The 115,343-nt window shown below is 33.9% G+C and carries 95 protein-coding genes and 1 tRNA gene (2 of these 96 only partly in view); 57 read left to right on the top strand and 39 right to left on the bottom strand.

Going from position 1 to position 115,343, the window contains the following annotated elements; translation table 11 throughout:
• On the bottom strand, positions 1-103 hold the beginning of the coding sequence (locus T410_RS05020) for a hypothetical protein (RefSeq protein WP_035669141.1). The gene continues 515 nt to the left of window position 1, outside the view; only the first 103 of its 618 coding nucleotides appear in the window; it begins with the start codon at positions 101-103; its stop codon lies off the left edge, out of view.
• Positions 104-325: 222 nt separating this feature from the next.
• Here T410_RS05020 and T410_RS05015 point away from each other — a divergent pair, with 222 nt between their 5' ends.
• On the top strand, positions 326-1,273 hold the full coding sequence (locus tag T410_RS05015; protein WP_035669140.1) for an L-threonine 3-dehydrogenase: 948 nt from the start codon (positions 326-328) through the stop codon (positions 1,271-1,273).
• 63 nt (positions 1,274-1,336) lie between these two features.
• Here T410_RS05015 and T410_RS05010 read toward each other — a convergent pair whose 3' ends face one another.
• The 4 genes from T410_RS05010 to T410_RS04995 all read right to left on the bottom strand — a co-directional run bounded on the left by T410_RS05010 (position 1,337) and on the right by T410_RS04995 (position 7,632).
• Positions 1,337-3,211: a M1 family metallopeptidase gene (locus tag T410_RS05010; RefSeq protein WP_035674121.1), complete on the bottom strand. Its 1,875-nt coding sequence runs from the start codon at positions 3,209-3,211 to the stop codon at positions 1,337-1,339.
• Positions 3,212-3,273: 62 nt separating this feature from the next.
• Positions 3,274-4,884, bottom strand: a complete 1,611-nt coding sequence (locus T410_RS05005) for a S8 family peptidase (RefSeq protein ID WP_035669139.1) — start codon at positions 4,882-4,884, stop codon at positions 3,274-3,276.
• Between the two features lie 186 nt (positions 4,885-5,070).
• A complete protein-coding gene (locus T410_RS05000) occupies positions 5,071-6,699 on the bottom strand; it encodes a S8 family peptidase (protein ID WP_035669137.1) in 1,629 nt (542 codons plus the stop codon).
• A gap of 72 nt (positions 6,700-6,771) precedes the next feature.
• The gene (locus tag T410_RS04995) at positions 6,772-7,632 is read right to left on the bottom strand and encodes an MBL fold metallo-hydrolase (RefSeq protein ID WP_035669135.1); all 861 of its coding nucleotides are present in this window, start codon (positions 7,630-7,632) and stop codon (positions 6,772-6,774) included.
• Between the two features lie 167 nt (positions 7,633-7,799).
• On the opposite strand from T410_RS04995, the gene T410_RS04990 reads away from it, so the two are divergent.
• The 5 genes from T410_RS04990 to sufD all read left to right on the top strand — a co-directional run bounded on the left by T410_RS04990 (position 7,800) and on the right by sufD (position 12,298).
• Entirely contained in the window at positions 7,800-8,129 is a 330-nt protein-coding gene (locus T410_RS04990) for an iron-sulfur cluster assembly accessory protein (RefSeq protein ID WP_035669133.1), read from the top strand.
• 70 nt (positions 8,130-8,199) lie between these two features.
• A complete protein-coding gene (sufB, locus tag T410_RS04985) occupies positions 8,200-9,648 on the top strand; it encodes a Fe-S cluster assembly protein SufB (RefSeq protein WP_035669131.1) in 1,449 nt (482 codons plus the stop codon).
• Positions 9,649-9,680: 32 nt separating this feature from the next.
• Positions 9,681-10,433 (top strand): Fe-S cluster assembly ATPase SufC, encoded by a 753-nt coding sequence (gene sufC / locus T410_RS04980; protein WP_035669130.1) that lies wholly within the window; start codon positions 9,681-9,683, stop codon positions 10,431-10,433.
• Between the two features lie 48 nt (positions 10,434-10,481).
• Positions 10,482-10,850: a four helix bundle protein gene (locus T410_RS04975; protein ID WP_035669129.1), complete on the top strand. Its 369-nt coding sequence runs from the start codon at positions 10,482-10,484 to the stop codon at positions 10,848-10,850.
• 131 nt (positions 10,851-10,981) lie between these two features.
• Positions 10,982-12,298: a Fe-S cluster assembly protein SufD gene (sufD, locus tag T410_RS04970; protein WP_035669128.1), complete on the top strand. Its 1,317-nt coding sequence runs from the start codon at positions 10,982-10,984 to the stop codon at positions 12,296-12,298.
• An 84-nt stretch (positions 12,299-12,382) separates the two neighbouring features.
• On the opposite strand, the gene T410_RS17030 is transcribed toward sufD, so the two are convergent.
• Together T410_RS17030 and T410_RS04965 are read right to left on the bottom strand one after the other, a co-directional pair.
• Entirely contained in the window at positions 12,383-12,559 is a 177-nt protein-coding gene (locus T410_RS17030) for a hypothetical protein (RefSeq protein ID WP_193743725.1), read from the bottom strand.
• A 5-nt stretch (positions 12,560-12,564) separates the two neighbouring features.
• Positions 12,565-13,932 carry a serine hydrolase gene (locus tag T410_RS04965; RefSeq protein ID WP_035669126.1) on the bottom strand — a complete coding sequence of 456 codons (1,368 nt, stop codon included), beginning with the start codon at positions 13,930-13,932 and terminating at the stop codon, positions 12,565-12,567.
• Positions 13,933-14,308: 376 nt separating this feature from the next.
• Here T410_RS04965 and T410_RS04960 point away from each other — a divergent pair, with 376 nt between their 5' ends.
• From T410_RS04960 to T410_RS04935, 6 genes are all read left to right on the top strand, one after another.
• Positions 14,309-15,523 (top strand): aminotransferase class V-fold PLP-dependent enzyme, encoded by a 1,215-nt coding sequence (locus tag T410_RS04960; RefSeq protein ID WP_035669125.1) that lies wholly within the window; start codon positions 14,309-14,311, stop codon positions 15,521-15,523.
• A gap of 20 nt (positions 15,524-15,543) precedes the next feature.
• Positions 15,544-15,987 (top strand): hypothetical protein, encoded by a 444-nt coding sequence (locus tag T410_RS04955; RefSeq protein WP_035669123.1) that lies wholly within the window; start codon positions 15,544-15,546, stop codon positions 15,985-15,987.
• Positions 15,977-16,396, top strand: coding sequence for a SufE family protein (locus T410_RS04950; RefSeq protein ID WP_035669121.1), 420 nt, complete (start codon positions 15,977-15,979; stop codon positions 16,394-16,396). The genes T410_RS04955 and T410_RS04950 overlap by 11 nt, the downstream gene beginning before the upstream one ends.
• A gap of 6 nt (positions 16,397-16,402) precedes the next feature.
• Positions 16,403-16,729 (top strand): SUF system Fe-S cluster assembly protein, encoded by a 327-nt coding sequence (locus tag T410_RS04945; RefSeq protein ID WP_035669120.1) that lies wholly within the window; start codon positions 16,403-16,405, stop codon positions 16,727-16,729.
• An 81-nt stretch (positions 16,730-16,810) separates the two neighbouring features.
• Positions 16,811-17,320, top strand: a complete 510-nt coding sequence (locus tag T410_RS04940; RefSeq protein WP_035669119.1) for a DUF2480 family protein — start codon at positions 16,811-16,813, stop codon at positions 17,318-17,320.
• 48 nt (positions 17,321-17,368) lie between these two features.
• Positions 17,369-18,220, top strand: coding sequence for a DUF3078 domain-containing protein (locus T410_RS04935; protein WP_035669118.1), 852 nt, complete (start codon positions 17,369-17,371; stop codon positions 18,218-18,220).
• Between the two features lie 149 nt (positions 18,221-18,369).
• On the opposite strand, the gene T410_RS04930 is transcribed toward T410_RS04935, so the two are convergent.
• Positions 18,370-18,741 (bottom strand): DoxX family protein, encoded by a 372-nt coding sequence (locus T410_RS04930; RefSeq protein WP_035669117.1) that lies wholly within the window; start codon positions 18,739-18,741, stop codon positions 18,370-18,372.
• Between the two features lie 598 nt (positions 18,742-19,339).
• Here T410_RS04930 and T410_RS04925 point away from each other — a divergent pair.
• Complete coding sequence (locus T410_RS04925; RefSeq protein ID WP_051929354.1) at positions 19,340-19,783, top strand: hypothetical protein; 444 nt, start codon at positions 19,340-19,342, stop codon at positions 19,781-19,783.
• Between the two features lie 707 nt (positions 19,784-20,490).
• On the opposite strand, the gene T410_RS04920 is transcribed toward T410_RS04925, so the two are convergent.
• From T410_RS04920 to hflX, 4 genes are all read right to left on the bottom strand, one after another.
• Positions 20,491-22,218, bottom strand: coding sequence for a right-handed parallel beta-helix repeat-containing protein (locus tag T410_RS04920; RefSeq protein ID WP_193743724.1), 1,728 nt, complete (start codon positions 22,216-22,218; stop codon positions 20,491-20,493).
• A 185-nt stretch (positions 22,219-22,403) separates the two neighbouring features.
• Positions 22,404-23,573 (bottom strand): Gfo/Idh/MocA family protein, encoded by a 1,170-nt coding sequence (locus T410_RS04915; protein WP_035669115.1) that lies wholly within the window; start codon positions 23,571-23,573, stop codon positions 22,404-22,406.
• Positions 23,574-23,800: 227 nt separating this feature from the next.
• Positions 23,801-24,598, bottom strand: coding sequence for a hypothetical protein (locus T410_RS04910; RefSeq protein WP_035669114.1), 798 nt, complete (start codon positions 24,596-24,598; stop codon positions 23,801-23,803).
• A gap of 357 nt (positions 24,599-24,955) precedes the next feature.
• Positions 24,956-26,206, bottom strand: coding sequence for a GTPase HflX (gene hflX / locus T410_RS04905; RefSeq protein ID WP_035669113.1), 1,251 nt, complete (start codon positions 26,204-26,206; stop codon positions 24,956-24,958).
• Between the two features lie 551 nt (positions 26,207-26,757).
• Here hflX and T410_RS04900 point away from each other — a divergent pair.
• A complete protein-coding gene (locus T410_RS04900; RefSeq protein WP_035669112.1) occupies positions 26,758-28,404 on the top strand; it encodes a DUF6377 domain-containing protein in 1,647 nt (548 codons plus the stop codon).
• Positions 28,405-28,720: 316 nt separating this feature from the next.
• The gene (locus T410_RS04895; RefSeq protein WP_035669110.1) at positions 28,721-30,838 is read left to right on the top strand and encodes a glycoside hydrolase family 97 protein; all 2,118 of its coding nucleotides are present in this window, start codon (positions 28,721-28,723) and stop codon (positions 30,836-30,838) included.
• A gap of 83 nt (positions 30,839-30,921) precedes the next feature.
• On the opposite strand, the gene T410_RS04890 is transcribed toward T410_RS04895, so the two are convergent.
• The 6 genes from T410_RS04890 to T410_RS04865 form a co-directional block, all read right to left on the bottom strand.
• Entirely contained in the window at positions 30,922-31,383 is a 462-nt protein-coding gene (locus tag T410_RS04890) for an FKBP-type peptidyl-prolyl cis-trans isomerase (protein ID WP_035674116.1), read from the bottom strand.
• 64 nt (positions 31,384-31,447) lie between these two features.
• Entirely contained in the window at positions 31,448-32,800 is a 1,353-nt protein-coding gene (locus T410_RS04885; protein ID WP_035669108.1) for a DUF5689 domain-containing protein, read from the bottom strand.
• A 19-nt stretch (positions 32,801-32,819) separates the two neighbouring features.
• Entirely contained in the window at positions 32,820-35,657 is a 2,838-nt protein-coding gene (locus T410_RS04880; protein ID WP_035669106.1) for a TonB-dependent receptor, read from the bottom strand.
• 398 nt (positions 35,658-36,055) lie between these two features.
• A complete protein-coding gene (locus T410_RS04875) occupies positions 36,056-37,267 on the bottom strand; it encodes an MFS transporter (RefSeq protein WP_035669105.1) in 1,212 nt (403 codons plus the stop codon).
• A gap of 206 nt (positions 37,268-37,473) precedes the next feature.
• The gene (locus T410_RS04870) at positions 37,474-38,514 is read right to left on the bottom strand and encodes a Gfo/Idh/MocA family oxidoreductase (protein WP_035669103.1); all 1,041 of its coding nucleotides are present in this window, start codon (positions 38,512-38,514) and stop codon (positions 37,474-37,476) included.
• Between the two features lie 231 nt (positions 38,515-38,745).
• On the bottom strand, positions 38,746-39,816 hold the full coding sequence (locus T410_RS04865; RefSeq protein ID WP_035669101.1) for an NADH:flavin oxidoreductase/NADH oxidase: 1,071 nt from the start codon (positions 39,814-39,816) through the stop codon (positions 38,746-38,748).
• 291 nt (positions 39,817-40,107) lie between these two features.
• On the opposite strand from T410_RS04865, the gene rseP reads away from it, so the two are divergent.
• From rseP to T410_RS04850, 3 genes are all read left to right on the top strand, one after another.
• Positions 40,108-41,451, top strand: a complete 1,344-nt coding sequence (gene rseP / locus T410_RS04860) for an RIP metalloprotease RseP (RefSeq protein ID WP_035669099.1) — start codon at positions 40,108-40,110, stop codon at positions 41,449-41,451.
• Positions 41,452-41,589: 138 nt separating this feature from the next.
• A tRNA-Asn gene (locus tag T410_RS04855) sits at positions 41,590-41,663 on the top strand.
• A gap of 224 nt (positions 41,664-41,887) precedes the next feature.
• Positions 41,888-43,093 carry a site-specific integrase gene (locus T410_RS04850; protein WP_035669097.1) on the top strand — a complete coding sequence of 402 codons (1,206 nt, stop codon included), beginning with the start codon at positions 41,888-41,890 and terminating at the stop codon, positions 43,091-43,093.
• A gap of 37 nt (positions 43,094-43,130) precedes the next feature.
• On the opposite strand, the gene T410_RS04845 is transcribed toward T410_RS04850, so the two are convergent.
• Complete coding sequence (locus tag T410_RS04845; protein WP_035669095.1) at positions 43,131-43,376, bottom strand: helix-turn-helix transcriptional regulator; 246 nt, start codon at positions 43,374-43,376, stop codon at positions 43,131-43,133.
• 116 nt (positions 43,377-43,492) lie between these two features.
• Here T410_RS04845 and T410_RS04840 point away from each other — a divergent pair, with 116 nt between their 5' ends.
• The 21 genes from T410_RS04840 (at position 43,493) to T410_RS04735 (ending at position 68,480) form a co-directional block, all read left to right on the top strand.
• The gene (locus T410_RS04840) at positions 43,493-43,900 is read left to right on the top strand and encodes a hypothetical protein (RefSeq protein ID WP_035669093.1); all 408 of its coding nucleotides are present in this window, start codon (positions 43,493-43,495) and stop codon (positions 43,898-43,900) included.
• 248 nt (positions 43,901-44,148) lie between these two features.
• Positions 44,149-44,469 (top strand): hypothetical protein, encoded by a 321-nt coding sequence (locus tag T410_RS04835; protein WP_035669092.1) that lies wholly within the window; start codon positions 44,149-44,151, stop codon positions 44,467-44,469.
• Between the two features lie 51 nt (positions 44,470-44,520).
• Positions 44,521-45,129: a DUF4339 domain-containing protein gene (locus T410_RS04830; protein WP_035669091.1), complete on the top strand. Its 609-nt coding sequence runs from the start codon at positions 44,521-44,523 to the stop codon at positions 45,127-45,129.
• Between the two features lie 159 nt (positions 45,130-45,288).
• A complete protein-coding gene (locus T410_RS04825) occupies positions 45,289-45,621 on the top strand; it encodes a hypothetical protein (protein ID WP_035669090.1) in 333 nt (110 codons plus the stop codon).
• A 22-nt stretch (positions 45,622-45,643) separates the two neighbouring features.
• Positions 45,644-46,048 carry a hypothetical protein gene (locus tag T410_RS04820; protein ID WP_035669088.1) on the top strand — a complete coding sequence of 135 codons (405 nt, stop codon included), beginning with the start codon at positions 45,644-45,646 and terminating at the stop codon, positions 46,046-46,048.
• Between the two features lie 303 nt (positions 46,049-46,351).
• Positions 46,352-46,696, top strand: coding sequence for a hypothetical protein (locus T410_RS04815; protein WP_051929487.1), 345 nt, complete (start codon positions 46,352-46,354; stop codon positions 46,694-46,696).
• A gap of 111 nt (positions 46,697-46,807) precedes the next feature.
• Positions 46,808-47,698: an AAA family ATPase gene (locus tag T410_RS04810; protein ID WP_035669084.1), complete on the top strand. Its 891-nt coding sequence runs from the start codon at positions 46,808-46,810 to the stop codon at positions 47,696-47,698.
• Complete coding sequence (locus T410_RS04805) at positions 47,682-48,665, top strand: DUF3871 family protein (RefSeq protein ID WP_035669082.1); 984 nt, start codon at positions 47,682-47,684, stop codon at positions 48,663-48,665. The genes T410_RS04810 and T410_RS04805 overlap by 17 nt, the downstream gene beginning before the upstream one ends.
• Before the next feature lie 57 nt (positions 48,666-48,722).
• Positions 48,723-48,986, top strand: coding sequence for a hypothetical protein (locus tag T410_RS04800; protein ID WP_051929353.1), 264 nt, complete (start codon positions 48,723-48,725; stop codon positions 48,984-48,986).
• A gap of 189 nt (positions 48,987-49,175) precedes the next feature.
• On the top strand, positions 49,176-49,988 hold the full coding sequence (locus T410_RS04795; RefSeq protein ID WP_035669080.1) for a hypothetical protein: 813 nt from the start codon (positions 49,176-49,178) through the stop codon (positions 49,986-49,988).
• Between the two features lie 248 nt (positions 49,989-50,236).
• The gene (locus T410_RS04790; protein ID WP_035669078.1) at positions 50,237-50,416 is read left to right on the top strand and encodes a hypothetical protein; all 180 of its coding nucleotides are present in this window, start codon (positions 50,237-50,239) and stop codon (positions 50,414-50,416) included.
• A 74-nt stretch (positions 50,417-50,490) separates the two neighbouring features.
• A complete protein-coding gene (locus T410_RS04785) occupies positions 50,491-52,029 on the top strand; it encodes an IS1182 family transposase (protein WP_238567344.1) in 1,539 nt (512 codons plus the stop codon).
• A 120-nt stretch (positions 52,030-52,149) separates the two neighbouring features.
• Positions 52,150-53,391: a primase-helicase family protein gene (locus tag T410_RS04780; protein ID WP_035669076.1), complete on the top strand. Its 1,242-nt coding sequence runs from the start codon at positions 52,150-52,152 to the stop codon at positions 53,389-53,391.
• The gene (locus tag T410_RS04775; protein WP_238567343.1) at positions 53,363-54,016 is read left to right on the top strand and encodes an NUMOD1 domain-containing DNA-binding protein; all 654 of its coding nucleotides are present in this window, start codon (positions 53,363-53,365) and stop codon (positions 54,014-54,016) included. Before T410_RS04780 ends, T410_RS04775 begins: the two co-directional genes overlap by 29 nt.
• 248 nt (positions 54,017-54,264) lie before the next feature.
• Complete coding sequence (locus T410_RS04770) at positions 54,265-56,073, top strand: class I SAM-dependent DNA methyltransferase (protein WP_035669074.1); 1,809 nt, start codon at positions 54,265-54,267, stop codon at positions 56,071-56,073.
• Entirely contained in the window at positions 56,073-57,488 is a 1,416-nt protein-coding gene (locus T410_RS04765; protein ID WP_051929352.1) for a restriction endonuclease subunit S, read from the top strand. The genes T410_RS04770 and T410_RS04765 overlap by 1 nt, the downstream gene beginning before the upstream one ends.
• A gap of 12 nt (positions 57,489-57,500) precedes the next feature.
• Positions 57,501-59,159, top strand: a complete 1,659-nt coding sequence (locus T410_RS04760; protein ID WP_035669073.1) for an RNA-binding domain-containing protein — start codon at positions 57,501-57,503, stop codon at positions 59,157-59,159.
• 67 nt (positions 59,160-59,226) lie between these two features.
• The gene (locus T410_RS04755; RefSeq protein WP_035669072.1) at positions 59,227-62,244 is read left to right on the top strand and encodes a type I restriction endonuclease subunit R; all 3,018 of its coding nucleotides are present in this window, start codon (positions 59,227-59,229) and stop codon (positions 62,242-62,244) included.
• Between the two features lie 434 nt (positions 62,245-62,678).
• Positions 62,679-63,800, top strand: a complete 1,122-nt coding sequence (locus tag T410_RS04750; protein ID WP_035669071.1) for a Fic family protein — start codon at positions 62,679-62,681, stop codon at positions 63,798-63,800.
• A gap of 866 nt (positions 63,801-64,666) precedes the next feature.
• The gene (locus T410_RS04740) at positions 64,667-65,062 is read left to right on the top strand and encodes a (deoxy)nucleoside triphosphate pyrophosphohydrolase (RefSeq protein WP_035669069.1); all 396 of its coding nucleotides are present in this window, start codon (positions 64,667-64,669) and stop codon (positions 65,060-65,062) included.
• Positions 65,055-68,480 (top strand): DUF3427 domain-containing protein, encoded by a 3,426-nt coding sequence (locus T410_RS04735; protein WP_035669068.1) that lies wholly within the window; start codon positions 65,055-65,057, stop codon positions 68,478-68,480. Before T410_RS04740 ends, T410_RS04735 begins: the two co-directional genes overlap by 8 nt.
• A gap of 60 nt (positions 68,481-68,540) precedes the next feature.
• Here the strand turns inward: T410_RS04735 and T410_RS04730 are convergent, their stop codons facing one another.
• Positions 68,541-68,957: a DUF2452 domain-containing protein gene (locus tag T410_RS04730; RefSeq protein ID WP_035669067.1), complete on the bottom strand. Its 417-nt coding sequence runs from the start codon at positions 68,955-68,957 to the stop codon at positions 68,541-68,543.
• A gap of 573 nt (positions 68,958-69,530) precedes the next feature.
• On the opposite strand from T410_RS04730, the gene T410_RS04725 reads away from it, so the two are divergent.
• Positions 69,531-70,901, top strand: coding sequence for a Gfo/Idh/MocA family protein (locus T410_RS04725; protein ID WP_193743723.1), 1,371 nt, complete (start codon positions 69,531-69,533; stop codon positions 70,899-70,901).
• A 72-nt stretch (positions 70,902-70,973) separates the two neighbouring features.
• Positions 70,974-72,074, top strand: a complete 1,101-nt coding sequence (locus T410_RS04720; protein WP_035669066.1) for an acyltransferase family protein — start codon at positions 70,974-70,976, stop codon at positions 72,072-72,074.
• A 203-nt stretch (positions 72,075-72,277) separates the two neighbouring features.
• Here T410_RS04720 and T410_RS04715 read toward each other — a convergent pair whose 3' ends face one another.
• Positions 72,278-73,486 carry a PepSY-like domain-containing protein gene (locus T410_RS04715; protein ID WP_035669065.1) on the bottom strand — a complete coding sequence of 403 codons (1,209 nt, stop codon included), beginning with the start codon at positions 73,484-73,486 and terminating at the stop codon, positions 72,278-72,280.
• 357 nt (positions 73,487-73,843) lie between these two features.
• Here T410_RS04715 and T410_RS17300 point away from each other — a divergent pair, with 357 nt between their 5' ends.
• The 10 genes from T410_RS17300 (at position 73,844) to T410_RS04665 (ending at position 86,233) form a co-directional block, all read left to right on the top strand.
• Positions 73,844-74,035: a DinB family protein gene (locus tag T410_RS17300; protein WP_035669063.1), complete on the top strand. Its 192-nt coding sequence runs from the start codon at positions 73,844-73,846 to the stop codon at positions 74,033-74,035.
• A gap of 346 nt (positions 74,036-74,381) precedes the next feature.
• Positions 74,382-74,633, top strand: coding sequence for an alpha/beta fold hydrolase (locus T410_RS16425; RefSeq protein WP_051929351.1), 252 nt, complete (start codon positions 74,382-74,384; stop codon positions 74,631-74,633).
• 521 nt (positions 74,634-75,154) lie between these two features.
• Complete coding sequence (locus T410_RS04700) at positions 75,155-77,632, top strand: glycoside hydrolase family 3 N-terminal domain-containing protein (protein ID WP_081897804.1); 2,478 nt, start codon at positions 75,155-75,157, stop codon at positions 77,630-77,632.
• A 216-nt stretch (positions 77,633-77,848) separates the two neighbouring features.
• Positions 77,849-78,967 (top strand): acyltransferase, encoded by a 1,119-nt coding sequence (locus tag T410_RS04695; protein WP_035669062.1) that lies wholly within the window; start codon positions 77,849-77,851, stop codon positions 78,965-78,967.
• Positions 78,968-79,310: 343 nt separating this feature from the next.
• A complete protein-coding gene (locus tag T410_RS04690; protein ID WP_035674097.1) occupies positions 79,311-80,075 on the top strand; it encodes a hypothetical protein in 765 nt (254 codons plus the stop codon).
• Positions 80,076-80,481: 406 nt separating this feature from the next.
• Positions 80,482-81,405, top strand: a complete 924-nt coding sequence (locus T410_RS04685) for a sensor histidine kinase (RefSeq protein WP_193743722.1) — start codon at positions 80,482-80,484, stop codon at positions 81,403-81,405.
• Positions 81,402-82,154, top strand: coding sequence for a LytTR family DNA-binding domain-containing protein (locus T410_RS04680; protein ID WP_035669058.1), 753 nt, complete (start codon positions 81,402-81,404; stop codon positions 82,152-82,154). The genes T410_RS04685 and T410_RS04680 overlap by 4 nt, the downstream gene beginning before the upstream one ends.
• A 148-nt stretch (positions 82,155-82,302) precedes the next feature.
• Entirely contained in the window at positions 82,303-84,792 is a 2,490-nt protein-coding gene (locus T410_RS04675) for a TonB-dependent receptor domain-containing protein (protein WP_035669057.1), read from the top strand.
• Between the two features lie 206 nt (positions 84,793-84,998).
• Positions 84,999-85,388 (top strand): Dabb family protein, encoded by a 390-nt coding sequence (locus T410_RS04670; protein WP_035669055.1) that lies wholly within the window; start codon positions 84,999-85,001, stop codon positions 85,386-85,388.
• Positions 85,389-85,717: 329 nt separating this feature from the next.
• On the top strand, positions 85,718-86,233 hold the full coding sequence (locus T410_RS04665) for a PepSY domain-containing protein (RefSeq protein ID WP_035669053.1): 516 nt from the start codon (positions 85,718-85,720) through the stop codon (positions 86,231-86,233).
• A gap of 153 nt (positions 86,234-86,386) precedes the next feature.
• Here the strand turns inward: T410_RS04665 and T410_RS04660 are convergent, their stop codons facing one another.
• A complete protein-coding gene (locus T410_RS04660) occupies positions 86,387-88,162 on the bottom strand; it encodes an alpha-glucosidase (protein ID WP_081897867.1) in 1,776 nt (591 codons plus the stop codon).
• A gap of 271 nt (positions 88,163-88,433) precedes the next feature.
• Positions 88,434-90,083: a DUF6377 domain-containing protein gene (locus tag T410_RS04655; RefSeq protein ID WP_035669052.1), complete on the bottom strand. Its 1,650-nt coding sequence runs from the start codon at positions 90,081-90,083 to the stop codon at positions 88,434-88,436.
• Between the two features lie 376 nt (positions 90,084-90,459).
• On the opposite strand from T410_RS04655, the gene T410_RS04650 reads away from it, so the two are divergent.
• Positions 90,460-92,787: a glycoside hydrolase family 3 N-terminal domain-containing protein gene (locus tag T410_RS04650; protein WP_035669050.1), complete on the top strand. Its 2,328-nt coding sequence runs from the start codon at positions 90,460-90,462 to the stop codon at positions 92,785-92,787.
• 70 nt (positions 92,788-92,857) lie between these two features.
• On the opposite strand, the gene T410_RS16675 is transcribed toward T410_RS04650, so the two are convergent.
• Positions 92,858-94,209, bottom strand: a protein-coding gene (locus tag T410_RS16675) for an IS3 family transposase (protein WP_369793010.1) whose coding sequence is annotated in 2 segments (ribosomal slippage) — positions 92,858-93,747 and positions 93,747-94,209 — 1,353 coding nt in all. Because the reading frame shifts where the segments join, the coding sequence is not laid out codon by codon here.
• Between the two features lie 77 nt (positions 94,210-94,286).
• Positions 94,287-96,929, bottom strand: a complete 2,643-nt coding sequence (locus T410_RS04635; RefSeq protein WP_035669049.1) for a glucosidase — start codon at positions 96,927-96,929, stop codon at positions 94,287-94,289.
• A 337-nt stretch (positions 96,930-97,266) separates the two neighbouring features.
• Between T410_RS04635 and T410_RS04630 the strand changes: the two genes are divergently transcribed.
• From T410_RS04630 to T410_RS04610, 5 genes are all read left to right on the top strand, one after another.
• Positions 97,267-98,289, top strand: a complete 1,023-nt coding sequence (locus T410_RS04630) for a hypothetical protein (protein ID WP_035669047.1) — start codon at positions 97,267-97,269, stop codon at positions 98,287-98,289.
• Between the two features lie 14 nt (positions 98,290-98,303).
• A complete protein-coding gene (locus tag T410_RS04625) occupies positions 98,304-99,146 on the top strand; it encodes a polysaccharide deacetylase family protein (protein WP_035669045.1) in 843 nt (280 codons plus the stop codon).
• Positions 99,147-99,605: 459 nt separating this feature from the next.
• On the top strand, positions 99,606-101,042 hold the full coding sequence (locus tag T410_RS04620; RefSeq protein WP_035669044.1) for a circularly permuted type 2 ATP-grasp protein: 1,437 nt from the start codon (positions 99,606-99,608) through the stop codon (positions 101,040-101,042).
• A 42-nt stretch (positions 101,043-101,084) separates the two neighbouring features.
• Complete coding sequence (locus tag T410_RS04615; RefSeq protein ID WP_035669043.1) at positions 101,085-102,032, top strand: alpha-E domain-containing protein; 948 nt, start codon at positions 101,085-101,087, stop codon at positions 102,030-102,032.
• Positions 102,033-102,044: 12 nt separating this feature from the next.
• Positions 102,045-102,998, top strand: a complete 954-nt coding sequence (locus T410_RS04610; protein ID WP_035669042.1) for a transglutaminase family protein — start codon at positions 102,045-102,047, stop codon at positions 102,996-102,998.
• A 96-nt stretch (positions 102,999-103,094) separates the two neighbouring features.
• Here T410_RS04610 and T410_RS04605 read toward each other — a convergent pair whose 3' ends face one another.
• The 14 genes from T410_RS04605 to T410_RS04540 all read right to left on the bottom strand — a co-directional run.
• A complete protein-coding gene (locus tag T410_RS04605; RefSeq protein WP_238567342.1) occupies positions 103,095-104,369 on the bottom strand; it encodes a murein hydrolase activator EnvC in 1,275 nt (424 codons plus the stop codon).
• 60 nt (positions 104,370-104,429) lie between these two features.
• Entirely contained in the window at positions 104,430-105,203 is a 774-nt protein-coding gene (locus T410_RS04600; RefSeq protein WP_035669040.1) for a DUF4292 domain-containing protein, read from the bottom strand.
• Entirely contained in the window at positions 105,203-106,552 is a 1,350-nt protein-coding gene (locus tag T410_RS04595; protein WP_035669038.1) for a lipopolysaccharide assembly protein LapB, read from the bottom strand. Before T410_RS04595 ends, T410_RS04600 begins: the two co-directional genes overlap by 1 nt.
• Positions 106,553-106,588: 36 nt before the next feature.
• Positions 106,589-107,599: a sugar phosphate nucleotidyltransferase gene (locus T410_RS04590; protein WP_035669036.1), complete on the bottom strand. Its 1,011-nt coding sequence runs from the start codon at positions 107,597-107,599 to the stop codon at positions 106,589-106,591.
• Between the two features lie 157 nt (positions 107,600-107,756).
• On the bottom strand, positions 107,757-108,320 hold the full coding sequence (locus T410_RS04585) for an STM3941 family protein (RefSeq protein ID WP_035669034.1): 564 nt from the start codon (positions 108,318-108,320) through the stop codon (positions 107,757-107,759).
• Between the two features lie 40 nt (positions 108,321-108,360).
• A complete protein-coding gene (gene dut / locus T410_RS04580; protein WP_035669032.1) occupies positions 108,361-108,795 on the bottom strand; it encodes a dUTP diphosphatase in 435 nt (144 codons plus the stop codon).
• 161 nt (positions 108,796-108,956) lie between these two features.
• Positions 108,957-110,423: a lipopolysaccharide biosynthesis protein gene (locus tag T410_RS04575; protein ID WP_035669030.1), complete on the bottom strand. Its 1,467-nt coding sequence runs from the start codon at positions 110,421-110,423 to the stop codon at positions 108,957-108,959.
• A 38-nt stretch (positions 110,424-110,461) separates the two neighbouring features.
• Complete coding sequence (locus T410_RS04570; protein WP_035669028.1) at positions 110,462-110,959, bottom strand: hypothetical protein; 498 nt, start codon at positions 110,957-110,959, stop codon at positions 110,462-110,464.
• A gap of 11 nt (positions 110,960-110,970) precedes the next feature.
• Positions 110,971-111,414, bottom strand: coding sequence for an N-acetyltransferase (locus T410_RS04565; RefSeq protein WP_035669026.1), 444 nt, complete (start codon positions 111,412-111,414; stop codon positions 110,971-110,973).
• 119 nt (positions 111,415-111,533) lie between these two features.
• The gene (locus tag T410_RS04560) at positions 111,534-111,956 is read right to left on the bottom strand and encodes a DUF547 domain-containing protein (protein WP_035669025.1); all 423 of its coding nucleotides are present in this window, start codon (positions 111,954-111,956) and stop codon (positions 111,534-111,536) included.
• Positions 111,957-112,237: 281 nt separating this feature from the next.
• Positions 112,238-113,098 (bottom strand): ATP synthase F1 subunit gamma, encoded by an 861-nt coding sequence (gene atpG / locus T410_RS04555; RefSeq protein WP_035669023.1) that lies wholly within the window; start codon positions 113,096-113,098, stop codon positions 112,238-112,240.
• Between the two features lie 85 nt (positions 113,099-113,183).
• Positions 113,184-114,761 (bottom strand): F0F1 ATP synthase subunit alpha, encoded by a 1,578-nt coding sequence (gene atpA, locus T410_RS04550; RefSeq protein WP_035669021.1) that lies wholly within the window; start codon positions 114,759-114,761, stop codon positions 113,184-113,186.
• A 38-nt stretch (positions 114,762-114,799) separates the two neighbouring features.
• Entirely contained in the window at positions 114,800-115,333 is a 534-nt protein-coding gene (atpH, locus tag T410_RS04545) for an ATP synthase F1 subunit delta (protein WP_035669019.1), read from the bottom strand.
• Between the two features lie 5 nt (positions 115,334-115,338).
• Positions 115,339-115,343 carry the 3' end of a F0F1 ATP synthase subunit B gene (locus tag T410_RS04540; RefSeq protein WP_035669016.1) on the bottom strand. It continues 496 nt past the right edge of the window, so 5 of the gene's 501 nt are visible here — the last part of the coding sequence; its start codon lies beyond the right edge, outside the window; it ends in the stop codon at positions 115,339-115,341.

The following is a 115,343-nucleotide window of genomic DNA, read 5'->3' as shown; positions in this document are numbered from 1 at the left end:
TTTTAATCTCTTTCTTGTTTTCGGAAATCCGTTTTTGACTATCATCTTGACACGAAAACAAGATGAAAATCAGAGAAAAGAAGACTATTATTTTGTTTATCATTTGAATTTGAATTAAAGTACAAAGTTACAAAGTAAATTTACAATTACGAATTACGACAGAGGAATAACAATCTAATATTCCTGACGCTCTTTTTATATTTAAAAGAACAAAAATTAAGAATTCTACACCCATTTAAAACATCATTTTAGTAAATTTATAACTTTTTTAATCAAATTTGTGTTATTTACGAAAACGTTATCTTTGTATTTCAAAACAGACAAAATGAGTACTAAAATATTGATTATCGGCGCTTGCGGACAAATTGGAACGGAACTTACCCATAAGTTGCGAAAAATATACGGGACAGAAAACGTAATTGCTTCGGATATTCGAAAACTGAATAATGATGTTGTCAATTCAGGTCCATTTGAAGTGGTAAATGCCCTGGATTTTAATCAAATTGAGCATCTTGTAGAGATTCATCAAATCGATGAAATCTATTTAATGGCCGCATTACTATCAGCTACAGCCGAGAAAAACCCTGCTTTTGCCTGGGATTTGAATATGAATTCTTTGTTTCACGTTTTGAATTTGGCGAAAGCCAAAAAAATAAAAAAGATATTCTGGCCTTCCAGTATTGCTGTTTTTGGCCCAACAACACCCAAAAAAAACACCCCACAGTATACCATTATGGAACCTTCAACGGTTTATGGAATCAGTAAACAAGCTGGTGAAAGATGGTGTGAATACTACCACAATATTTTTGGCGTTGATGTGCGAAGCATCCGTTATCCTGGTTTGATTAGTTGGTCTACGCCTCCCGGTGGCGGAACAACGGATTATGCCGTAGATATTTTCCATAAAGCACTTTCGGACAAAACATACGAATGTTTTTTATCCTCCGAAACTAAAATGCCTATGATGTATATGGAAGATGCAATTGCTGCAACGATACAAATTATGCAAGCTCCAGTCGAACAAATAAAAATTCATTCTTCTTATAATCTGGCCGCAATGAGTTTTACTCCAACAGAGATTGCTACCGAAATCAAAAAACACATTCCTGACTTTACTGTTACTTATAAACCTGACTTTCGTCAAATAATAGCCGACAGCTGGCCAGCGAGTATTGATGATGCAGACGCCAGAAAAGACTGGAACTGGAAACATAAATTTGATTTGGAAAGCATGACCGTGGAAATGTTGAAAAATTTGAGCACCGAAAAATAAATTTTCTCCTTAAAACCAAAAAGAGTCTAGTTTTACGCTAGACTCTTTTTGGTTTAATAAAAATTACTTTATTTCATAAACATTATTGGCTTGTTTCACATCGGCCATTAATCCACTTGGGTCAATGGTGATTTTCTTAATCGTTGTTTTCGGTTTAGAAATAGCAAACTCATACGTAGGATGTGCCCAAGTCCAGTCGTTCAAAACTGTTCTTTTTACAGCTGGACTTGGGTTTTCTTTTTCGAAACTCATCATGCGTAGCGGAATATAAAAACTTTCTGTACTTCCATCTGTATATTCAACAGTCAAATCAATAGGCATTGGCATTCTGCCTATTCTTTCTAATGTTACAACCGTTTTATCGGCATTCTCTTTTACAGCTGCGATTCCGTAATCAATAGTATTCGTCGTTTCAGCCCAGTCTACCAAATACCAATCTAAATTTGCTCCAGAAACACGTTCTGCTGTTCTCTTAATGTCATTCGGTGTAGGATGTTTGAACTTGAAATCCTGGTAATATCTCTTAATCGTTTTTGCCAAATTATCCTGTCCAATCACATAACCTAATTGTGACAAGAAAATACTACCTTTTACATAAGATGAAATACTATACGGTCTCTTTTCATCGTAACGGTCACCATGCGTTGTTTGCGGTTGCTCCTTACCTGATTCTACTAGCTTGTAATATGCAGCATAATTTCCTTTGAATGGATTTTCTTCTTTTTTAACCGCCATTTCGTTCAAAACAAAATCTTCTACGTAAGTGGTAAATCCTTCATCCATCCAAGGATGTTTCGATTCATTTGAAGCTAAAACATGTTGAAACCAAGAATGCCCCAACTCATGCGTTGCGGTTCCCAAAATTCCTTCCAACGTTCCATTCCCTAACATCAACGTACACATGGCATATTCCATTCCGCCATCTCCACCTTGTATAAAAGAGTATTGCTTGTATGGATAATCTCCTATTTTTTTATTGTAAAAATCCATTACGTTAACCATTAAAGGTTCCAGTTTTTTCCAGTTTTCTGCAGTCTTAGGATTGTTTTTATAAAAGAAATGCAAATCAACATTGTTAGGTCCTTTTACCACATCATGGATATAATTTTTATCAGCTGCCCAAGTAAAATCATGTACCATAGGGGCTATAAAATGCCAAGTCAATGTTTTCGTTTTCTTTGGATAAACTACAGTAACTCCTGCATCTTGATATCCTTTTCCTATTTCATTTTGGTTTTGTAAATACCCAGAACCTCCTAAAGTATAGGCTGCATCAATAGTAATATTGACATCAAAATTTCCCCAAACACCATGAAATTCTCTGGCGATATAAGGATCAGCATGCCAGCCTTCAAAATCAAATTCGGCAATTTTTGGATACCATTGTGCCATTGACAATTCAACACCTTCTATATTATTTCTTCCGGAACGACGAATTTGCACCGGAACCTGACCGTCAAAATCCAGCGTGAAAGTGGTTTTTGAGTTAGGTACTATTGGCTTTACCAAAGTCACTTCTAGAATCGTCCCTGCTGTTTTTGCGGAAGCAGCAACTCCGTCTTGTTTGAAATTAGTGATATTCAAATACCCAATCTCACTAGGCTTCAACGTTTTAATTCGGCTTTCTTTTACATCCTTACCGTCCACTTTTATTTTGTTCACCATTCTGGCGTCAGGATCTTTGATGCTTTGAATTCTGGCATCCATTTCGCTTCCAGGCTGAAACGCATTAGGATACAAATGATAAAATACTTTTTTCAAGGTATCAGAAGAATTATTGGTATAAACCAATTCCTGCGTTCCTTTGTATTGGTAATTTTTCACATCCATGGTGACATCCATTTTATAATCGACATGCTGTTGCCAATAAGAGGAGCTTTGCGCAAATAAAGCACTGAAATTTAGTGTGATAAAAGATAGTAAAAGGATTTTTTTCATCATTTTTAAAATAAAAAATGGAAGAACTAAAGCTCTCCCATTAGATTAACAAATAGTTGAATTTAATTTTTAGACATTTTTTCAGCCATAATCAAAGCATTGTAAGCATTCACCATTTTTCCTGATTTTGAGGTTTCAGCATTTAATTTTTTCTCTTGATTTTCTCCCAATTCTACTGTTTCAGGAAGTGGCGTTCCTGAGTCCATCAAGATTTGTTTCACCTGTGCAGCAGATAATTTAGGATAATACGAACGAACTAACGCTGCAACACCGGCCGCATTTGGAGAAGCCATTGAGGTTCCCTGTTCGTATTTGTATTTATTATTTGGTACAGACGCATAAATTTCCATTCCCGGAGCATACACATCTACATTGATTTTTCCATAATTAGAAAAAGGCGCAACTACCGCTTCTCCATATACATCATTCAAAGCTCCAACAGTAAGAACGTTTTTAGCAAACTCTATTTTGTTGTCTTCAGCATCATTTGGAAAATTGATGTTTTTTTCTAAATCAATATCATTCCCATCATTTCCTGACGCATGTACGAATAAAACATCTTTCTTTTCAGCATATTTTATAGCATCAAAAACCCATTGCTTGTGTGGAGAATAACTTTTTCCAAAACTTCCGTTGATTACTTTCGCGCCATTATCAACAGCATAACGAATCGCTAAAGCAATATCTTTATCGTATTCATCTCCGTTAGGAACCGCTCTTACGGCCATAATTTCAACATTATTTGCCACTCCATCACCTCCAATATTGTTGTTTCTAACTTGTGCAATAATTCCGGAAACATGCGTTCCATGCAATGCCTCTTCTTTATCAGGTCCATAAACAACATTGTTTCCGTATTTGTTGTCATTTATATCATCCGGATTGTCTCCAACTGCTTTCCTTCCATTAAATTCTTTATTTAAATTGTAATTTAATTGGTCGTAAATGTACTTTCTGTATTCTTCGATATCAGCGGCAAATTTTGGTCCTGACTGCCCAATAACGCGAGTCATAATCATCTTGCTTTTATTCACAGTTTCATCAGTAGTGACAATTGCATTCAATTCTTCAAGTGTGTAATCGTCTTTCTTTAAATACGTTTGAATTACTTTATTGGTATTTAAAAGAAAATCTACTTGCTGTTTTCCCTCTAAAGCTTCATTGTATTTTTTGTCATAATCTGCTTTAGCATTTTTATATAATGCTGATCCGTCATCTGCTTTTTTCAGGATACGGGTCATCTCTAAATTTTCAAGTCCTGAATCCCCAAGGAAGTTCCAACCGTGAATATCGTCTACAAACCCGTTTTTATCATCATCAATTCCGTTGCCTGCAATTTCTTTTGTATTGGTCCAAATCACTGATTTTAAATCTTCGTGATCAATATCAACACCTGAATCTACAATCCCCACGATAACTTTTACTCCTTTTTTGTCTTTCAATAGTTCAGCATACGCTTTATCAACGCTCATTCCCGGAATCGTATCTTTAACTAAATCTAAATGACTCCAGCGCATCAATTCAGCTTCAGTGATAGGAGCATTTTTTTTGATAACTAATGGAGAACTTACCGTTATAGGTGCAATAGTTTTAGGAGCTTGTTTTTGAGCAGTACATCCCACAATTGCAAAAAAAGCAACAGCAGAATAATAAATGGGTTTAATATGGTTCATTTATAAATTTTTAAAAATTAAATGTGGGCCTAAATTATGTCTTTTTTGTCACAAAACTTAGATGGATTAACACTCCATTAAGATTTATTAGAAAGCAAAGAAATGAATATTTAAGGGTGTTTTCATCTTGTTCTAAATAAAAATGGAAGGACAATCTGCCCTTCCATTTATAAATAAACTGATTTATTATTTTTCAGACATTTTTTCAGCCATCAATAATGCATTATAAGCATTTACGATTTTACCTGATTTAGATAAGGTAGTAAAAGAACGCGTTTCAGCTGGTTTTCCACCAACAATAACCTCTGTTGTAATGGCCACACCTGAATCCATCAAAATGTGTTTCACTTGTTGTGCAGATAACTTTGGGTAATACGAACGAATTATTGCTGCAACTCCCGCAACATTTGGCGAAGCCATTGATGTTCCTTGTAAATATTTGTAAGTATCATTTGGTGTAGTCGCATAGATTTTTACTCCCGGTGCAAAAACGTCTACATTGTTTTTTCCAAAATTAGAAAACCGTGCCACTACTTTATTTCCGTATTCAAAATTTAATGCACCAATTGTGATTACATTATCAGCAAACTCAGTTACTTTATCATCCGAATCGTTAGGAAAATTATTTTCGGTGTCGAGATTTTTTGCATCATTACCGGCAGCATGAACAATTAATACATCCTTTTTCTCTGCATATTTGATAGCGTCATAAACCCATTGCTTGTGCGGTGAAAAGCTTTTCCCAAAACTTCCGTTAATTACTTTAGCGCCATTATCAACTGCATAACGAATACCAAGAGCAATATCTTTATCGTATTCATCACCATCAGGTACCGCACGAACGGTTAGGATTTCTACATTATTTGCAATTCCGTCTCCGCCCAATTGATTGTTTCTAACTTGAGCAACGATTCCGGCAACGTGAGTTCCATGAAGAATTGCATTCTTGTCAGGCCCCATAACGTTGTTATTTCCGTATTTTGTATCCGTAATATCTTCCGGATTATCGCCCACAACTTTTCTGTAATCTGTTGATAGGTTATCCCCTTGTAGAAGCGAATTAAAACCATCTAATTGTTTTTGAACAGCAACTTTTAAGTCAGCTAAAGGCATTCCATAAGAAAGCATTTGCTCCATAGCAGCTTTACTTTTTTGTACTTCCGGTTCTTGTGAAACAATTGCTTTCACTTCTTCAATTGTATAAACTGGTTTTCCAAAATGCTTGATTAATCTAGCATCACCTTCGTTTAAGGTAACTAACATTTGTTCCAAGCGTGTTTTCCCTTTAGCGGCATCGGTAATTTTAGTATCATTTGCCGCTTTTGCTGCTTGATATGTTACTTCATCAACTATGTTTTTGTTCTTGATGATTCGTTCATATTCGTAATTTTCTTTAGTAATATCTCCAAGGAAATTCCAACCGTGAATATCATCAACATATCCATTTTTATCATCATCAATTCCGTTTCCTGCAATTTCTTTTGTATTGGTCCAAACCACCGATTTTAAATCTTGATGCTCAATATCCACTCCTGAATCTACAATCCCCACGATAACTTTCACTCCTTTTTTATTTTTCAATAATTCAGAATATGCTCTATCAACGCTCATTCCCGGAATCGTATCTTTTACAAGGTCTAAATGACTCCAACGTTTTAAATCGTTTTCAGTTATTGGTGCCTTTTTGGTAATGTTCAAAGGTGCGCTTATTGCCGTAAGTGTTACACCAGAATTAGAAACTTGTTTTGAAGCGCCGCATCCTGCCAGAACCAATAGGGCAAATGCAGATAAATAAATTGGTTTAATACTATTCATTGAAAATTATGTTAAGTTTTAAATATTTGTCGAAAATAAATTATTTTGTTACAAAAATATGCGAGGTTAACATTATGTTAGGATTTGTTCACAAGTAAATCGCTCTTTCAACCGAACACCTTTTTCTGTTTTCTCAACAGTTATAATTTCATTATGGGCATCGTGTTCCAAAAATAAATAGTGATTGTTCTCTGCAGCAGCATTTAGAAATTTTGTTTTTTCTGGCATGGTCAATAAAGGTCTGGTATCATATCCCATTACATAAGGAATGGGAACGTGTCCTGCTGTTGCCAATAAATCAGCACAAAAAACAATGGTTTTATCCTGATATTGAATATGCGGAATCATTTGCTTTTCGGTATGGCCATCGGCAAAGAAAATACCAAACCCCAGTTCCGATTTTTCAAGAAAATCACCTTCAGGTCTTTGGATAAAATGCAGCTGACCACTTTCCTGCATCGGTAAAATATTTTCAGAAAGAAACGAGGCTTTTTCTCTAGGATTTGGTTTTGTCGCCCATTCCCAATGACTGTCGTTGCTCCAAAATTTGGCGTTTTTAAAAGCGGGTTCATAACCTGTTTTATCTTTATTCCATTGCACACTTCCACCACAATGGTCAAAATGCAAATGCGTCATAAAAACATCAGTAATATCATCGCGATGAAAACCAAATTTGGCTAAGGATTTATCCATCGAATGCGTTCCCCAAAGCGAATAATACCCAAAAAACTTCTCGGATTGTTTGTTTCCCATTCCAGTATCAATCAAAATCAATTTATCGCCATCTTCAATTAACAGACAACGCGCAGCAATATCAATCAGGTTATTTTGATCGGCAGGATTGGTTTTGTTCCAAATAGTTTTTGGCACCACGCCAAACATGGCTCCGCCATCTAATTTAAAATTTCCGGTTTCTATAGGATATAATTTCATGATTTTTCTTTTTTCGAGACGAACCAAAGTTAGGGATTTCAAACCCTTTTATCGGTTTCAAATAGGTTTTTTCTATTTTGTCATTTGCTATAAAAATGTTATCAATTATGGAAAAAGATTTTTATGCACTATCTTTGTCCTTAATTTAGACAAAATCAATATAAGCTATGATAAAAGTTTCTGACACTGCAAGAAAAAAAATCATCGATCTAATGAAAGATGATGGTTTTGATGCTGCAAACGACTACGTAAGAGTGGGCGTAAAAAGCGGCGGATGTTCTGGATTGTCTTATGATTTAAAATTTGATAAAACAAAAAGCGACGACGATAAAATTTTTGTAGACAATGATATAACTATTGCTGTTGAAAAAAAATCTTTTCTGTACTTAGCCGGAACAATTTTAGAATTCTCAGGAGGAATTAATGGAAAAGGATTTGTTTTCAATAATCCAAACGCACAAAGAACTTGCGGATGCGGTGAGAGTTTTTCTCTTTAATATTTAGACATCAATAATAAAGTTTAGGGTTCAATTTTGAATCTTTATATCTTTAAATCTTTACATAAGAATGAGCAAATACACAGAAGACGACTTAAAAATCGAACTCGAAAATAAAGAATACGAATACGGATTTTACACCGAATTAGAATCGGAAACGTTTCCTATTGGTCTAAATGAAGATATCGTTCGCGCTATTTCACACAAAAAAGGAGAACCACAATGGATGACGGATTGGCGTCTTGAGGCTTTTCGTGCTTGGGAGCAAATGATCGAGCCAGAATGGGCAAATGTTCATTATACGAAACCTGATTTTCAGGCCATTTCCTATTATTCAGCTCCAAAAGCGGTAGATCCTAATAAAACATTGGACGATGTAGATCCTGAACTTTTAGAAATGTATAAAAAGTTAGGTATCTCGGTCGATGAGCAAAAGATGATGAATAATGTAGCCATGGATATTGTAGTCGATTCGGTTTCAGTAGCGACTACTTTCAAGAAAACATTAGGAGAAAAAGGAATTATCTTCATGAGTATCTCTGAAGCTATTAAAGAGCATCCAGAATTAGTTCGTAAATATTTAGGAACGGTTGTGCCACAAAAAGATAATTTTTATGCGGCGCTAAATTCGGCAGTTTTCTCTGATGGTTCTTTCTGTTATATTCCAAAAGGCGTTCGTTGCCCAATGGAACTTTCGACTTATTTTAGAATCAATCAGGCAGGAACAGGACAATTCGAGCGAACATTATTAGTTGCTGACGAAGGTAGTTATGTTTCTTACCTAGAAGGTTGTACTGCTCCAAGTCGTGATGAAAACCAATTGCACGCTGCAGTAGTAGAATTAATCGCATTAGACGATGCCGAAATAAAATATTCAACCGTTCAAAACTGGTATCCTGGAAATAAAGAAGGAAAAGGCGGAGTTTTCAATTTTGTGACCAAAAGAGGAATCTGCGAGAAAAACGCAAAAATTTCTTGGACTCAAGTAGAAACTGGTTCAGCTATAACTTGGAAATATCCTTCCGTTATTTTAAAGGGAGACAATTCAACAGGCGAATTTTATTCGATTGCTGTAACCAATAATTTCCAACAAGCCGATACAGGAACCAAAATGATCCATTTAGGTAAAAACACTAAATCGACCATTATTTCTAAAGGAATTTCTGCCGGAAGATCACAAAACAGTTACCGTGGTTTAGTGCAAATTAGCGCTAGAGCGGATAACGCCCGAAACTTTTCACAATGTGATTCCTTATTAATGGGGAACAATTGTGGAGCACATACTTTCCCTTATATCGAAAGTAAAAATCCATCGGCAAAAATCGAACATGAGGCTACGACAAGTAAAATTGGTGAAGACCAAGTTTTTTATTGCAACCAACGTGGAATTCCAACCGAAAAAGCTATAGCCTTAATCGTAAACGGTTTCAGTAAAGATGTATTGAATAAGTTACCAATGGAATTCGCAGTAGAAGCACAAAAATTATTAGAAATTTCTCTTGAGGGATCTGTAGGATAACCTTTTTAAGACTTTATAAAAACAAGACGTTTATGTTATCAATAAAAAATTTACACGCCTCGATAGGTGACAAAGAAATATTAAAAGGAATTAACCTTGAAGTAAAAGCAGGAGAAATTCATGCGATTATGGGACCAAACGGTGCTGGAAAAAGTACCCTTGCGTCTATCATTGCAGGAAACGAAAACTACGAAGTAACCGGAGGAGAAATCTCTTTAGACGGAGAAGACCTTGCTGAATTGGCACCAGAAGAAAGAGCGCACAAAGGTGTTTTTCTTTCGTTCCAATATCCAGTGGAAATTCCTGGAGTTTCAGTTACTAACTTCATGAGAACTGCCATCAACGAAACGCGTAAAGCAAACGGTCAGGAAGAAATGCCTGCTAACGAAATGCTAAAAGTGATTCGTGAAAAATCAGAATTATTAGAAATCGACCGAAAATTTTTGTCACGTTCTCTAAACGAAGGTTTTTCAGGTGGAGAGAAAAAACGTAACGAAATTTTCCAAATGGCAATGCTAGAACCAAAATTGGCTATTCTTGATGAAACTGATTCTGGATTGGATATTGATGCGTTACGAATTGTTGCTAATGGTGTTAACAAACTAAAAAGCGACAAAAACGCCATCGTAGTAATTACACACTACCAGCGTTTATTAGATTATATCGTTCCTGATTTCGTTCACGTGCTTTACAACGGAAAAATTGTAAAATCCGGTGGAAAAGAACTAGCACACGAACTGGAAGAAAAAGGATACGACTGGATTAAACAAGAACAAGAAGCTTAAAATTAAAATAGTCTAAAGCCTAAGGTCCTAAAGTCAAAAGAAAAAATAATGGGAAAATTTAGTTCTTTCGAAGAAATTAATTCTTGGCAAAAAGCAAGAGTTTTTAATAAAAGAATTTACCTAATTACTGAAAATACAAATTTCAAGAAAGACTTTGATTTCATTAGACAAATTAGACGGGCTTCAATTTCTATATCATCAAATATCGCGGAAGGGTTTGAGAGAAATACTGACAAAGAGTTTATTTACTTTTTATATGTTGCAAAAGCGTCAGCTGGAGAAGTTCGTTCTCAATTATATTTAGCATTTGATTTGGATTATATTACTAAAGAAGAATTTGAAAAACTTTTAGAATCAATAACAGAAATATCAAAATTGTTAAGTGGTTTTATTAAATATCTGAGTCCAAAGTCATAAAGTCTAAAGTCATAAAGAGGTAACCTCAATATAACTTTAAATACTTTCAGATTAAAGACTCATAAATAACGTTACGTTGACAATCCAAAGTCTTTCGACTTTCGACTTTCGACTTTAAGACTTAAATTAAAATGGAATTAAAAGAAAAATTACTATCGTCTTTTATGGCTTTTGAAGAGCGTGTGGATGTTCACTCTGAACTTCATGACGTGAGAACTGCCGCCATAAAAAACTTTGAAAATAAAGGTTTCCCAACCAAAAAAGACGAAGCTTGGAAATACACTTCGCTAAACGCCATCTTAAAAAATGACTTTACCGTTTTTCCAAAACAAGAAAATGCAGTTGAATTCAACCACGTAAAAAAATACTTTTTACACGAAATAGACACCTATAAAGTAGTGTTTATTGATGGCGTTTTCAGTTCGCATTTATCGTCAACTACACACGACGGAATTGATGTTTGCTTGATGTCATCGGCATTGACCAAACCAAAATACAAAATGGTTATTGATACTTATTTTAACCAAATTGCCAATAAAGAGGAAAGTTTGACTTCTTTGAATACGGCTTTCGCCAATGAAGGAGCCTATATCCACATTCCGAAAAGTAAAGTAGCAGATAAACCAATTGAAATCATGTATTTCTCTACAGGAAATGAAGCGGCTCTTTTGGTTCAGCCGAGAAACTTGGTGATTGTTGGGGAGAATTCTCATGTTCAAATTATTGAGCGTCATCAAAGTTTAAACGAAAATCCGGTTTTAACGAATTCTGTTACCGAGATTTTTGCTCAAAAACGCGCTATCGTTGATTATTACAAAATTCAAAACGATACGCTTGAAGCCAATTTAATTGACAATACATACGTTTCTCAACAAAAAGAAAGTCACGTTTCGGTTCATACTTTTTCTTTTGGAGGAAACTTAACGAGAAACAACTTGAATTTTTACCACTTTGGAGAACGATTGACAAGTACGTTAAACGGAATCACGATTATTGGTGAAAAACAACACGTAGATCATTATACTTTAGTGAAGCATTCCGCTCCAAATTGCGAAAGTTTCCAAGATTATAAAGGAATCTATGCTGATCGTTCTACAGGAGTTTTCAACGGAAAAGTGTATGTGGAAAAAGACGCACAAAAAACAAATGCATTCCAAAAAAGCAATAATATTTTATTGAGCGACAAAGCGACAATCAACGCAAAACCACAATTGGAGATTTTTGCTGATGACGTAAAATGTTCTCACGGTTGTACCGTTGGACAATTGGACGAAACAGCAATGTTTTATATGCAACAACGTGGAATCCCTAAAAAAGAAGCCAAAGCGTTATTGATGTATGCGTTCTCAAATGCCGTGATCGAAAACATAAAAATACCGGAACTTAAAAAACGAATTACCACTATTATCGCCAATAAATTAGGCGTGAAATTGGGATTTGATTTGTAGTTTTTAGACACAAAGATCGCAAAGATTTACGCACAAAGGGCACAAGGTTTTTTACTAAACTTTGTGCCCTTTGCGGTTGATTTTTTAGTCTCTTACTGCAAGAATAAACATTATAATTCCTATAAAAAACAATACAAGACCTCCCAAAAAACAAAATGTATTTATTATTGAGTAACCTAGATTCGTAGAATAACCTAAACCTATTAAAAACCAACCTCCAATTATCATTAAAACTGATTGTAAAATTTTATTCTTTATCATAAAAATTATTTCTTCAAACTCCCAATAATCCCTTTCAACATACCATTAAAATCAAATTCAGGATCTTCCTTTAAACCCATTCTTACAATCACTAAATCAAGAGACGGAATAATCGCCACCATTTGTCCCTGAAAACCGCTGCAGTAATACATATCTCTTGGAACATCGGGAAAATGTCCACCTGCATTGAGCCAAAAGTGCCCGCCGTATCTTCCATTGGAAGTATTTGTGGGAGTTGCAGTGTATTTAGCCCAACCTTCATTGAAAATTTGTTCCCCGTTCCAATTGCCGTTATGTAAATACAGTAACCCAAATTTAGACCAATCTCTCGTTGTTGCCCAACCGTAGGATGAACCCACATAATTCCCCGCCATATCCGTTTCGATTACCATAGAATTCATTCCTATTTTATCAATCAAAGCCGAATACCAAAAATCTAAATATTCCTGATGGGTTTTGAACTGCTTGCGCAAAATTCCAGAAAGCAAATTCGTCGTTCCTGAGGAGTAATTCCATCGCGTGTTGGGTTTATGCTCCGCTGGTTTCTCCAGTTGTGTCCGAGTCATATCTTCGGCTTGGAAAAGCATTTTTGTGGCATCACAAATCTTCGTGTAATCCTCCACCCATTGTAAACCGGAATTCATGTGGAGCAAATCACTTGTTGTAATCGATTTACGTTTATCATTTGCCCATTCTTTAATTGGAGCAGGTTTATAGATATCGTATTTACCTTGTTTTTGAAGAATTCCAAACATGGCGCTGGTAATACTTTTGGTCATGGACCAACCTAGAATTTTACTGTTTTTATCGAAACCAGTATCGTACTTTTCGGCAATGATTTTGTCTTTATAAATTACTAATAAGGAACGTGTCCTTTTTTTGATTTGTCCTTTTGTATCAAATGCATTGGCGACAGCCGCATTCAATTTAGTATAATCTACGTTCGCAAAAACGGTGTCCATGCCATTCGGTAGGCTGGCTTTGGGTTCCTTATTCCCATACGGAAAAGGCAAATTGTTATTTAACTTAGTTCTTTTCGGAACTTCATAGGGCTTTGCTACATCAAAATCATCGTTGATTAAAGTCGCGCCCAAACCTTCCCGATAAATTGCTTTTCGTTCTTTCAAACCATAAACCGAAGCAACGACAAACTTTCCAGCACCTTCAATTTTGTTTTTGGCCAAATCAATCATGTCGATATCATTGTCGCCTTTCTCAATCATTTCCTGCGAACGATTATCGATAAAATGACCTGAAGCGATGCTTTTGGCTGAAAAGCCAGAAATTAAATCCAGTTTTGGATAGGTTGTGAATCCAAAATAAAAGATTCCGATAAAAGAAGCAAAACCAACAAATCTGAAGATTTTTTTCATAGTAAATTAATTTTAAGCAATTTAATGAAAAAAACATACATTTTGTAAACAATAAGAAAAGCTAAAAATGATTTTTATAAACCATTAAGAAATTAAGTTTCATTAAGAACTACCACCTTAATTTTTCTTAATTCCTTAATGGTTAAATTTAGAAAGACAAGATGTTTCACAAAACACAGTCCTGTTTTATTTTTCTTAATTCTTATTAGCAACAACTTTTATTAACAAGTGTTTGCCCAAAATTAATTCCAATTTCACTACTTTTGTATTTAGAAAAATTCTAAATAATGAAAGACTAATTCCAAATTAGTTTCTCTAAAAAAATGTTGACTATTGGCTTTATTTCGGACCAATAAAAACATAAAAAAGCAGACACATGTTAGATATTAATAAAATTAGAGCCGACTTCCCTATTCTTTCTCAGAAAGTAAACGGGAAACCATTGGTTTATTTCGACAACGGAGCCACTTCGCAAAAACCACAAGTTGTGATAGATGCAATTTCAAAATATTATCAAGAGATTAACGCCAATATTCATCGTGGTGTTCACACCTTGAGTCAACTGGCAACCGATGCCTATGAAATTTCACGAGGTAAACTTCAAAATCATATCAATGCAAAATTCGCCCATGAAGTACTTTTCACATCCGGAACAACGCATGGAATAAATTTAGTTGCCAATGGATTTGCTTCGATTTTGAAACCGGGTGATGAAGTTTTGGTTTCGGCATTGGAACACCACAGCAATATTGTGCCTTGGCAAATGTTGTGCGAGAAAACAGGAGCAACTTTGCGCGTAATTCCAATGAATGAAGATGGCGAATTGATTATGTCTGAATATGACAAATTACTTTCGGATAAAACGAAGATTGTAACCGTAAATCATATTTCGAATGCTCTTGGAACTGTCAATCCAATAAAATATATGATTGACAAAGCGCATGAAGTTGGCGCAGCGATTTTGATTGATGGCGCACAGGCCGTTCCGCATTTGAAACCGGATGTTCAGGAATTAGACTGTGATTTTTATGCCTTTTCCGGACATAAAATGTGTGGTCCTACAGGAACTGGAATTTTATACGGAAAAGAAGCATGGTTGAATAAATTACCGCCGTACCAAGGTGGAGGCGAAATGATTAAAGAAGTGACTTTCGAGAAAACAACTTATGCAGAATTGCCTCATAAATTTGAAGCCGGAACACCAAATATTGCCGGAGGAATTGTTCTGGGAACTGCAGTTGATTATATGAATGAAGTTGGTTTTGACAACATTCAACAACAAGAATTAGAATTATTGGAATATGGAACCCAACGATTATTAGGAATTGAAGGTTTGAAAATTTTTGGTACGTCGGCAGCAAAAACTTCCGTAATTTCGTTTAATATTGAAGGAATTCATCCCTACGATATTGGTACGATAATTGACAAATTAGGAATAGCCGTAAGAACAGGTCATCATTGTGCCCAACCTATTATGAATTTCTTTAAAATCCCTGGAACCATAAGAGCATCATTTGCTTTTTATAATACTAAGGAAGAGATTGACAGCATGGTTGAAGCCATTAAAAAAGCACAACTTATGTTGTCTTAAAAATTTAAAATTAACTACATATGAAAATACTATCTATTTTATTCCTGACAATTTTTCTTGGAAAAGGTTGTGAAGCACAAAAAAAACAGGATATTGAAACTGCCGTAATTGAATATGTTGCCAATACCAGAGGTTTCTATCAAAAGATAACGGTAAAAAATCAGATGGTAACCGTTTCTAAAGACCGAGATGGAAACGATAAAGCGATACCAACAAAAATAGCTGATGCCGACTGGAAAGAATTAGTAGAATGTTTTAAAACAGTTGAACTAGACAGTTTAGCAAAATTAAAAGCACCAACTGAAAAACGTTTTTATGATGGTGCGGCTATTGCCAATTTGAAAATCACATACAAAGACAAAGCCTATGAAACGACTGGTTTTGATAATGGTTTTCCACCAAAAAAAATCAAGAAATTCGTAAATAAAATAACTTCATTAGTTAAAAAGAGCAATGAAAATTAAAGACATACAAGAAGAAATCGTTGATGAGTTCTCCATGTTTGACGACTGGATGGAACGATATGAATACATCATCGAACTAGGAAAAAAGCTTCCTTTAATCAAAGAAGAATTCAAAACAGAAAACAATCTAATCAAAGGCTGTCAGTCGAAAGTGTGGTTGCAAGGCGAACAAAATGATGACAAAATTGTTTTTACTGCTGATAGTGATGCCATTTTAACCAAAGGAATTATCGCCATATTAATCCGTACTTTTTCAAATCAAAGTGCGAAAGATATTCTAGAAGCCGACATGGATTTTATTGACGAAATAGGTTTGAAAGAGCATTTATCCCCTACACGCGCCAATGGATTGGTATCGATGATAAAAAATATTAAAATGTATGCTTTGGCATTCAACAATCAAAACTAAATAAAAATGGAAGAAACAATTATAGACACTGCCGAATTAGGAGAATCAATCGTAAAAATATTAAAGACCATTTACGATCCGGAGATTCCTGTAGATATTTACGAATTAGGATTGATTTATGACGTAATGGTCAATACGGATTATGAAGTAAAAATCCTGATGACACTTACTTCCCCAAACTGCCCTGTTGCAGAAAGCTTACCAAGAGAAGTAGAAGAAAAAGTAAAATCAATTACAAATGTAAAAGATGCTGAAGTTGAAATTACTTTTGATCCGCCTTGGAGCAAAGATTTAATGAGCGAAGAAGCAAAATTAGAATTGGGAATGCTTTAAATTAGTTCTAATATCAAAAGTCATAAAGTCTCAAAGTAGTTGACTTTATGACTTTCGACATTTGACTTTAAGACTTCATAAATGGAAATAATAAATAAAGTTGCGAATAGTGTTTTGGAAGTTTTCGATCTCGAAGATTATTATCCAAAAGGGATTCGTACGCAAATCGATATTTCGCAATGGCTTTTGGAAGGTTTTTTATTGAAAGAAAAAGACTTTAGAGAGCAGCTGAAAAATCACGATTGGTCGCAATATCAAGAGCAATATGTCGCCATTAATTGCAGCACGGATGCTATTGTTCCGGCTTGGGCTTCTATTTTGGTTGCGATTCAATTAGCGCCATTTGCAAAGAAAATTATCAATGGAACCTTAGAAGATTTAGACGCTTCTCTTTATGAAGAATTGTTGCCTAAAATTGACTATTCGGTGTATGAAAATAAGCCTGTTATTATAAAAGGATGCTCCAGAAAACCGGTTCCCATGCGGGCTTATGTAATGGCAGCACAATACTTACAGCCTTTTGCACGCAGTATTATGTATGGAGAAGCGTGCTCCGCTGTTCCATTATACAAAGCGACTAAAAGGAACTAATATATTACGTTTAGGAATACCTATAAAGTGTATTTAAAAAATAAAGACATGAAAAAAATAGCATTTTCTTTACTCTTTCTTTTTGCTCTGATTTCAGTTAATGCGCAAGAAGAAACTTCGAAAGACACCACCAAACTTTGGACAAAAAAAGGAAATATTTCTTTACTTTTTAATCAATCCGCTTACAACAAACAATGGCTGGGAGGCGGAACTTCAAACGTTGCGGGGAATTTTGGTTTGAATTACGATTTCAACTATAAAAATGGAGATGTAGTTTGGGATAATAAATTCATTCTGGCTTATGGTTTGAGTAAAATAAAAGGAGCTGAAAAAACAGCCAAAACCGATGACCGTTTAGAACTGAATTCACTTTGGGGTAAAAAAGCGCAAGGTGAATGGTACTATTCTATGTTTTTTAATTTCAAAACTCAAATGGATTCTGGTTTTGATAAAAACAACTTCAAAATTTCTCATTTCTTTTCTCCAGCTTATTTTCAAGTTGGGCCTGGAATGTGGTGGAAAAAAAGCAATAATTTGAGCGTCAATTTTTCTCCTGCAACAGCAAAACTGATTATTGTTCACCCTCATTTTACTGAATTTGGACCATCATTTGGAGTATTGCAAGGTGATTCTTCCCGATTTGAGTTTGGAGCCAGTATTTCTGGATATTATAAATTCAATATCATGACGAATGTATCTGTAGAAAACCGATTGAATTTATATTCTAATTATTTAGACAATCCACAAAACATTGATGTCGATTACCAGATGAATGTCATCATGAAAATAAACAAATACTTGTCGGCTAACGTAGCCGTACAAGCCATTTATGACGACAATTCGATACAAGCCGTTCAGGTTAGAGAAGTATTTGGATTAGGCGTTAATTACGGTTTCTAAGAAAATACATTTTTATAAAAAAAGACCTTTAGAAAATCTCTAAAGGTCTTTTTCATTCTTACTCTGTCCTTTCCTGAAACAGTCATTTTTCTTCTATCCGCATTGCAAACGAGTATCAGTGGATTACTTCAAAGACAAAATCAATTAATTTAAATTTTGTTTGGGTTTAACTTATGATAGTAAATGTAAGAAACAGCTAAAATTCCAAATACGACCAATGGAAAAAATGTCTGCCCATTTATTCCGTCAACCGCTCCGTGACTGATGGTAGCGAAGATAAAGTCAAAAGCAAAACCTGCATAAGCCCATTCTTTTATTCGTCTAGGAACTTGCGGAATAATTAATGCTAAAACTCCTAAAACTTTAAAGACAACCAATGCGTTTCCAAAATATTCTGGATAACCTAAATGTCTAATTCCTTCTTTTGCCAATTCAGTTTGTGAAGTCAGAGCAGGCATTACTCCCTCAAATAATGCAATGATTGTTGTTGCAGTCCAAAATATTATTTTATCTTTTTTCATTTTTTATATGGTTTTGTTTGTATTCAATATCGTAATGGTCGTCTTACAATTACCCGCTTGGCGCTGAGCAGAAGAAAGAAAGCATATCCTTTAGGTTAAAGACTAAACTTAAAAGTACAAAATCGACTTTCAGAAATCCCCAAAACCTACATTTCGGGAAACCACTGTTGAGCTAAACCTTTGGCGGCATCAATCTAAATTTTAATTAATTTGCTAATATAATTAAAAAACAGTGTTATGACTACAAAAAAAAACATCCTGACGCCTTAAGAGAAAACAAAATCCTCAATCAAGCCAAGCACCAAGTTCCCGGATTTGAGGAACTGTTAAAACGTTCTGCACGAATGGTTTCCGTTTTAGGTAGAAGCCCAAAGTACTTTCAATACTTGTTCTTCCGCGTGGCAGCTATATCTCCTATAACTCCCACTGTGCCCGTTTGCAAGGTGCAGCAATCTATTAAATACTCATGGCAGACAAGCATTGCAGAACTGCGTCAAACGAGCAACAATAGGTAAAGACTTTATCCAAAATCACAACAAATAGTTATTGAACTTTACCATTTGTTAATTATATATCTTTGTTATAAAACAGGAACTGAATGAAAAGTATAATCGCAATTGTAACCGTTTTTATTTTTATTGGATGTCAATCAGACAAACCTAAAAACTTTAAATTTTATAAGGCCTTGAAAGGCAAAGACATCGCGCTACTGCGGTTAATGGAAACCGAGAATAATTTTTATGGGCAATTCGAGATAAAATACGGCGGTGCTGGCAAAGATTCTGGAGAAGTAAGAGGCGTAAAAATAGGAGATACACTTAAAGGAAAATACGATTATAGATCATACGGCGGGAATAAAAAATGGGCTCCTTTTGTCTTGTTAAGACGGGGTGAAATTTTCAAATGGGGAAATGGAGTTGTTACAACTTACATGAATATTCCTTTCATTATTCCTGAAACTTTAAAATTTGATGATTCAGATTTTCAGTTTGAACTTATTGATAGTACTACAGCCAAGAAACTTGATTTGGCGACGGAATGAGCACCTGCAGAATAATTGGTGCATATTTCGCTATTACATTCTATAATAAAGATCAACAGCAGTCATGAAGAACTCGGTCATGTACGATTACTAGTGTCATCCATAACACAACCAGTATGGTAAGTAAATTAATAATTGTGAGCGTTAAGTAGTAATTTCTCTGAAAAATATTGGATTTCCTACTAATTATTTTAGCGTAACATTTAGACAAAATTGGGATCAAAGTCAATAACAATAGCACAATAATCCCCGGATAAAAACCAGTTATCGCAACACCAATAATGCTTGCCGCTGCTGCTACAAAGGTTAATATCATTGACATTGAGGTAACAACTCTATATGTTTTCGTTTCCATTTTGATTTGAATTTATTGCCTACTTGATACGGTTTTTGTAATCCTAGTTTAATTTTGACAACACGTTATTTGAATAGTACACCTGCTTAGTTGTGTGAACCAAATAAAACGTATGCAACGCGGCTATTATAAACAGATTACCATAAATATTCGGCATTTACATTACAAAAAACAGAATTATCTTCGTCATAATTATACCCTGTTTTTTAGCAATCAGCGTTGCAACCGTTATACTTTGTCGCTTAACTTAAGTAGGTACTCGTCCCAGACGATCACCAGAGAACGTGGACAAACGAGCGCCAGAGGGTGTTTTTTAATCGATTGTCAATTTATATAATTAAAATCTTAAGTCTTATTTATTAATTATTTTATAAGTATATTTTTTGTTATTTATGAAAAAATCAACAAAGTACAATCCAGTTGGGTAGTTGGTAAGATCAATACTCTTAATTGCTGATTCATTCAACTTATGAAAAATCTCTATACCTTGAATATTATATACTGAAAACGAATCATAATTTGTATATGAACTGATATTAAAAATTCCATTTGCAGGATTTGGATAAAGGGTAAAACTAAATTTTTCAGGTGTGTTAATTCCAAGAGAGCTACCAAATTCATAAGCTCCAATATCAATAGTATTTACAATTCTTTGGTATTTATCTAAATCAGTGATTGGAAAATTTATTACCTGTCCATTTGAACCTGACCAAGGATTTGTTATTACGGTTGAGTTAGTTGTGCCTGCATTGATTAATTGTGATGTAGCCTGCAAACGGAAGTTATTATTAGCTACATTTATAAACAAAGGGTTAACATCTATGTTATCTTGATAGACTATTGGATTACCTACTGTTGCTAAATTTGCCAAACCTCCTTGTATGACACAATATCTAAAATCAGGAGACCAGCTTCCATTTCCATTAAGGGCTCTTATTTGCCTACCTATCGGACTGGTGTTATTATAAAAAATACTATTGGTTACATCAGGGTTTGCTCCGGTAATATACAATCCACCGCCTTCATTTCCAGCAGAATTATTAACCACCGTATTATTGATAAACTGACTTCTGTTGGGGTCATAATCCATATATATTGCTCCTCCATACCTTGTTGCCTGATTATTAAAAAATAAATTATTAAAACAATATGTCGTCCAACCTAGAAATAACGCGCCGCCATCTTGCGATTGATTCCCGCTCACAATATTGTTATTAAAAACTACTTCATAATTACTGTTATTTACGAAAGCTCCGCCTTCTCCACGAGCAAAATTATTCGTTACGGAATTATTGAAGATTTTAGGACTTGAATAGGAGCCAATGTAAATTCCCCCAGCTATTAGAGAACTTGAACCACTAGTAGGAAAGTTATCCGCAATATTATTGTAAATCTCGCAATTACTTATAGTTGCATCTGAATACCATAAATACATTCCTCCGCCTCTGAATGCCTTGTTATTTCTGAAAATGCAATTTTCAATTATTGGATTACTATTAAATACATATAACCCACCGCCTTCTCCACGAGCAAAATTTTCTTCTATGATGCAATTTTTTATTATAAAACTCCCATCATTCGTTTGATCTACATAAATTCCGCCACCATTATTATTTGCATATCCTCCTTTTATTGTTAATCCATCGAGAATAGAGTTTAAATTTAAATTTACATATTCACTGGAAAAAACATTCATCACATTGTCGGTGTACAAGTTTGTATCTCCAATATTACCGCTGAGTATCGTTGGGTAATTAACCCAGTTTCTTTGATTTAAATCAGTCTCAACTCCATTAAAACCGCCATAAATGGCAATGTTTAATTTTAATTTGAAGGTCTTGAATCTAGAATCACTAGGTATTTGCCCATTCAAATCGGTTGTTGGAAAATACACTCCTTGGCTTACCCATATTTGTCCGCTAGGTGTAGAATTAATAGCTATGCATAAATCAGTATATGCGTTTTCCCAGCTAGAGCCATTATTTAAGCCTGTCGCATCTTGTTTTACATAAATAATTTGCGAGTAACTTTTAAGGCTTATTATTAAAAATAATAGTAAAGAAAGTATGTATTTTTTCATATATTTTTTGAAATTATTTTTAATTTTTATGCGGTTTTCGAATAGTGCTACCAACGTCAATTTCTCTAAAAAGCTAAAAAAACCTAAGAATCTCATATTTGTGATTTTTCAAAGATAGGAGCTCGAGAACAAAACTCAAAATCGAGGTTTTTAGGCAATCTGACGTTTCGCTGCTTGGCGAATGGTTATTTATTTATCGTGATTTTCTGTTTTAGAAAAATCTTTTTTCCGGTTTTGGCGGATTTATATATTGCGTTAATAATTCTAACATCTTTTAGTCCCTCTTCTCCTGTGATATGATTTGGTAATTTTTTGTTTTCTATTAGCAATTTACATATTTCATCTAATTGTGTTTTTTGCTGATTTATTTCGGGAAATTTTAATTCTTTCTCCGATGTTTTGCCTACAAAAGGGCCATAACTCAATGCTGGAATTAATTCAAATGAACCTTCGTCGGCAGATGCGTAAAACCTATCTATATTGAAACCGCAAGACGTATTGCAATTGGCAATCGCACCACTTGGAAATTCCATTTGCCAAGAAATTGTTTCTTCGGTTTCTGAAAACCGATCTTTATTATTGATCCTACCAAATTGGGCAGTAACAGCGATTGGTTCTTCTCCTAAAACATAACGACTAGCTTGAATACAATAAATACCTAAATCCATTAATGGACCTCCTCCAGATAATTTTTTATTTAATCTCCAATCTTTTTGTTCATCAACAATAGTAGTTTTATCAAGTGTGTCATACGTTTTGTATCCAAGTGAGGCTTCTATAAACCGCACTTGTCCAAAAACTTTTTCTTGTCCTAATCGTTTAATTTCTAAATGTGTTGGTTCGTAATGCAAACGATAACCAACAGCCAATTGAACATTGTTTTCGTCACACGCTTTTATCATTTCTTCGCAATCAGCAACAGAAATCGACATTGGCTTTTCGGTGATTACATTTTTGCCTGCTTTTGCTGAACGAATAACAAAATCTTTATGCAATCCATTGGGCAAAACAACATAAACTAAATCTATATCCTTATTATTAATTATTTCGTCGAAATTTTGATAATTATAGCTATTTTTATCGGGAATATTGTATTTGGCTTTCCATTTTATGGCTTTTTCAGGAGAACCAGTAACTATTCCTGCTAGATTGCAATATTCAGAAACTTCTATTCCAGAGGCTAACATAGAGGCGTAATTGCCTAAACCACAAAGAGCTATGTTTAATTTTTTTCCAGTATATGGTTTTTGCCTTTTTTCTTGTGTTATAAATGATGGAAGAGTTGTAATGGCAATTGATGCACCTACGCCTAACCCAAATTTATTAACAAACGAACGTCTCGAAATGTTTTTCATAAAAGTTACTTTTTAATTTAATATTTTTAAATGAGTATGCTTTTTAAAAAATATGTTACATTTCTATTTTTCAGCGATTTTCGGTTAACTATCCGCCAACTTTTTGCTGCTTTGAGATGGTGTGTAGTTCGTAATCGCTCAATTTTTGGTTTAACGAAAACTTGATGCGAAACGATAATTCCACTAAATTCCAGCTAGCTCAAAATGGCTGTTGGTGGCTGTGTTTTTTATTCAGCTGTTATTGAAAGTTCCTCTTTTTCCGAATTAAATTCTTCATCAAATTTGTGTTGTTTCAGTTTCCATAGCCAGTAAATTCCACCTAATGGAATTCCAAAAGTCCATACCGAACCAAGAAAACCCATAAAACTAAAACCGATACCAAAAAATTGAAAATGCACTAATTTATACGAAAGACCTTCGACAGCAGAATATGTAATTGTCGGTAAATTGAAAAATATTATTGCTAAATATTTCAACCATTTTTTTGACAATGTACTTTTCTTAATTTCTCTAATTGCATAAATATTGAAAAGTAAAATTGATAATGGCAAAAAACCGAATAGCCAAAAGATAACCATATTCGGTATAGGTTCTTTTACATCAAGTGTTTTTATGTTGATTATCTTTTTTGAATTGTCATCAAATAAAACTTGAAAAACACCAAATTCTTTTTCATTTGTAAATTCAATTAATGCAAGTGTAGTATTTGGTGGTGTGTTTTCACTTTCAATTGTTGAACGCTTTTTTTCAGATTTCATAAGTGAATACTCAAACTTATCTCCAAAGTTTCGTTCTACTAATCCTCGGAATTGCTCCAATCCCAATTTTAAAGTGTCAATATTTGTGTTTTTACCAATTTCACTTTCCAAAGCCATTTGGGAAACACATTTATCATAGTCCTTTTTCATTAAGGTTTCCACAAATTCTTTTGTCTTATCTTTAAAGGTAAAACTATCTTTTACAAAATCACAACCTACAAAAAGTGAAATTGTCAAAAGCAAAATTGAAATTCTAATTTTATTCATATTTTCTGTTTTCTGTTTATTCTACGGTAACATTGCCACCAACTTGTGTATATGTATAACAAAATCATACAAAGCCACCCAATTTTAGGTAGATATGTATGACAAACATCATACTTTATTTATTATCAAATATATTTATTTTTTCTTACAAATAGTCTAAAACCCGAAATAGCAATTATATCCACCAAATCCCGCATGAAGGATGGAAGTGGAAATCCTTTTATGCAGCGAAGCGAAAATAAAAGATTGCAGCAAACAGCCTGACGCAGCTGTAACGCAGAGGAAGCTGGGACAGGCCCAAAAAAAATCCCTCTTGAAATGTCAAAAGGGATTGGTGTATTTTATGTTTTAGGGGAATTATTCGGTTTTTTCCTCTTCTTTTTCTTCTTTCTCCACCGCGTCTTTATAGTCCGGATATAAAAACTTATTGTACGGAAAACGGGTGATGTGAATTTGTCTTACGGCTTCGTAAACGCGTTCTCTGAATTCCTCGAAATTCTCTTTGTTGGTAGCCGAAATGAATAACGCATTTTGCTCGCCTACTCGACTCATCCAAGTTGCTTTCCATTCTTCCAGAGTGAAATGTCTTGGTGTTTTCTCGGTCATCAAATCATCTTCATCAATAGTCAGGGGTTTGTAAGCATCAATTTTATTGAAAACCATAATTACCGGTTTGTCATTGGCTTTGATATCTGATAATGTTTGGTTAACGGATGCAATATGATCTTCAAATTCAGGATGCGAAATATCAACTACGTGCAATAACAAATCAGCTTCACGAACCTCATCCAGCGTACTTTTGAAAGAATCAACCAGTTGCGTTGGCAATTTTCTGATAAATCCTACGGTATCCGAAAGCAAGAAAGGCAGGTTTTTGATAACCACTTTGCGAACGGTGGTATCCAAAGTTGCAAAAAGTTTGTTCTCTACAAAAACATCACTTTTCCCTACGGCATTCATCAAGGTTGATTTCCCCACATTAGTATATCCTACCAATGCCACACGAACCATAGCGCCACGATTACCGCGTTGCACACCCATTTGCTTGTCGATGGTTTTTATTTTTTCTTTCAATAACGCGATTCGGTCACGAACAATACGTCTATCCGTTTCAATCTCGGTTTCCCCAGGTCCACGCATTCCAATTCCTCCCTTTTGACGCTCCAAGTGAGTCCACATACCGGAAAGTCTTGGTAATAAATATTGGCATTGCGCTAATTCTACCTGCGTTCTGGCGTAGGAAGTTTCGGCCCGTTGTGCAAAAATATCAAGGATAAGGTGCGTTCTGTCCAGAATTTTACATTCCTCGATTATTTTAGATATATTTTTTTGCTGTGAAGGCGATAATTCATCATCAAATACTAAAGTCGAAATATCATTCTCTTTTACAAATTGATGAATCTCTTCTATTTTTCCTGTTCCTACAAAAGTCTTGGGATTTGGGCGTTCCATTTTTTGCGAAAAACGTTTTACCACTTGGCCCCCAGCAGTAAAGGTCAAAAACTCTAATTCGTCAAGATACTCGTTTAGTTTCTCTTCACTTTGATTTTGAGTTACAATACCAACTATAGCCGTTTTTTCGAAATTTATTACTTCTTTTTCTAACATGTCTTTGAATAAGCTACAAATTTAATGATTTGTGAGGGACTTATGTAATTATGGGTTTATAAAAAATTCATAACGTGTGAATAATGATAGTTTTTGGCTTAGCCGGAAATTAGACTAATACAGTTTGGCTACGAATAAAATAAATTCAGCCACAGATTGGAAGAATTAAAAAGATTATATGACTGTCCATGACTACCAAAGCGATAAAATTAGCCACAGATTAAAAAGATTTTCACAGATTCCTTTAATAATGCTTATAAAATCTGTGTGAATCTGTGAAATCTGTGGCAAAGAAATTTAGAACTTTCTTAAATTTCAGTCATTACTTATGCTAAAAAAAGAAGAAAAATTTTGCAGCGCATTACACCAATTTCCACGAATTTACTTTTACTTTTAAAAAGTAGTCAATATTCGGGGAATTCGTGGCTAAAAAATTTATCAAAAAAAATTAGCGAATTTGCGGTTATTTTAAAAACTCTTGTTTTTGCCTTGCTTACTTTTGAAGTTCCTTTGAATTTTTAATTATTTTTACAGGAATTAAATTTATTTGAATGTATCGGTTTTTGACTTTACTTTTTGCCTTATTATTCCCCATTTTTCTTTTTGGACAAAATAACTTTGATTCGTTATTAAATGAATTGGATCAAACAGTAGCTGATTCCCAATTGTATTCGAATAAAAAAGAAGATGAAATAAACAAACTCAAAGGATTGCTGAAATACACAGTCGCCGATCTTCAAAAATATGCCATTTACGGAAAATTGTATGCTGAATATAAATTATATCAGTCGGACTCCGCATTGATTTACGCCCGAAAGAGTTTTCAAATAGCCGAAAAATTAAAGGATATCGAAAAGATCAATCATGCCCGATTGAATCTGGCTTCTATCATGGGAACGTTAGGGATGTATAAGGAAGCAACTGACATTCTTACTACCATCAACATCAATACAACTCCCAACTTAAAAGGCTATTATTTTACCGTAAATAGCGTTGTTTATGGCTATATGGCTGATTATGCAGCTTCAACTCAGGAAAAAGAGAAGTATGTTTTACTGACTAAGAAATACCGTGACTCCTCCTTGAATTTTTATCCAACTCAATCAAGTGCTTATATTATGGCGAAGTCCAGCACGCTTCTTGATGCGGGAAAACACAATGAAACAATTAAATTACTGCTGAACTATTTTCCTACTATTGCGCACAACAGCAGTAATCGAGCAGTTATTGCCTATATTATTTCGCAGGCGTATCGCCAAAAAAAAGAACCTCAGCAGGAGAAAAAATGGTTGACCATTTCGGCTATTTCGGATTTACAGTTGGCCAAGAAAGAATACATTTCGTTGCGCTCTTTGGCTTTTCTCATGTATGAAAATGGAGATATTGACCGCGCTTATAAATACATAAAACGCTCTCTTGAAGATGCTCTTTTTTGTAATGCGCGTTTGCGAACCTATGAAATATCAAAGATGCTGCCCATTATCAATGAGGCGTATCAAAAACAAAATGAAACCAATCGATTCCAGTTGGTGCTGTTTTTAATAAGTGCCAGTATATTATCCGCATTCTTATTGGTGCTGCTCTTTTTGCTTTTTAAGCAAATGAAAAAACTGTCCAAAGCAAAGCAGGATTTAAGTTTGGCCAACAGTAAGCTTTCAGAATTGAATACGGAATTAAATACTTTCAATGAGAAATTGAATGAGACGAATTATACGCTGACGGAAGCCAATCTTTTGAAGGAAATATACATTGGTCGGTACATGGATCAATGTTCCGATTACATTGGCAAACTAGACGAATACCGCCGAAAATTGAATGTCATGGCAACGACAGGAAAAATGAACGATTTAATCAGTGCCGTAAAATCAAAACAGTTTGTCGAAAATGAGCTTAAGGAATTCCTCACTACTTTTGACAAAACCTTCCTGCAACTCTTTCCTAACTTTATACAAGAATTCAGTGCTTTATTGATTGATGATGAAGCCATACAATTGAAGGAAGGTGAACTGCTAAATACGGAACTACGAATCTTTGCACTGATTCGTTTGGGCATCAAAGACAGCGCAAAAATTTCGACTTTTCTCCGATATTCAGTTTCTACGATTTATAATTACCGTTCACAACTCAAAAATAAAGCAGCAGGTCCACGGGAGGAATTTGAAGCAAAAGTGATGCGAATAGGAACTAGTTTAAAATAGAAAAAATCTATTTTTTAAGAAGGTTTTCGGGATTAAAACAATCTTGGAGACCTTTTTTTTATTATAAAACTACCACTTTTTTTAAGTAATAAATTTACATAATAAACAGTTATTCAGTATATTGCATCTTGAAAACAGAAACACAATCTACTTTTTTAGAATAACAAAAATATGTAGTGTGTAAACCGCCTACTTTTACTTTCTCGAAATTCGAAATTTGGGTTAAAACTTTGTCTTTTCCAATAAATCGATTTCGTGAAAATCGCATTCTATTACCAAACCTGAAAAATTAATTTATTAAATTCTATTTTAAAAAATGAAACATTTTCTTTTTACAGCCTTAGTGTGGCTCGCTTTTTTGAACACTGCAAATGCACAGCAGTTAAAATCCCCAAATGGGAAATTTGTAATGGAGTTCTCCTTACAAAATGACGGAACACCAATTTACAGTTTAAATTACAAAGGCAAAGCAGTTGTAAAAACAAGTAAATTGGGTCTTGAATTAAAAGATGATAAAAAATCGTTGTTAAATGATTTCAATGTTATTGATACAAAAACAGCAACTTTTGATGAAAACTGGAAACCAGTTTGGGGAGAAGTAGCCTCAATTCGCAATCATTATAACGAATTGGCAGTAACCTTAAATCAAAAAGAAACCGACAGACAAATTGTTATTCGTTTCCGATTGTTTGACGATGGTCTTGGATTCCGTTATGAATTCCCTTCGCAAAAAAACCTTACTTATTTTGTAATCAAAGAAGAAAGAACCCAATTTGCAATGACAGGAGATCATACCGCATTTTGGATTCCTGGAGATTATGACACCCAAGAATATGATTATACTACCTCAAAATTATCTGAAATTAGAGGACTTACTGAAAAAGCAACTACTGCAAATGTATCTCAAAAATCTTTTTCTACAACAGGAGTTCAAACTTCGTTGATGTTGAAAACGAATGATGGAATTTATATCAATTTACATGAAGCTGCATTAATCAATTATTCTTGTATGCATTTGAATTTAGATGACAAGAACATGATATTCGAATCTTGGTTGACCCCAGATGCTAAAGGAGACAAAGGATATATGCAAGCTCCAAGTCATTCACCGTGGCGTACGATTATCGTTAGTGATGACGCAAGAGAAATTCTGGCTTCAAAAATGACATTAAACTTAAATGACCCTAGCAAAATTGAAGATACTTCATGGATAAAACCAGTTAAATATGTGGGTGTTTGGTGGGAAATGATTACCGGAAAAAGCTCATGGGCGTATACTGATGAATTTCCTACGGTACAACTTGGCGTTAGCGATTTTTCGAAAGCAAAACCAAATGGAAAACATGGTGCGAATAACGCCAATGTGAAGAAATACATTGATTTTGCAGCAAAAAATGGTTTTGACGCAGTATTGGTCGAAGGTTGGAATGAAGGCTGGGAAGACTGGTTTGGTCACTCCAAAGATTATGTTTTTGATTTTTTAACTCCGTATCCAGATTTTGATGTCAAAGGTTTGCATGAATATGCCAAATCAAAAGGAATTAAAATGATTATGCACCATGAAACTTCAGGTTCTGTTCGTAATTACGAACGTCATTTGGATAAAGCATACCAATTTATGAAAGACAATGGATACGATGCCGTAAAAAGCGGATATGTTGGTTCTATCATTGAAAACGGTGGAAATCATTATAACCAATTTATGAATAACCACTATCAATATGCTATTGAAAAAGCTGCCGACTATAAAATTATGGTGAATGCTCATGAAGCAGTTCGTCCAACGGGAATTTGCAGAACGTATCCAAACTTAATTGGTAACGAAGCGGCAAGAGGAACAGAATATCAGTCATTTGGAGGTTCAAAACCAAACCACGTAACAGTATTGCCTTTTACCCGTTTAGTAGGAGGACCGATGGATTACACTCCGGGTATTTTTGAAATGGATTTAAGCAAATTGAATCCTGACAATCATTCTCATGTAAATAGTACATTGGCGAATCAACTGGCTTTGTATGTTACTATGTACAGTCCGTTGCAAATGGCAGCAGATTTACCGGAAAATTATGACCGTTTTGCTGATGCTTTTCAGTTTATAAAAGATGTAGCGGTAGATTGGTCTGACAGTAAATACCTTGAAGCAGAACCAGGTCAATATGTTACCGTTGCGCGTAAAGCAAAAGTGACTAACAATTGGTTTATTGGTAATGTAAATGGAGAAACTCCTCGTACCTCAACCATCAAATTTGATTTCTTGGAAAAAGGGAAAAAATATATTGCTACGATTTACGCAGATGCTAAGGATTCGCATTACAAAACAAATCCGCAAGCTTATACGATTCGTAAGATGACGGTAACCAACAAATCAAAACTGGCGCAGTTCAGTGCTCCGGGCGGAGGTTATGCGATAAGCATCGTTGAAACCAAAAAATAATTAATTACAAAAGGCCCTAAAAAAACTGCCCCCAAAAAGTGAAATACTATTTGGGGGCATTTTTATGAAAGAAAAACAAATTCCTAATTCACTGAAATAAGTTTAACTTCAAAAATAAGCACAGAACCTCCAGGAATAGGGCCGCTATCATTACTTCCATAACCTAAGTGAGCCGGTATTAAAAGAATACCGTTTCCTCCTGCTTTAAAATAAGGAATCCCCTCAGTCCAACCTTTTATCACTTGATTCAATCCAAATGAAATTCCTTGCGCTGTACTTTGATCAAAAACATTTCCGTTAGTAAAATAACCTTTGTAAGCCACTGTTACATTAGAAGTCGCAGTAGGTTGAGTTCCTGTTCCGGCTTCGTTAATGATATAATACAATCCTGAATCACTTTTTTGAGCAGTCAAATGATTTTTTGCTATATAATCAACAATTTCTTTTTCATTTTGAACGGTGTAATCAACCGGTTTAGATGCTCCACCATCTGATAAACAAGAAACAAATAGTATAGAAACTAATGCTAATAAAATAGATTTCATAAATTTTAATTTAATTTGTACGGTTGCAAATATATAAAAATACACGCTACATAAATTGTGTTTTTTAATTCCCAAAAACCTGTACATCATCTACTTGAAAAGCACCATCCAAAGCCAAATTTTTCCCTGAACCTGTATATTTGAAAGCTATATTTATTTTGCCTTTGTACGAAGATAAATCCACTGCACCGCTTCCTACAAATTGATACCAAGGCGTGGCTTGTTTGGGTAATTTCGCCAAAACCGGAGTCCAAGTTGCGGTAGCCACATTCAATCCATCAAAATTAGTGGAAACATAAACTTCCAAAGAATTCAATTGGGAATCAACGTCTAAATGATGTTGGGCAGTTCTAAAAGTCAAGATTTCATTAGTATGCTTGTCCATATCTATTTTTGGTGAAATCAACCAAGCCACATTCGAAACTACTTTTGCTCCCGAAATATTAAATTCGGCGTAACCGTTTCCGGAATAAACAGTGCCTTTCCAGAAAAGCGTCCCTTTTTGAACAATATTTGCCCAACCCGGAAGGCTCAAATTTGATTTATCAACTACCGTTTCAAAATCCTGAGAGAAAAAAGGAACAGCTCTGGTTCCAGCCATTACCACATCTTTTTCGGAGCGCGGTAATAGTTGGTAATCCGTTCCATATTTTGTTAAAATTCCTCTTACTTTTCCGCTTCCATCGGGAACCAAACTACTCGAAAAATCAGCGAAACTACTCGTTCTAAAATACACTTGATTTCCTAATTTATCCATCAAACCCCAATTAGTGGCGCCACCCATATTATTGGTTTCTTCAAAATAATGGCGACCAATAGCATCTGTCGTAAACTGAACATCCGATAATTCAACCAACGTATTCAAATTAGAATCATTCAATAAATCTTCCATCGAAATTTTCTTAACTAAAAGTTCTTCTTGTACGGTTGTGCAAGAAGCATTCAGCACTTTTTTATAGTCATTTTGAGAAAGTCGCCCCACGCCGCCTTCATTGTAGGAATTGACAAAAATGCTTCCGATGCGCATCCCGCCAAACGAAATATCGGTATATTGGTCTTTTAGTTTTACATATACTTTATTGCCCAGTCTATAATCAATATACAAATTACTGGCGTCGACAGGCACACTAAAACCTATGGCCGGTGTTGTAGCTGTTGCCAAAGTTTGAAAAGAAATTGACTTGAAAAAATTCCCCGCTTCATCGCTGGAAACAACATAAGCTTCTATGATATCGTCATACTTGTATTGGGTTACAATTGCATTGGCATTTGTTCGAACTTCAGCAACGGTTCGGTTTACGGTTAAATCAGGTTGCGTACAAGTTAGTTTAGGAATATCAACCGCATCATTTACACAGCTTACACAAAGTATGGTGATTGCTATAGAGAAAAATCGATTATAGATAGTCATTTTCATAATAAGTCATTTTTCAAGTTTATAAATTGATTGCAAGATTGACGAAATAGGTTCTTCCATATCCGTAAAAATATTTGTTCCCAAACGATGGAGTTCCGCTGGAAACATCCTGATTGCGTTGTCTGAAATTAGCATTTCTGGCTTGCTCATAACCACCCGTTTTGTAAGTAACATCGAGCACATTATTAATGCTGGCAAAAAGTCCGACATACTTACCGAAAACTCGCCATGACTTACCGCCAACAATATTTAATAAAGTCGTGGGATCAAATTTTTCCTGTTGCAATAATTCCTTGCCTCTTTCTTGGGTCGCTTCAGGAAAAGGAAATCCACTGGCGGGATTGATGAAAAAGTGATCTGTTCTGGCAATGGGAGAAACATCAATATAACTGTTTGCTAAATAATTGATATTAGTTCCAATCCACCAAAACTTAGGATCCCGATATTCAATTCCCAACGAATACGCTTGTTGCGGCGAACCCGGTTGTTTGTAATTTTTTAGTGCTGCAGTTCCAAAATCAAAAACAGGATTCGTATTTTCTATTGAAGCTTCGGCATCATTGGTCACCATTACATTTGGATTACTGTCATACGTATGCTCTCCAAAAGCAGCTGAAAAAGTAGTTTTCAACGTTGGATTCAACTGATATTCCAAACTTAACTCAGCTCCTAGATTTTTCTTGTTCAAATGGGTTAGCGTCTGACTCACAAAAGCGCTGGTGTTGTTATATCCTGCTCCATCGTCAAAAATCCCTTCGGCATAAAAGAATGAAGTTTGTGTGGCATTTTTTATCAAGGTATAAAAAGCGGTAAGTCGGGCTTTGAATTTTGGAGAACGATAAATATAACTGGCGTCCAAACTGCTAATATTCTCACTTTCCAAATTATCAATAATTCTATTATTTAGACGTGAATTGGGGAAAGTATTCCTGATTGTTGGTGCTTTTGTCAAATGCGCTCCGTTGAAAATTAACAATTGTCTTCCGGATATTTTATACGTTACTCCGCCTTTAAACCCAAAATTTTCAAATATTGCTTTCTTACTCTTTCCAAAGGAATTGGTTTCATAAATTCCGTTTTTATACAAACCTTCCCTTTGATAATTGGTATTGGAGAAACTTTGAGCCAAATAAAAATCGACTTTGTTATACGAGAATTTGAATTGTGTAAACGCATCTAGCGTATTGGCAACATAATTATAATTGTAGCCGTATGCATCACCAACAATCACTTGCCTATTTGGATTATTCAAATCTGATTGGGATTGGTTTCCGTTATAAAAACCGTCAATATCTTCAAAATATGCACCGCCTAATAAATCCAAAAGTTTCTGGTAATTGTGTGATTTCAAATTTTTGAAAGAAGCTCCGGCATTCAAAATAATATTTTCCGTCAACTGTGTGTTGAATATTGATGTTGCCAACATTGTTTTATCATCGGTGCGGTCTTCGTATAAAACATACTTACTTTTGGCGGGTTCATAACCTGAAATTATTCCATTTGCATCTGCAATCGAGTTTTGATTGGCTTGATACATCGCATTCCAATCGATTTGAGGATTCGCTAAAAACAACACTTTACTTTTTTCGGCATTCTCTAAATCCGGTATAAATTCTCCCGAAAATTCCCCGTTATCTTTCGCGTATAGCGAACTGTAATAACTCGGCATTTTTCTATAATACGTTGGGTCCGGACTATTGGCATTTTGATAATCGATGTTGCTGTTTCCAATTTTCCCAAACTGATACATCAAACTGGAATTGAGATTGGTGTGGTCGTTTATTTTGAAAAAATGGTTCAGCATAACAATTGGTTCTTCGATGGTTTTCATTCTGGCATTTCTCTTATTCCCATCTTGAAAACCCCAGTATGAATTGTATTTACCGTTTGTCAATTGAGAAACTTCGGTGGTATTTGGCGAATTTTTCCCTCTTGAATTAGGTGTATAAAAAGCGGTAAGGTTTAAGGAATGATTGTCATTCAATTTCTTTTCTACACTTATAAAGGCCGAATTTGCATCATAGTTAGTTCCTTCAAAATAGCCTTCTGTAGCCAGACGTTTTCCTGCCGAAACTACAAATGCCCAGCCTCGTGCATTCATCCCTGAAGCATACGTTCCCATCATGCGCCAACTGTAATTAGTATTGGTTCCAGAAAATGAAATTCTACTTCCGGGTCTGTAAATGGACGCTCGAGTATTGATTTCCTGTGTGCCTAATATTCCGCCAAAAGTATAATCAGAAGGAGCTGTTCCTATAGAAAATTCCTGATTTCGAGTGGCATCATTAAGCCCGCCCCAATCACCCCATTGTGGTCTTCCATCATATAATTTATTCATGGAAATGCCATTAATCATCATTGTGGAATGCTCACTATCCAATCCCCGAATCCTAAAACGGGCTTGCCCCCAATTGAACGCCGCCGCTTGCTGAAAAGCATCTTTGGAGGATTGCAAAAGTCCGGAGGTACTTTCAGAGCCGCTGTTATCATCACTCAAATCACTTTCAGAAAGTGCTATTAAACCGGTTTGTTGTTCTGAAGTTTGGTCTTCTTCTAATAGTATCAGGTCCAAATCGATTATTTCTCCCGCTGTAATCTCAATCGGAAATAAGGCGTCTTTATACCCCTGACTGTGAAATAAAATATATTGTTCACCTGATAAAACAGTATCAAATTTAAACTTTCCGTCAGCTGTTGTCAGCTGCATTAAATTTGTATTTTGAATGGTAACTACAACGGATGCTAGTGGTTGCTGGGTTTTGGAATCGATAACTTTTCCAGAAATACCTGTTTCTTGTTGTCCAAAAGCAAAAGGGATTCCAATAAAAAAGAAGAGAATTAGGGTAATTTTTTTCATAAGCACATTATATCTTTTGTAAGCGAATGAGAATACGCCAATGAATAAAGACTCTTTATCCTGAAAGAGGATAAAGAATAAAATAATGGAAAATGTTTTTGGAAATTATAATTTGATACCGAATGAAATTCTGCTGAAAGGCGTGGTGTTTAGAATTTCTAATTGTAAATATAAGAAAAAAACTATAAGTCTATTATTTTTTATAAATAAAATCTTATAATTTTTGAAAAACTATTTTATCAGTTATTATACTTATAAATGTCCTATGAATTAAAAAACGTATTTAATAGCCCCGATGGCAGCAAGTATCCTTTTTTCTCGTTTTTTTCGAGACAAAAGATACTGTGTACAGCGGGTGTGAACGTTTATAAAAAAAGAGTAGTTGTGCTCCTAAAAAACTACTGAATTGCCTTGATTCTGGAAACCATGAATGCAATCAGAAAACCAAAAATACCTATAAAAGCGAATGAGAATCGCAAGCTGGATAATTCAGCAATATATCCTATAACGGGTGGCCCCATTAAAAATCCAAGGAAACTTACGCTTGAAACTATTGTTAAAGCTTCACCGGGAGGAACTGTTGGGTTTTTTCCTGCAATACTATATAAAGTAGGGACAATAGTGGAAACACCAACTCCTACGAACATAAATGCAATAGTTGACGGAATTATAAATGGGAAAAATACAGAGGTAAATAATCCCGCTGAAATCATTATTCCGCTGATTTGCATGACTGGTTTTCTTCCAAATTTATGTATCAGGCCATCACCAAAAAAGCGCCCTCCAGCCATCATAATCATAAACGAAGTATAACCTAAAATCACTAATGGTCCAGGTGCTTTGATTACATCTTTGAAATAAACACCGCTCCAGTCAAACATGACTCCTTCGCTCGCCATGCAGCAAAAACCAATTATACCAAGCCAAATTAAGGCACTATCTGGTTTTGTAAATAATTTTTTCTTTTCGGTTTTGATGGTTTCTTTGGCTTTTACCAGGAATTTATAATTAAAAGCAATCATCAATAGCACAACTCCAGCCACTATTAAAAAATGTTCGTATGGCGTAAGTTCTAGCGCTAACATTCCTAAACCAACTAATGCACCGGTAAATCCTGCAAAACTCCACATCCCGTGAAAAGAGGACATGATGGTTTTCTTGAAAAGCTCTTCGGTATAAACACCTTGTGTATTTACAGCTATATTAGTTAAGTTTCCAAATATTCCAAAAACAAACAACCCTAATGATAGTTGCCATGAAGTTGAAGCCAAACCTAGATTTGTCAAACTAAAAACATATAATATTGCTGAGATGAAAAGGATGCGGTGGCTCCCAAAACGGGTGACTAATTTTCCGGAGAAAGGCATCACTACCAATTGTCCTAATGGTACTGCAAATAATATTGACCCTAATTCTCCTGAACTTAAATGCAATGCCGTTTTGATATCCGGGATTCTACTTGCCCAAGTGGCAAAACACAAACCCATTCCAAAATAAAACATAGATACCGCCCATCGAATTCTATTTAGATAAGAAATCTTGGCATCTTTATACGTTTTTTTGAATTTTGCTTTGGTTTTGAACCTGCCTAAAAAGTTTAAATCTATCAAAAGGATTTGATTTTAGAGTTTTATGAGAACAAAAATACAAAAAGCATTCATTCATTACCTCTTAACAACACATCCCGAAAAAAATATATCGTTATTGTTTATAAAAACTACCAATTATGCATTAAAAATAATTACCGCGAATTCGCAAATTTTATAAAGTAAAAAATAGCGAATTCGCGGTTAATTGCGGAACTTTTGAAAAAAATCTACAAATCAATCACTCGCTTTTCTGCACTACTTTGTATTGCCGCTTCAATGATTTGTATTACATGAACTCCATCCTGGGCGGTTACCGGCTCTAGTGCATCATTTGAAATGGAATTGTAAACGCCATCAAAAAAATCGTAGTAATTGCCTTGAAGTGTTGGTACATTTTCCTTTAATATATCAGTATGAAACTCCGTATGAAGCAATCCTTCTTTACTCTTATCTTCTTCGCCCCAAGTATCGCGATTCGGTTTTTTTCCAAGTTTCAAATCATCTTCCTGTACATCGCCACGCGGTTTCAAGAAAGAACCCTTTTTACCATGAACCACAAATGCCGGGATTGCTTCCCTGACAAAAAATCCCGCTTTTAATCGAACACGAAAATCAGGATAATACAACAAGAGGTCTATATAATCGTCAACTAAAGAATGTTCTCTAGTGATTCTGATATCCGCAAAAACAGATTCAGGCAAACCAAATAAACACAACGCCTGATCTATTAAATGCGGTCCTAAATCCTTTAGAATTCCGGCACCGGAATTGGCAGTTTCTTTATGTGCTTTTGGACTCAAAAGCGGATTGTAGCGGTCAAAATGGAATTCGGCTTCCACAATATCCCCCAATTTTTTCTCTGAAATAATTTTCTGTACCGTTTTGAAATCGCTGTCCCATCTTCTGTTTTGGAAAACGGCCAGTTTCACTCCTCTTTCTTTTGCCAAAGCAGCTAATTCCTGCGCTTGGGCAACGGTGGTGGTAAATGCTTTTTCGACAATGGCGTGTTTTCCTGCAAGCAATACTTTTTTGGCATATTCATAATGCGTATCCACCGGCGTATTAACAATTACCAAATCGACATCGTCTTCGAGTAAAGCCTCCATTGTGGCATAACTTTTAACCGAAGGATAATCTTCTCGTATCAGTTTTTTGCTTCTTTCCCAAGAACCAATCAGTTCAAATCCTTCATGAAAGGATATAAACGGTGCATGGAACACTTTTCCTGACATTCCGTAGGAAAGTAAAGCAGTTCTTATTTTTTGCATGTGCTGTTTTTTTTAGTCGAACACGAATTTATAACTTTTAATTTAAAAATTTACAGGAACTTATATTCCCTATATATTTCAAAGTGTACCATATAGGGAATATAAGTTCATTCAAGAATTGGTTCTTGTTACCCATTCGAGCCTTTTTGTTCGATTTAAATATTAAAAAGAATCTCGACTGCGCTCGATTTGACATAAAAAACTTCGTGTTCTCAAAGATAAAATGTGTGATTATTTAATTTTTGCTCTTTCGTATTGTTTCGGCCATTGAATATCGGCTTGAAGTTCCTCGGCGAATGTCAATCCTAAATTGGGATTTCTAAGTGATTCTCTGGCGAACAAAACCAAATCAGCTTTTCCGGATGCAATTATTTCTTCTGCTTGAGCGGATGCAGTAATTAAACCCACAGCGGCTGTCCTAATTGCAGTTTCTTCTTTTATTTTTTCTGCAAAAGGAACTTGGTAACTCGGTCCTAACGGAATTTGTTGGTATGAGACTAATCCACCTGAAGAAACATCAATTAAATCAACTCCTTTTTCTTTTAGTATTTTCGAAAGCTGTACTGATTCTTCAATGTTCCAGCCGCCTTCCGCCCAGTCTGTAGCAGAAATTCTAACGAATAAAGGCAGGTTTTCCGGCCATTCCGATTGTACTGCTTCTATAATATCTAAAGTAAAACGGATGCGGTTTTCGAAACTTCCTCCATATTCATCTGTGCGAAAATTAGACAAAGGAGAAAGAAATTGATGCAATAAATAGCCATGTGCGGCATGAATTTCCAGTACTTGAAAACCGGCTTGAAGCGCTCTTTTGGTAGCTGATTTAAAATCGGAAATTACTTTTTCAATTCCTGTTTTATCTAATGCGATTGGCGTTTTTTCATTGTCGTGATACGCTATTGCACTTGGCGCTACTGTATCCCAACCACCATGGGTTTCGTCTAATTTTCTACCTCCTTCCCAGGGAGCGGCTGCACTTGCTTTTCTTCCGGCATGCGCCAATTGGATTCCGGGAACTGAATTCTGACTCACAATAAAACGATTAATCGCTTGCATCTTTTCGATTTGTTCGTCTTTCCAAAGTCCCAAATCAGCTGGGGAAATTCTACCTTCGGGAGAAACTGATGTCGCTTCCTGAATAATTAATCCTGCTCCGCCGCTGGCACGACTACCCAAATGTACCAAATGCCAGTCATTAGCAAAACCATCTGTTGCCGAATATTGGCACATCGGTGAAATAACAATTCTATTTTTGAGTGTGGTATTTTTTATTTGAAGTGGTGAAAACAACTGTGCTGCCATTTGTATGAAGTTTAATTTAAAAATGATTTTCTAAAAAAGTAGTTCGACAGGATTTATTTGGAAATAATAAACAGCAAGCTTTTGAAAAAAGCATCTATTTTTATGTGGTTTAAATTATGCTTTGCTATTTCTCAACATTTCCTGAAAAAGTAAAGTTAAGGGACATAACCGAAAGTAAAAATTGAAATTTAATTAATTAACAAACATTTAAAACGGTATGGAACAATTATTGTAAATTAAACAAATAGAAAACCTTACTTTTGTAAGTTGTAAAAGAACTAAAATTAAAAAATGGACATAGTTATCAAGCTTTCTCAATTTTTATTGAGCTTATCATTACTTATTATACTTCACGAATTAGGACATTTTATTCCTGCTAAATTGTTTAAAACCAGAGTCGAAAAATTTTACTTATTTTTTGATGTTAAATATTCTCTTCTAAAAAAGAAAATTGGCGAAACTGAATACGGTATCGGTTGGTTGCCTTTGGGTGGTTACGTAAAAATTTCCGGAATGATTGACGAAAGCATGGACAAAGAGCAAATGGCTTTGCCACCTCAACCATGGGAATTTCGTTCAAAACCGGCTTGGCAACGTTTAATCATTATGCTTGGCGGTGTTACCGTGAATTTCATTTTGGCCTTTATCATTTACATTGGGATGGCATTTGCTTATGGCGATACTTACATTGCTAACTCGAATTTGAAAGACGGTCTTTTGATTGAAAACAAAGCCATGCAAAATGCAGGTTTCAAAACAGGTGACAGAATCATTTCTATAGATGGTGAAAAAGTTGAACGTTTCGATAATGGAATCAATGCCAAAGTAGTTATGGGGAAACAAGTTCTTATTGAAAGAAACGGAACGGAGCAGTCTATCACAATGCCAAATGATTTTGTAGACCAATTATCAAAACAAGAAAAAGCACCATTAGTATCTATTAGAATGCCATTTGTTATTGGAGCTGTTGCTGCAGATTCTAAAAATACGGCCTTACTACCCAAAGATATTGTTACTGCTCTTAATGGTCAAAAAACAAAATACTTTGATGAAGCGAAAACAGTTTTGGAAAATAATAAAAACAAAACCATTACCGCAACTGTTTTAAGAGACCAAAAGGAAGTGCAAATACCTGTTACCGTTTCTAAAGACGGAAAACTAGGCGTGCAAATTGGAGGTTTAGGAATGGACTCATTAGAAAAACTAGGATACTATAAAGTAAGCAAGCAAGAATTTAGTTTCTTAGAATCTATCCCGGTAGGAATTACCAAAGGAAAAGACCAGTTAGTAGGGTATGGAAAACAACTGAAAATGATTTTCAGTCCAAGTACCGGCGCTTACAAACAAGTAGGTGGTTTTAAAGCCATATTTGATATTTTCCCCAATACTTGGAGCTGGGAAGTTTTTTGGACCATCACCGCTTTGTTATCGATAATGCTTGGTGTAATGAACTTATTGCCTATTCCGGCACTTGATGGTGGTCATGTAATGTTTTTATTATATGAAATTGTTAGTGGTAAAAAACCAAGTGATAAATTCCTAGAGAATGCACAAATGGTTGGTTTTGTATTACTTATAACACTGTTACTATTTGCTAATGGAAACGACATTTACAAGTCAATTCTTGGGAAGTAAAAAAAAATAAAAAAAGTTCGTTTTTTATTTGCAAAAACCAAATGATAGCCTATCTTTGCACCGCTTTACAACTGAAACATACATCACAATAAAGCAATTAAAAACGTTCATTCCTTATCAGAATAAAAACATACAGTTTCCTTCTTAGCTCAGTTGGTTAGAGCATCTGACTGTTAATCAGAGGGTCCTTGGTTCGAGCCCAAGAGAGGGAGCTTTTTAAAAAGACTTTACAGCAATGTAAGGTCTTTTTTGTTTTAAAGCGGTAGTAAAATCGGGACTTCGTGGTGGTTCAGCAGATAAGAGCAGATTTCAGCTTTTGCCAAGTTGCCAAGTTATTTTGCAAAAAAAAGGCAACATATTAGGCATCATCTCTTTTTCTAAAAGGCATCACTTTTTTTATCGTAACCAATTGCATGTCTGACTAAAACAAAAAGTTATGACAACAGACAATTTCAAAATTCTATTTATTGAAGGAAAGAATAGAAAAAACAAGAAGAATCAATCTCCATTATTTTGCCGACTAACCCTAAATGGGAACAGAAAACAGCTTAGCACAGGCATTAATATTGAGTCCGAGCATTGGGATACCAAAAACCAAGTAATTCTAAAATCCCACAAATCTGCAATTCTATACAACTCTCAACTTGACAAGATAAAATCTAAGGTCAATAGCATCTACATGATTTTAAGATTACAAGAAAATCCTTTTTCTATTGAAGACATTCACGACAAATACTTTGGCAAAGAACTAAAGAAAAGTGAATTCATTCTCTCCTACTACAAACAGTATCTAGCCAAAATTAAAAAACTAGTAGGACTAGAAATCAAAGATAACACCTATAACAAGTTCGTTTATGTAGGCAACCATTTAGAAGCTTTCCTAAAATGGAAATATAAGAAAACAGATTACCCACTAAAAGAACTCAGTCTACAGTTTCTAAGTGATTTTGACTACTATTTAAAGACCGAGAAGAAGCAAGAACAAATTACCATCAACAAAACCATTCAAAGGCTAAGAACGTCAATAAAACAGGCTATTTCAGAAGGCTATTTGGATAGAGATCCATTTATACTTCACAAGTCTAAAACAGTCCGTAAAACCGTTATATTCCTTACTACAGAAGAACTCAAAACCCTTGAAGAAGCAGTATTGCAACAAAAAAGATTAAGCACCATTCAAGACTTATTTATTTTTTGTTGCTACACAGGACTAGCCTATAATGAAATGGCAAATCTTGAGAAGCAGAACATCCAAATAGGGTTTGATAACATTAACTGGATTCAGATGAAGAGAGAGAAAACACAGCGTCAAATCTCAATTCCAATTCTACCAAAAGCACAAGAAATTATTGAGAAATACTCAACCGATAGTAACAACATATTCCCACCAATAAGCAATCAAAAATTCAATTCTTATCTCAAGGAAATTTCAGCTATAACTGGAATTGAAAAAAGATTGACGCACCATATTGCCAGGAAAACATTTGCTTCTACTGTTTTGCTTTATAACGATGTTCCAATGGAAATTGTATCAGAACTACTTGGTCATTCTAACATGGTTATTACACAGGAAAGTTACGGGAAGGTAGTGCAGAAGAAAGTAAGTGAAGCGATGTCTAATCTAAAGGACAAATTGAAATAGTATAGAATGAGTCTAACACATTTAACACGTTTTAGGCTCATTTTTCATTTAAAATATTGATTCCTTCAAAAATTTCATTTACATCTATACCCAAAGCAAAACAAAATCTCAATAGTAAATCAACAGTCATTCTTTGTTCATTTCTAAACACTCTTCTTACGGTAGTTTCTGAACATAGTGCTGCTCTAGCAAATTCAGATTTATTCCCATCGAATTTTACAAGGAACTCTTTGTATATCCTTTTGACTAATTCATGTTCTATCTGTTCTAGATGCTTCTGCATTGGACAAAGAAAACAAACAGTTAAATCAAAATTCTTTTCATTGGTCGACTTATAAGTCGAAAATTAAATTAGATTTGTATACCAAATTATCTCTTTAGGTATAATGCTATTTTGAAATGAAAACCACACTTACAATCTCTGAAATCTCAACACATAACGGAGTTAAAATGTTATACCAGAATCCCGAACCATTATTCTCTTCCAACCTAGAAAATGACGACGAATACAGTAACTTCATGTCATCACTTCAAATCGCTGATGTGAAAAATGCGTTCAAATTCAACATAAGATACACAGATGGTGAATATACACGCAAATTAGAAATCAAAGGGTATAATTTATCTGAAATGGTTAATATGATTTTATATGACGAGAATAACGAAATCATTGTGAATGAAGACTTCCTTAGAATTGCATCGGACAAAATACTATTAGAAGTACGTAAACTTATCGACTTACCGGAAGAACTTACAGATGCTTCATTTACAATAAAACATGGTTCAATCTCAACTGCATATTATTAGTGGCTTGAATTCATAAAATGGTCAGAAAATCACTAAAAGTGGGTATTGTGAGCAGTAAGTATTACACCTTCCTTTGTTCGCAAATGACCATTATTTTAAGCAAAAAAAATTAACACAATCCCAGATTATGAAGCAAATATTATTACTAGTTATACTAATATCCGTTTCAATTTTCTCACAAACAGGACAATTACTGCTTCAGAATGAATTAAGGTTTTAATTAAAAATCAAACAATGAAACAACATCAATGGAAAAAATTAAGGCTCAATTGATTTTATCAATCACCAATAATAACCCTGAATCATTTTTGCCTTTTCTTATGTCAGCGGAGGTAGAAACAGAAGCTCCTAATAAAGATAATTTTTATAAATTTTTCAAAGGAATGCTTAATCATGCTCATGAGAGTTCGGAAGGACAACTTACATTGAAAATAGAACAGCCAACTTTGGACACAGATAAAGAAGCACTTAATTACAACTTTTATGACAACACCCATAAATATCCCCTCCTTTCAATCTTAGTTAAAGAAAACAACAATCTAATCTCTTTAGATGTAATACCCTTTTAAAATAAAAAACACGTAATAAATCATTAACAAAACATTATAAAACACAAATAAATGAAAGAATATTATTATCTAACTGGAAAAGATCAAAATGGTCCTTTTACAATTGAAGAACTTATGTCTAAAGGACTGGCACAAGAAACATTGGTTTGGTCTGAAGGAATGGGAACTTGGGAAAAACTAGAATATATTCCAGATGTAATTCACTATTTAAATCCTAAATCAATAACACCTCCAGTACCGTCCTACATTATAGAAGAAATAAACAATACAGAAACTTCAGAACAATTAAAAGAAAAAGCAGAAAGAACATCAGACTCAATCAAACCAATGACGTGGTTGATTCTTTGGTGTGCATTTCACCTTTTTGCTTTATTAATGTCTACAAGTAAAATAGATCCTTTCAATAACCTTAGGGGAGAATCTAGAAGCGACAAGTTTTGGCCTTTTGTAGAGTTCGTCGAAGAAGATGCACGTTTTATTCCTGACGATCCTTTCTATTATTCCTCTTCCAGAAGCAATGAATCAGGAAATAACACAATTCCAGGAAGATCGGAAGACGATTTTAACGGAATTTTTGCTCAATACGATTGGACAGAATTTGCTTTCTATGTAGGTGGAGCTCTAATATTATTCTTGCTTGTAAGAACTAGAAAAGTCTAATTATAAGAAAACCACAGAAAAAAGGTAAGAGAAGCAGAGATTAAGATTTGTAAAGAGAAAATCATACCAGTACAGAATTCAGGAACGGAGATACAATACCTTTCACAATTAAACAACATGAAGAAGTTTTTATTATTAGTAGTATTAGTCACAGTGTCAATGAGCGCTCAATATCACAAATTTGAGTTCAACACAATAAGAACCGGAGATACATCAGGGCGATTAGGAATTCAACACTACTCAAAGAGCACTATTGAAATTTACTTTGAGAATGAAAAACAATACCTAGCTTGGACAACTGCAGATGGACTAACAAACAGAGCATTAATAGTGAGCGCTCCTGAAAAAAAGACAGATAACACAAACGAAGACTACATTCTTTACAAGTTGGAATTTTCAAATGGAAAAAGATCTGTTGCAATGTTTTATCAGAATCCTAAGATAGGAGTATTATTAATAGAAGCCAAGGATATTACATTCTTAACTATATAACAATCAATTAAACAAATTAAAAATGAAAAAGTTATTATTATTACTAGTTATGTTAGTTTCAATTACAATCTCAGCCCAAAACCACGGGTACTCAAATCTATTCAAGTTCGTTCGCGGATACAAAGTGAACGGAAGTAGCGAAATTACATATTGTAGCGGAAGTATGGACGTGTATTTAGGTAAGCAATGGAATAACGCAGAATTGAGAATAGGGAACGACTACACAAACTTTGACGGAACGAAAGATACCTACGAACATCACACAAAGGATGGTTTAATGTATACACAGTATTTCTTTGTGCAGCACAAAACTAAACACAAGTATACGTTAACGGTATATACTGACGATCAGAGAGATATGGAGTTATTTAGTAATACAGGCAAATCGTATGTTTTAGTAATCGATCACCCTCCGGTGTTTAATTAAAAGTTAAGGCAAGAACAAACTAGATGACTTAAATATGTCAATAGTTAGCAAGCGCTGAAATTCTTTCTTTGCAAATAAAGCCGAATGACATAGAAGAGCTGTAGCTTAAAAGTTCTCACAAGGGATTAGAGTAATTGGATTATTTTGAATATTGTTTTTACCAATTCATAAAGCGACAGAAGTTATCAGTAAAATTTTAATTTTTTTTTGAAGTCATACACTACATAAACCACACTTCACCCCCTACTCATTTTATAATTTGGGATATGCCCGTCAATGTTTAATCTTAAAATTATAAAAACTATGGTTACAATTGTGGATTACAAAAAATATCAAAGAGAGAATGGGGAAACCTTCTACGCTCTTGAAGTACAAGGAGGAATCGAATCTGTTAAAAGTAAAGAAACCGGAAAGACTTACTTTACAGCGCGAACAACTAAAGTACCGTGTACGTTTAATGAACCAACCTGTAAGGCACTACTAGGAACTCAAATGCCCGGAACTATAAAAAAGGTAACAGTAGAACCTTATGAATTTACCATCAGGGAAACGGGCGAAATCATCAAAATGTCGCACCGATACGAATACCTTTCAGAAGAAGAAAGCATAGTTGAAAGCAACGTGCTAAAAAATGAAATGGTGTACTAAAACACCTCACTATAAGTAATTAAGGAACTCTCAAAAGGAGTTCCTTTTTTTTTATAACAATAATTTTATTATGTCGAATAACGACCAATAACAACATCAAATAATATCAGTATGAAATTACAAAAAGCACAAAGAAACCAAGTGAAATTAAGACTGGGTTTAAGCGGAGCAAGTGGCTTTGGTAAGTCTTATTCAGCATTACTATTAGCTTACGGAATCACTAACGATTGGACTAAAATAGCTATAATCGATACAGAAAACAACAGTGCCAGTCTCTACTCTCATTTAGGAGATTTTAACGTATTGTCGTTGAATGAGCCATACGCTCCAGAGCGTTATATTCAAGCCATTGAGGTTTGCGAGAAAGAAGAAATTGAAGTAGTTATAATTGACAGCATTACACACGAATGGTCTGGAAAAGGAGGTTGCTTGGAACTACATGAACAACTTGGAGGAAGATTCCAAGATTGGGCTAAAATAACTCCGCGTCATCAAGCCTTTATCGATAAAATTCTTAATTCAAACTGCCATGTAATTACTACTGTACGACGCAAAACGGATTACAGTCTTGATAAAGATGGAAATGGTAAGACTAAAGTAATGAAGCTAGGAACTAAGGAAATTACAAGAGACGGTTTTGAATATGAGCTGACAGTCAATTTTGAGCTTATAAATGACAATCATCTTGTTACCGCTTCTAAAGATAGAACTGGTTTGTTCTCTGGGAAACCCGAATTCATTATTAATTCATCCACAGGAAAGAAGCTTATTGAATGGTGTAATCTGGGGATTTCAGTTGAAATAGCGATGTCTGAAATCAATGCTTGTGAGAATCTTGAGGGATTGAAGCATGTGTATTCAAAATATCCTTCGCTTCAAAAGCAGATTCACAATGCCATTATGAACAGAAAAAACCAGATAGAAAACATCGCTAGTCACCTAGTCGATGAAAAAGAAATTGTAAAACCATTAATTGAAGAGAACCATGGAATTAGTACTTAATAGTAGCATCAACGAGCATCTAGTAGATGACAACGAGATAATAAACAAACCATCAAGTAGTTTTATTGAAGCCAATACTGAAATAGTGAGCTTAGAGCATCTGGAAAAAGATTGTATAATCCCTGTATTCTCAAAGGATAACGAGTCAACAATTAGTCATTTTCAGTTTGTAGATAAATGCCAACAAATAATTCAAAAATTACTGCCTGGGGTACTTCAGAAAACACCTGATATTAGAGTAAGCCACGTAGTAAAAGGAAGAATTCCATCAGCAATTGGAAAACCTGCAAAAGATCTTGAAGAACACGAAAAAACCATTTATTACGAACGATGTGCCTTCATTATAGACTTACCCTCGACAAAGCAAATTATTAATGGAAATGAGCTTACATTGAGTATTGGCGGAGTGCGAGCCTATAATCAGGAGAACCTTTATTCCAAGAAATCAATGGAAAAATTCAAAGTCTTTATTGGTTTCAAAAATAAGGTGTGTACCAACTTGTGTATTAGTACAGATGGATTTTCCAATGAAATAAGGATATCTTCCATTTATGAACTAGAAGACAAAATGATTGAGCTATTCTCTAATTACAAGAGAGATAATCACCTTAAAATGATGGAAAGGATGATTGAATACAAGTTGTCTGAAACGCAATTTGCACACTTAATTGGAAAATTCAGAATGTTTACGCACTTAGACAAGCACACACAGAAGTCAATCTTCCCAATTTCATTGAATGACAGTCAGATAAACAATATTGTGAAAGACTATTACCAGTGTCCAAACTTCTCAAGAAGTCAGGATGGTTCGATAAGTTTCTGGAATCTGTATAACTTATTTACGGAAGCCAACAAATCCTCTTACATCGATAATAACCTAGAACGTAATGTCAACGCATACGAACTAATCAACGACCTAGGTAAATCGATCCAAAATAACATTCCCAATTGGTTCCTACATTATTAATCATAGCTCTTTTGTTAGGTAAGGAACACTTTACGGGAGGTAGAGAAAGAAGAAATTATGGAAGACCATGAATTAGCAGATGTGTTACAATACAGCTCGCCTAAAGAACTTTATGTAATTACCTATTACAATGCACTCAAATTACTTATTTGCCCTTTCAAGGTCAAGGTATTATCCAATGTTGGAATGCTTCGTAGAGGGCAATTAGTTTGGGTTAGTGAGGTTAAAGTAACAACAGAATTAAAAACAATTTTTATAATAAAGGGGAATGCTTACCATTACCACTCTTTTGAAATTCTTATTGAGGAATCTATAGAGTAACTATTATAAAACAAGGAGTTATGCTGAATTTCGATAACCAACTTTTGAGACGGTTTCTCCTTTATCAATAAAACCACTGAAAAAGTTTTTTTGTACAAATTGAAAACGGAGAGATTCTGTCTCTCCATTTTTTATCTCATTAAAAAACGATTAATATTGTAGAACTAAAACTTTAATGCTACAAGCACCATGCAACTTGATAAACTAATCGCCGATCTTAAGGAATTTAAAAAAACTGATTGGTTAGAAAAAGGATTTCGTGACTTATTTAGTAAAATAAATGAATTTGAGACTTGTACTCCTAACTATAAATTTGACCAGTTCACATACAATGCTCCTGTTGTAATAAATGAAGAAATAGTTGACACTGAAGTAGTAGTAACTTTTGAAAGCTTTAAATTACAGAAGTTTAAAGCAAAAATAAAAACAATCTACAATAAGTTCGAAAGCCTATCTCAAATAGAAAAAATTTATTACTGTGAATCCCTAGTATCTCAACTTAAACAAACATCTAATTACTTCGGTAGAGAGCCCGAACTAAAGTTTTACCATCCTGAATTAAAATTAGCTGTTAAAGACTTATCCACTGCTTATTCACTTTATCTAAATAAAACTACGAAGAGAAATTCGTTCAAATACAATAGTAGTAGTTTTATTAAAATACAAATTCTACACAAGGTTTTAAAGAACAACGATTTAATTGGAAATGAAATATCTCTCGATGATTTTGAACTTGTTTTTAAAAACGAAATCATTAAGAAATTAATTCGCTGGACTGGTAGCACAAGCGAACTCAAATATTTTATTAAAATTATCAATACTCCTGAATACGGCTTTGAAGATACTAAAGATGAAAAATGGCAAATTGCTGTAAATTGCTTTGTCAAAGTTAAAACAAGATCACTTGAAACTATTGATTACAAAAATTTAAGGACTTACAAGATAACTCCGGGTGCAATTAATAAATTAGATTCTTTAATAGTAAAACCTCTTCTACAATAAGTCAAAAAAACACTATTTTCATACTCTACAACCTTTGTTCTAGATACTTTGCACTATATTTATACTACACCTATACTACGCTTGTGAAAACAGTTAAAATATTAAATATTATATGATTATACAGTACTTATACTTGTCTACTCATATTTATACTACGCCTATACTACTCTTCCATTTTTCAGCCTTTATTCTTCCATTATTTGCACCAGCCTACTGAACAAACAGTATGTTTAAAAATTTAATTATATATGAAAGAAGAGGACGAAAAAGAAGAAAACCATCTGGTTTTTTACGAGTATGACAGCAAGGGCAACCCCAAAATTATCCATCGTAAACTAATGATCTTTTTGGGAGAAAATGGGTTTACAGTTATGAATATTGGCGGAACATCAAGATTAGTAAGAATTGTTGATAACGTCAGTATGTGAAAAAACTTCGGTTTGGTTGATAACAAATATAGGGATTAGCTTGTACAAAAAGAAGATTTTTCGTATTTTTAGTAATGCAACATATTCAAGGAATTTCACGTAATCAGCTGCGCATTTCTAGTTTAGAAGACGCAATTTCCAGCGACAATCAAGTTCGCTTTATCGATGCTTTTGTAAATACCATCTCCATTTTAAGACTTGGATTTAGTCTGCAAACCCTTAAAAAAGAAGGACGCCCGAGTTACCAAACGCCGGTATTTTTAAAAATCTATTTGTATGGCTATCTTAATGGAATAAGAAGTAGTCGGAAATTAGAAAAAGAATGTTTTAGAAACCTAGAGATGCAATGGCTTTTAGAGGGGATTTGTCCGAACTACCATAGCATTTCTGATTTCAGAAAAAACAATCCTGTAGCCCTAAAGAACTTATTCAAACTCTTTGTTTGCTTCTTGAAAGATATCGATTTGATAGGAGCAGAAACCATCGCGATTGATGGTACAAAAAGCCGGGCGCATAATAGTAAGAAAGCGAATTTCAATCAAAAGAAAATCGATAAACACCTAGAATATATCGAGAATAAAACCCAAGAGTACCTGACTGCATTACAGGAAAATGATGTACAAGAAAATCCTGTTATAATTCAAAATATCCAAGAAAAAATAGAACGCTTAAAAGGGAATAAACTGCGATATGAACTCTTGGAAGAAAAACTAAAGGCCAGCGGCGAACCGCAAATAAGTACTACCGATAGTGATGCTAGGGCTTTATTAGTACAAGGACAAGTAGTTGAGATATCGTTTAATATCCAAGCTGCCGTGGATGCTAAGCACAATCTGGTAGTAGCCACGCACACGATCAACCGTAACGACAGGAATGCCTTGTCAGCAATAGCTTTGGAAGCCAAAGAGAATCTAGGGATTGCAACGTACAGCGCTTTGGTGGACAAAGGCTATCACAACGGAAAACAAATCGAGATCTGTCAGCAAGCTAATATTACGACCATTGTAGCCCAGCCCAATCAAGGGAAAAGCAACGAAAACGGCACCCAGCCGGATTATTTGGTAGCCAATTTTCAATATGATAAAAATACCGATACCTATACTTGTCCACAAGGCGAAACATTGCATACCACAGGGAATTGGCACAAGAAAAGCAGTTCAAAAGACGGATATAATTTTAAAAAATACCGAACGTCAAAATGCAAAGAATGCGCGGTGAAACATCTTTGTACGAGTCGGTCAGGAGGCCGAGAAATTGATCGAGGTCAATATGCTGATGCTGTAGAAGAAAACAACAAACGCTATCGAGAGAATCCCCAATTGTATCGCAAGCGACAAGAGATTAACGAGCACATCTTTGGGACCATCAAGCGACAATGGGGTTACAACCACACCAACTTAACGGGACTAGAAAAAGTAAATGGAGAACACAGCCTGATTATGCTGGTGTATAACATCAAGCGGAGCATCAATATACTGGGCGTTCCTGATTTGATAGCCAAACTCCACAAATGGAACTCACCCTACAAGGCAAAAGTCTTGTTTTTGCTAAAAACGGAGCATTTAAAGCTGAAATTAGACTTTGTTTTCTGCCACACTAAATTGATAGCGTAAAAACTAGTCTGCTGTAAAAGACTTAATTTGGGTCGTAGCAATAGAAAAATAGAGAAATTTTAAAGGGAAAAGGAGGTTTTTTCACAGCCTGACGTTATAAGCGATGCAGATGAAGAAGATTTGTCCCGTTTTCTTAGCAAGTACCTAGAATCTATAGGCAAAATAGATATACTAGACCTTTTTGTACAAGGAGTAAGTGCTTATTTAAGTAAAAAGAAGTACGCATTTCTACCTAAAATAAATTGGATTAGCGACAAGGATCCTAAAGATGCCGCATGCTTTTATTTTCAGAATACGGTTGTCCGTGTAACTAAGGACAAATTAGAGTTAATTCCTTATAGTGCGCTTAATCACAAAATATGGAAAAACCGTATCCTTGATAGAGATTTCAACGACGTGCCAAGAGGAAATGGACAATTTGAAGACTTTTGTTATAAATTATCAAAAGAGAATCCTGAAAGATTTAAGGCGTTTAAAACTGCTATTGGTTATCTCTTACATAGACATAATGATGAAAGTATTGTTAAAGCAATTATTCTATTGGATGAAAATGCAACCATTGGAGGACAAACGAATGGAGGGACTGGAAAAAGTTTAATTTTCAAAGCATTATCGCATTTTGTAGAGACAGTTCTAATTGATGGAAAAAATATGAAACAAGATTCGAGATTTAACAATCAAAGAATTAGCCACACATCTGATATTGTAAATTTTGACGATATAAATCACAAATTTTCGTTGGAATCAATCTATTCTATGACTACATCTGGAATTGTGATTGAAAAAAAAGGAAAAGACGAATGTGTACTAAAATCTGAGGATTCCCCTAAAATAATGATAACTTCAAACCAACCTGTTAAAGGCCCAGGAGGAAGTTCCGATATAAGGAGAAGATGTGAGTTTGAAGTTCCAAATTATTTTTCAGATACATGGACTCCCAAAGATGAATATGGAAAATTATTTTTTAGCCAATGGGACGATATTGAATGGAATATGTTTGATTGCTTCATGATAGAATGTGTGCAATTATTCTTAAAAGAGGGGCTTTTGGAAGCCAAACCTTTAAAACTGAAAGTCAACAAGTTGATACAATTGACTTCTCCTGAATTCCATAATTTCATTTCAAAAGATGCAATAACTATCGGGAAATGGATTGATAAGAACGAATTTTTACAACAATTTACAGATGCATATCCAAAATTGGAGGATGTAAAATCGAACTCCTTGACCAGATGGATGAAAAAATATTGTGAGGAGAATGATTTAGAATATACTGACAAAAAAACAGGTGAAAAATTCGAATTCAAATTAACCAAAAGAAGTGAAACCGGTAATGAAAAAGGAGATGAAGATAATTTATAAAGTTACTAACCAGAAAACAAATCAAGTATACATTGGAGCTACAACGAGATCTATTGAAGAGAGAAAAATAGACCATGAGAAAAAATCCCAGAAAAAATCTGGCTTTTATTTTCACGAGGCAATTGCAACTCATGGAGCTGATGCATTTAAATGGGAACAAATAGACACCGCTTCAAGTAATGATGAGCTGGCTTCCAAAGAAATAAGATACATTTTAGAGAACAACTCTCTTGAAAGTGGGTATAACTCTGACCGAGGCGGAGGTCTAAAGAAAACCGTCTATAAATACAATTTGGACGGCTCATTAAATTCAACATTTGAAGATTTGACTTCAGCAGGTAAAAGTATTAATGTTAGAAAACAAGCTATTAGCAGAGCTTGTTGGAATGTTAATCAGACTTTAGGAGGGTATCTTTGGAGCTATGAATATAAAGAGCCATTCATTCCCGATCCTGATAACAGGAAGAAACAAGTCATTCAATATTCTTTAGATGGTAAAGTTTTAGCTTGCTACGAGTCAGCATCAGAAGCATCGAGGAAGACAGGAATATCCAAAACTTGCATTACTAGATGTTGTCGTGGAGAAAGTGAACAAAGTAGAGGATTTCTTTGGAGATACTCTTAAAATTAAGACGGTGAAAGCCGTCTTTTTTTATTTTAATAGCAATCCATTTTCCTTTTTCCTACCTTCTCAATAATTTATCCTTACGACCAAACTGTCAGTATGGATTGTGTCCTCCGTAACGTACTTGGGAAGACAAACCAACTTATGGTTTAGAAAACAGTAAAAATGCCATCCTTTACGCTTTCCCTCAATAGCATTAGTAAAAAATTCTATACCTTAGCCTTCGTTAAAAATATACCTGAAAATTCATGAGCTTAAATACACAAAGCCTTCAACCCATAATCAACTTTATCTGGTCAGTTGCCGATGATGTTTTAATCAACAAATACCTCGAAAACCAATACCAAGACGTAATTCTTCCAATGACTGTTTTAAGACGACTGGATTTGGCTTTAGAACCTTCTAAAGAAAAAGTTTTCAAAACCTATGAGGATTTCAAAGGTAAAATTGATAATCTTTCTGGTTTATTGACTAGTGAGCAACACGGTACAGGCTTAGCTTTTTACAATACCTCTCAGTACACCATGAAAAAGTTACTGGCTGATCCAAAGAACATCAACACTAACTTTCTGGATTATCTCAATGGATTTTCAGAAAACGTACAAGACATAATTAGTAAGTTTAAGTTTCGCAATCAGTTAGAAACTTTTGAAAACACAGGCATTACTTTTTCTCTTTTAGAGAAATTCTGTAATCCAAAATTAGAATTAAGTCCAGACAAAATTTCTCCTATGGCAATGGGGTATATGTTTGAGGATTTGATTAGAAGATTTAACGAGAAAACCAATGCAGCAGCAGGGCGACACTTTACGCCTAGAGAAATCATTGAGTTAATGACGCATTTAGTGTACTTGCCGGTAAAAGACAAAATACAACAGGGAACGTACTTAGTTTACGACCCTTGTGCAGGTTCAGGAGCGATGCTGACACAGTCTAAATTGTTTGCTACTAATCCTGAAGGTGAAATCAAATCAAAAGCCACTTTCCATTTATACGGACAAGAGAATACAGGTGAAATGTATGCAGTATGCAAATCAGATATGCTGTTGAAAGGAGAAGATCCTGATAAAATTAAGTTTGGTTCTACTTTGAGCGAATATGGCTTTGACCCTGATTTAAAGTTCAATTTCATGTTAACGAATCCACCTTATGGAACGAGTTGGAAACAAGACATTGATAATTTGAATGTTGGTGCAGGAAAAAAAGTATCAATTATTGATAAACGATTTAACCTACCCATTAAAAATTTTAATGGCGAACTGGAAGAAACGTGTTTGACCTCAAGAAGTAACGACGGACAGCTCATGTTTATGCTTCACATGCTCGCAAAAATGAAAGACCCAAAAGATGGTGGTAGCCGTATAGCCTCGGTTCATAATGGTTCTGCTTTGTTTACTGGAGATGCAGGAAGCGGAGAAAGTGGTATCCGTCAATACATATTAGAAAACGATTTGTTAGAATCTGTTATACAATTGCCTAACGACATTTTTTACAATACTGGTATATCCACTTACTTGTGGATTATTAGTAATGTAAAAGAAGAAAAACGTAAAGGAAAAGTACAATTGATTAACGCTTCGTCAAAGAATTTTTATGAAAGAAGAAATAAAAATTTAGGTGAAAAGAAAGTAGAGCTTAAACCTGACCACATCCTAAACATTCAAAATTTATATTTTGATTTTGAAGAAAATGACTACAGTAAAATCTTTGATATAGCTGACTTTGGTTCATTTCAAATTCCAGTTTTTCAACCAATGAAAGACAAAGACGGTAATGTTTTAAAAGACAGTAAGGGAAAACCAAAATCAGATTCAAGCTTAAAAGATGTAGAGAATATTCCAATGAAAGAAGATGTTCAAAGCTATTTTGATAAAGAGGTTCTCCCATTTATACCTGATGCTTGGTATGAAACCAAAGGTGCTAAAGTCAGTTATGAAATTCCCTTCAATAAATATTTTTATGATTTCACAGCCTTAAGAGGTTTAGACATTATAAGTAAAGATATTATAAAACTGGAAGAAGAAACTGATGGATTACTAAAAGAAATTATTGAATAATGAGCAAAGTAAAACCATATTCAAACTATTCTGATTTTAAACAGAAATGGCTTGGAGAGTTGCCTTCACATTGGCATGTCATGCGTACAAAATTATTATTTGATTTAATAACAGAACCTGCTCCAGTAGGTAACTCAGAGGAACTTCTTTCCGTTTACACAGCATTAGGAGTAAAACCAAGAAAAGAACTTGAAGCAAGAGGAAACAAAGCGTCTTCAACAGATAATTATTGGCGCGTAAAAAAAGGAGATGTTATTGTAAATAAACTCCTTGCTTGGATGGGTGCTATAGGCATTTCCGAATATGACGGTGTTACCAGTCCAGCTTATGACATTCTAAGGCCAAAAGAAAATGTTAACCCTTATTTCTACAATTTTTTATTTCGCAACCCTATCGCAAGTAGAGAGTTCAAGAGACACTCTAGAGGAATAATGGATATGCGATTGCGGTTGTATTTTACTCGCTTTGGAGACATAAAACTTCCACTACCACCTATTGAAGAACAGGATAAAATTGTTAAGTTTCTAAAATTTAAACTCACCAAAATTGACCGCTTTATCGGTAAGAAAAAGAAATTAATTAAACTTCTTAACGAACAAAAAGCTGTCACCATTAACCAAGCTGTTACAAAGGGTTTGGACTCCACTGTCAAAATGAAACCTTCAGGTATTGAATGGTTAGGTAATATTCCTGAGAATTGGGATATCAGGAAGTTAAAATCTATAGTTTCCACAAAGATTACAGATGGTCCCCATGAAACACCTCAATTTGTTGAAAATGGTATTCCTTTCCTTTCTGCTGAAGCAGTTAACTCGGATGGAACTTTGAGTTTTGAAAATAAAAGAGCTTACATATCAAAAGAACTTCATACATTATATTCAAATAAATGTAAACCTCAATTTGATGATGTTTTTATAGTTAAATCAGGCTCTACTACTGGAAAAATAGGATATGTTAGCGTAAAGTGTGATTTTAATATTTGGTCACCTCTGGCGTTGGTTAGAACTAAAAAGGAATTAATTTCAGGTGAATATGCTTTTAGATCTTTACAAGCTGAGTATTTTCAGTCACAAGTAAAAACGTCTTGGTCATTTGGCACTCAACCTAACATTGGCATGGGTGTACTTGAAAATTTATTTATTGTTATACCAGGCTCTTTTAATGAACAAGCAGAAATACTACAATTCATTAACGATGAAGCTTCAATTATTAATACAACTATCTCCACCATAGAAAAAGAAATTGCCTTAACACAAGAATATCGCACCGCTTTAATCGCAGAAGCAGTAACAGGAAAGATAGATGTGAGAGCGTTTGTAATCCCTACTGTTTCAGAACAAGAGGAATTGTATGATGAAATAGAAGAGGAATTAGATATGGTTGCAGAAGATGCAGAAAGCTATGAAAACGAATAATTATTGCTAGTAATGAAAAACAACACCCAAATACAAACCAAATTGCAAGAACTCCTTTCTCACGACTACGAGAGTGAAATCGTAGAGTTTAAGGAAGCCAAAAACCAGTATGATTTTGATAAACTGGGCAAGTATTTTTCGGCACTTTGCAATGAAGCCAACCTCAAAAACCAGTCATCTGCCTGGTTAGTCTTTGGTGTGAAGGACAAAGATAAAAGCATTGTAGGAAGTCAATTCAGGAATAGTCCCGCAGACTTACACAGTCTTAAAGCTGAGATTGCCAACCACACCACAGGTCGCATAACCTTTATAGAAATTTATGACGTTAGTACACCTCATGGGAGAGTAATATTATTTGAAATTCCTGCCGCTCCAAAAGGGTTTCCAATAGCTTGGAAAGGACATTATTACGGAAGAGACGGCGAAGAAATAAACGCCTTGAATACTGAAGAATACGAGCGTATCAGGGAACAAGCAACTACAGAAGACTGGAGCGCAGTACTTGTTGAAGAGGCAGGATTAGAAGATTTATCGCCCGAAGCGATACTAAAAGCAAGAGCCTCTTACAAAACTAAAAACCCTCATTTAGCAGAACAAATTGCAGAATGGGATGATATGACTTTCTTAAATAAAGCCAAAGTGTGTATCAAAGGTCAAATTACCAGAACGGCTATTCTTCTGCTTGGTAAATCAGAATCAGAACACTTTATCAATCCTGCTACTTCAAAAATCACTTGGATTCTTAAAGACCGGGATAATTTAGAAAAAGATTATGCTCATTTTACTTGTCCTCTTTTATTGAGTACAGAAGGAGTGTACCAAAAAATAAGAAATCTGAAATACCGATACATTACTGACGGAACATTATTTCCCGAAGAAGTAGACCAGTACGACCCTTATATCATTAGAGAAGCTTTGAACAACTGTATTGCGCATCAAGATTACACTATTGGTGGAAAAATCATTGTAGTGGAAAATGAAGACGGTCGTTTAACTTTTAGTAATGCCGGAAAGTTTATTCCAAAAAGTGTAGAAGAAGTTGTGGTAGCTGATGCTCCTGAGTTCCGCTACCGAAATAAATTTTTAACGGAAGCCATGGTAAATCTGAATATGATAGATACTATTGGTAGCGGTATTAAAAAAATGTATTTAATTCAAAGAAGAAAATTTTTCCCTTTACCCGATTATGAACTGGTTAATGACAAAGTCAATGTAACAATCACCGGTAAAGTAATGGATATTAATTACGCCCGTAAATTAGCGACTGTTCCAGATTTGAGTTTAGAAGACATTATGGCTCTGGATAAAGTTTCAAAAAACAAATCGTTGAAGGACGAAGAAATTAAAAGATTAAAGGCTAAAAAACTAATTGAGGGAAGAAAACCTAACTTTCACATTTCCCTTAATCTGGCAAAGGCTACAGGGGAAAAAGGAGATTATATCAAGCAACGAGGAATCGATGATGAGTATTGCCAGAAGATTATTCTTGATTATATCAGAAAGTTTGGAGAAGGTAAAAAATCCGATTTTGAAGATATCCTTTTAGCTAAACTTCCAGACGTTTTAGACGAACAACAGAAATACAATAAAATAAAAAATAATCTGCAAAGCCTTAGAAAACAAGGATTAATCTATCCCGAGGGTAAGAATTGGAAAATGTCTAAGACCTAATAATTAGACATTTTTCAGCTGTTTTTTAGACATTTTTTAGACATTTTGTAATAAGATAAAAAGTATAATGAGTACAAACACTACCGAAGAAGGATTAGAAGCACACATCACCCAATATTTGGTTGAGGAGAATAACTACATCCTTCGTGAGAATAAAGTCTACGACAACAGTAATTGCTTGGATACGGAATTGTTCTTTCAATTTTTGGAGATAACTCAACCCAAAGCGGTAGCAAAACTCAAACAATACCACAAAGATTTGTATGAACAAAAAATCATCAAACGTCTAAACGATCAAATCCAAGCTAAAGGAATTATTGAAGTATTGCGTAAAGGAATAACAGATGGTTATACAGACACAAAACTGAACTTGTTTTATGACAAACCCGTTTCCAGTTATAATACAAATGCCGATGCATTGTATAAAGCCAATATTTTTTCAGTAATGCGTCAGGTTTATTTTTCGCCAAAAAATAAAAAATCGCTTGATATGATGGTGTTTGTCAATGGCATGCCAGTTATCTCATTTGAACTCAAAAACGAATTGACCAAGCAAAATGTAGCACACGCTATCAAGCAATACAAAGTTGACAGAGATCCAAATGAAGAGATTTTTCGTTTAGGGAGATTAATTGTGAATTTTGCAGTAGATACAGAGGAAGCTTGGATGTGTACTCAATTGAAAGCAGAAAGGACTTATTTCCTACCTTTCAATAAAGGAAACAACAATGGTGCTGGAAACCCACTGAATGAAGGCATAAAAACGGATTATTTATGGAAAGAAATACTCACTAAATCCAGTTTGACTGATATTATTCAGAACTACTGTCAATTGATTACAGAAGAGAAAGAGTATTTAGACGACAAAGGAAAAATAAGAACCAAGAAAGAAAAGAAACTCATTTTCCCTCGCTACCATCAAATGGTTGCTGTTAGGGAGATGCTTCAAGATGCACAGGAAAAAGGTTCCGGTCAGAAATATTTAGTTCAACACTCTGCCGGTTCAGGAAAATCAAATTCTATTTCATGGTTAGCGCATCAATTGGCTGGGTTGCACGATAAATCCGGAAGTAAAAACATCTTTGACACTATTATTGTAGTGACAGACCGTAGAGTTTTAGATGCTCAGATTAGAAACAATATCAAGCAGTTTCAACAAGTTAATGGCGTAGTTGAAGCCATCACAGAAGGCAGTAAACAACTCAAACAAGCGCTTGAAGAAGGAAAAAAGATCATCATCACAACCATTCAAAAATTTCCGCATATCGTTGAAGACATAGGTGATTTGCCAGGAAATAATTTTGCCATAATTATAGATGAAGCACACAGTAGTTTAAGTGGTCAGATGGCAAGAAAACTGAATGAGACTTTGTCTAAAATTACAGATGAAGATGAGTTAAAAACGAACCTAGAGGATTACGATGAAGACGAAAATGATGAAGTTACAGGTGAGGATTTAATACGAGCATTAGTAAAGTCAAGGAAAATGTTGCCTAATGCCAGTTATTTTGCCTTTACAGCAACTCCCAAAAACAAAACATTAGAATTGTTTGGAGTACCTTATCAAGACGGGGAAAAGACAAAACACAAAGCCTTCCACTTGTATTCTATGAAACAAGCCATAGAAGAAGGGTTTATAATGGATGTACTTCAAAATTATTCAACATACCAAAGTTATTATGCTTTACTGAAGAAAATTGAAGACGATCCAGAATACGATAAGAATCGCGCTCAAAAGAAATTAAAAGCGTATGTAGAGAGTAATGAGCATGCTATAAAAAAGAAAACCATTCTTATGGTAGAACATTTTATGGAAAACATTATTCGTAAAAAAAGAATGGGAGGCTTGGCGAAAGCCATGTTAGTAACCAGTTCTAGAGCTAATGCGGTTAAATATAAAACCGCCTTTGATAGTTACTTAAAAAAAGTAAATAGCCCCTATAAAGCCATTGTTGCGTTTTCAGGAGAAATTGAGGGACAAACAGAAGCCAATTTAAATGGTTTTTCAAGCAATGCTATTCCAACTGAATTTGAGAAGATGGAGTATCGTTTCCTTATTGTTGCGAATAAATTTCAAACAGGATTTGACCAACCTTTGTTACACACGATGTATGTAGATAAAAAACTAGGTGGTGTCAATGCTGTCCAAACTTTATCAAGATTAAATCGAAGCCATCCCTTAAAGAAAGAAACTTTTGTATTAGATTTTGCGAATTCCGCTGAGGAAATTGAAAAAGCTTTTACTCCTTATTTTGAAAGTACTATTCTAGGTGAAGCTACAGATCCAAACAAGTTGTTTGATTTACAAGATGCATTAGATAATTATCAGATTTATAGCAGAGAACAAGTTGAGGAATTCTCCAATAAAATACTAGCTAATGTTCCTATAGACGAATTGCATAAGATGCTCAATAGTTCATCCGAATTATTCAAAAATGAATTAAAGGAGGAAGAACAGGCTGATTTTAGAGCAAAGGTTAAAACGTATGTCCGACTGTATATTTTTCTATCTCAAATTGTAGATTTTGAAAATGCTTATTTAGAAAGGCTGTATATTTTTCTGAACCACTTACAAAACAAGTTAGGAGGAGAAGCTCCTATTGATTTGGCACAAGGAATTTTAGACAATATTGATATGGATAGTTACCGCTTACAATTAGAATCAACCACTAATATGGTTCTAGAGCAAGGTGAAGATTTAAAACCCATTCCAACCGAAATGAGAGGTAGTACAAACGATACTGAAGTAGACAGACTGTCTAACATCCTTCAAACCTTTAATGATCGATACGGAACACAATTTGAAGACGCTGACAAGGTCCGACAGATGGCTGAAAATATTGCAAATAGTGTCGCTAAAAATAATGAACTCATAAACTCATTAAAATACTCTGACGATCAAAATGCTAAGATTACAAGTGATAAAGTGGTTGGGGAAGAATTATTAAAACACATCACTACTAACTTTGACTTATACAAACTCTACTCAGACAATAAAGAGTTTAAAGAAGACTTTTCAGCAATGATGTTTGGTGTAGTAAAAGAACTAATCTCCAATGGAATGAGAAACAATGCAATGAAATAAAAGAAGAATTAATCATTACTCTTTTATTTAAAATTGTATTTTTGTTGAATATAAATACACTCTAAAAAATAATACAATAGGCATCAAATTGGCCATCATAATAGAAGTAAAACAACGTCAAGTCTTGATTTAACTGCTAATCTGTCCCTTGGTTCGAGCCCAAGAGAGGGAGCTTTTTAAAAAGACTTTACAGCAATGTAAGGTCTTTTTTGTTTTTAGCCTTTTGTTTAAATAAAATTATGGTCAAGTTCAAGAATTTCATTTCCCTTACTTCTTGACTTCTAAACGTTTTTTCATTCTACTGAGTTATAATTACATTGTATTGCAATAGCCTTTCTTTTATTGCAATAAAATCTAAAAAATTACAATAGTAGATATCTTATTGCAAAATATTAGTTATTTTTACAACATATGAATTCATATTGTAAATTACTATGCAAAATTTCAAGTCAGGAAAATACATTAACCAAGGCTATTATAAAAGCTTTCAACCTGAATTCATCAATAAAGAATGGTTGTTAGGTGATATGGAACTATTGAATTTGCTCTCAAAGGCAGATAGGCACTTGGGGAGATTGGACATGTATAGTAATCACATTCCTGATATTGATTTGTTTATTAGCATGCACATTCTAAAAGAAGCTACACAAAGTAGTAGAATTGAAGGCACACAAACTAATATGGAAGAAGCTCTTTTAGACAAAGAAGACATAAGTTCTGAAAAACGGGATGATTGGGATGAGGTTCAAAATTACATTTCGGCAATGCACACCGCTATAGCAATGCTTAAAGAAATTCCGTTTTCAGGGCGTTTGATAAAAGAAACCCATAAGGTGCTTTTACAAGGGGTGAGAGGCGAAAACAAATTGCCAGGTGAATTTAGAACCAGCCAAAACCGGATAGGTGGCGCTTCTATAAATGATGCCGTATTTATTCCACCAATTCATTCAAGTATTGGTAATTTGATGAGTGATGTTGAGAAATTTACGCATAATGAAGGATTATTACCTGATTTGATAAAAATAGGAATTATTCACTACCAGTTCGAAACGATTCACCCTTTTTTAGATGGTAACGGTAGGGTAGGTCGATTATTAATCACACTCTATTTGGTAGACAAAGAAATACTAAAGCAACCCATATTGTACTTATCTGATTTTTTTGAACGCAATAAAACCCTTTATTATGATAATTTAATGAGAGCAAGAACTCATAATGATTTAAAACAATGGTTGAAATTCTTTTTAGTGGGTGTGATTGAAACTGCTAAAAAAGGTGTGGAAACTTTTGATGAAATTTTGAAATTAAAAACTAATTCAGAATTAAACATACAAACATTAGGTTCAAGAGCCAATAACGCACAAAAAATACTGCATTACTTATTAAAAAAACCAATTATAGATGTCAATAAAGTGATTGACATCACAAGCGTTTCTCAACGTACCGCTTATAGTTTAATAGCAGATATGGAAGAATTAGAAATTCTAGAAGAAGTAACTGGAGGGAAAAGAGGTAAGATTTATGTTTTTAAAAAATACATGAATTTATTCAAATAAAGAAAATGTGTTCTATATAGACAGCAAAAGCAAAAAGGCTATCATTACTGATAGCCTTTTTTGATTTAACAATGTATCCCAAAACTGAATTATAGAACTTATAGGATTATCTAATATTTAATTAAACAGTTCTTTTGGCGTTTAACGGTTTTTTTAGTGAAAAAATGTTAACTGTGAAATTAAATATTTTTAATCACTTCATTTTACCTCCAGTAAGTTTAAGGTAAGTTAAGGAAATAAACAATAAAAAAATGACAATGATCCTTTCAAGAAAAAAAGTTAACGCTCAAATTTTTTTATATTTGCATAATCAAAAAGAGCTTTCTGGCTGCAGCTTCCATCAATAAGGGGAGCTTTTTAAAAAGACTTTACAGCAATTTAAGGTCTTTTTTGTTTTTACTACTTTCCTATTTGGGGATAGCTCGCGTTCTAGAGTACCTTAGTTTTATAAAAACCAAAAATATCCACTACACCCTTTTTTAAACCCTCTTTGTAGTACAGGAGCAATTCCTGCCTTTCCTTTCATTCTTATTGATAGCCCTTGCTTTTCTAAGGCATAAAAGGAGCTTCTTGCAGTCGCTCTTTTATACCTAGAAAAACAGCAGCCTCTTGCATAAGGAATTCCATTACAGTCAGGGCTAGGGGGATTGAGTTAAAATAGAATTTGATATTATAATTAAAAGTTTTTTCTATTGCAAAAACAACTTTTTTTGCTACTTTAAATTGCAAAAGTAAAAAAGTTATAAGAACTCAAAACGTGATACTTGTTGAGAATAAACCTATATATTTGTATAACTAAAAAATAAAAACATTGTAAAACATACTTTCCAAATTGGAAAAGCATATACAAGAAACCAAGGTTAAAAATGAAAAAAGTTGAAGTAGTAGCTGCAGTAATCTTTTTTGAAAATAAAATTCTATGTGTGCAAAGGCCTAAAAATAAGTTGTCTTATATATCAGAGAAATTTGAATTTCCTGGAGGAAAAATTGAGCAAGGCGAAACAAAACAAGATGCTTTAAAACGTGAATTACTGGAAGAACTTAATATTGTAACAGATATAAAATCTTTATTTCTTACCGTTATTCATCAATACCCAGATTTTGAATTGACTATGCATAGTTTTATTTGTGAGGCTAAATCAAAAGAACTTATCCTTAATGAACATATAGCTCTAGAATGGTTAAATCCAAAACAACTTAAAACCCTTGATTGGGCAGCAGCAGATATTCCGATTGTAAATAAATTGATAATGAATGGATAAGATAATTCAAATTTTTAATTCCAGTTTACAAACAGGCTATGTAGATAAAAATGTTTTGTCCGATTTAGCTTATCAACCGGAGTTACTTGTCAATCAAAAAAATCCACCAAAAAAAGTACTTTCAACAATACTTCACGAACTTGAAAATTGTAATCAGTTTTATATTTCCGTAGCGTTTGTTACGACAAGTGGAGTTGCAACAATAATTAACAAATTAAAAGAATTAGAAAACCGAAAGATAACGGGTCAAATTTTAGTATCTCAATATTTAAATTTCACACAACCTGAAGCATTAAAAAGATTATTGCAATTTAAAAACATCGATTTACGCATCGCTACAACTGGTAACGCTCATGCAAAAGGATATATATTTAAAAATAAAGACCATTACAATCTAATTGTAGGAAGTAGTAATTTAACGGACAGTGCTTTATCTACAAATAAGGAATGGAACATTAAAGTGTCGGCCTTAAATGAAAGTGGTTTAGTTGAAGACGTACTTTGGGAATTTCAAGCTGATTTTGAAAAAGCAACTGTTGTAACCACTGATTATATCTCACTTTACGAAGAGATTTATAAAAAGCAATTTCTCACAAATAAAACAGCGGGATTAGATAAAATCCTAACTGAAATAACTCCTAATGCTATGCAGTTAGAAGCATTGGAAAATTTAGAAAATTTACGAAAAGATAAAAAGAATAAAGCTTTAATAATATCTGCAACAGGAACTGGAAAAACTTATTTATCAGCATTCGACGCAAAAGCTTTTAATCCTAGAAAATTACTATTTGTAGTACATCGATTAACCATTGCAAAAGATTCATTAAAGACTTTCCAAAAAGTTTTTGGTAAAAACAAAACAATGGGTTTGTATTCTGGTGAAAAAAGAGAATTAGAATGCGATTTCGTGTTTTCAACAATTCAAACAATTTCAAAATTAACGCATCTTGAAAATTTTTCAAAATATCATTTTGATTACATAATCATTGATGAAACGCATAGATCTGGCGCAGATTCTTATTTGCGATTAATCGATTATTTTGAACCAAAGTTTCTCTTAGGAATGACCGCTACTCCTGAAAGAACTGATGGTAACAATATATTTCAATTATTTGACCACAATATTGCTTATGAGATTAGATTAAACCGAGCAATGGAAGAAGAAATGCTCAGTCCGTTTCACTATTATGGTGTCGCCGATTTATTAATTGACAATAATGTGATTGACAATAAATCAGATTTTAATTTATTAGTTTCTACTGAAAGAGTTAAAAGAGTAATTGAACAAGCCCGATTTTACGGAAGTGACAACGGCATCACTAGAGGTTTAATTTTTTGTTCTAGAAAAAAAGAAGCAACTGAACTCTCTGCTTTATTTAATTTAAAGGGACTTAAAACAGTTGCCTTAACTGGTGATAGTACTGAATTAGAAAGAGCAAAAGCAATTGAGAAGTTAGAATCAGATAATATACACGAAAAACTTGATTATATTTTTACAGTTGATATTTTCAATGAAGGTATTGATATTCCTAAAATTAATCAGATTATTATGCTTCGACCAACTGAATCATCTATCATTTTTATTCAGCAATTAGGTCGAGGATTGAGAAAAATTGATGGGAAAAACTATGTAACCGTTATTGATTTTATAGGGAATTACGAAAACAACTATCTAATTCCAATCGCACTTTATGGTGATACCTCATATAATAAAGATTCTCTTAGAAAATTAATTACGGAAGGAAGTAGAATGATTCCTGGTTCTTCAACAATTAATTTTGATGAAATCACTAAAGAAAAGATATTTCAATCTATTGATTCAGCAAACATGCAATTGTTCTCTGATTTAAAAAAAGATTACTACTTATTGAAATTCAAGCTTGGTAGAATCCCAATGATGATGGATTTTATAGAGCATGGTTCCAGAGATCCATATTTGTATGTAAATTATGCAGGTTCTTATTATAATTTCATTGTTAAAGTTGAGCAAGAATACAACTCAGATTTAGCTAAGGAACAAATTAAACTTTTGGAGCTTTTTTCTAAAGAAATAAACAATTCAAAAAGAGTTGAAGAAAGTATAATCATCAAATTATTAATTAAAAATGGAAAGCTTTCATTAACTACTTTAAAAGAAATAATTTTAAAAAAATATCATTACACCTTTTCCAATGAAACAATTCAATCGTGTATTTCAAATTTAAATTTTGAATTTATTAGAGAGAAAAAAGAAGGGAAGCTAATTTCTGCAAAAGAGATTTATAATTTAGATATTATAAAATTAGAGAACGACAGTTTCATTTTTTCAAACACATTTCTTTCTTACTTAAGCCATGAAACATTTAAAACATTTTTAGTTGATTCTACAGATTATTCAATATATGAATTTGACAAAGTATTTGAACCAAATAATTGGCAAGAAGGATTTCTACTTTATCGAAAATATTCTCGTAAAGATGTTTTCAGAATATTAAACACTATAGAAAATCCAGTTGCACAAAATGTAGGTGGATATTTAGTAAGTCCCGACAATTCTCATTGCCCCATTTTTGTAAACTATCACAAAGAAGAAGACATATCTGAATCTACAAAATATGAAGATAAATTTGTAAATGCCAAGGAATTTGATTGGATGTCAAAATCTAATAGAAACATAAACAGTAAAGATGTTCAATCTATTTTAGGAAAAAATGGAGCTATTAGGCTTCCTCTTTTTATCAAAAAAAATAATGATGAAGGAATGGACTTTTATTATATGGGAGAAGTGAGTCCTGAACTAAATCAAATTGAGCAAACAACAATGAGTAATGATAGTGGAAAAAAAGTTTCAGTTGTAAAAATCCGTTTCAATTTGGCTAGTCCAGTTTCCCCATCTATGTATAATTATTTGGAAGAAAAATTAACTGAGAAAACTAAAAAATCTGAAACGAAAGTTGAAATTGATCAGTTCCAAGCAACAATCAATTTTGAACCCATATTACAAAACCCAGTTCCTTTATATGATTTCTATGCAGCAGCTGGAACATTTAGTAAAATTCAATCTGAGAAAGAATTTACCCTAATTGAAGGACCTGCAAATTCTAAAAACGACTATTTTGCATGTAAAATAGTTGGAGAATCAATGAATAGAGTTATTCCAAATGGTTCAATCTGCTTGTTTAAGCCTTATACTGGCGGTAGTAGAAACGGAAAAATAGTTTTAATTGAAAATATTGATATTCAAGATCAAGATTTCAATTCGGCTTTTACAATTAAGACCTATTCAAGTGAAAAAGTAGTAACGGAAGAAGGTTGGGAACACACTTCAATTCTTTTAAGGCCAAATTCATTCGATACATCTTACAAAAATATCTTTATCACTGAAGAAAATGGAGTAGAAATGAGAGTTGTTGGAGAGTTTGTTTCAATTATTGCATAAAATCAGTATAAAGCCTTATTGCAAAATATTGTTTGTTTTTACAATAGTGAACTTTATATCTTAATACCCCCCACGATTCCCATCAAGCACCACCCACTTCTTATCACTATTCAATCTAAAGGTTCCTATGTGTTCTCGATTCCATTCTTGTGGGCTTATTAAGGACAAAAAGTTTACTCCAGCGGCATCGCGGTACAAATGGTAGATTTCGCCAATAACGGGCTCGAACGAGAACTTAGCACTGTACACTAGTTCGTTCCATTCGTATTCCTCCATTAACTTTTGGTACTGCAATTGGAGTTCGTTAAATTTATTGACCAACTCTTTGTTTACATTCTCAATTCCCCTACTTTTCCATGACACCACATCATCCACACGTATTACGGGCGCACCTACATTGGTAGCATAAGGCAACATATTAGCATTAAACCCTTCTTCAAGGGAGTAAACAACGTTATCTGGTTTATTAGTTTCCATTTATTTTTCTTTTAATGTAGAACAGCAATTTAATTATGAGGCCAATATAAGTAACGCTTATTTTCAATTGGATTTTTCCAAATGATTTTAAAGACATACCAGTTCCTCTACTAAGTGTTATTTGCTTTTTGTTTAACAATTATTCAGCAAAGATAAACAAAAAATCAAGTCCTAGAGACCATTTAATTTTTAAGTGCAAATTGAATCTGGTTTTAAATTGTTCCTTTTTATAATTTAAAAGACACTAAAATTCAATTAGACCGGTAAAAGAACCCACCTTTAATACCATATCCCATACAATCCAACTGATTGTAAGATTGTCATAAATCCTTTTTTATCTTTTAGGTACTTCATAATTAGCTAAAAAATATAAAGGCTAAAACATTGTAGTACTGCTGCCATCCCTCAATCAAGTCCCTTTTAGTTTATTATAAAAAATTGCACAAAAGTTTTGTTTTTTTATTTATATTTAACAGTTATTTAAATTAATTATGGGATAAGTTGTCCCTTTTATAAAGAATAAACAGCATATAGACCAATGAATTGAAGCTATAAACTAAATACGTATTTGATATGGGAAAAGCACTTTCACGAAGAAATCTACTTAAAACTTTAGGTCTTATCACCGGCGGTATATTAACCATGCCTTTACATGGATTTGCCGAAACAAATCTTCGCTTGCATATTCCCGATCCAAAAAAATACCCCGCACCAATAAAACCTGTTACCGCTATTACGCTAGGTGCTGGAAATCGCGGTACTGTTTATGGCAACTATGCCTTACAATATCCAGAACATTTAAAAATTGTAGGAGTAGCTGACCCTATTGTTATAAGAAAAGAGCGCTATAGCGAAAAACATGGTATTCCAGTTGAAAATAGGTTTGTGACTTGGGAGGATGTTTTTAACCGTCCCAAATTTGCAGATGCTGTGATCATTTCTACACCCGATAATTTACATTTTGGGCCTTGCATGAAAGCCTTGTCTATGGGTTACGATATCTTGCTTGAAAAACCAATAGCACCCACTGAAAAAGAATGCCGAAAAATATTGGCTTTGGCCAAAAAAACAAACCGCATCGTGGCGGTATGCCATGTACTGCGTTATTCACCCTATTTCATTAAATTAAGAGAACTCATCCAAAAAGGGACTATAGGAGAACTTATAAGCATTCAGCATTTTGAACCCATACAGCACATTCACATGTCACACAGTTACGTACGTGGAAACTGGCACAATAGTAAAGAAACAACCCCTATAATTCTGGCTAAATCGTGTCATGATCTTGATATTTTACGATGGTTGGTTGGAGATTCTTGTGAAAGAATATCGGCATTTGGTGATTTAAAATGGTTTAAAAAAGAAAATATGCCCGTAGGTGCAACCTCTCGTTGTATTGATGGATGCGCCATAGAAAAAGAATGCCCGTACAGTGCTTTGAAAATTTATTACCGTGACCGACAACGAACTCATGTGTTTGATCTCCCTACCGAAGAAGACAAACAGGGTGAGGCTATTTTAGACCGTCTAAAAACTACTAATTACGGTCGTTGTGTGTACCAAATGGACAATGACCAACCGGATCATTACACAACCAATCTTCAGTTTTCTAATGGAGTTACGGCTGCCTTCAGTATGGAAGCATTTACATCATACGAAGGAAGACGCACCCGTATCATGGGTAGTCATGGCGATATTGTAGGCGATATGTCGCAATTTACTTACACTAACTTTTTAACTGGAGAAAAAACGGAATGGCAACAAAATAGTGATGCCCACGGAGGCGGTGATTGGAATTTAGTTTCGGACTGGATACAAGCCGTATCACAACAAAATTCCGGTTTACTTTCTTCTTCCATTGACGCCTCAGTTGAAAGTCATATTATTGGATTTACAGCTGAAAAAAGCCGTTTGAAAGGAACTACAGAAAAAGTAATCTTATAATCCGAAAATTTTCAATCATTAATTCACTAGTTGAAAAAGTTACAAACAGTCCCTTTCTAAAATAAAACCTACATGGAACTACAAAAAAAACGTTATTTATCATTAGACATCTTTAGGGGTTTGGATATCGCCCTTATGATTATTGTTAATTCTCCAGGCAAAAGCGCCACTACTTTTGCCCCTTTATTGCATGCTAAATGGCATGGTTTTACACTTACTGATTTGGTGTTCCCAACATTCCTTTTCATTGTTGGAAATTCCATTAGTTTAAGCATAACAAAATACGGTACTTTATCAAATAAAGTGTTTTTAACTAAAGTACTAAAACGCACTGTGATACTCTTTTTACTGGGATTTTTAATGTATTGGTTTCCCTTTTTCGAAAATGGTGCGCTGAAACCCTTGAGTGATACCCGGATTTTTGGTGTCCTTCAAAGAATTGCTTTGTGTTATTTTTTTGGTGCTCTAATTTTACGCTTTTGGAAAACAAAAGGAGCTCTAATTTTTAGTGTCATCGCGCTTGTTTCGTATCAAATACTACTCTATACTTTTGGAGACTATACTCTAGAAGGAAATGCTGTTTTAAAACTAGATACTTGGTTAATTGGAGCAAATCATATGTATCATGGTGACGGAATTGCTTTTGACCCCGAAGGTTTGCTTAGCACGCTTCCTGCAATTGTAAACGTGATTGGTGGGTATATTGCGGGTTCGTTTCTACAAAAAAGTGGTCAAAATTATAAAACCATCCTAAAAATGACAGTTGTTGGCATTGTTTTAATTATAATTGCCTTAGGATGGAACTCGTTTTTTCCAATCAACAAAAAATTATGGACCAGTTCCTTTGTGGTACTAACTATTGGTCTCGATCTTATAATCCTTTCGGTATTAGTGTACCTTTTAGATATCTTAAAAAAAACCAAGTGGACATTCTTTTTTGAAGTATTGGGCAAAAATCCTTTGTTTGTTTACCTCCTTTCTGAATTGCTAGTAATCACGCTTTATCAATTTAAAATAAAAGGCAGTTCGTCCTATGATTGGATTGCAGAGAATATCTTTGTGTTGACGCTTGGGGATTATATGGGTTCTTTGGGGTTTGCCGTTTCTATCCTGCTTACTTGCTGGATCGTGGGTTATTTCCTAAATCGAAATAAAATTTATATTAAGATTTAATCTATTTTTTACATCTAATTTTCCTGTTTGGAATCCCTTTTTATACAAAATAGTATAACTAAAACCACTTCGTAATTGAAGTGGTTTTAGTATTCTTAACAAGTGCTAATTGAGCCAATTGTAAACTTAAATAAGAACAACAAAAAAGACCATCAGCGTACTGATGGTCTTTTTTTAATATATTTTAAAAGAGATTTTTTCTTTTAATTATTTACTACATTAACAAATACACCTGTAGCTGTGAAATTCAATTTTAGTTTAGTTCCTGTTGCAGTACTAATTGTAACATCATAACTTCCATCAGATTCTAAATGAGCTTCTTTTATAGTAGCCCCAACATAATTTGTAGTTATATACTCTTTTATATTGGCAATTAAATCTGTTACAATAACCGAAACCATTGATGCAGAATGATTATTGTTAGCATCAGAACCTACTACAAATTCACCTGTACCAGTAAAATTCAATTCTAATCGAACTCCTGCAGCAGTAGTAAGATGCACTTCGAAACCACCGTTCCAATCTTTCTCTGCAGATGTAATTGTGGCATTCGCATAATTTGTAGTGATATATGTAGTAATACTCGCCAATAGGTTCGCTACTGCAACTTGAGTTTCGCTATTAGAATGATTACTCCCGTTAGAACTTACTGAAAGGAATTCGCCAGCAGCACTAAAATTCAGATTCAAATGAGCTCCTGTAGCAGTGGTAATGAATACATCAAAAGTAGCATCTGACTCTTTATGAGCAGAAGTAATTGTAGCTCCTGTATAATTTGATTCAATATATATTTTTATTTTGGAAACTAAATCAGCAATAGCTACTGGTACTTGATTGGTATCATGTTTGTGTTTATGATTTCCATTAGCCTTAAATACTCTTTCAGACACAAATGTACCAGCAACATCAAAATTCAATTTGATTTTGTTTCCATCTGCAGCAGTGATGAACACATCAAAACCACCATCAGATTCTAAATGAGCTTCTTTTATAGTTGCCCCAGCATAATTTGTGGTAATGTATGTAGTTATTGCAGGCAATAAATCAGCAATAGCAACTGTAGTTTCAGTTTTTACAGACTCCAGCGTTCCTTTGGCAGTAAAATTTAATTTAGCCATAACGCTAGATGTTTTTGCTGTATTACTCGATTTAAGAGTAGTTCCAGCTGGCAGCGTTACATAAGCCACATAAGTTCCGTCTGAATTCAAATTCACTTGGGTTGTAGTAGCTCCTGCATATTTAGATGTGATATAAGAAGTAATTGTGGTTGGTAAAACTGATGCTGCTACCACTTCATAGGTTAAAGCAACAGCACTAACTGCTGAACTAGATGAACCAGGTTCATTATTAGTACAGCTAAACATTATAAAAGAAAATGCAAAGGCAATTAGGGTTTTTTGTTGGGTTTTCATTTTATTAAAATTAAAGGTTAAAAATATTTCAAAATCACATTCTTTCCTTTTAAAACATTTAAAAATAAAATTACCCTACCTGTTTTTTGAATTTATTTTTAGATTTATAATTATGTAAATTCCATCTGCCAAATATATATCTTCAAACTAATTTGAACTTTTGCTAAGAGTCTTTTTCGTTAATTAATTTTTAAGGAGGTATTTGTTTTTTACACATTTAAAACACAACATGAATTTATGTTTTGATTGTCTGGCAGTTACACAATCTTTTAGTTATTCTAAATGAGTTAAAAAACAATTAGAAAATATGTCGTTTTACAACACTTAAAAAACTATAAACTCTAATAAAATCAAAGTTTGCCAAAGGCGTTTTCTACTGTCAATCACAAAAAACAGAAAACTATCTGGGAAAAGCTTTTTGATAAATTTGACATGAGTAAAGAGCAAGTGTTAAACAAGTGTTTTGAACATCAAAACCATCATAGAGCACAAACAATGGTTTATTTAAGATTAGTAGGTGCTACTCCTCCCGCAGAAAAACTATTTTAATTTATCTATAAAATGAAAAAATCAATACTAACGTTTTTTAATATTTGTAGTTTTTTGTTGTAATACGTTTGCGCAAAAACCGTTGCGTCATTTCATGCAAAGCAGAGACGAACAAATGAAACACCATTCCCTATGGTAATAATTCACAGGCGGGACATTATGTACAATCAAAAGATGTCAAAATTTATTATGAAGTATATGGCAAAGGACAACCCATTGTAATACTACATGGTGGATTGTTTAGTTCAACCGCTGAAATGGCAAAAACCAAAGGCAACCTTACCCTATGTTTTCAGGTACTAGCAGTTTCTACTCGTGGGCATGGTAGGAAATCGGAATCGAACCATTGACATTAGAACAAAGAGCAAATGATGTATTGGCAGTAATCCGTGAAGTAACTACAGAAAAAGTAATGATTCTTGGATTTAGTGATGGAGGATATACCGCTTATAAATTTGGCTCAATGTATCCTGATAAAGCTAAAAAAATGATTGTGATAGGCGCGGGTGTTTTATATCCCGGATTAACGGATTTTAATTTTAACTTCAATCAAGCGATGAAATGGATTCGGAATTTTAGGTATAACAACGCACCTTAATGCCAGAACCGAATCGGTTAAAAGAGGTGTTTTAGCAAATCGAGACTTGTTATAGCTGAATTATCGGGCACGGTCCAATTTTCCCGTTTTAATTATGGCGGGCGACTGAGATGAGGGTAACTCGGTTCAAAACGTACTCAATGCCTTTTGGTGTTTTTTAAAAATACTTTTATAGTCCATCATAAATTCTGGCAATTCATCGATAGATTCCCATTAATAAAACATCCGAAAGATTATCAATAGCTAAATTAACTATTGAAAATCTATTGACCATACAATCCTATGGAAAGAAATCATAGGACAAATTTGAGATATACATTCCCCAAGATTGAACTGATTTTTTCATTATTATTTTCTTAAAGCAAATTGTTAAAAATTCTAACATAAATTAAATTATTATAAGTAATTTCTTTTATAAAAAACCAATAATGAAAATTTTCACTTCTTTTTTGCAAATATTAAAAAATATAATTAATATTGCTTCATTATGAAGCAATATTAATTACTACCTAAAAAACCTTATGAAAAAAATATCTTTTTCGAAAATTGCGAAAATATCACTTCTTTCAACATTAGTGCTTTCTGGGATTTCTTGGAATAAAAATCCTGAAATTAAAGATTCACCTGGCAAACCCATAATTACTGTTGACGGGTTAACGTTTTCTGATTTAAACCAAAACGGAAGACTAGATAAATATGAAGATTACCGTCTTCCGATGAATGATAGAATTCAGGATTTGATTAGCAAAATGACCGATGATGAAAAAGCAAGCATGCTTATTGGAATTGGAATGCCTGGGTTTGATCTAAATACTTTTAAATTCACAACAGAAGGTTTTCAAGGAAAAGTACCTGGAGCTGCAGGAGGAACTTATGATTTAAAACGATTAGGAATTCCAACAGTCGTTGTCTCTGATGGTCCTGCTGGTTTGAGAATTAATCCAAAAAGAAATAATGACCCAAACTTCTATTATGCAACCGCATTTCCTGTTGGAACCGCATTGGCATCCACTTGGAATACAGAATTAATCAACAGTGTTGGAAAAGCAATGGGTAACGAAGTAAAAGAATATGGTGTAGATGTTTTATTAGGACCAGGAATGAACATTCATAGAAATCCATTGTGCGGAAGAAACTTCGAGTATTATTCAGAAGATCCATTACTTACTGGTAAAATATCGGCAGCAATCGTAAATGGTATTCAATCTAATGGAGTTGGAACTTCGGTTAAACATTTTGCAGCTAATAATCAAGAGCGCAACCGTATGGGAGTAAATGCTCATATTAGCGAAAGAGCCTTACGTGAAATTTATTTAAGAGGTTTTGAAATATCTGTAAAAGAAGCACAGCCTTGGACTATTATGTCATCCTATAACTTAATTAATGGATCTTATACTTCGCAAAGAAAAGATTTATTAACGACAGTTTTAAGAAATGAATGGGGATTTAAAGGTTTAGTGATGACGGATTGGTTTGGTGGTTATGATGGATTTGGTGGAGCAAATTCTCCTTTTTCTCCAAATGCAGTAAGTAATGTTACCGCACAATTAGCTGCTGGAAATGATTTACTGATGCCAGGAATGCCAACTCAAAAACAAGCTATTTTAGACAACATGAAAAGTGGAAAATTATCTGCAGCAGTTGTAAATACCGATTTAACTCGAGTTTTAGAATTAGTAATGAGATCTCCTTCTATGAACAATTACAACTATTCGGGGAAACCAAATTTAAAAGCTAATGCTGAAGTAACAAGACAAGCAGCCGCCGAAGGAACTATTCTATTAAAAAATGACAATAATACTTTGCCGTTTTCTTCTAAAGCTACTCCATTGGCCGTTTTTGGAGTGACTTCGTATGATTTTATTTCAGGAGGAACTGGAAGTGGTGATGTAAATGAAGCGTACACTGTTTCATTAATTGACGGATTAACGAATTCAGGATTTTCAATTGATAAAGATCTAGAGGGATTGTACAAACCGTATACAGCAGATCAAAAAGCAAAAGAGTTAGAGCGTCGTGAAAAAAATGGCGGATTAATGGCTTCTCCAAAACGTATTGAAGAACTAGAATTGAACAAGGAAATTATTGAAAACAAAGCCAATTCATCTGAAGTTGCCCTGATTACAATAGGTAGAAATGCTGGAGAAGGAGATGATAGAAAAGTAGATGCCGACTTCAATTTGGCCACTGACGAAATAGCTTTAATTAACACTGTTTCCCAAGCCTTTCATGCCAAAGGAAAAAAAGTAGTTGTTGTATTGAATATTGGCGGAGTGATTGAAACCGCTAGTTGGAAAGATAAAGTAGATGCAATTCTTTTGCCGTGGCAACCAGGTCAAGAAGGCGGAAATTCTGTAGCCGATGTTTTCACTGGAAAAGTAACTCCATCTGGAAAATTAACCATGACTTTCCCCGTTAATTATGCTGATACGCCTTCATTCAAAAACTGGATTGGAACGCCTGCTGAAAACCCTACAAGTGTAACGTACGAAGAAGGAGTTTATGTTGGATACCGTTATTACAACACGTTTAACGTAAAACCATCTTACGAATTTGGTTACGGATTATCGTATACAAGCTTTGATGTGGCTAATTTGAAATTAAGTGCTACGACTTTTGCCAATAAAATTACTGCAACAGTAACCGTAAAAAACACTGGGAAAACAGCTGGAAAAGAAGTGGTAGAATTATATCTTTCGGCTCCAGCCAAAAACACTGACAAACCAAGTTCAGAGTTGAAAGCTTTTGCAAAAACAAATTTATTGCAACCGGGAGAAAGTCAAACTATTACTTTGACACTAAATCCTAAAAATTTAGCTTCATTTGTTACCGCTAAAAATGCTTGGATTGCTGAAGCAGGTTCTTACAAAGTAGCCATTGGAACATCGTCATTAAACATTAAACAAACTGCTAAATTTTCTTTAGCAAAAGAATTAGTGGTGGAAAAAACAAATGCTGCATTTGCTGCAGACACTCAATTTTCTGATTTGAAGCACTAATTTCTGCATTCAATTCATGATTGAGCTTCACTAAAGAAGCAAAGCTTTAAAAGCCTGATAGCAATATTAGGCTTTTAAAACTTAACTTAAGTGCGATTTTAGCCCTTGCAATTATTTCAAATTGATAAGGAATAGGTTTGTTTATAAAAGGAGCAGAACTATTTTTTGTCTTCGAAATATTAAATTACATATTCCACAAAATAAAAATTAAAATATATGAATAACAATACTATAAATTCAAAACCCCATTATCCAATACTTGACGGTTTGCGTGGTGTAGCAGCACTTATGGTGGTTGCTTTTCACATTTTTGAGGCCCATGCGACTAGTTATCTGGATCAAAAAATAAACCACGGCTATCTTGCAGTTGATTTTTTCTTTTTACTTTCCGGCTTTGTTATTAGCTACGCTTATGACGATCGATGGGATAGAATGTCAATTGGGAATTTTTTTAAAAGAAGATTGATTCGACTTCAACCAATGGTCATTATGGGAATGATTATAGGTGCATTATTGTTTTATTTCCAAGATTCAGTAACCTTATGGCCTGCCATACATGAAGTTCCTGTTTGGAAAATGCTTTTGGTAATGGTTATTGGATTTACGCTGATTCCTGTTCCACTCTCTTTGGACATTCGTGGTTGGGCAGAAATGCATCCGCTTAACGGACCCGGCTGGTCATTGTTTTATGAATATATTGCCAATATTCTCTATGCGCTTTTTGTTAGAAAATTTTCAAAAACAGCGCTTTCAATACTCGTCTTTCTTTCCGGATGTGCATTAATTCATCTTGCAGTAACAAGTCCTAATGGATATCTTGTAGGAGGCTGGTCGCTAAATGCTGAACATATACATATTGGTTTTACTCGAATGATGTTTCCTTTTTTTGCGGGAGTATTGCTTTTTCGTATGGGAAAATTAATTAAGGTAAAAAATGCTTTTTTTTGGTGCAGTTTACTAGTTATAATGGCTTTAGCTATGCCAAGAATTGGCGGAAGTGAGCATATTTGGTGGAATGGTATTTATGATTCTGCAACTGTAATTTTGTTTTTCCCTTTAATAATTTTCTTGGCAGCTAGCGGAGAGATTACAAGTAAATTTTCTTCAAGGGTATGTAAATTTTTTGGCGATATTTCTTACCCAATATACATTACGCATTATCCAATAATATACATCTATACCGCATGGGCAGTAGATAATAAAATCCCGTTCAGTGAAGCATATCCTATGAGTATATTGACTTTATTATCTTGTGTTGTACTTGCTTATGCTTGCTTAAAATTATATGATGTGCCTGTAAGACAATGGATCAATAAAAAAGCATTCCAAAAATAGAAACGCTTTCAGCGGTAATCGAAAAAAAAGATGCATTTTCATAAAGCAAGATCAGGAGATTCGTTGCTCTTTTTAAATATCTTCTTTTTAGGTGATCTTGCCGAAAACACCCTTATTAAAAAAGGATTATACTTTACGGCAGTTGAACTTTTATTGAATCCTAAATGCAAACTGATTTAGAATCGAAAACAATACAACCGTCAGGAAGCACCTCAATTCTTTGATAATTACAGGTATAGTTTTGAAATTCATTTCAAAACTATACCTGTTTTATTCTTTGCATTTAAATAAACCCAACACGTTTTAAATAAATGTGTTATTGAAATAATTTCAAGTAATTAATATGAAAAAAAATACAATTAAAATTTTTTTATTAATAGCCGTTTTCATAAATACATCGGTTCTTTTTTCGCAAGAATCAAACAATACAAAAAACGAAACAAAGGATGCTATTAAGCTTAAAGGCTCAATTAGTGTTACTAATAATGGCATTTCTATCATACCTACTTTTAGCTTAGGAAAACCTGCAGCAATAATTAATCTCTCGCTTGGAACAAGCAGGCTGACTTTTGAGCCTGAATTTCGATTTTCATTAGAAGGTAAGCCGTGGTCATTTGTTTTTTGGGGACGATATAAGGCCTATAAAAGTGATAAATTTTCATTGAATATTGGCGCTCATCCTGCATTTCTATTTAAAACAATCCCTTTAACTAAGGACGGTATTACAAACGACTATATTGTGACTCAAAGATATCTGGCTACAGAGGTGGTACCTACTTACCGCATTTCTAAAGACGTAACTTTGGGAATGTATTATTTATATTCTCATGGTTTTGATATAGGAACTATTAATAACACGCATTTTGTTACAGTAAATAGTGGCATCTCAAATATTGAAGTATCTAATAATTTAAGAATGAAGATCAGTCCACAATTGTATTACCTTCGAATGAATGATGCCGATGGTTTTTATTCGTCTGCTACGTTAACAATATCAAAAATCGATAATCCTTTCTCATTTTCAGCATTCTGCAATAAAGTGATTGATACTAATATCAAGGCGAGTAAGGACTTCGTTTGGAATGCAACACTAACCTATGCTTTTTAAACAATCCTGCCGTTTTTTATTAAATATCGCACAATGTATTTGAGTACTTAACTTTCGATTTTCTTCAACAAAGCAACTTCGATAAAGAGTTTCAGGATGTTAATCTTGAAACTCTTTTTATTTATACCTCTGGCGCGATTCATGAATTAATCACAATACTTTTCATTTTTCTAAGAGGAACTAGGTCTGTCTATCGACATTCTATGGGAAACTGTCGATTCTAATTTTAGGATATCATTTATTACGTATATTTATTTTTAATTTATACATGATGAAACCATTTTCAGTTAAAGACATATCGATTTTTTCAAAAGCGTTACTCTTTTTTGGACTACTAATAGTCCAAAGTATGCCTCTGTATATGAATATTAGTTTTCCAATAGAATTTTGGATAAAACAAATGTTTATGTATGTAATATGGATTATCGTTTTTTATCTCACCTACAAAATAATTATACCTACCCTTTTATTTCAAGGCAAAAATGGTTTTTTCTTTATTGCAATATGTATTCTTATCGTAGCAGTGCTATATATTAGCGATACTTTCAACTCACTCATAAACCTTGATGCTATTTTAAATCAGCATTTTAAAATTTCTAAAAAAGACAACATGCATGGTGCTTTGATTTCAAATTTAAGCGAAATCATAATAACCTTGTTATTAGTAGGTGCCAGCACCGTAATAAGCGTTGCCAAAAAACTGCAAGCTGAAACACAAATGCGGCAAAATCTTGAAAAGGAAAAAGTGACTTCGGAACTGTCATTTCTTAAATCTCAAATCAATCCTCACTTTTTTTTTAATATCCTGAACAGTATTTATGCCTTGGCGGGTACTGAAAATCACCCGGCACGGGAAGCGATCTATACTTTGTCACACATGATGCGCTATGTACTTTATGACACCAAAAACAATCTGACAACGCTAAGTAAAGAAATAGGTTTTGTAGAGGATTATCTAAAACTCATGGAGCTGAGAATTACGGATAAAGTACAGGTAATATTTGAAAAACGTAAAAATATGAAGGAAGTAGAAGTAGCACCAATGTTGTTTTTACCTTTTATCGAAAATGCCTATAAACACGGAATCAGCGGCATTTATCCAAGCTATATTTATATTGGAATTGAGCAGTCCGAAAAATTTATACAAATTGAAGTCCGTAATTCTATTTTTGAAAATCAAACCCTAAGTAAAGAAGAAAGTAACGGAATTGGTTTAATCAATACCCGCAGAAGACTCGATCTGATTTATCCGGGCAAATACGAATTAACTACTACGAAAGATATTCTTCAAATGGAATATTCGGTAATCTTAAAATTACAAATCTCATGATATTAAAATGTATTGCGGTTGATGATGAACCGCTGGCGCTACAGATTCTGGTTTCTTATATAGAACAAATGCCGTCCTTATCATTAGTAGGGCAGTTTTCGAATGCTATCGAAGCATTAAAAGCAATTCATGAACAGGAGATTGACCTAATTTTTCTTGATATTCGAATGCCGGACATAAACGGAATTGAACTGGCAAAGATTGTAGAACAATATCGTATAAAGGGGAATTTAAGAATCATATTTACAACCGCTTTTGACCAGTATGCGCTTGATGGTTACAAGGTAGATGCACTTGATTATCTCCTAAAACCTTTTAGTTTTGTTGATTTCAGTAAATCAGTTGCAAAGGCGCTGGGCTATTTTGATTTAATACGAAACCCGGAGCAGGAAATACGAAAATACAGTCCGCAAATTCCTGAAAATGAAGTAGCTTATATTTATCTGAAATTTGAATATCAGCTTGTTAGAATTGCTGTAGATGACATCATTTATATAGAAAGCATGAAAGATTATGTAAAAGTATTCCGCCTAAGCGAAGACAAACCTTTATTGTCACTGACCAGTATGAAATCGCTGGAAGAAAAGCTTCCCGAAAATAAATTTATGCGAATCCACAGATCCTATATTGTGTCACTGGATAAAATAAAGTCCGCTACAAAAAACTCCGTCCAAATTGACAAAATTACCATTGCGGTTACCGACCAATACAAAGATAATTTTATGAAATTTTTCCAAGATTGGGCTTAAAAATTTGAATTGTTAAAATTCCGTCGACGTTCTCCGCCTCTCTATCGAATGTGTTGGCATTTATTCCTATTAAGATGTTGCTTTGTACCGTAATCCAAACGAATTTGTATAAAAATTCTAATGGTTTTGGAACTTAAAATATCTTAAAATGAAAAAAATTATCCTTCTCACTGTATTACTTTTTTCTGTTTTAACAGTAAAATCGCAAAATTTTACCGGAACGAATAGCTTAAAAGGAAAAATTTCTGGTACCGTAATCGATTCTATAACTAAAGCACCAGTTGATTATGCTTCAGTAAGTCTTTATAAAATTAACTCAGCTAAACCTGCGACGGGTGTTTTAACCGATGCTACCGGAAATTTCAAGTTGAATGAAGTTGAACCTGGTACATATACCGTTACCATTTCTTTTATTGGCTACAATGACAAAACTATTAAATCCATAATTACAACAAATGCAAAGTTGGATCTTGAGATTGGAAAAGTAGTTTTAAGTCCTGAAACTAATACGTTAAAAGAAGTTGTAGTGGTAGGGAAAACACAACAAGTGACTAACAAGATTGATAAAATTGTTTACAACGTAGAAAAAGACTTGACAGCAACTGGTGGTAATGCTACTGACGTATTGCAAAAAGTGCCTATGGTAAATGTAGATATCAATGGAAATGTATCGATCCGTGGAGACGCAAATGTACGCGTATTAATCAACGGAAAACCATCAGGAGCTACATCAGCTAACCTTGCTGATGTATTGAAAACAATACCCGCTGACCAAATTAAAAATATCGAAGTGGTTACTTCACCATCTGCAAAATATGATGCCGAAGGATCAGCAGGAATTATTAACATTATTACCAAACAAAAAAGTACTTCAGGAGTAAGTGGCTCTGTAAGTGGTGGTATTGGTACGAGACAAAATAACTTTAATGCAAATGTTAATTACAATAAAAACCGTTTCAGCCTTTCGGCAAATATTGGATTCAACAATGGCTGGCCACAAGAGTCCGCTTCCGAGTCGAATCAAATTTTAAACAACAGTAATGCCAAAAGCTTACAAACAAGTAAAGGGAGTAATGAGGTACAGCGTAAAGGTATTGTAGCATCAGTCACTGCGGGTTATGATTTTAATAGTTTCAATAGTTTGAGTACAACTTTTAGATATAATGATGGAGGATTTGAGCGAAGCGGAACAAGTGAAAATCAATTTACTGATTATCTGAATAACGCGAACAGTAGCAATTATACTGGACAAAGTAGTGCGAAAAACTCCTTTGGAGGGTTTGACTGGAACCTTAATTATAGTCATAAATTTGCAAAGGCAGGACACGAACTTACTTTCTCATCGCAATGGAGCCATAGTTTAGTCAATACCGATTACCAAAATATTTATTCTGGTTTTTATACCAATCAAAAAGCAAATAATGACGGAACGAATAATGAATACACGCTTCAATTGGATTATACCTTACCGGTAACTGAAAAATTTAAACTGGAAGCCGGTGGTAAAACAATCATCAGAAAGATTTCGAGTGATTTCCAAAATTATGTTCCTGATGCACAAAATGCGTTTGTTTTTGACCCAATCAGCTCTAATTTATACAATTACAACCAAGATGTTGCATCCGTTTATACAGTAGGAACAGTAACTTTACCCAAAGGTTTTACTGTAATGGCAGGCGCTCGTTTTGAAAACACAGCTATCAAAGGAGACCCTACAAATGCGCTACAAACCGATTTAAGTCCATTCAAAATTGACTACGGGACATTTATTCCAAGTTTTACATTACAAAAAGCATTATCTCAATCGTCTTCTTTAAAACTGACCTATAGCAAACGTATTTCAAGACCAAGCTTTACTTACTTGAACCCATTTATCAATAAATCAAATATTCAAGCACAAACACAAGGGAACCCAACGCTTGATCCTGAAGTGTCTCAAACCGTAGAATTAGGATTCTCCACATTTTCTCAAAAGCGCACTCTGAATATTTCGGCGTATTATAAATATACATCAGACTTAATTGAAGGTATTGCAACACCTTTATCAGATGAGACAGGAACAATCACCAATTATCAAAATATTGGTAACAATAAATCATTTGGAATGAGTTTTTTCGGTTCTGTAAACCCTTTTAAAATACTGACTTTACGCGGAAACTTTAATGCCTTTACATACAAACCAGATCCAACTGGATTATACAACTTGGAACAATCCACTAATAGTACAACAATTCAATATTCTGCATTCGTGAGTGGGACACTTCAATTAAAAAAGGACATTTCAGCTGAAGCATTTATAATCCAAAATTCTTCTAAGAAAACATTGCAAGGCACCACTCCAGCTTTTAATTTAATGGTGTTTGGAGTAAAAAAACAATTTTGGAACAAAGCAGCATCATTAGGAGTTAACATGGTATCGCCATTCAAAAAGGATTTAGAATTCAAACAGAATTCAAGTGGACAAGGCTTCAGCCAAAGCAGTACTTTTAAATTTCCAATCCGTTCTTTTGGAATTACATTCAGCTATAATTTTGGTTCAATGAATTTCACTGGCGCTAAAAAGAAAGGCATCAATAATGATGACCTTAAAGAAGGAGATCAAAACAATCAGGGAGGTAGTATGCCTGCAATGAAATAAGATAATAGAAATATATTAAAACTCAAAAAGGTTTCAGGAATAGTATCTTGAAACCTTTTTTATATGCAGGACTTTTTAAACATTCTACAGGAATACTCTAATTAGGGGATTAATCGGTCTGTACGGAGTTGTTCAAACAAATAAAGGAGCTGTTTTTCTCTCTTTTTATTTTTTAAATTTCGATATTTACCTTTTAAAATTAATTTATGATACGTAGAAAATTTATTGGTGCTGCAGCTTTATTTGGAGTTGCAGGTATTATGGGCTTTGCAATGCGCCCCAAGAAAAAACCCTTATTGCACCATGTGTTTTTTTGGTTAAAGAACCCACAATCAGAAGCTGACAAACAGCAATTAATTTCCGGTTTAAAAACCTTAGCGGCAATACCAACTATTCGTCAAATTCATGTGGGCGTTTTGGCTTCTACCGAGAAACGCGAAGTAGTAGACACCTCTTGGAGTGTTTCGGAACTCATGTTTTTTGATGATGCAGCCGGACAAAAAGTATACCAGGATCATCCAATTCATCAGGCTTTTGTAAAAAACTGTTCTCATTTATGGGAAAAGGTAGTGGTTTATGATGCAATAGATGTGTAACTGTTAAAGGAATTGGGTCGCTGTCAATCTGTGTGAAATTACTGGTAAAAAAAATTCAAGAAATAAATCTTGAAAAGACTATTTATTGCCCAAATTTTAGTTTTTGAATCCAATAAACGTTTTTATCAGATTGACGATAAAAGATCTTTTTGTAGGATAACAAAATTATTTAAAAAAATTACTCCAAAGGATTAAACCTTTTAATTCTTTTTTTGTCAAACGTTTCTATAATTATAAAGTTGTCGCGATATTTCTTTTATCAGCCCACTATTTTTATTAACAATTAACATAAAATCAATTAATACTTTAAAAAAAAAACCTGTTTAAGTATGTCAAAAAAACAAACTCTTAGTACAACAATGCGTATCGTTCATCGTTATTTAGGCTTTTTCCTTGCTGGAATTATGGCTGTTTATGCCTTAAGTGGAATTATATTAATTTTTAGAGACTCTGGTTTTCTGAAAGAAGAAAAACAAGTAGTTAAAAAAGTTAAGCCCAATGCCAGTGGAGAGGATTTAGGACGAATGTTAGAAATTCGTGGTTTTAAAGCGGATCGTGAAGAAGGCGATGTTGTTTATTTTAAGGATGGAACATACAATAAAAAAACTGGAGTAGCTGATTATAAAACAAAAGAACTTCCTGCTGCTATCGAAAAAATGACTCAACTACATAAAGCAAGGTCTGGAGATCCCTTATTTTTTTTAAATGTCTTTTTTGGCTTATCGCTTTTATTTTTTGTGATATCTTCTTTCTGGATGTTCATGCCCAAAACATCAATATTCAAAAAAGGATTATACTTCACTGCTGCCGGTGTAGTGTTAACTTTGATTTTGTTGTTGGTATAAATTAATGAATAAAGCAGAAAGGTGTCGCTTGAGACCTTTCTGCTTTGATTATAAAAATAATGGTTAGAGTTTAAAGCCGTTACACTTAAACATTCATTTTTTTAAGAAAACAAAACCCTTACTATGTGTAAAAGTTTTGTATAATTTCAATGGTTATTTCAACTCTAATACAAGAGCCTCATAAGGTCTTAGAGTAGCTTTTTTTGATAGTGTCGCATAATTATCAATTAAAATTTTTGCGTTTTTTAAGTTAATTCCTGTATTTGCAATAGCATTTTTAGCAGAAAAATTTAATAACACTAACACTTTTTTACCATCTAATTCTCTGGTGTACGCATACACATTTGGATTGTTTTTGTCTAAAAGAGTGTATTTTCCATAAACTAAAACGGGTTTCGATTTGCGAAGTTTGGTCATTCTTCTAAAGTAATTCAATACTGAATTCGGGTCTTTTTCTTGAGCCGCTGCATTCAAAACAGTGTGATTGTCATTTACTTTTAACCACGGTTCCGCTGTTGAAAACCCTCCATTTTTAGAGCTATCCCATTGGAAAGGAGTTCTTCCGTTGTCTCTGGCTCCACCGGTTTTTTGATCTTCGATGAATTGTTTTAAATCACCGCCGGCAATTTTTACTTTTTCATATTCTGCAATCGTTTCGATGTCTCTATAATCTTCAATTTTATTGAATTTGGCATTCACCATTCCTATTTCATCTCCATTATAATAATAAGGCGTTCCTTTCATCGAAAGTAAAAAAGTGGTTAACATTTTTGATGAAACGGCTCTGAATTCTGGTGCGTCATTTCCCCAACGAGAAGTCATTCTGGGTTGATCGTGGTTCCCTAAATAAATGGTTCCCCATCCTTTTTGGTCGTAAACTGCATCCCAGTCAGAATAGATTTTTTTGAAATCAATTAAACTCCAATTTGGATTCATTTTTTTGAAATAACCCGGAATGTACCCTAAGTTAGTTCCTTCAAAATGATACCCCATATCCAATTCTTTTCTATCGGCATCCACAAAATCATGAGCTGATTTCAGTGTCATTCCAGCACCTTCTGCTAATGCCATTACATCATATTTACTCAAAACTTCTTTATTCATTTCTTTCAAATAATCGTGCAAATGAGGTCCGCTGGCCATAAAAATATCCCAACGCCCTTGGTAGTTTTTATCTAAATCAGCTTGAGTAATCACCGGAAAAGTCGTGTCTTTTGCGATAAATGGAATCACGTCCATACGGAATCCATCAATCCCTTTTTGGAACCACCAATTCATCATGCTATAAATTTCCTGACGCAATTTTGGGTTTTCCCAATTCAAATCAGGTTGCTTATAGCTGAAGTAATGTAAATAATACGAATCCGTTTGTTTGTCATATCTCCAACCACTTCCATCTGCTTCAAAAGCACCTGGGCGAAAAGCGGGTTTTCCTTTTTCGGCTGGCCACCAATGGTAATAATCTCGGTATGGATTGTCTCGGGATTTACGGCTTTCCTGAAACCATTTATGCTCATCTGAACTGTGATTGACAACTAAATCCATTACTAATTTCAAACCTCTTTCATGCATTCCTTTCAATAACGCATCAAAATCTTCCATGGTTCCAAATTCTTTCATAATAGATTGATAATCCGAAATGTCATATCCGTTATCTGCATTTGGAGAACCGTAAATTGGATTCAACCAAACCACATCTATTCCTAAACTTTTGATATAATCTAATTTTTGAATAATCCCTTTCAAATCTCCTACGCCATCTCCATCAGTATCTTTGAAACTTCTGGGATAAATTTGATATACAACGGCTTCCTTCCACCATTTTCGGTCAACTGTCGGCTTTTTTTCTTGTGCTACAGTTGGGTTTGTTGAGGCTAATCCAAAGCAAAATAATGCAATGGCCATTCCCTTTGATAATGCTACTTTCATTTTAAATTTTTTAGTTAATGGTTTTTTCAACGAAATCGATTTATTAGACACGTTTTAGTAATGCCTTATATTTCAAAAACTTTGATATAGTAAAAGTAGATTCTTTCCCTGCTTAAAATTTTACAGGTAAAAAAAAAGTAAATTATATTTTTTACAAATGATTGAAAATAAGCAACTTAAAAATAATTTGTCATTAAAAAAAGTGGTGCATTTATAAAATAAAAATGCAATAAAGACTGCTTTTCAACAAGTACGAATAAGGTAATGGGTTTTATTTTTTGTCGGATGATCCAATTAAAAGGACTTTTGATTCAAATTCTTCCCTTGGCCCTACTGATTTGTTTCTTATTTGAGAACGATAATTATAAATCGTCGACACCGAATACCTTAAAAATTCTGCGATTTTTGTACTGTCTTTAATACCCAAACGAATGAGCGCAAAAATCCTTAACTCCGTGTTTAGAAGTTCGTTTTGTTTCAAGTGAAGCACTTCTTTGTCTACTAACAATTTCGAAAACTCAGCAATGAAATTGGGGAATAATTGTAAAAAGGTTTGGTCAAAATTGGTATAAAATTCTTTTAATTCCTTCTCAATAGCAGTATTGGACTTCACTGCTTTTACAAGTTCATTCATTTTTCCTGCAGTAGCCATTACATTCAATTTTCGTCTGTATTCCTCCTGTTTTGCAATGTAATCAGAACATTGATCCATATAGCGGCCAATATAAATTTCTTTCAACAAACTCGCTTCGGCAAGGGTTGCATTCGTTTCATTTAACCTTTCATTGATTTCGTTTAATTCTTTATTCAATACTGACAGTTTTGTATTGGCTAGACTTATTTCTTTTTGGGCATTTGCTAATTTTTTCATTTGCTTAAAAAGCAGCATCAAAACGACTAATAAAAATAAGGATAAGATACTGGCACAAATTAGAAAAATGATGAGTTGCGTTCTATTGGTTTCATTTTTATTTTCATAAGCCTCATTGATAATGGGTAACATTTTTGATATTTCATAGGTTCTCAATTTGGCATTACAAAAAAGAGCATCTTCTAATGATCTTTTGGTGTATTTATAGGCTCTATCTACATCACCTTGCTCATATAGGATGAACGCCAGTTTACGCAAAGAAATATTTTCTTTTTTTACCAATTGTAAATCTGATATTGCAGAGACAATCAACCATTTTTCTTCCTGTTCTTTGTCTTTTTTCAAGCGATAGCCTTCCGAAATAATATAAGCGATAACGGCTCTGTTCGGATCCTGTTTTGCTGTTTTTGAAAAAAATCCCTGCAGCAATGCTATTGCTTGATTCGCATGCCCATGTTCCAATAATTGGTCTGATTTGGCAATACCGAATGCTATGGATTTTGGCGGAAAATAAAGCATTGCCGAATCTCTGTATTTTTTCGTCAACGCACCATATTCCTTTTTTTCTTGACTGGAAGCGCCATAATCATTCAAATAACCATAGATAATCCGATTTGTCCAATAATAGGTTCCCTTTAAATTTGGCGTCAATTTGATGTTTATTGTTTCCAAAAGATCAAGGGATTCCTTGTACATTCCTAATGTTCCCATTATCGCGGAAACGTTTAATTTAGCTTCGTTAACTTTGTCAGGATTTTTTAATTTTTGAGAAATCAGCAGGCTCTTTCGAGCGTATATTAATGCGGAATCGGACTGGTATGCTTTATACTGAACATACAATTTTCCATAAAGTTCGAATTTTTTCGGGTCTGTTGCAGTAGAATGTAAAAGCCCTTTAAGTTTATTTATATCGGTCTCTTTTCGATTTAAATACAACTCATATTCATTGACGGCATTATCCAGTTCTTTTAATAGCAGTACGTTTTTAACTTGACCAAAAAGAAAAATGGGCAATATCAATGCGATAAGTAAAGCTGAAAATTTATTCATTTTGGGTTGATTAAAATGAAGTAAAAATAACTAAAAAACCAGTTTAACAGAATATTTGTTGTCAAATACTCCTTTTTGAAACTGCTTTTTGTAATACTAGATTTTTTGTTTGTGGCATTCTTTAAAACAGTACTTTTATTTTGCACAAAGTATTCTAAAATGTTTATTTTTAATTAGTTCTGAACGTTTTTCAAAAAAAATATTTTTGTTTCATTGTGTTGATTTGACACATTATTTATTATATTTGAAATCGTTTTCGTGAATTAGGCACAAACTGCAAGTAATTTCATTAAAATTCACAACTGTAAAAAATAATATATAAAAACATTAATCTTTATAATTAATCTATTAACTGACCAAATACAACAACCAAAATATGAAAAGAAAAAGAATATTAGCTGCGTTAATTTTACTTGTTGGAACGCAAACGTATGCCCAAAAAAGATGGACTGAAATTCCTAAAGGCTCTCACACTATTGTTCAAAATAAAGGAGGCCAAACATTAGGGTATTCACCCAAATCAGGAGTTAAAATAATACAAGTAGGAGGTTTAGCTTTTAAAGATTTGAACAAAAATGGAAAGCTGGATATTTATGAAGATTGGAGAAAGCCGGTAGCAGAACGAGCCAAAGATCTAGCTAGTAAAATGACAGTGGCGCAAATGGCCGGATTAATGTTGTATAGTAGACATCAATCTGTTCCAGCCCAGGAAGCAGGAATGTTTACCGGAACCTATAATGAAAAACCATTTTCCAAAAGTGGTGCAAATGCATCGGATTTGTCCGATCAGCAAATTGCATTTTTAACCAATGATAATTTGCGTCATGTGTTAATGACTTCGGTTAAAAGCCCAGTAATTGCAGCAGAATGGAATAACAACATACAAGCATTAGTGGAAGGAATTGGAATGGGAATCCCATCTAATAATAGTTCTGACCCAAGAAATGGAGCCAATAAAGATTCTGAATACAATGCAGGATCAGGTGGTTCCATATCACAATGGCCTGAGGAATTAGGATTGGCCGCAACATTTGACCCAGCTATTACAGAAAAATTCGGGTCTATTGCAGCTAAGGAATATAGGGCTTTAGGAATTACTACAGCCTTATCTCCACAAATTGATTTAGCGACAGAACCAAGATGGAATCGTTTTGTAGGCACTTTTGGCGAAGACCCAAAATTAGCCACAGATATGGCTAGAGCCTATGTAGATGGATTTCAAACCTCAGCCAAATCTATTGATGTGTATGATGGATGGGGAAATCAAAGTGTCAACGCAATGGTAAAACACTGGCCAAGTGGAGGACCTGAAGAAGGAGGTCGTGATGGACATTTCGCCTATGGAAAATTTGCAGTGTACCCAGGAAATAACTTTGAAACTCATTTAAAAACCTTTTTAGAAGGCGCTTTTAAATTGAAAGGAAAAACTAAAAAAGCATCAGCAGTTATGCCGTATTACACTATCTCCTATAATCAGGATAAAAAATACGGTGAGAATGTTGGAAACGGATTTAGCAAGTACATCGTTACTGATTTATTGAGAAACAAATATGGTTATGACGGAGTGGTGTGTACCGATTGGCTAATAACTGCAAATGAAGGAGCCACACCTGATGTCTTTGCCGGAAAATCATGGGGAGTTGAAAAATTAAGTGTCGCCGAAAGACATTATAAAGTTATGATGGCCGGCGTGGATCAATTTGGCGGAAATAATGACATCAAACCTGTACTTGAAGCCTACCAAATGGGAGTAAAAGAACACGGAGAAAGTTTTATGCGCAATCGTTTTGAGCGATCAGCAGTTCGTTTACTTTTGAATATTTTCAGAGTCGGATTATTCGAAAACTCTTATTTAGATGTTAATGAAACCAAAGCAATTGTAGGTAAACCTGAATTTATGAAAGCCGGTTATGACACCCAATTGAAATCTATTGTGTTGATTAAAAATCAAAACAAAACTTTGCCAATTGCAAAAGGAAAGACCGTCTATATCCCGAAAAGAGTTACTCCTGCAGGAATCAACTTTTTTGGTCAACCTTCTCCTGAAAAAATTGAATATCCTATTAATTTAGAATTGATTAAAAAATATTATACCGTAACGGATGATCCTACAAAAGCTGATTTTGCTATCGTATTTATCAAAAGTCCTATCAGCGGCGGATATAGCAAAGCGGATAGAGAAGCAGGCGGAAATGGTTATGTGCCAATTAGTTTACAATTAAAAGAGTATACCGCAGTAGATGCGAGAGCGCAAAGTATTGCTGCCGGAGACCCTGTGGTTGATCCAACGATTACAAACAGATCGTATTTGAATAAAACGTCTAAATCAAATTCGTATCCTGATTTAAATACGATTCTTGAAACTAAAAAAGCGATGAATGGAAAACCGGTTTTAGTATCGGTAAATATTACTAACCCAATGGTTTTTGGAGAGTTCGAGAAAGAGGTTGATGCAATCGTTGGTGAATTTGGTGTACAAGTAGAAGCCTTAATGGATATTATTTCTGGAAAAACGGAGCCTTCTGGATTGTTGCCTTTACAAATGCCATTGAACATGTCTACTGTTGAAAAACAAATGGAAGACGTTCCTCACGACATGACTCCTTATGTAGATGCAACCGGAAATGTGTATGATTTTGGATTCGGATTAAACTGGAAAGGGATAATCAAAGATGCCAGAACTGAAAAATACAGCATCAAGTAGTAAGTAATTAAACCGCACAAAAAAAGACCATCATTATAGACTGCACCCAAAAGTTTAGACAAATTTATAATTAATTTTGATAATAATGAGCTCGATATTGTATCGGGCTCATTTTGTTTAAATTCGACTTGATTCTATCTTTATTGTAATATTTTATATATTCATTTATTTCCTTTTTTAATTGGTCTAATGATGTGTATTTTTTAAGATAAAACAGTTCAGATTTTAATATTCCAAAGAAGTTTTCAATTATAGCATTGTCTAAACAATTTCCTTTTCTTGACATACTTTGTACAATTCCTTTTTCTTTCAGCAAATACTGATATTGTTTCATTTGATATTGCCAGCCTTGATCTGAATGCAGTGTTAGATTAGTGTTATTAGGTATTTTTTTAAATGCTTTTTTGAGCATTATAACTACTTGATTAAACACTGGGCGTTCTGTTAGTTCGTAACTGATTATTTCTTGATTAAATAAATCAATAATAGGCGATAGATACAATTTTTGACCCGAGACATTAAACTCGGTTATATCGGTTGCCCATTTTTGATTTGGTGCAACTGCTTTGAAATTTCTTTTTAGAACATTTGGTGCAATTTTACCTTGTTCGCCTTTATATGATTTATATTTCTTTAATCTAATAAGACTTTTTAATCCCAGTAATTTCATTAATCTAAAAACTGTTTTATGATTGATAATCATTGCTCTATTTTGGAGTTCATCGGTTATTCTTCTGTAACCATAGCGCCCTTTATGGCTTTGATAAATGGCTTTAATTAACTCTTTGATTTCTTTGTATTTATCAGGTAATTTATTCTGCTTTTGATGATAATAAAAACTACTACGTGCCATTTTTGTTAAATCTAGAAGTAATTCTAAATCAAATTTATGCCTTAACTCCATTATGGCTTGGGATTTCTCCTGGCTTGAATTAAGGCTTGTAACTTTTTTAGCAATTCATTCTCACAACGAAGTCTTTCGTTCTCTTTTAAGAGTTCTTCCTCTCTTGTTAAAGGTTTGTCTGATTTACGTTTTTTACGCTTATAATCACTCATAGATATTGGTCTGCCTTTAAGTTTTGGTTTTAATCCTTCAATACCAAAATTAGCAAAATCTTTCTTCCATTTTACAATAGTAGATTCTGATGGAATATTAAACAACAAACATGCTTTACTTAAAGATAGATGTTCTTCTGATAACGATTTTAAAACTTTCATTTTAAAATCAATGGAATAGATCCTGTTTTTAGATGGCAATAATCCTTTGCCTCCATAGTTATTGTACAATCTAACCCATTTTTGTAGTTGCGATTTCGAAAATCCCTTTTGCTTTGAAACGGAACAACAAGACTGATGTTCGTTTAAAACCTCCTGTACACATTCAAGTTTAAATGTGTAACCATACTTAACTTTTCTTTCCATAAAAAATGCCCCAAATAGTGTCTAACTTTTTGGGGCATGTCCAATTTGGGGCTTTTTTTTAATAAATACATTATTTCTTATTTCACATACAACTGTCTAATAATTTCTGAAATCAGCCCAGTCCATCCTGTTTGGTGATTGGCGCCTAATCCTTTCCCAGTATCTCCATCAAAGTATTCAAAAAATAAGTGATTTTTATTGAAAACGGGGTCTTTTTGAAACTTCTCGTATTCGCCATACATTGGTATTTTCTCGTTCTCATCCGGAATAAATAGAGATAATAATCGCTTAGAAACTCCCTCAGCAGCTTGTTTTATATTCATCATTTGCCCTGAGTTAGTAGGGAATTCAACTTCATAGTCGTTGCCATAATAACTCGAGAATTTTTCTAAAGAGTCTAAAATTAAATAATTCATAGGAAACCAAATAGGACCTCTCCAGTTTGAATTTCCGCCAAACATATCCCCCGTAGCCTCGGCTGGTGTATAATCTACTTGCACCGTTCCTCCTTCATAATTAAATTTATAAGGATGCTCTTTATGATATTTGGACAACGAACGAATTCCAAAATCGGATAAAAACTCTGTTTCATCAAACATTCGTTTCATGATCATTTTCATTCGATGCCCACGAAGAATGGATAGCAAACGGGTTTCACCTTTTCCTGGATGATACCAACTCGAGATTAAACTTGCTAAATCCGGGCGGTTATTCAATACCCATTCGACACGACGTTTAAAATCCGGTAGTTTTTCTAACAAATCAGCATTTAAAACTTCAACAGCAAATAAAGGAATTAATCCCACCATCGAACGTACTTTCAAAAGTTCAGCATCACCATTTTCTTTGTGAAGCATGTCATAATAAAACTGGTCATCTTCATCCCAAAGATTTAACTTATCACCTCCAATAGCCTGCATAGCACCTGCAATATGCAAAAAGTGCTCAAAGAATTTAGAAGCCATATCCTGATATACAGGGTTTTCAAGAGAGATTTCACAGGCAATACGCAACATATTTAAGCTATACATCGCCATCCAGCCTGTTCCATCAGCTTGCTCTAAATGCCCGCCGGTTGGCAAGGCTGCTGAACGGTCAAAAACTCCAATATTATCCATTCCGAGGAATCCGCCCCCAAAAATATTATTTCCTCCTTCGTCTTTCAAATTTACCCACCAAGTGAAATTTAACAACAGTTTATGGAAAATACGTTCCAAGAAAACAATGTCTCCTTTCCCTCCGTTCATTTCCTTGTCAATTTCATATACCTTCCAAGTTGCCCAAGCATGCACTGGAGGATTTACATCCGAAAATGACCATTCGTAGGCTGGAATTTGACCATTTGGATGCATGTAATATTCCCTCAAGATCACTGACAATTGTCTTTTTGCAAAATCAGGATCAAGACGAGCCAAAGGCAATGTATGAAATGCTAAATCCCATGCGGCAAACCAAGGATATTCCCATTTATCCGGCATCGAGAGGATATTCGAAGTATACAAATGTTTCCAAGAACTGTTTCGGCCATTCTTTCTGTTCAAATCAGGTTTTGGCATGGATGGATCTCCTTTTATCCATTCAAAAACATTATAATAATACCATTGTTTTGTCCAAAGCATCCCTGCATACGCCTGGCGTTGCACAGACCTTAATTTTTCTTCTTCAATTCCTTTTTGAAGACTAGCATAGAATTCATCGGCTTCAAGAAGTCGTTTTTCAAAAATAGTATCAAAATCAGCAAAAGCATCACTCGGAGTTTGATTCGTAAACCGCATGCGATAAACCTTTTTCCCATTGGCAGGAATTATATCGTCATATTTTACCGAAGCTTTTGTACCAATATGATTTGGATTTACAGCTTCTTTTCGTTTATTGACAACATAATCATTTATACCATCTTTGGTATATTGTGTGAGATTAGGAGAATTGTATAGTCTTTCAAAATTTGTTTCATTGTCGCAGAATAAAATTTCTTTTGCGTTTTCAGCATATAATTTAAAATGTCCAACCAAACGATGGCTTACTTCAATAATAGAGTTTCCAATACCGTTTAATATTGGTTTATGACTATATTTTTCATATCCCCAACACCATGTATTCCTAAACCAAAGAGTTGGCAAAACCGTCAAAGGCGCAGCAACATTTGATCTGTTTTCTACTGTAACTTTAATTAATATATCCTGTTCATCGGCTTTTGCATATTCAATAGAAATATCAAAATAAGCATCTTTATCAAAGATACCTGTATCCAGTAATTCATATTCTGGTTGAAGACGGGTTCGTTTTTTGCTTTCGTGGACTAGTTTTTCATAAGGAAAAGCAGCTTGAGGATACTTGTAAAGCATTTTTTGATACGAATGAGTGGGCGTAGAATCTTGATAGAAATATAATTCTTTAACATCTTCACCATGGTTCGATTCATTTCCGGTCAGACCAAAAAATCGTTCTTTTAAAATATGGTCTTTGTGATTCCAAAATGCAAATGCAAAACAAATATGTTGTTTGTTGTCAGAAATCCCACCAATACCTTCTTCTCCCCATCGATATGCTTTTGATCGCGCCATATCGTGGGTAATATTATTCCAGGCGTCACCGTTCTGTGAGTAATCTTCCCTAACTGTTCCCCATTGTCTTTCTGTTAAATAGGGGCCCCACTTTTTCCAACCTTTATTATCTTTCCTTAATTTTAACCGCGCTCGTTCTGGATCTATTTCTAACATACCACTTTAATTAATTTCTAATTCGCAATTTATATAAATACTGTTTAAAAACAACTAATTATTCTTTAAAAATCCTATAATGTAACTATTAATAAACTATTTTTTAATCATTTTAATTTAATTTATGCAGTGTACTTCGCATAAAAAAGAATTTAACACGTTTTAACCTAAAATAAATTTACATAACAATATAATATTATTATTAAAATCAAAACAACTCAAATTCTACATCTTAATCCGTGAATTATGTAAAAAATAGAGTCTTTAGGTCATATTATAATTGACAAGCCACACTCAAAATACTTTATATTTGCATGGAACTAAACACCGTTTATTTATGAAAAAGCCAGCTCTCGCATTACTTATACTTCCCTTTTTATTTTTTGTGTCCAGTTGTAATCGCGGTAAAGCCGCTGATACAATAACCGGAGAAGAAAAAACAGTAGCAAAACCAGATACTTTAGTCAAAAAAGTAGCTCTTACAATTGACACTGTTGATTATAATAAAAGAATGTTAGCCTTGAGCAATAATGACACTACGGGAAAATGGCCAGTTAAAGCCCCTTATCCATTACCGGGAGCACTTTTGCCATACAATAGAATTATTGCCTATTATGGAAATTTATATTCCAAAAGAATGGGGATTTTAGGGGAACTTCCCAGAAATGAAATGATTAAAAAACTACAAGGTGAAGTAGCCAAATGGCAGGCAGTAGATCCTTCAGTGAAAACAATTCCGGCTTTGCATTATATTGCTATCACTGCACAAGGCGCACCCGGAAAAGACAACAAACACAGAATGCGTATGCCTTTTAAACAAATCGATACGATTTTAAGTTGGGCTAAACCTATTGATGCTTTGGTATTTCTAGATATTCAAGTGGGGCATAGCAATGTAAAAGACGAAGTGACAACATTAGAAAAATACCTTTCAATGCCTAATGTTCATTTAGGAATTGATCCTGAATTTTCTTTGAAAAATGGTGAAATCCCAGGTTCTAAAATTGGAACTTTCAATGCTAATGATATCAATGATGCCGTTACTATTTTGGCAAATATCGTGAGGAAAAACAAACTGACTCCAAAAATATTGGTCGTTCACCGTTTTACGCAAGGAATGGTAAAAAATTATAAGGACATAAAAACAGTACCTGAGGTTCAAATTGTAATGGATATGGATGGTTTTGGCGACAAAGTCTTAAAAAAAGACAGCTACATGAGTTATATTTATAGAGAGCCTGTTCAATTTACTGGGTTTAAATTGTTTTATAAAAATGACATTAGAAAAAATTGGGTAATGTACACTCCTGCAGAGTTGATGAAATTCACTCCTAAACCAATCTATATTCAATACCAATAATTCGCTATTCAATTATGAAAAATATCTTATTTTCAGTTTCTCTAGGTTTATCTTTATTGATTAGTTGTAACTCTAAACCAACTAAAATAGAAAAGGAGACAACTGAAGTTAATACGCCTGTTAAAAAAATTACTCCTAAAAAAGAAATGGCTGACTTAGCAACCATTCTTTCCAAAAAAGAAGTACCTATATTATGTTATCATAATATCAAGGAGCTTAGTGCCAATGCCGGTGAAATGACAAAAACCTATACCGTAACTCCAGCTAATTTTGCACAGCAAATGAAAGCGTTGTCTGACGAAGGATATCATAGCATTTTACCCGATCAATTGTATGAATATTTAGTTCATGATGCCCCATTACCAGCAAATCCTATCATGATTACATTTGATGATACACGAGGTGAGCAATATAGTTTAGGTGCAACCGAAATGAAAAAATACGGCTTCAAAGGAGTATTCTTTGTAATGACCGTTTCCATCAACCGTCCTAATTATTTGACAAAAGAGCAAATTAAAAGCTTATCTGACAGTGGAAATACAGTTGCTGCTCATACTTGGGATCATCATATGGTGACTAAATATGCAGGAGAAGACTGGGAAACTCAATTGGTAAAACCTAAAAAGAAACTGGAAGACATTATTGGCAAACCAGTGACTTATTTTGCATATCCTTTTGGTTTATGGAATAAGGAAGCTATTCCTCAAATAAAAAAGAGTGGCTATCAAATGGCTTTTATCTTATCAACCAAAAGAGATTCAATTGATCCGCTATATACAATAAGACGTATTATTGTGGCTGGTCAATGGTCAACTCCAAGTGTAATGAAAGCTATAAAATCTTCTTTTAATAAATAATCAAAAACGGTTATTCAACAAAATAAACCCTACTCCCAGTTATTAAATCTCATTAATAACTGGGATTTTTCATTTGGTTGCAATTAAAAACTGCGTTCAATTTACACCCTAAAATTGACTCTTCTTTTTCGCAAACAGAAACTACTTTTTTCTGTTTTTATTTTCACACCCTCCCTTTTACAAACTATACATTCATTTTTTTTTAAAACAAACCCTCATGTCCTATATTTAATGGGGTTTATCAATCAAAAAATATTCATTCTACTGCGAAATCAAAAAAAACGACATTACAAAATAGAATAATTATCAAAAAACAATTGCCAAAAAAAGAATGTTGCAAAAATTATTAAATAGTTACTCAATCGTCATTTTTATAAAAATTAAATTGATATTTTAGCCTTAACGATGCGTTTTTTACAATAAAATGCAACATAGTTTAATTTTTTAACAAAATATGTTATGGTGAAATTGATGCCTAATTTAAACCCAAATGGTTGGGACGAGATGTTTTCTAATGAGGGAGTTCGGGAATCTTACCGTCAAGTATTACAAACATTACAAAGTTTAAATCACGAAAAACTGAACGATAAACATCGGCAAGCTTCTGATTTCTTCATGAATCAAGGAATAACTTTTACCGTTTACAGTGATGACAATCAAGGAATTGAAAGAATATTCCCTTTTGATATTATTCCCAGAATCATTACCCAACAAGACTGGAACGAAGTAGAATCCGGAATAAAACAAAGGCTAAAAGCACTCAATTTATTTTTGGAAGACATCTATAACGAGCAGCTTATTATAAAAGAAGGAATAATTCCAGCTGCATTAATAGCCTCTTGTCCGCACTATATACAAGAAGTTCATGGAATTAAATTACCTCACGATATTCATGTGCATATTGCAGGAATAGATTTAATTCGGGGAGCAAAAGGAGAGTTTTATGTACTGGAAGACAATTTGCGTTGTCCTAGCGGAGTAAGTTACATGCTTGAAAACAGAGAAATAACCAAACGTATTTTTCCGGAAATGCTTACCTCCAATCATGTGAGTATGGTAAGTAATTATCCGATGATTTTTCATAATATTCTGGTTTCACTGTCTCCAAGAAATATCGCTAACCCAAACGTAGTCTTATTAACACCTGGAGTTTACAACTCGGCGTATTATGAACATACTTTTTTAGCCAGACAAATGGGAATTCCTTTGGTCGAAGGGAGAGATTTAGTAGTAAACAACAATAAAGTTTATATGAAAACTACTTCAGGGCTTCATCAGGTAGATGTAATTTACAGACGCTTGGATGACGAATATCTTGACCCTTTAGTTTTCAAACCAGATAGTACGCTGGGCGTTCCAGGACTTATTAGTGCTTACAAACATGGAAATGTAGCTTTAGTAAATGCGGTAGGAAACGGTGTCGCCGATGATAAAGCGGTATACGCTTATGTACCGGATATGATAAAATATTACATGAACGAAGAGCCAATCCTGAAAAATGTACCAACCTACAGAATGGAGAATCTAGATGAAAGAGAAATGGTTTTTGCTAATATGGAAAACATGGTTATCAAGGAAACCAACCAAAGTGGCGGCTATGGAATGATTATGGGAAATAAAGCAACCCAAGAAGAATTAGATAATGCAAAAATTGCCATTGCTGGTAATCCACGTAATTTCATTGCACAACCCATCATCCAACTCAGCACTGTGCCTTGCCTTATTGATGGAGAACTAAAACTACGTCATGTAGATTTAAGACCTTATGCTTTGTGTGGTCCCAATGGCGTAAAAATAGTTCCTGGTGGACTGACTCGTGTTGCCCTTACCGAAGGCTCATTAGTCGTTAATTCTTCTCAAGGGGGAGGAAGCAAAGATACTTGGATAGTAAAATAAATTAAAGGTCTAATAGGTTATACCTTTTAAAAAACAAACAACATGAAAGCAAATATGCTAAGCCGAGTTGCACACGGAATGTTTTGGCTCAACCGATACATGGAAAGAACAGATGGAATGTTACTTACCCTAAACACCTTTTATATATTGTCATTTGACACGGAAACGAATGATGCTAAAGGTTACAAACCTTTATTGGATTACTATACTGATTTACCCATAAAACAAATAAATGAAGTACAATATGACACAAATTATGTTCTAAAGTATATCATTTGCGATAGTCAAAACCAGAATTCAGTAAAGAATCTCGTTAACAAAGCACGAGAAAATGCAAGAGGTTCTCAAGATAAAATTACAAAAGAACTTTGGGAACATATCAATTCTTTGTATCACTTCATGAATTCACCCGATTTACCAAAAAAATTAGAAACTTCTGATGCGAGTAATATTATCTCAAAACTCAATAAAGATTTCTTACTTTATAATGGAATTCTTCAGGTGACAATGCCTAGAGGATTGGGTTGGTGTTTTTCAAGTATTGGTAAACATATAGAAAGATGTCTGCAAACTATCTCCCTAACCCAAGCCTACTACGCCCCTATTCAATACAATCTAGATGGAGATGAAGATTTATTATATTGGAGAAGATTATTACTTTCTCTTTCTGGCTACGAATTCTATTTAAAAAGCTACAGTAATATTCCTCACAATCGCAAAGTAGTGCAGCACGTTATCTTCAATAGAGATTTTGCCCATTCCGTAATTTACACTTTAGAATTAATAGACACCTATTTGAACAACTTGTTTAAAGACAATAATTTGAGTGAAGCTAGAACATTGCACAATCAATTTGGAAGACTTAAAAGTTCTATAGAATTTACAGATTATCATAATCTTACCAATAAGGAATTAGAAGACGTACTTAACAATACAAGAACAAAATTAATACAGTTTTCGACAGATTTTTCTAAATTATTTTTCTCTTAAACGTAATATAAAATGGCAATTTTCAAAATAGTTCACATCACAAAATACCAATACAATTGGCCCATAAAAGAAAGTATAAATGAAATTCGTTTATTCCCGCACCATTTTGACAACCAAGATGTACTTCAATACCAACTTTTAATTACGAATAATCCGGTAGTGGAAATCTCTCAGGATTACTTCGGAAATCGTGTTGGTAACTTTAATACTTTGGAAGCTCACACTGAAATGACTATAGAATCTCAAATGGTGGTACGTGTAAATCATTCGCTGAAAATACCAGAAATAGATGATATTAAGGTAATGGATTTGGCAAAAGAAAAAGAGAAAAGCATTCTTTTACTTCGGCTTTGTTATCCAGAAATCATCAAAAAGCAAAATGAAATCCTTGCAATTCTGGATGAAATAAACTGTGTTGACAAACCCATTATAGAAATTGCGCAACAATGCAATGAATATATTTTCAACAATTTTAAGTACACTAAAGGAATCACCACTATTGAAACCACTATCGATGAAATTTTAGAAATTAGAAAAGGTGTTTGCCAAGACTTTGCACATTTACTATTACAACTCTTACGTACGGCAGGAATACCATCGCGCTATGTGAGCGGATACATTTGCCCTAACGAAAGCGGCCTAAGGGGAGAAGGCGCAACACACGCCTGGGTAGAAATTTACACGCCAACACAAGGCTGGCTTGGTCTAGATCCTACAAATAACATCTGGACAATGGACAATCACGTAAAACTTTCAGTAGGTCGTAATTTCTATGATTGTACCTTAGTAAAAGGAACTTTCAAAGGACTTTCCAGACAAACACTTTCCGTATCCGTTTCAATTGGCTACGAAGACGGAAGACAATTTGAAGATATAAATGATGTACAACTCGAAGAAGTTTCTATAGAACTCCAAGAACAATTGGATCATATTGAGCAACTGCAGCAAAAACAACAGCAACAATAATCACGTTGTTTGGCACAAAAAAAAGCGAATCAAATTATTTGATTCGCTTTTTTAGCTAAATATAAGAACTGAAACTACTTCGATTCCAATCCATTATTACATATTATACAACCAACTTTGAGGATTGTTATACGTAGTGTTTTGAAGAATTAAAAATTTGATTATCGTTTTACCATCACTATTTGTCCTTACTTTTCCTAGGCTTTGTTTTGTACTTACTTTATCTCCTTTATTGACAAACACAGAACTTAAATTTTGATATACCGTAAAGAAATCCCCGTGCTGCACCATCACTGCTTTATTTATTGGAGACAAAACAATAACGCTGGTTACTTCGCCCCCAAAAACGGCTCTTGCACTAGACCCAGCATCAGTTGTAATCTCCACTCCACTATTATGAATAACTAAGGTTTTATAAACAGGATGCGCCTGATCTCCATATCCTAATGACACAAATCCTTTTTCTACAGGCCAAGGCAACTTCCCTCTGTTGGCTCTAAAGTTATCAGCAATTAATTTGGTTTCTGCTGTTAGTTCTATTTTTGATGAAGAAACTGAAGACGTAGAAACAATTTCTTTAGCTCTTGTTTTTATTTCGGATTTAGTTTCTGTTTTTGATGCGGCCAGCGATTCCGCTTTTGCTTTTTCCATTGCCCTTTCCATCGCCGCTTTTCTATTGGCTTCAGCAATTGCCTGACGAATTAATCGATCAATTTGCCTGTCAATTTGTCTCGACTCTTGCTGTTTTTTCTTGATTTCAGCAAGAATCTTGCTTTTATCTTTCTTAATGGATTGGACTAATTTTTCTTGCTCTTGTCTTTCTTTTTCTAGTGACAAACGTTCTTTTTCATTTTCAGCAATAAGTTTTTGTTTGGCAGTTTTTTGTACATTTAGCTTTCCATTATAAACGACAAGTTCTCCCGTTTTCGTCTTTATTTCTTCGCCTTGCATTTTTCTGTAATTCGTATACTGCTTCATATACTGAGCTCTTTTATACGCTTGTAAGAAATTCTCCGACGATAATAAGAACATTGCTCTGCTTTCCTCTGAACGGCTTTTATAGGACTTTACAATCATCTCAGCATAATCCTCCTTTAGGATTACCAGTTCTTTTTTGAGTTTATTAATTTTTATCTGATTAATATACATGTCATTCCCCAAAAGCTTCTTTTGCTTTTCAGTAGTATTGATCAGTTTTTCTTTAAGCTTTATCTTATTGCTTTGAATAACAATTACATTTACAGCCGTTTTTTCTTTTTTCTTTACGGTTTGTAATAGCTTTTCATTTTCGCGAATTTCTTTTTGAATCTGGGCTTTTCGTTCTTCTAATTTTTCTTGTTGTGTTTCCTGACTCCATAGTAATGAAGTCATACTTATAAAAATTAGGCTTAGGAGAAATTTTGGCATCTTAAAAAAATATTTTTTGCAAATTTACTTAATTATAATTCTTTTGTACCCATTTGGAACACTATAAGGAAAAGAAAGTTCCTCATTGAAGGTTATTGTGTTATAATCTAAATTAATTTCTGTTTTCCCTTTCTTTTGAAACGTATTTATGGAAACATTTGACGGCAATGTGGCTTCATTGTACACCTTGTTATCTGAATAAGCAACTTGTATCATTCTATCTTCAGCGGTTTGTTTTATTTCCTGTCTTTTGACCAAGAATTTATCCGCATCAAAAAAGAACGATTTTCTAGTATTTCCATTAGAAACGTCATCCAATCTATAGGTTTGTTCCACTAATGATTCCGTATATTTTCCTTTATTCAAATCATCAATAGCATCACCAAGCAACATATTTTGAATTTTAGTGAAATCTAAATCAGTTCCTAGCCATTGACTCAATCCGCTGAAATCCCCTTCAAAATAACTACCGTTTATTTTTTCATAATAACTCACTGCTGTTGGTGTAATCAATGCTTTGGCCATTGTAATTCCCAAAAACCGAATACTAATCAAGATTTGTTCGTCTTTCTTGATTTTTATCTCGGCAGTAACATTCTGAGTTTGTTTCTCATCAGCATATCTTGCATTAGACTTAATATATAATGTAGAAAAATTGTTTTTATTGTTGTAATGATTTTCTATTATTTTATCAGCAGTAAGACCCTTTGATTTTATAGTTGCTTCAGCTACAATAGCTTTAGATTTACAGGAAGCCATAAAGAATGCAAGTACTAGTAATATTGAAAATTTTTTCATTATTTTTTTTGTTTTAATAATTCGTTGGCTTTGGAGAAATACACTTCTTTTTTCTTGAAATCGCCTAAACCGTTATATGCCTCTCCAAGCTGGATATTGAAATTTGTTTCTAATGTTATATCGTCTATCAAATAATCCATACCCATTTCCAGAATTGTTACTGCATTTTTATAGTGTTGCAATTGGTTATTTGCCAAACCGGAATAATAATAAAACTGTGGTTGCGTAGGAAATGTTTCAATCATTGTCATGGCTTTTTTAGCAACCAAATCAAACTGTTTTACTTCGGTATACGCTTGAAGCAAAAGCAAATTCGTTTCAATATCTTCGGTCGAACCATTTTTCAAAGCACGTTCATAAAACGGAATGGCTTTGTCCCATTGCTTTTTACTATGATAATATTTTCCAATTTCTTTGGCTACATCAACTGTTGCATCAGTATCAAAATAGGCAATGGCTTTTTCTAAATCAGGAGTATATTGCGGATTTTTATCCACAAAAATCAAGAATTCATTCAGCATTCTGTGTTTAATCTTTGAATCTATTTTGGCACTGGCCAAAGAAACATTCATCGCATTGATTGCTTTTGGAGCGTCATTGTTATCCAAATAAACTTTAAATAAACTCACTTGCGCCCATTCAGAATTTGGAATTGCCGCCGCTAACTTTTTGGTTATTTCAAATGCTTTCTCCGTTTCATTATTCTTGGAATACAAATTAATCAAAGCAATATAATTGGATTCTTCTTTTGGACTTTTACCGATTTGTTCTATTAAATTAGACTCTTCAACATCTTGAAATTTCCCTTCCGATAAAATCTGCATTTTATATAATTCCCTTCTTTCTGATTTTCCAAAAGTGGCATTCAATTCATTAATGAGATCAAGCGCTTTATCATATTGCTTGGTTCCCATATAAAGCGATGTCAAATCTTCTTTATACTTCTCATCAAATGGAATTAATTTATTGATGGCAATCAGCGCTTGATTGTAATTACTGGTTTCATAACTCACATCATACATTCCCACCCAAAACCATCTGTTTTTTGGATCAATTTGCGTAGCGTGTTCGAATGCACTGTAGGCATTTCCATAATCCTTTGAAGCCAAATAGTTTTTTCCTAATTCGAAATAGACTGTAGCATTATTGGGTTGAAGTTTTGCACATTGCTCCAAAGCTTTAATCGCCTTGTCATAATTTTCAATCCCCTTTTGAAGCAACGCTTCATAAAAAAATTCCTGAAACTGATCTTTATCCTGCTTAATTTCTTCCGGTTCAGTTTGTGCCAATAGCAACGTTGAATTGCATTGCAAAACCAAAAACAGAAATATAAAAGCCCCTTTTTTCATTGAATGTTTCTTGCTATTCCTTCATTTTGGGTGCAATTACTCTAACACTGAATAATCCCCAATACTGATGCTTGTAAAATTACCGTCAAAACTGGCGTGATTCCCTATCATAGCATTATCCAAATTCGCATTTTTAATATGGGAGTGGGTTTGTACCAAACTATTTTTTATAGTACTGTTTGAGACATGACATCCATTTCCTAGTGACACATTAGGCCCAACAGTTGCATTAATCAAAACTACATCTTCCCCAATATAACAGGGCGGGATAATTGTTGAATTTTCTAACTTAACGTCAAAGTCTACTAAATGTATTCCATCGTTATGCAAGAACCCTAACATTCTGGAATTCGTTTCCACCGTAACATCTTTGTTTCCACAGTCCATCCACTCATCTACTTTACCGGGAACAAATACCATACCTTTTGCCATCATTTGTTTTATTCCATCGTTTATTTGATATTCTCCGCCGTGAATAATATTATTGTCTAATACTAATTGAAGTTCATTTTTTAAAACGGCAACATCTTTGAAATAGTAAATTCCTATAACAGCAAGGTCCGAAACAAATTCCTTAGGCTTCTCAACCAGTTCGACTATTTCATTTGCTTCGTTTAAGTTTATCACCCCAAAAGCCTCTGGATGATCTACTTGTTTTACCCAAATTACACTATCGGCATTTTGATCTAAATCGAAATCGGCACGAATTAAAGTATCGGCATAAGCAATAACAGCTGGTCCACTCAAAGAATCTTTGGCACACATAATGGCATGACCCGTTCCAAGTGCCTCGTTTTGGTAATAAATTGTCCCTTTAGCACCTAACTTTTGAGCAATTGCGATTAAATCCTCTTCTACTTTTGCTCCAAAACTTTCATGAATGATAAAGGCAATTTCTTCAATATCTTGATTCAAAACCGCTGCAATATCTTCGACCAAACGGTGTACAATAGGTTTGCCTGCAATAGGAATTAATGGTTTAGGAATAGTTAATGTATGTGGTCTTAATCTGGAACCTCGCCCAGCCATTGGTACTATTATTTTCATATTGTTATTTTTTTAACCGCAAAGTTTGCAGAAAATGCTGCAAACTTTACGAAGATTTTTTTATATTATTTTTAGCCACAGATTAAACGGATTCCCATGGATTTTTTGAGTATTTAATCTGCTAACTGCGCCTGAAGATGAACCAAAATTACATCAACTATAAACCGTTGTCAGGCATTTTTTTTAGATGTTCATTTAAAATCGCTAATAGTTTTTTATGATTAATATTTAGACAATTAGTTTGTATTACATATTGTGAATTCGCAATTTTTATATCAAATTTCAATAGTAATTTGTAAAACCAAGAATCACTATATTTTTTTGTTGGTTTTTTCATTTCAATACAAATCTGTCTATTGTTGGCAATTCCTCTATAACTAGTAGTTATTACAAAAAACGATTTAATCCCTTCAAAATTTATATTTATTTGTTTTGTTAAAATATTATAAATAATGATTTCGTTTGTAGTAACAGTAAGAAGTGGTTTTGTTCTTATTAAATATAAAATTGAAATTATTATTCCAAATACGAATATACTATACCCAAATAATAACATTATACTTTTAAAAGGTTTTAATTCAAAATTAAAAATGTTTTTATATAAAAATATTCCACAAAATACTAGAAGTGAAGATACTAACAATAGAAAAAACGCCTTTATTTTACTTGAATAAAAGTGTAAATCGGTTGATTTAAATTTCGATGTATTATTTTCTATCATGTTCTTTCAAAATGTTGCCTAACATTCCACTAATTAAATATTATTTCACTCCCGTACTTCCAAAACCGCCCTCGCCTCTCGAAGTTTCAGTTAATTCCTGCACCTCAATCCACTCTGCACGTTCGTGTTTTGCAATGATGAGTTGTGCGATGCGTTCCCCATTTTCGATAACGAAATCTTCATTGCTTAAATTTACTAAAATCACTCCTATTTCGCCTCGATAATCAGCATCAACTGTTCCGGGAGAATTGAGGACTGTAATTCCTTTTTTGGCAGCCAAACCACTTCTTGGACGAACCTGTGCTTCGTAACCTATAGGTAATTCTATGAAAAGACCCGTTTTTACAATGGCTCTTTCCAGTGGTTTTAGGGTTATTGATTCTGTTAAGTTTGCTCTTAAATCCATTCCTGCCGAAGCTATAGTTTCATAGTTTGGCAAAGCATGTTGCGATTTATTGATAATTTTTATAGTCATTGTTATTTATTTAGAAGGAAAGGGACAAGTCGCGACTTCTCCGTAAATATTATTTTGGGATATAGCCCTGATTGAAGCGGCATCCTTTTCTTTTTTTCTTTAAAAAAGAAAAGATATAGCAAAAAGCAGGAAATAGCTCCAAAAAAAAATCAAATTAAATTCTAATTGTTTTTTCGGTTCAAAATTCGGGTTAACATTTCTTTTTCGTTGTAATATATGAAATACATAAAGGCGAGTAATAGTGGAATTCCAACAAAATAATTTTCTCTAAAACCATAGAAAGAAATAGCCGAAAATCCTATTGAAAGACCTAGATATCCCCCAATTTTCTTGGCATCATATGGTATTGGATAATATTTATTCCCCAAATAATAAGAAATAAACATCATGCTTCCATAAGCAGCAATTGTTGCAATTGCTGAACCATAATAACTCATCGTTGGAATAAGCAGGTAATTCAACACCAATGTTATTATTGCTCCAACAATGGAGATATAAGCCCCAATATAGGTTTTATCGATGAGTTTGTACCATACCGAAAGATTCGTATAAATTCCTAGGAAAAAATTAGCTAGAATAATAAGCGGAACGACTTTCATGGCTTCCCAATAGGATGCATCCCGAATCATAAGCTGTTTTAAAATATCGGCAAAAACGATTACTCCCAATAAAATAAAAGAACCAAAAATGACAAAATATTTAGTCACTGTCGCATAGGTTTGCGGTGCATTAGCATTAGAAGCATGGCTAAAGAAAAAGGGTTCTATTCCTAAAGTATAGGCCGTTCTATACAACACCATAAATAAACCCAGTTTATAGCAGGCTGAATATACTCCAACTTCAGCTTCAGCAATATTTACCGGTAATAATTTCCCTAATAGAATTTTGTCGAACTGTTCATTAATGGCAAATGCAATTCCGGCCACCATTATAGGCAATCCGTAACGCATCATTCGTTTCCAAAGAGCAGCATCAAATTTCCATTTTAGCAAAATATAATCTGGTGACAGCACTACAAATGTCAATAAACTAGCGATAATATTAGCTAAAAAGATATAACCAATCTGGAAGTTTTCAATGTATAAAGAACCTAAAAAACCATCGGGATTTGATTGCGCTATTTTAGGTAGAAAAAGTAAAAGGAAAACGCTCAATGAAAGATTAATTAAAACATTTCCAATTTTGATTGCGGCATACACCATCGGTTTTTGGTAGGCTCTCAATTTTGAAAACGGAATAATCACCAACGCATCCAATGCTAAAATCCAAATGGTATAGGTGATGTACTGTGTATCTATTCCTGACCATTGTGACAAGGTATTTCGATATAAAAGCCCAATAAACAGGAAAGAAATGGAGGTCCAAAAAATTGAAACCATTGTGGTTTCTACAACAGATTTCTTGTTGGTTTCATTATTATAAAATCTAAAAAAAGCGGTCTCCATTCCGTAAGCAAGAATAACATTGAAAAAAATCATCCAGGCGAAAATTATGGAAACTTTTCCATACTCGGCTTTTGGCAATAAATCAGTATAAAGTGGAACTAATAAGAAACTGAACATTCTAGGTATAACAGTAGCTAGTCCGTAAATGGCTGTTTGTTTGAAAAGGCTTTTATATAATCCCAAAATGATTTATTTGTTTATATTTAATAAAACAAAAATAACTAATTCTTTGGTTTATTTATCGATGGATAGGCAATAGTTGGATTTTCTTTGGGATTCATTATTTTAAAAAATAAGGTTTTTTTATTTTCCGTATATTCTAATAAAGCTACATTTGGTTTTAAATCGAATTTAGGTTTTATCATGATTGGTGCTTTATTACCATATTCTTTTAGGGAATCACTGTCCAGGATTAAATCATGATTGATATTCTTTTGGTAAAAATGTGCCACAAATTTATTTTTGGTAATTTCTTGAAGAGTTGCTTCCTGGTTTCTAAAATAGATTTTTTCTAAGCTAATTTCTTTATTAAGGGGATTTTTGAATTCAATATAAAAATCCGTTCCGCTACCGGTTCCTTCCTGCCCACCAATCCATTTCTGAAAATAAACTGATTTGATTTCTTGTGGAAATTGCGTTTGAAGTTCCTGTTTCATTCCACAAAAGGTCAAACTGATTGCAAGTATAAAAAAAAGTAACGTTCTTTTATATCGTTTCATCTTTTGACGATTTAACTTAATCCTTCTTCGTTTAAAATTTTAAGAAAATGAAATCCCTTTGGGACATATCCTTGGTTGTAATAAAAGCGGTGTGCCGTAAAATTTCCCGTAAAAGCATCCAAAACAATCATAGTACAGCCTGTTTGTTTTGCTTTTGTATCTATATAATCGGTCATCATTTTCCCCAAACCCTTGGAGCGATGTTCGGGATGAACGATAAAATTATCAATCTCAATATATTTTCCTGACCAGAGTTTTGTTCCCGACCAAAATCCTGAAACAGCCACACAAACTTCATTTTCAAATACAGCAACTTGCTTGTAATTATGTGGAATCATTTCAACCAAATACGATTCGTATTTTTCTAAAGTAAATGTGGGATACAAAAAACGCATTACCTCAATATTAACAAGCATTTCGTCTAAACTGGACAGTTCTCTAATTTCTAATTTCATCGTTCCTACAATTATTTTGAGGTACAAAATTAGAAAAACAAATGCTTACTTAAACATCAATAAATATTAAAAATTACCAATAAATATTAAAAATTACCAATAATTTCTTAAAGATTATTTTAAATATCCATTAATGCATTACTATCCAAACGAAGATGTAAATTTACATCTACTTGATTGATAGCTATATTTTTAATAAATTTAGAATAAAATGGATCATAAATATAAATAGAACCTATTTTAAATTTATACCTTTTTAGGATTCCATATTCAACATCATTTAATGACAACCGATTTCGGGCAATTTTAATTCGCTTTTGTTTAAAAAGTTTTTTTTGTTGTTTAGTCTCATTTGCAAGTATAAGAACATATGCATTATATATATTTATCCAAAACGCTTTCCTTAAATCATCAGTAATTAAGTTTACTTCTAAGTTCTTTTGTTTTACATAAAAAAGTTCCCTCCGCAATGAGACAGAATCCTCATTTATTTGAGCCTTTAATAAAATTTTTTCAGATAATGTAATTAAGTAATTTTTCAAAACAGTAAATTTAAGTTTAACAAGTAAATTAGGGGGGTAAACAAAAGTAGCACTTATTCCATTTTTACAGCACCAACAATTGTTAATTATATTTGTTGAAAATTAAATTAATGTAAACTATATCGTAATAGGTGTTAATTTATAACGGATGTAAATTATAAACATAAAACACCACTTATTACCCACAAAAAATTCGGTCTATTCCAGCTCTACAAAATAGTTGAAACAAAAAAAGCCACGCATAATGCGTGGCTCCATAATATATTTGAATCAATAATTTATTATCCATTCAATGCTTCAGCACCACCAACGATCTCTAAGATCTCATTAGTAATAGAAGCTTGACGTGCTTTATTATAAGTCAATTTCAATTGATTTCTCAATTCAGTTGCGTTATCAGTTGCTTTATGCATCGCAGTCATACGCGCTCCATGCTCTGAAGCAAATGAATCACGAATTCCTTTATACAATTGTGTTTTTAATGATTTTGGAATCAAAGTCAACACGATTTCTTCTTTTGAAGGTTCAAAGATGTAATCGCCAGTTGAAACTGCAAGATCTGATTTTATTGGTGCTAATGGCAAAAATTGTTCAGTTTGAACGATTTGTGTCGCAGCATTTTTAAATTGATTGTAAATCAACTCAATCTTATCGTATTCTCCAGAAACGAATTTCTCCGTTAATAAGTCTGCAATTTTAGCCACATTGTCGAAAGTCAAATCATCAAAAATAGCGCTTTGATTATCCACAATTGAAAGTGATTTACTCAAAACATCATTACCTTTTTTACCAATAGCAAAAATATCAACTTGTTTTCCGGCATAAAACTCTGAACGGCTTTTAGCTTCTTTGATAACATTCGTATTAAATGCTCCACACAAACCTCTATTTGAAGTTATGGCTACCACTAAAACTTTTTTTATCTCACGTTGAGTCGTAAACTCACCACCTGCATCACCTTCAAGTGTAGCAGAAAGATTTTGCAATAATTCCGTTAATTTTTCGGCATAAGGGCGCATTGCTGTGATTGCATCTTGTGCTTTCTTTAGCTTTGCTGCAGAAACCATTTTCATTGCCGATGTAATTTGCATCGTAGATGAAACGGAAGTAATTCTATTACGGATTTCCTTTAAATTTGCCATTGTTTTGTAAGTATTAAGTAGTAATTGTTAAGTAATAAGTAATAAAGAAAACCTTACTACTTACTACTTAAAATTTAAAACTTTTTTAGTTATATTTTGCTGATAATTCTTTTGCTACAGTTTCGATTACATCTGTAATTTCGTCTGTTAATTTTCCTGCTTTCAAAGCATCAAGAGTTGCTCTGTGTTTGTTGTTCAAGAATTCCAAGAAATCCTTCTCAAATTCTCTTACTTTATTCACAGGAACATTTCTCAATAAGTTTTTAGAACCAGCATAGATAATCGCAACTTGATCTTCAACAGTATAAGGATCGTTCAAACCTTGTTTCAAGATTTCAACGTTTCTTTTTCCTTTTTCAATTACGTTTAAAGTAACTGCATCAAGATCAGAACCAAATTTAGCAAACGCTTCCAATTCACGGAATTGTGCTTGATCTAGTTTTAATGTTCCAGCTACTTTTTTCATTGATTTAATTTGTGCATTTCCTCCAACACGAGATACCGAGATACCTACGTTAATTGCTGGACGAACCCCAGAGTTAAACAAATCTCCATCAAGGAAAATTTGACCATCTGTAATCGAAATTACGTTTGTTGGGATATAAGCAGAAACGTCACCAGCTTGAGTTTCAATAATTGGTAAAGCAGTCAATGAACCACCACCTTTTACAATTGATTTCAATGAATCTGGTAAGTCGTTCATGTCTTTAGCAATTCCATCATCTGCAATTACTTTACAAGCACGCTCTAATAATCTACTGTGAAGGTAGAAAACGTCTCCAGGATATGCTTCACGTCCCGGTGGTCTTCTTAATAAAAGAGAAACCTCACGGTAAGCAACAGCTTGTTTAGATAAATCATCATAAACAATTAAAGCCGGACGACCTGAATCTCTAAAATATTCTCCAATTGCAGCACCTGCGAAAGGAGCATAAACTTGCATTGGAGCTGGATCAGAAGCGTTAGCAGCAACAATAATGGTATAAGCCATTGCTCCTTTTTCTTCTAACATTTTAGCAATTCCTGCTACAGTTGACGCTTTTTGTCCAATTGCAACATATATACAGAATACAGGTTTTCCTGCATCGTAAAATTCTTTTTGATTTAAGATAGTATCGATACAAACAGTTGATTTACCTGTTTGACGGTCACCAATAACTAGCTCACGTTGTCCACGACCTACTGGAATCATTGCATCTACTGCTTTAATACCTGTTTGTAATGGCTCAGTAACTGGTTGACGGAAGATAACTCCAGGAGCTTTTCTTTCCAAAGGCATCTCGTATAAGTCTCCACCAATTGGTCCTTTTCCATCAATTGGAAAACCAAGAGTGTTTACTACACGACCTACCATTTGTTCTCCTACTTTAAGAGAAGCAATACGTTGTGTTCTTTTTGCAGTTGAACCTTCTTTGATTCCTGTAGATGGTCCTAAAAGTACCACACCCACATTGTCTTCTTCAAGATTCAAAACAATAGCTTCTAATCCATTGTCAAATTCAACTAATTCTCCGTATTGAACATTCGAAAGCCCGTAAACACGAGCAATACCATCTCCAACTTGAAGTACTGTTCCTACTTCTTCTAGTGTAGCACCAGATTCAAAACCTTCTACTTGCTTTCTTAATATTGCTGAAATTTCAGCAGGTTTGATTTCCGCCATCTTAATTTATAATTTAGACACTTAAATGTGTAATAAAACTAATTACTTAACTCTCTTTTTAATACTTGTAATCTGTTGGCTACTGAAGCATTATATTGCTTGTCGCCTATTCTTAGAATAAATCCTCCAATGATTGAAGCATCTACTATATTCTCTATTGTGATTTTCTTATCTGAAAATGTTGCAATTTTAGCCAAAACTTTAGCTTCTAATGCTGTATCCATTGCAATAGCGGTAGTAACTTGCGCTACTTCAACACCATTCATAATATCAGATAATTTACTGTATTCTAAAGCAATTGCTTCTAGAATTTCGAATCTTTTGTTTTCAAATAACAAATGAAATAACCCTTGAGTTACACCATTGATACCTGCAAAAACTTCTAACAGTGCTTTCTCTTTCACTTCCACTTTCATGGTTGGATTTTGAATAAACGTACTCAATTCCAAATTACCATTAATTGTTGAAGCTATAGATTTCATATCGTTATTTACAACTTCGGCAACACCTTTTGAGTTTGCTAAGTCTAGAATTGCTTTTGCATAACGAATTGCTGCTCTTGTACTTGCCATAATTGTTAGT

The sequence above is a fragment of the Flavobacterium sp. 83 genome (assembly GCF_000744835.1).
Classification (GTDB): Bacteria; Bacteroidota; Bacteroidia; order Flavobacteriales; family Flavobacteriaceae; genus Flavobacterium.
This window is presented reverse-complemented; position numbering and strand designations above follow the sequence as displayed.

What these genes read in the sequence shown, in the direction of transcription:
- T410_RS04730 (WP_035669067.1), bottom strand. Translation starts at nt 68,957, where the DNA reads ATGGAAACTAATAAACCAGATAACGTTGTTTACTCCCTTGAAGAAGGG.
- T410_RS04840 (WP_035669093.1), top strand. Translation starts at nt 43,493, where the DNA reads ATGAAAACCACACTTACAATCTCTGAAATCTCAACACATAACGGAGTT.
- T410_RS04700 (WP_081897804.1), top strand. Translation starts at nt 75,155, where the DNA reads ATGAAAAAAATATCTTTTTCGAAAATTGCGAAAATATCACTTCTTTCA.
- T410_RS04655 (WP_035669052.1), bottom strand. Translation starts at nt 90,083, where the DNA reads ATGAATAAATTTTCAGCTTTACTTATCGCATTGATATTGCCCATTTTT.
- T410_RS04920 (WP_193743724.1), bottom strand. Translation starts at nt 22,218, where the DNA reads ATGAAAAAATACATACTTTCTTTACTATTATTTTTAATAATAAGCCTT.
- T410_RS04910 (WP_035669114.1), bottom strand. Translation starts at nt 24,598, where the DNA reads ATGAATAAAATTAGAATTTCAATTTTGCTTTTGACAATTTCACTTTTT.
- atpH (WP_035669019.1), bottom strand. Translation starts at nt 115,333, where the DNA reads ATGGCAAGTACAAGAGCAGCAATTCGTTATGCAAAAGCAATTCTAGAC.
- T410_RS04570 (WP_035669028.1), bottom strand. Translation starts at nt 110,959, where the DNA reads ATGAAACGATATAAAAGAACGTTACTTTTTTTTATACTTGCAATCAGT.
- T410_RS04680 (WP_035669058.1), top strand. Translation starts at nt 81,402, where the DNA reads ATGATATTAAAATGTATTGCGGTTGATGATGAACCGCTGGCGCTACAG.
- T410_RS04755 (WP_035669072.1), top strand. Translation starts at nt 59,227, where the DNA reads ATGAGTACAAACACTACCGAAGAAGGATTAGAAGCACACATCACCCAA.
- T410_RS04715 (WP_035669065.1), bottom strand. Translation starts at nt 73,486, where the DNA reads ATGAAAACCCAACAAAAAACCCTAATTGCCTTTGCATTTTCTTTTATA.
- T410_RS04695 (WP_035669062.1), top strand. Translation starts at nt 77,849, where the DNA reads ATGAATAACAATACTATAAATTCAAAACCCCATTATCCAATACTTGAC.
- T410_RS04830 (WP_035669091.1), top strand. Translation starts at nt 44,521, where the DNA reads ATGAAAGAATATTATTATCTAACTGGAAAAGATCAAAATGGTCCTTTT.
- T410_RS04820 (WP_035669088.1), top strand. Translation starts at nt 45,644, where the DNA reads ATGAAAAAGTTATTATTATTACTAGTTATGTTAGTTTCAATTACAATC.
- T410_RS04620 (WP_035669044.1), top strand. Translation starts at nt 99,606, where the DNA reads ATGGTGAAATTGATGCCTAATTTAAACCCAAATGGTTGGGACGAGATG.
- T410_RS04890 (WP_035674116.1), bottom strand. Translation starts at nt 31,383, where the DNA reads ATGAAATCTATTTTATTAGCATTAGTTTCTATACTATTTGTTTCTTGT.
- T410_RS04670 (WP_035669055.1), top strand. Translation starts at nt 84,999, where the DNA reads ATGATACGTAGAAAATTTATTGGTGCTGCAGCTTTATTTGGAGTTGCA.
- T410_RS04835 (WP_035669092.1), top strand. Translation starts at nt 44,149, where the DNA reads ATGGAAAAAATTAAGGCTCAATTGATTTTATCAATCACCAATAATAAC.
- T410_RS04775 (WP_238567343.1), top strand. Translation starts at nt 53,363, where the DNA reads ATGAAAAAGGAGATGAAGATAATTTATAAAGTTACTAACCAGAAAACA.
- T410_RS04805 (WP_035669082.1), top strand. Translation starts at nt 47,682, where the DNA reads ATGGAATTAGTACTTAATAGTAGCATCAACGAGCATCTAGTAGATGAC.
- T410_RS04630 (WP_035669047.1), top strand. Translation starts at nt 97,267, where the DNA reads ATGAAAAAGCCAGCTCTCGCATTACTTATACTTCCCTTTTTATTTTTT.
- rseP (WP_035669099.1), top strand. Translation starts at nt 40,108, where the DNA reads ATGGACATAGTTATCAAGCTTTCTCAATTTTTATTGAGCTTATCATTA.
- T410_RS04625 (WP_035669045.1), top strand. Translation starts at nt 98,304, where the DNA reads ATGAAAAATATCTTATTTTCAGTTTCTCTAGGTTTATCTTTATTGATT.
- T410_RS04600 (WP_035669040.1), bottom strand. Translation starts at nt 105,203, where the DNA reads ATGAAAAAATTTTCAATATTACTAGTACTTGCATTCTTTATGGCTTCC.
- hflX (WP_035669113.1), bottom strand. Translation starts at nt 26,206, where the DNA reads ATGTTAGAAAAAGAAGTAATAAATTTCGAAAAAACGGCTATAGTTGGT.
- T410_RS04925 (WP_051929354.1), top strand. Translation starts at nt 19,340, where the DNA reads ATGAAAAGTATAATCGCAATTGTAACCGTTTTTATTTTTATTGGATGT.
- T410_RS04965 (WP_035669126.1), bottom strand. Translation starts at nt 13,932, where the DNA reads ATGAAAAAAATCTTCAGATTTGTTGGTTTTGCTTCTTTTATCGGAATC.
- T410_RS04870 (WP_035669103.1), bottom strand. Translation starts at nt 38,514, where the DNA reads ATGCAAAAAATAAGAACTGCTTTACTTTCCTACGGAATGTCAGGAAAA.
- T410_RS04825 (WP_035669090.1), top strand. Translation starts at nt 45,289, where the DNA reads ATGAGCGCTCAATATCACAAATTTGAGTTCAACACAATAAGAACCGGA.
- T410_RS05005 (WP_035669139.1), bottom strand. Translation starts at nt 4,884, where the DNA reads ATGAACCATATTAAACCCATTTATTATTCTGCTGTTGCTTTTTTTGCA.
- T410_RS04865 (WP_035669101.1), bottom strand. Translation starts at nt 39,816, where the DNA reads ATGGCAGCACAGTTGTTTTCACCACTTCAAATAAAAAATACCACACTC.
- T410_RS04565 (WP_035669026.1), bottom strand. Translation starts at nt 111,414, where the DNA reads ATGAAATTAGAAATTAGAGAACTGTCCAGTTTAGACGAAATGCTTGTT.
- T410_RS04690 (WP_035674097.1), top strand. Translation starts at nt 79,311, where the DNA reads ATGAAAAAAAATACAATTAAAATTTTTTTATTAATAGCCGTTTTCATA.
- T410_RS04660 (WP_081897867.1), bottom strand. Translation starts at nt 88,162, where the DNA reads ATGAAAGTAGCATTATCAAAGGGAATGGCCATTGCATTATTTTGCTTT.
- T410_RS04760 (WP_035669073.1), top strand. Translation starts at nt 57,501, where the DNA reads ATGAAAAACAACACCCAAATACAAACCAAATTGCAAGAACTCCTTTCT.
- sufB (WP_035669131.1), top strand. Translation starts at nt 8,200, where the DNA reads ATGAGCAAATACACAGAAGACGACTTAAAAATCGAACTCGAAAATAAA.
- T410_RS04725 (WP_193743723.1), top strand. Translation starts at nt 69,531, where the DNA reads ATGGGAAAAGCACTTTCACGAAGAAATCTACTTAAAACTTTAGGTCTT.
- T410_RS05010 (WP_035674121.1), bottom strand. Translation starts at nt 3,211, where the DNA reads ATGAAAAAAATCCTTTTACTATCTTTTATCACACTAAATTTCAGTGCT.
- T410_RS04740 (WP_035669069.1), top strand. Translation starts at nt 64,667, where the DNA reads ATGAAAAAAGTTGAAGTAGTAGCTGCAGTAATCTTTTTTGAAAATAAA.
- T410_RS05015 (WP_035669140.1), top strand. Translation starts at nt 326, where the DNA reads ATGAGTACTAAAATATTGATTATCGGCGCTTGCGGACAAATTGGAACG.
- atpG (WP_035669023.1), bottom strand. Translation starts at nt 113,098, where the DNA reads ATGGCAAATTTAAAGGAAATCCGTAATAGAATTACTTCCGTTTCATCT.
- T410_RS04930 (WP_035669117.1), bottom strand. Translation starts at nt 18,741, where the DNA reads ATGAAAAAAGATAAAATAATATTTTGGACTGCAACAACAATCATTGCA.
- T410_RS04790 (WP_035669078.1), top strand. Translation starts at nt 50,237, where the DNA reads ATGAAAGAAGAGGACGAAAAAGAAGAAAACCATCTGGTTTTTTACGAG.
- T410_RS04810 (WP_035669084.1), top strand. Translation starts at nt 46,808, where the DNA reads ATGAAATTACAAAAAGCACAAAGAAACCAAGTGAAATTAAGACTGGGT.
- T410_RS04845 (WP_035669095.1), bottom strand. Translation starts at nt 43,376, where the DNA reads ATGCAGAAGCATCTAGAACAGATAGAACATGAATTAGTCAAAAGGATA.
- T410_RS04795 (WP_035669080.1), top strand. Translation starts at nt 49,176, where the DNA reads ATGCAACTTGATAAACTAATCGCCGATCTTAAGGAATTTAAAAAAACT.
- T410_RS04815 (WP_051929487.1), top strand. Translation starts at nt 46,352, where the DNA reads ATGGTTACAATTGTGGATTACAAAAAATATCAAAGAGAGAATGGGGAA.
- T410_RS04990 (WP_035669133.1), top strand. Translation starts at nt 7,800, where the DNA reads ATGATAAAAGTTTCTGACACTGCAAGAAAAAAAATCATCGATCTAATG.
- T410_RS04750 (WP_035669071.1), top strand. Translation starts at nt 62,679, where the DNA reads ATGCAAAATTTCAAGTCAGGAAAATACATTAACCAAGGCTATTATAAA.
- T410_RS04665 (WP_035669053.1), top strand. Translation starts at nt 85,718, where the DNA reads ATGTCAAAAAAACAAACTCTTAGTACAACAATGCGTATCGTTCATCGT.
- T410_RS04850 (WP_035669097.1), top strand. Translation starts at nt 41,888, where the DNA reads ATGACAACAGACAATTTCAAAATTCTATTTATTGAAGGAAAGAATAGA.
- T410_RS04770 (WP_035669074.1), top strand. Translation starts at nt 54,265, where the DNA reads ATGAGCTTAAATACACAAAGCCTTCAACCCATAATCAACTTTATCTGG.
- T410_RS04605 (WP_238567342.1), bottom strand. Translation starts at nt 104,369, where the DNA reads ATGACTTCATTACTATGGAGTCAGGAAACACAACAAGAAAAATTAGAA.
- T410_RS04885 (WP_035669108.1), bottom strand. Translation starts at nt 32,800, where the DNA reads ATGAAAATGACTATCTATAATCGATTTTTCTCTATAGCAATCACCATA.
- T410_RS04615 (WP_035669043.1), top strand. Translation starts at nt 101,085, where the DNA reads ATGAAAGCAAATATGCTAAGCCGAGTTGCACACGGAATGTTTTGGCTC.
- atpA (WP_035669021.1), bottom strand. Translation starts at nt 114,761, where the DNA reads ATGGCGGAAATCAAACCTGCTGAAATTTCAGCAATATTAAGAAAGCAA.
- T410_RS04610 (WP_035669042.1), top strand. Translation starts at nt 102,045, where the DNA reads ATGGCAATTTTCAAAATAGTTCACATCACAAAATACCAATACAATTGG.
- T410_RS04995 (WP_035669135.1), bottom strand. Translation starts at nt 7,632, where the DNA reads ATGAAATTATATCCTATAGAAACCGGAAATTTTAAATTAGATGGCGGA.
- T410_RS04685 (WP_193743722.1), top strand. Translation starts at nt 80,482, where the DNA reads ATGTATGTAATATGGATTATCGTTTTTTATCTCACCTACAAAATAATT.
- T410_RS05000 (WP_035669137.1), bottom strand. Translation starts at nt 6,699, where the DNA reads ATGAATAGTATTAAACCAATTTATTTATCTGCATTTGCCCTATTGGTT.
- T410_RS04945 (WP_035669120.1), top strand. Translation starts at nt 16,403, where the DNA reads ATGGAAGAAACAATTATAGACACTGCCGAATTAGGAGAATCAATCGTA.
- T410_RS04900 (WP_035669112.1), top strand. Translation starts at nt 26,758, where the DNA reads ATGTATCGGTTTTTGACTTTACTTTTTGCCTTATTATTCCCCATTTTT.
- T410_RS04785 (WP_238567344.1), top strand. Translation starts at nt 50,491, where the DNA reads ATGCAACATATTCAAGGAATTTCACGTAATCAGCTGCGCATTTCTAGT.
- T410_RS04895 (WP_035669110.1), top strand. Translation starts at nt 28,721, where the DNA reads ATGAAACATTTTCTTTTTACAGCCTTAGTGTGGCTCGCTTTTTTGAAC.
- T410_RS04880 (WP_035669106.1), bottom strand. Translation starts at nt 35,657, where the DNA reads ATGAAAAAAATTACCCTAATTCTCTTCTTTTTTATTGGAATCCCTTTT.
- T410_RS04585 (WP_035669034.1), bottom strand. Translation starts at nt 108,320, where the DNA reads ATGATAGAAAATAATACATCGAAATTTAAATCAACCGATTTACACTTT.
- T410_RS04950 (WP_035669121.1), top strand. Translation starts at nt 15,977, where the DNA reads ATGAAAATTAAAGACATACAAGAAGAAATCGTTGATGAGTTCTCCATG.
- T410_RS04935 (WP_035669118.1), top strand. Translation starts at nt 17,369, where the DNA reads ATGAAAAAAATAGCATTTTCTTTACTCTTTCTTTTTGCTCTGATTTCA.
- T410_RS04975 (WP_035669129.1), top strand. Translation starts at nt 10,482, where the DNA reads ATGGGAAAATTTAGTTCTTTCGAAGAAATTAATTCTTGGCAAAAAGCA.
- T410_RS04765 (WP_051929352.1), top strand. Translation starts at nt 56,073, where the DNA reads ATGAGCAAAGTAAAACCATATTCAAACTATTCTGATTTTAAACAGAAA.
- T410_RS04735 (WP_035669068.1), top strand. Translation starts at nt 65,055, where the DNA reads ATGGATAAGATAATTCAAATTTTTAATTCCAGTTTACAAACAGGCTAT.
- sufD (WP_035669128.1), top strand. Translation starts at nt 10,982, where the DNA reads ATGGAATTAAAAGAAAAATTACTATCGTCTTTTATGGCTTTTGAAGAG.
- T410_RS04720 (WP_035669066.1), top strand. Translation starts at nt 70,974, where the DNA reads ATGGAACTACAAAAAAAACGTTATTTATCATTAGACATCTTTAGGGGT.
- T410_RS04940 (WP_035669119.1), top strand. Translation starts at nt 16,811, where the DNA reads ATGGAAATAATAAATAAAGTTGCGAATAGTGTTTTGGAAGTTTTCGAT.
- dut (WP_035669032.1), bottom strand. Translation starts at nt 108,795, where the DNA reads ATGACTATAAAAATTATCAATAAATCGCAACATGCTTTGCCAAACTAT.
- T410_RS04635 (WP_035669049.1), bottom strand. Translation starts at nt 96,929, where the DNA reads ATGTTAGAAATAGATCCAGAACGAGCGCGGTTAAAATTAAGGAAAGAT.
- T410_RS04650 (WP_035669050.1), top strand. Translation starts at nt 90,460, where the DNA reads ATGAAAAGAAAAAGAATATTAGCTGCGTTAATTTTACTTGTTGGAACG.
- sufC (WP_035669130.1), top strand. Translation starts at nt 9,681, where the DNA reads ATGTTATCAATAAAAAATTTACACGCCTCGATAGGTGACAAAGAAATA.
- T410_RS04800 (WP_051929353.1), top strand. Translation starts at nt 48,723, where the DNA reads ATGGAAGACCATGAATTAGCAGATGTGTTACAATACAGCTCGCCTAAA.
- T410_RS04915 (WP_035669115.1), bottom strand. Translation starts at nt 23,573, where the DNA reads ATGAAAAACATTTCGAGACGTTCGTTTGTTAATAAATTTGGGTTAGGC.
- T410_RS04595 (WP_035669038.1), bottom strand. Translation starts at nt 106,552, where the DNA reads ATGAAAAAAGGGGCTTTTATATTTCTGTTTTTGGTTTTGCAATGCAAT.
- T410_RS04960 (WP_035669125.1), top strand. Translation starts at nt 14,309, where the DNA reads ATGTTAGATATTAATAAAATTAGAGCCGACTTCCCTATTCTTTCTCAG.
- T410_RS04955 (WP_035669123.1), top strand. Translation starts at nt 15,544, where the DNA reads ATGAAAATACTATCTATTTTATTCCTGACAATTTTTCTTGGAAAAGGT.
- T410_RS04675 (WP_035669057.1), top strand. Translation starts at nt 82,303, where the DNA reads ATGAAAAAAATTATCCTTCTCACTGTATTACTTTTTTCTGTTTTAACA.
- T410_RS17030 (WP_193743725.1), bottom strand. Translation starts at nt 12,559, where the DNA reads ATGATAAAGAATAAAATTTTACAATCAGTTTTAATGATAATTGGAGGT.
- T410_RS04590 (WP_035669036.1), bottom strand. Translation starts at nt 107,599, where the DNA reads ATGAAAATAATAGTACCAATGGCTGGGCGAGGTTCCAGATTAAGACCA.